Genomic DNA, 114037 nt, shown 5'->3' with positions numbered 1-114037 from the left:
GGTTCCGCCCGAACTGATCCAGACAGGCTGATCCTCGACATGGATCAATCCGACCATCGAAAGGGCGTTTCTGCCATGACATCGACATCAGGTGGGTCCGCCGCCACGGGACGTCCGAGCCGTATGTCGCATGACCGGGTCAGGGAATTGATCGGTGAGCCCGCCGGCCTGGCGGTGACAAAAGTGCAGCGCACCATCGACCCCAACTTCCGCCGGTTCATCGCGCGTTCGCCGTTTCTGTGCATGGCCACCTCCAACAGCGATGGATCCGCCGACTGCTCTCCACGCGGCGACCAGCCAGGATTCGTGAAGGTTCTCGACGACGCCACCATCGCCATCCCCGACCGCATCGGCAACAAGCGGATCGATTCGTTCGAGAACATCTTGTCGCGCCCCGGCATCGGTCTCATCTTTCTTGTGCCCGGACATCGCGAGACCCTGCGTATCAACGGGAATGGCTACCTGACCGAGGATCCCGACCTCCTGCCCCAACTCGCGGCCAGAGACAAAACCCCCGAACTCGCTCTCATCGTCGAGGTCGATGAGGCATATCTGCACTGTGGCAGGGCCATTCTGCGATCCAAGTTGTGGGACCCCGCGAGTCTTGCGTCACCGGGAGAGGTGCCGACCACCGGCGAGATCATGGCCGCTCAGTTGCAGCGTGATGAGGCCACCGCGCACCGCATCGACGAGGACATCGAGGTCGCCTACCAGACCCTGTACTGACGTCTCGGGATTGTCGCCGATGAGTTCGGACGAGTTGGAGGGTCTACCCTTCGTCGGCCAGATCACTTCATCGGGAGTACACCATGGGCAAGATATACCTGGAATTGTTCGCAACCCTCGACCTCGTCGGACAGGCGCCCGGCGCACCCGACGAGGACCCGATCGGGTTCCCGTTCGGTGGCTGGCAGGCGCCACTGTTCGACGAGGTCGCAGGGGGACAGGTCGGCGCTGCTTACGAGGGCACCGACGCCCTTCTTCTCGGCCGACGGACCTACGACATCTTCGCTGCACATTGGCCTCATCAGGAGGAAGGCCCCGACAACGAGATCGCCACGTTGTTCAACCGCATCCCCAAGTACGTCGCCTCACGAGGCAAGCCGGACATGTCGTGGTCAGGCTCTTCTCAACTCGGACCGAATCTGTCCGATGCGGTGAACGAGATCCGTGAGCGGCACGAGAACATCAAGGTCGTCGGAAGTCTGAACCTCGTACAGACCCTGTTGCGCGACAAGCTCTTCGATCGGATCGATCTGTGGCTGCACCCCATCATGCTCGGAGTCGGGAAGAAGATTTTCGACGGCGGTGCCGTTCCCACCAATCTCACCCTCGTCGAACCACCGGCAGCCGGGCCTCGCGGCACCGTCTATCTGCGCTATGAACTCGCCGATGGAACTCCCGGAACCGGTGACATGGCCGCGGATCGCGGTGCCTGACAACGGGGTTGACACCAACCTGAGAGACATTTCGCTGCTGCAGTAATCAATCACCGGCGATCACCGAGTCGAGCACACTGAAGTTCCCCCGGATGACCCGCTCGGGATCACGCTGCGTCTTCAGTAGCCTGAGGCGCTCGATCGATGCGGCCGGAAGAGCGTCGGTCAGGTCTTCGGACGGGTTGAGAAACGTGACCGGTTTGCGTCCGCTGATGGGCAGCGAGTTCGCAACGGCCGCTTGCTTGTTCACTATGGATTCCGAGATCTCAGCGGTTGCGGGAACGCCGAACATGTAGACGGCGTACGGCTCCACCAGTGGCCCGTGCGGGCTGTCGCTCGGTTGCGACAACGCTCCCCCGAGATGCCGGACCTGCACGCTCATGAGTGGAGCAATCGGTTCAGCGAGCAGGGCATCGAGCGCGTTGTCGTCGAGCGCAGTGAGGAGTTCGGCACGCGACCGTCCGGGTCCCGGAGCGGTCGGTTCCGCCGTGATCGACCCCAGGTTCGCCGCGCTCATCACTGCGCGGGTGTCCGACAGCGGCGCCGGCAGATCGTCCGTCTCGCTCATCAGACTGCGCGCGGTGGCCTCGTCACCCAAGAAGGTGGAATCAATCGCGATCAACGGCTCGGCGCCGGGAAAGCTCAGCAACTCCAGCCACAGACTCAGCGCATCCGGCGCCTTCACTGTCATCGATCGATAGACCTCGGCGACCTGGCGCGCGTGGGTCGCCGGCCAGAGTTGACGTCCGCCGAATACCTTTGGTGCGGCACGCAGTTGCAGTTCCACGGCCGTGACGATCGCGAGATCGCCTCCACCTCCCCGCAGCGCCCAGAACAGATCAGGGTCTGCCGACGGCGTGACACGGTGCGCGTTTCCGTTGGCTTCCACCACGTCGAAGGCGCGCACGCTGTCAGCCATCCAGCCGAACGACCGGCCGAACCAGCTCAGTCCGCCTCCGAGCGCCGCGCCCGTCACGGTCACCACGGGTGAACTACCGGGCAAAGCGGTGAGGCCGTGCGCTGCGGCCGCTCGTTGCAGGTCGCCTGACCGAACACCGGCACCGATTCGGGCAATCATGGTGGTCGGGTCGATGTCGATCGAGTTCAGATGGCCGGTTCGGAGCAGGATCGACCCCGCTGTGCGCCCGGTCGCGCCATGCCCGCTCGGCTGGGTGGCGATCGACAAGTTCCTCGAACTAGCAAGCCGCACAAGGGCAACGACATCAGCGGCATCCGCCGCTTCCACAACGGCGGAGACGTCCTGGTCGACGGCCAGGTTCCATGGGCGTCGAATGTCATCGAAGCCGGAATCGGTGGGGACCCAGACACGCCCACGGATGTTCGATCGCAACTCTTCGGTGATCGGTGAGGGAAGTATGGTCACGGTGGCTCCTTCAGCGAGGTGATCTTGGCGGTACCGAGCAGGCATCAGCACCTGTCTCACCTCCCAGTCGAGCGAGCCGAACAAAACGTGACACGCAGCCGGCAAAGGAGCCCCGTGGTGCCTGATCAGTCTCAGCACACCCTCGATGCCGTGGCCGAACAGTTCGTCGTCCATCGGCCCAAGCTGTATGCCATCGCCTACCGGACACTGGGTTCGCCCTGGAGTGCCGACGACGCGGTGCAGGAGGCCTGGCTACGACTGCAGCGCAGCGACGTGAACGCCATCGACAATCTCGAGGCCTGGCTCACGACGGTCATCTCCCGGGTGTGCATCGACATGATCAGGCAGCGGGTGGCGTGGCGCGAAGACCTCGACAATGAACACGCCTGGGACAACGAGACCGCCGACCACGCCCCGGTCACCGGTGATCCGGCGGGCAGCGCAATGCGGTCCGAAGAGCTCGCGGTGGCCATGCAGGCGGTTCTCGACACACTCGGCCCACTCGAGCGGCTAGCACTGGTACTCCACGACGTCTTCGCGCTGACCTACGACGACATCGCGCCCATCGTCGAACGCACCCCCACCAATGCCCGCCAACTCGCGTCGCGCGCACGAGCCCGCCTCAGAGCGCTGGATCTCGACAGTCTGCGCGACCGGCAGGAAACAGCCATCGACGCGTTCCTCTCGGCCGCTCGCAGCGGAGAGTTCGGAGACCTCCTGCAACTGCTCGACCCGGACATCGAACTACGAAGCGACGATGCCGCCGTCGATCTCGCTGCCGCCGGCGCAGAGTTCGGTGCCCCGCTGCTCACCACGAGCGTTCGCGGTGGGGACGCCGTGGCTCGAGTGTTCGCCGGCCGTGCCGAACTGACCAGACTGGTTTACGTCGACGGCGTTCCGGCTGCGGCCTATGTCGCAGACGGCATCGTCCAGGCGGTGTACCTCATCACCTTCCACTCGGACCGCATCGCCCGACTGGACGTCCTCGCACATAGCGGTCGACTGGCCGACATGCAGGTCATTCTCTGACCCAGGCGATATCGCCTGTTTCGCAGTTGCCGGGCTGATTCCGCCGCTGCGGCCGACACGCGCACACCTATCGTCGGCGTATCGATTTCCTCATACACCCTGGCAACACCCGCCTGTCTTGACTGTGGGCATGCCCTACAGCACATCAGTACAACAGGCGGCCCACCGGCCGATGCCTGTCGGTTCGTCCGCAACGCCTGCATCTTTCGTGGGAATCACGGTGTACGGCTGCGAGCACGACGAAGCACGCCTCTTCGAAGAGATGGCGCCCGAGCTGAGCGTGGCGGTGACCGTCACGGCGGCAACGGTTTCCACCTCCAATGCAGCGCTGGCAGCGGGGAATCGCTGCATCAGCATCGGGCACAAAGCACCGGTGTCGAACCCCACCTTGGAAGCACTCAGCCGGGCCGGTGTGGAATACATCTCCACCAGGAGCATCGGTCGCAACCACCTGGACGTCGAATATGCTCGGCGGCTGGGCATCTCGGTCGGGAACGTCAGCTACTCCCCCGACAGCGTCGCGGACTACGCCGTGATGCTGATGTTGATGTCCGTGCGAGATGCGAAGTCGGTCATCAGACGCACAGACGTCAGCGACTACCGGTTGAGTGAGGTTCGCGGTCGAGAACTGCGCGATATGACCGTGGGAGTGATCGGCACCGGCCGAATCGGCACCGCCGTCATGAATCGACTGCGAGGCTTCGGTAGCCGCATCCTGGCCTACGACACCCGGCCCACGGTTGGCATCGATTACGTCGACCTCGACGAACTGGTGCAGCAGAGCGACCTCATCACCCTGCACACACCGCTCGACGCGGGAACACAACACCTCCTCGATCGAGAACGACTCAGCCGGATGAAGCGCGGCGCGTACATCGTGAACACCGGCCGGGGTTCGCTCATCGACACCGAGGCGCTCGTCTGTGCGCTGGAGAGGGGCAACCTCGGTGGCGCGGCCCTCGATGTGGTGGAGGGCGAGGAAGGGATCTTCTACGCGGACTGCAGGACTCGACCGCTCGGGCGCGCCCTCCTGTCGCGCTTGCAGAGGATGCCGAACGTGATCGTCAGTCCGCACACCGCCTACTACACCGATCACGCACTGCGCGACACGGTCGAGAACTCCATCGTCAACTGTTTGAGATTCGAGAGGGAACATCGTGGCTAGGTTGCGCATCGGAATCATCTTCGGCGGATGTTCCGAGGAACACCCCGTCTCCGTCAAGTCCGCGCAGGAGGTGGCCAAGCACATGGACCTGGCAAAGTACGAGCCCTTCTACATCGGAATCACCAGAAGTGGCGCCTGGCGACTGTGCGACAACCCTGAATACGGTTGGGAAACCGGAGATTCCCGACCGGCGCTGCTGTCTCCCGATCGAAGCGTCCACGGGTTGCTGGTCCTGGACGACGGACGCTACGAGGTCGAGCGTCTGGATCTGGTGCTTCCCGTTCTGCACGGCACCCTCGGTGAGGACGGGGCCATCCAGGGACTCCTGGAACTATCCGGCATTCCCTACCTTGGCTGCGACATCCAGGGCTCAGCCCTCTGTATGGACAAGTCACTCGCGTACACGGTCGCGAGAAGCGCGGGGATCGCCACGCCGAACTTCTGGGTTGTCGGTGCGCAGGGAGACGTCGACGCCGATCGACTCCCCTACCCGGTCTTCGTCAAACCGGCACGCTCCGGGTCCTCGTTCGGCGTCAGCAAGGTGCGGGTTCCGGGCGAGCTCGCCGATGCCATTGCCGATGCACGCCAGTATGATTCGAAGACTCTCATCGAGGAGGCCGTTCTCGGCAGCGAAGTCGGCTGCGCCATGCTGGGCACCGGCAGCGACGTGATCGTCGGTGAGGTCGACCAGATCATGTTGTCCGACGGCTTCTTTCGAATACACCAAGAGGAGAATCCAGAAAGCGGTTCGGAGAACTCGACGGTCGCCGTTCCCGCGAACATATCCGCCGAGTCGCGAGCACATGTGCAAGAGACAGCGAAGGCCATCTACCGCGCTCTGGGCTGCCGGGGGCTGTCCCGCGTCGACATGTTCCTCAACGAGGACGGGCAGGTGATCCTCAACGAGGTCAACACCCTGCCAGGACTGACCTCGTACAGCCGCTACCCGAGAATGATGGCCGCTGCGGGCATGTCGTTGTCCGACGTGATCGACCACATGGTCTCCATGACGATGGCCGGTGCGTCCTCATGAATGCCGATTTCGTCTACATCGATGAGTTCGTGTCCGGCATACGTTGGGACGCCAAATATGCAACGTGGGACAACTTCACCGGCAAACCCGTGGACGGGTACCTCGCCAATCGGATAGTCGGCACGCGAGCCCTGTGCTCAGCCCTCGAGCAGGTGAGGGACAAGGCCGCATCACTCGGGTTCGGCCTGCTGCTCTGGGACGGCTACCGCCCCCAGTGCGCCGTCGACTGCTTCGTCCGCTGGGCACAGCAGCCCGATGACCCGGAGACGAAGTCGCGGTACCACCCCAACATCAGCAGAACCGAGATGTTCGAAAAGGGCTATGTGGCCTACAAATCGGGCCACAGCCGCGGGAGCACCACCGACCTGACGCTGTACCACCTGGCCACCGGCGAACTAGCCCCGATGGGTGGCGGGCATGACCTGATGGATCCCATCTCGCATCATGGCGCGCCCGGGACCACAGCGGCCGCGGCCAGGAATCGCGAGTGTTTGCGCTCACTCATGGAGGCGTGCGACTTCGCCGCCTACGACAGTGAGTGGTGGCACTACACACTGAGGGACGAACCCCACCCCGACACCTACTTCGACTTTCCAATCACGTGATGATTGGCTCGGCACCAGTACCGCATGTTGTTGTGGCCGGCGGACATTCAGCCGGCCACATCGAGCCGATGTTGAACTTCGCCGACGCGCTCCGCCGCCTGGAATCCACTGCGGTTGTCACGTCGCTCGGTACCACTCGCGGACTCGACACCACCCTGATCCCGTCGCGCGGATACCCGCTTGAACTCATTCCGCCGGTTCCGCTACCCCGCCGAGTGAACCGTGCGCTGCTCAACCTGCCGACAAGGCTGCGCGCTTCGGTACGGTCTGCGGGGGCGGTCCTCGACAGGGTCCACGCGGAGGTTCTGGTGGGTTTCGGCGGATACGTCTCCGCGCCGGCGTATCTGGCCGCACGCATGCGCGGTCTCGCAATCGTTGTGCACGAGGCAAACGCCCAGCCCGGCATGGCCAACCGACTCGGCGCCCGACTCACGACACATGTGTTCACCGCTGCGCCCGGTGTTCGCCTGCCACACGCCAAGGTCATCGGAATACCCCTGCGACCGGCCATATCTCAGATCGATCGTCTCAGTCTGCGCGATACGGCTCGCCGCCGATTCGGCCTGCGAACCGACCTGCCGGTCCTGATGGTGACCGGCGGATCCCAAGGTGCCGACACCATCAACGCGGCGGTCTCCGGTGCGGCCCCGTCACTGCGGGCACACGGTGTACAGGTACTGCACATCACGGGACCTCAGCGTCGGGTCGATGTTCCCGGTGACGACTTCGAGGGTGCACCCTATGTTGTTGTCCCGTATGTCGATGACATGCAATATGCCTACGCTGCAGCTGATTTCGTGATCTGCCGTTCTGGCGCCATGACGTGCGCAGAATTGGGCGCCGTCGGCCTACCGGCAGCGTACGTACCGCTGCCGTTGCGCGGGGGCGAGCAGCGGTTGAACGCCGCGCCGGTTGTGGCGGCCGGCGGCGCGATAGAGGTCGACGACGCGCGCCTCGACGCGACCTGGATCGAGACCACGTTGATCCCGCTGCTCACGGATCATGCGCGGCTCGAGGCGATGTCGGCACGGGCGTCGGCATCCGGCGTACCGGATGCCGACGTGGTTCTCGCCCGTCATGTCCTGAATGTTGTCGCCGACCGACGCACATCAATGGCGTAAGGGCCGACTTCACCTGACGATGCGCTCACCTGCCGCTGGCAATCGGACGATGACGCGCAGGCCTCCGGCCGGCCGCGGCGTGAGGGTCAGCGTTCCGTCGTGTGCGTGGGCGATGCTCTTGACGATGGCCAGTCCGAGACCCACACCCGCGTGGCCGTCTCGAACACGGGCGGTACCCCGCTGAAATGGCTCGGTAATCGTGGAAACCGCTCGAGCGGTGAGCTTGTCGCCGGTGTTGTCCACCGTGAGAACAACCGCGTCGGGTCCGACACTCGTGCTGATCCACACCGTGCCCGATTCGGACAGGTTGTGAACGATCGCGTTGTGAACCAGGTTGGTCACCATTTGGAGCAGCAGTGCGTGTGAACCGGTGGTGGGAGCGATGTCGCCGACGGTCTCGATGGTCAGGCCACGGTCTTCTGCAAGGGGAAGAAGGGTTTCGACGGCTTCCTCGGCGATGAGGGACACGTCGACGTGGTCCCGGCTGAACACGCGCTGGTCGGCGCGGCTGAGCAGGAGGAGCGCTTCGGTGAGATCTATCGCCCTCGAGTTGACAAAATAGAGGCGGTCGATCAGTTCTCCGGTGTCGCGGTTCGGGTCGCTGCGTGCCACATCGAGAAGGGTCTGTGTGATGGCCAGTGGAGTGCGCAGCTCATGAGAAGCGTTGGCGGCGAACCGTTGTTGTTCCGCGACGTGCGCTTCGAGTCGGGCGAGCATTGCGTCGAAGCTGTCGGCGAGTTCGCGGAACTCGTCGTTGCGGCCCTCGAGTGCAACCCGGTGGGACAGTGACCCACCCGCGGCCAGCCGGGTGGCGGTGGTTATCCGCGTCAGCGGTGCCAACATGTGTCCGGCGAGGATCCAGCCTCCCACGAGGCCGAACACGAGCAGGAACGCCATCGCGGCGGCGGCCTTGGGTATGAAAGCGTCCTCCAGGTCGGAGCGATCGGGGCCGGACCCCGGCATCCTCGGCATGCCGCCCGAGTTCATCTCGGTCACCTCCGGTACGTAGCGCAGCAGGAACACCCGCACTGCACCGAGCAGCAGAACTCCCGCGAGCATGAGGAACCCGGCGTAGCTGAGAGTGAGTTTGAGTCGGACACTCAACCCGGGCTTCCTATCCACGTCCTTCTCCTACGTCGTCCGTGCCCGCCGCCGTGTCTATCCGATACCCGACTCCCGCCACGGTGGCGACCAGCCAGGGCTCACCAAGCCGCTTCCGTAATCCCGAGACCGTGATCCGCACCGCATTGGTGAAGGGGTCGGCATTCTCGTCCCATGCCCGCTCCAGGAGTTCTTCGGCGCTGACCACACCTCCTTCAGCGGTGACGAGGACTTCGAGCACAGCAAACTGCTTGCGGGTCAACGCCACATACCGGCCGTCCCGGTAGACCTCACGGCGGAATGCGTCCACGCGCAGCCCCGCGATCTCCCGTACGGGCGGCCTGTTGCGTGTCCTCCTGCGGTCGAGCGCGCGGAGCCGGAGCACGAGCTCTTTCAGTTCGAACGGCTTGGTGAGGTAGTCGTCGGCGCCCAGCTCGAACCCGGTTGTCTTGTCGTCGAGCCGGTCAGCCGCCGTCAGCATCAAGATCGGCATCCCGCTGCCGGAAGCGACGATGCTCTCGGCGATCTCATCGCCGGACGGCCCGGGGATGTCGCGGTCGAGCACAGCGATGTCATAGGAGTTGATGCTCAACAGCTCGAGAGCGGTGTCGCCATCACCGGCAGTATCGGCGGCAATCGCCTCAAGGCGCAGCCCATCCCGGATGGCCTCGGCCATCAACGGTTCGTCCTCGACCACCAAAACACGCATTCGTTGATGCTACGAGCCGCCGCATATCGTCGACATACCGAAAAGCACATACACGCTGGCAACACGGGAGTTCCTTCACTGGGAACATGACCCGCACCGCACCGGCACTTACCAGCGCGACGACCGGCCACCGCGTCCTGTCCGAGGATGACGGAGTCCTGCCCCCAGGCACCTCCGTGTTCGACGAGCACCTTCCGGGTGTGGCCAACGTCCACCGCGACCTCCTCCGTGCCGTTCGCAGAGCGGCCGTTGACGCGGCAGCCGAAGGCATCGACCTCCAGGTCAACAGCGGATGGCGTTCACCGGCCTATCAGGCGCAGCTCCTTCGGGACGCGGTCTTGAAGTTCGGCTCGCGCGCAGAGGCGGCACGGTGGGTCGCCACGCCGGAGAGATCGGCACATGTCTCCGGAGACGCCATCGACATCGGCCCCCCGCGGGCAGCGGCGTGGCTGTCCACACACGGTGCACGGTACGGGCTGTGCCGGATCTATCAGAACGAGCCGTGGCACTTCGAATTGCGCCTCGACGCAATTGAGAACGGCTCCCCCGCAATGTATCCGGACCCCACGTACGACCCGCGGTTGAACGCTTGACATCCCTAATACGGACACGTCGGTTTGATCTGAAATTACATGGGTACTAGACGACTGACCGGTTGCTCCGAATGCGGTGGGCGAATACAAAGACGCCGTTTCCGCCCGCTTTGAGTCGGTGAACAAATGCATTCAGTTTATGTTTTCCGGTCGTTTCACCGAAATAATCTTGAGGAGAAATCGTGTACTTGCACACACAGCAGTTGATCAATGAGATCGCCATCGACGAGCCCGATCCCGCAGCCGCGAACGCGCTGCAAGAGGGTCTGGGTGGTCAGTTCGGCGAGATGCGCACGATGATGCAGTACCTCTTCCAGTCGATGAACTTCCGCGGCGATGCGTCGTCCAAGGCATACAAAGACCTGCTCCAGGGCGTGGGGACCGAGGAGATCAGCCACGTCGAGCTGATCGGAACCACAATTTCCCGCCTTCTGGACGGGTCGCCTGAGTACAACGGCAAAAAGACCGATCCCGTCGACAAGCCGGGCGCCAAGGGCGCGACGCCGCTGAAGATCGCTCTCGACACCAGCAATATCCACCATTACCTGGTGGGCGCACAGGGTGCGCTGCCGGTGGACGCCGCCGGCAACCCGTGGTTGGGGTCGTATGTCTACAACAGCGGAAACCTGGTCCTCGACCTGCTATACAACCTGATGTTGGAGTCGACCGGTCGACTGCAGAAATGCCGGATCTACGAGATGACCGACAACAAAGCGGCGCGTTCGACGATTTCTTATCTGATCGTGCGCGATCAGGCCCACGAGAACGCTTTCGCCAAGGCGCTGGAAAGTCTCGGCGTGAACTGGGGCAAGGTGCTGCCGATCCCCAAGACGAACGCGGAGTCGTTCCCCGAGGTGAAAAAGCTCCTCGACAAGGGTTTGCAGAGCATCCAGTACACGTTCAGCGCCGACGACCAGAGTGAAGCTGCGAAGCTCTACCGCGGAGCGTCGCCGTCCAACGACGGAACCGAACTGTCGACCGCCGTGATGCCCGAAGGCTTCCCCATGACCATCGCGCCGGAACGCAAGGAAGAGTTCGCACCCGGCCTCGACAAGGAACTGCTGGCGCTGATCCAGGCCACAGCCGAAGTCGAGATCGCTGCAGCGGACGACCCGAAGACCAAGTAACCAGCACGACAAAGCAGGGGCGACGCGGTGTTCACCGCGTCGCCTTTTGTCGTTGAGTGGGGTGGGTGCTCGCGGTCCTGGTCGATGCTCGGTCTGCAGACAGCGCACAGGCGAGTTTCGTAACCGGGCCGCCGGGAGCGCTCACCCAGCCGGCACACGCTCGGACTACAGACGGCGCAACGCCCAGTTTCGCGAGCGGGCACCCGGGAGCGCTCAGCAAACCCGCCAACGCTCGGACTACAGACGGAGCGCACGCAAGTTTCGCGAGCGGCTTTGCCGGCCCCGCTTGGCCCGGTGTCTTGAGCATCTTTGAAGGCTCGCTCACGGTACTGACCCAGCCCTCCTCCGAACGAAACAGCTAAAAGTTGCCAAACCAGCAAAATTACTTGCCGAATCCCCAAACCCTGAGTCACCCTGAAACCGTGCCCATTGATAGGCGATGAGCACCTCAAGGAGGATTCATGAACACAACCGACAACTTCTACGACGTGGTCGTCATCGGCGGCGGGCCGGCTGGGCTGGGCGCAGCGACGACGCTGGCGCGGTCGCTCCGCACGGTTCTGGTCATCGACGGCGGCGAACCGCGCAACGCCAAGGCTGACGGCGCGCACAATCTGCTCGGCAACGAGGGCATCTCACCACTCGAGCTGCTGGCGAAGGGGCGACGCGAAGCAGAGCACTACGGCGCGCAGATCACGACCGGCAGCGTGGCGGCGGTCCGACGCGACACCGACGGTTTCGAGGTCGACTTCGCCGACGGCCACACCGTCAACTGCCGCCGGCTCCTGCTGGCGACGGGCCTCATCGACGAACTCCCCGACATTCCCGGCGTGGCCGAGCTGTGGGGATCGAGCGTGCTGCACTGCCCGTACTGCCACGGCTGGGAAGTGCGCGGACGCAAGCTCGGAGTGCTCGGCACCGGAGCCATGAGCGTGCACCAGACGCTGTTGTTCCGCCAGCTCAGCGACAATGTCACCTTGTTCCTGCACGAGATGCCCGAACCGAGCGAGAGCGAATGGTTGCAGCTCGCTGCCCTGAATGTGTCTGTAGTGCAAGGGAAAGTAACGCAGCTTGTCATCGAAGATGGCACGCTGCGCGGAGTGGAGGTGGCCGGCGGACGACGTTTTGATGTCGAGGCCGTCACGGTCATGCCGCGGATGGTCGCACGAGCCGACGTCTACGAGTTGCTCGGCGGCAAGCTGTCCGACCACATGTCCGGCGGCCTCTACGTGGCCACCGACGAGATGGGTCGCACCGACATCGAAGGTGTCTGGGCTGCAGGCAATGTCACCGACCTCTCGGCAACGGTCGGGTCGTCGGCCGCCGGTGGCATGAGGGCCGCAGCCGCCATCAACTTCGACCTCATCTCCAGCGATGCGCAGGCAGCGGTCAAAGCCAGGGCGGCGTCGTTCTCACGGGAGATCGAGGCAGCGGTGACCACCAGGATTCTCGGCGATCGGCGCCACGGTGTGCACTGAACCCCACGGTGGGAGTCGTGCATACTCGCGAGGTGGCAGGTATTGAGAAGAACACCAACTCCACACCGGTGAGCGAGATCGGCCCGCTGGCGGACCCAGTCGGTGAATCACTGCGGCATCGTCACGCTCATCTCGCGCGCAGATTCGGCCGGGCCAGCACATACCGTTCCGGCGTCGCCACTTTTGCGGCCGTGGACAGTGACCAGGATCCGCGCAGATGGGACGATCTCGCACAGTTGGTGGGCCCAGGTGAGCTCGCCGACATGCTCAGCTCCACCGCAGAGCCACCGACCGATTGGGAACCGGTGTTCCATCTCGACGGCTTTCAGATGATTTACGACGAGGACGAACCGAGGGGGCACACAAGCGTCGACGTGGTCGAGCTGGGTTCGAAAGACTTGCCCGCCATGCTCCACCTCGTCGCGTTGACCCGCCCCGGACCGTTCTTCCCGCAGACCCCAGAGATGGGCACCTACATCGGAATTCGTGAGAACGGTGCTCTGGTGGCGATGGCCGGCGAACGGCTGCGGCCACCGGGTTGGACTGAGATCAGTGCAGTCTGCACCGCCCCCGGGGCTCAAGGACGCGGCTACGCTTCTCAACTGGTGACCGCGCTTGTCGCCGGCATCATGGCTCGCGGTGATCGGCCGTTCCTGCATGTGATCAAGTCGAACACCGCTGCGGTCTCACTCTATGAACGACTCGGTTTCCGCGTACGCGAACAGGTCACATTCCGGGGCTTCCGGATACCGCCCGCACCGCACACTCAAGAGCAGTGACGCTCGGAAGTCCACTGCGAACCGAATCGTGACTTCGTCAGGCCGAGGCTCGCAGCTGAAAGTGCCCGATCACGGTCACCAGGACCGACAACCCCGCGGCGACGGCCAGCGCGACACCCACGGCGCTCACCGCCAGTAGCAGGGCACCGATCAAAGCTCCGACGAAAATCGTTGCGATGGCGCCGAATCGGCGGTTCCACAGAGCAGTTCGACCACCACGGGTCCATGTCTCGGCGGCCAGCGATGTCAAGGTGGAAGTCACCACCACCGTCGTCATGTCTGCGATGGCAACCTTGCGTGCCACGCACGCCTGGATGCCCATCGCGGCGGCCGTTGCCGCGGCAACGCAGATCTGAGCCGACACAGAGTGTTCGGTGTCGAAGAGGGCGGCAGCTGTCGCCGCGGCGGCGAGAATCACCGAACCTGCAGCAAGGCAACCTGTCACGGCCGTTGTCCAACCCTTCGGCCTGCGCCGCAACACCATTCCAGCGGCGAAAGCCCCGATCACGAAGGTGCCGAGCGCAATGGCGGGTCCGAGGACGGGGAGATCGTCGGCGCCCGCGACACCCATTCCGAGGATGACGATGTTTCCCGTCATGTTCCCCACAAAGACACGGTCCAGCCCCAGGTAGCCGACCGCATCGACCACCCCTGTGACAAACGTGAGTACCAACATCAGGACCAAGCCCCGCCTTTCGACGCGGTCGAGAAGTGCCGGTTCTTTCGGGGATGTCATCGGGTGCTCCAACTGGTAGGGGCGGGCTGAGTTCGGTAACGGGCGGTGTGGGCTCAGCCGGCAGCGAAACCCATTCGCTCGCTGTGGACGTCGAATGCCGGGTCGTACGACATCGTAGGGCGCCTGACAGCCGAGTCGGCGATGACACCTTGCCGTCGCCAATGCTCCTTGCGGATCGCAATGCTCGTGCCCGGTTGGGTCTCGTAGGAGATCAGCGAGGCCACAGAGTCGATCATTCGCTGTGCACCCGCGAGGTCGCCCGACTCGATGCGCCTGACTGCCTGCACCAGTACCTCGGGACGCGTGATCCCGGCAGCAGCCCACCGGGCTCCGGCCAGAAAGTCGTCGACCACGCCGATCCCGCCGTTGCCGGAAACGACCACGGTGCCGACGTCTTCCCGGAGTCTGCGGATTCTCGAAAATGACGGAGGTGCTTCGGCTTTGACCGCCATCAACGACGATTCCAGACCTGCCAGTGCACCGACCAGATCGTCGATGTCGATGCGGACACCGGTGGCCGACGGCAGATCCTGCACCATCACCGGCAGATTGCTGAGGCGGTGCGTATCAACAATTGAACGTCTGACGACATCGGCGTCGCTTGATCGAACAGGGATCATCACTCCTGCCAACGACGTCCCGAACCGTGTGCCGAGCGCTGTCGCCTCGTCCGCCGCGACCGCCGGGTCCAGTGACATGACCGTGGCGATGACGGGAGCGCCTTGCGATGCGCTGATCACGACATCGAGCACCGTCATCTTCTCGTCGAGCGAGAGCGAGGCCGGTTCGGCGATGACCCCGAGCGCGATCGATCCCGTACATCCTCGCCCGAGCATTTCGCGGGTCAGCGCCCGGAGGGACTGCTCGCAGATACGTTCGCCGCCTGGTGTGAAGGGCGTGGGTACCATTGCCCACACTGCACCGGCCGAGTCAGTAGCATTCATCTGGATCCAATCTTCGAGACGTCTGCGGAAGGAAATCGATGGCACAGAACGGCGGCGGTGAGCCCGCCGGAGCCACCTCGCCGCTGGTCCAGCAGCTCGTGGACACGATCGCGGAGCGAATCAGCCGCGGCGAGTACAACTTTGGGACCTGGATACGCCAGGAGTCGCTTGCCAGAGAACTCGGCGTGAGCCGGATGCCGATCCGTGAAGCGCTCGGCCAACTGCAGGCTCTGGGCGTCGTCGAGATCGTCCCCAACCGCGGAGCCCGGCCCCGTCAGCCGTCGTTGCGCGAGTTGACCGAGGTCTTCGAGGTCAGGGCGTTGCTCGAGGGGCACGCCGCCCACGAGGCAGCCCGGTTGATCACCCACTCTCAACTGCAGGTTCTCTACGCGGCCGTCGATGATTTCCGTGCCGTCGTGCAGGCTGCCCTCGACGGGGAGTCCACGCCTGCAGAGCTTCGCAAGCGCTGGGTCAAGGCCAACTCCACCTTTCACGACACGATCCTGGACGCGGGCGGGAACACTCAACTCACCGCGACGGTGTCGTCGCTGCATCACCGGATCCCCCGCAACCTCACATGGACGGCACTTGACGCCGACCCACGCTTGCTGGCCGAGAACGCCGACGCGCACGCACGCATCGTCGAGGCCATCGACCGTCGCGACGGCGACGCTGCCCGGGACCTGATGATCGAACACTCCCGCCGGGCACGCGAACTCATCACCAGCCGATCACAAGAGACCTTCACACCCTGACCGTCACAGATCCCACCGTCCGCGCCGATCATCGCCCGACTGCATAACCCTGTGCCCCACGAGGATTGGCAGCCGACCCGAGGACCCCGGAAGACGGGTCGCGGGTGACCACACTCAGTCGGCCCAGTGACCAATCACCGGCGCGGGTGATGTGGTGCCCACGAGCGACGAGTTCCCCGATCACCGCCTCCCCCAGCCGATCCTCGACCACTGCCCCTCCCGGTTCCCAGGTGCGTGGCCAGAACGAGCCCGGCATCGACGTGGTGTGCAGGGTCGGGGCATCGATCGCCTGCTGAGGTGTGTAGCCACCGATGAGCGTTCGCAGGAGGTAACTGAGTTGCCATTGGTCTTGCTGATCGCCACCGGGCGTGCCCAGCGCCGCAACCGCCCATCCATCGCGCATCACCATGGTGGGGGTCAGCGTGGTCCGCGGCCTCTTCCCGGGGCGAAGGGCAGACGGGCTGGCCGGGTCGAGCCACGTCATCTGAAGTCGTGTTCCCAGAGCAAAACCCAACGAGGGAATGGTCGGCGACGACTGCAGCCACCCGCCCGAGGGAGTCGCCGAGATCGCGTTGCCCCACCGGTCGATGACATCGATGTGGCAGGTGTCGCCGCGCGTCTCGCCGGTGACGGTGACGGTCGGTTCGCCGGTCGCGCCGCCCGACGCCTGGCCCGCGGCTTCCACCAGCGGGGGCACGTACGGATCGATGCCGCACACCCCGGGCCGGAACTCGGTGGACGCATGCCACGCAATCTCTTTGCGGCGAACGGCGGCGTACTCCCGTGACAGCAACACCTCGAGCTGCGACCGGTCGAGGCCGTCGCCGTAGTACGCCTCTCGATCGGCCATGGCCAGCTTGAGCGCCTCGAGGACATTGTGTGCGCCCACCGCGGTCGACGGATCGACATCCTCGTCGGGCAGTTCGTCGAGGATGGCCAGCGCCTGCAGCAACACCGGCCCCTGCCCCCAGGCATCGGACTTCAGGATGGTCGATCCACGGAAGCCGAAGGCCACCGGACGCTCCCAGCAGGCGCTGAACGCCGCCATGTCAGCGAGCGCCAGCACCCCTCGATGGTCCCGCCCGGATGAATGCCGATGCGGTTGTCGCACAAACGCATCGATCTCAGCCGCTATCGACCCCGAGCCCCACTCCGTACGCGCGGCTTCTATCCGCTCCGATCGCGAACGTCGGTCCCGGCCTGCGGCGATCAGCCGTCGAAGAGTCGCCGCGTACGCCGGATTCTTGAACAACTGGTCGGCGAGTGGCACGCGACCGTCGGGAATCCACAGCGCTGCCGATGTCGGCCAGTGTTCGAAGAAGAGATCGGCGACGGTGGCGATCACCGCGCACGCTCGTCCTGACAGGCAGTGGCCGTTGTCGGCGTAGCCGATCGCGTAATCGAGGATGTCGCTCAGCTCCCAGGTGCCGTGATCGCGCAGGAGCAGCAACCACGCATCCACCGCACCGGGCACCGCGGCGGCGAGTGCACCAGACGCCGGCACCATGTCCAGACCGAGTCGACGCATGTGAGCGATGGAGGCTGCGGCCGGCGCCGGGCCCTGGCCCATCAGCACCTGCGGCGGTCTGCCCACCGGGGAGACGATGCCGACCATGTCGCCACCCGGGCCGTTCAGATGCGGTTCGACAACGTGCAACACAAACGCGGCAGCCGTGGCTGCGTCGAAGGCGTTACCACCGCGTTCCAGCACCGACTGTGCCGCACCCGACGCCAGCCAATGCGTCGAAGCCGACATCCCGAAGGTTCCCTTGAGGTCTGGGCGGGTGAGGAACTCACTCGGGGGCGTGAAGGGCATCGTCAACCTCGCTGGCACTCGTTATTGGATCCTATTCACTCGAATAGTAGCCATACAGGACCGGAGATGCGCTCACTACGTGGGCAACTCGCGACGGTCATCCGACCACTGCATACCGCGAATCGGGCGGTGTAACGTCTTCGAAACATCGCCTACCTGCGTAGATAACCGGTCGTTCCTATTGACGAGCTGTTCGCGAAGTGGCAAGGTCGCCGTTGCATCCTGTTTCAATTTCTTGGATCCAACTACGAACTGCGTTCTGATCAGCAACACTGGATACAGCACTTCACCACCCGCTAGGAGCAACTCACATGGCCGACACCCCGACCCGTCCCGGCACCGCCATTCCCCCGACGCCCGGTGACACCCTCATCTTCGAAAACGATCGAGTGCGCGTGTGGTCGATGACGCTCGAACCCGGAGGGATGTTCGATTTTCATCAGCACCACCATGATCACGTCGTCATCTGGCCTGCAGCGGGCAACGCCCAGGGGCAGGAACTGGGTGACGACGAATGGGGCATCACGCAGCACGCGGAGCCCGGCTTTGTCCTCTACAAGACCGTGGGATCGGCGAAGCCGCTCAATCCTCACCGCATCCGCAACCTGGGTGACGAGACCGTCACCCACTACGTCGTAGAACTGCTCGAGACCTCGCCCAGCGAGGCTGAATTGCCTTGGCAGCACAACGATCGCGGGTCGTTCACCACACCCGCCGATCGCTGAGTCCTTGACCACCTGACCATCGGCGCCCCAGCGGCGCCACCGCAGACACCACCATGGGGCGGCGATGCCCGACTGCGATTCCGTGCGCCCTGATCCCCACAGACAGATACCCTCACCAGGAGAAGAAGACATGGCCGTCCCCAACGACGAGCTCACGAGCCCGGTAGAAACACATCAACTCAAGAAGAACACCATCGGCGTCGCCGGCATGGTGTTCATGGTCGTCGCCGCGACCGCTCCCCTGACCGCGATGGCGTCGAACCTCTCGATCGGCCTGGCCTTCGGAGTCGGTGAGGGACTTGTCGGACTGCTTGTCCTGGTCGGCATACTGCTCGCCATCTTCACGGCCGGCTACGTGGTGCTCAGTCGGCGGGTCATCAACGCCGGTGCCTACTACGCATTCATCGGCTACGGTCTCGGCAAGGCGTCCGGGGCCGGTTCGGCATTCGTGGCGACGGTCGCCTACAACCTTGCTGCCGCTGGAATGATCGCTGCCACGGGCTATTTCGCCGACATCGCAGTGGGCACGATGACCGACATCGACCTGCCGTGGTACGTCTACGGCGCAATAGCACTGGTGATCACCGCAGTCCTCGGACTGGTGGGTGTGGAGATCACGAAACAGGTGACCTCATTGGTCTCCATCGCCCAGTTCGGCATCATCATCTGGCTCGGGATTGCAATTCTCGTCCAGCGCCCGGAGGGTTTCTCCCTCAACGTGTTTGCCCCGGACCGGATGTTCGAAGGCAATCTCGCGCTGTCGCTGGTGTTCTGCGTGCTGTCATTCGCAGGCTTCGAGGCCACCGCGATCTACGGCGAGGAGGCTCGCGCACCGCGACGCAGCATCAAGGTTGCGACGTACTGCGCTCTGGCGCTTCTTGTTCTGGTCTTCATGGGTTCGACGTGGTCGATCGTGGCAGCCTTTCCTGACGTCCAGACCGTGGCCGCCGAGGATCCGGGAAGCCTGATCTTCGCCACCGCCAGCGAATACCTCGGTGGATGGTCCGACGAGATGCTCAGCCTGCTCGTCGCTTTCAGCTTCCTGGCCGCTGCGGTTGCCTTCCACAACATGGCCGCGCGCTACATGTTCGCGCTCGGCCGGTCGCGGCTGTTGCCGGAACGATGCGCTGACGTCCATCCCCGTTTCGGCACGCCACAGGTGTCGTGTGCCGTTCAGATCGCCATCTCCCTGATCGTTCTCGTACCGTTTGTCATCGCCAAGTCCGACCCCATCATCAATCTCTTTCCGGCGGTCTCCGGCATCACGTCACTGTCGATCATCGGCCTGATGATCGGTTGCTCCCTCAGTGTTGTCGTCGCCTCGATGCGTGGTCGGCTCGACGGAGAGACCGCATGGTCGTCGAAGATCGCACCGGCCATCTCCGGCCTGCTGCTCACCGCCATCGGGGTCATCGTCGTGATCAACTACCAGGACGTCACCGGCAGCGATTCCTGGATCGTCGCCGCCATGCCGGCGATCCCCGTCATCGGCGCGATCTACGGGGCCGTCGTCTACCGGCGCCGTGGCCATGGCCACGACCTGGAGGAGCACCTCACCGATTGAGATCGGCCACCGCAGAAGGGGGTGCCTCCGCTCGGAGGCACCCCCTTCGTGTGGCTCGACCAACCCGGATCACGGCTCGATCATCGGCCTTGGACCAAGGTCGCCACCCTCCCGGACAACTCGTCGCCGTACTCGAATGCGGTGGCGTGCCGCGCCTTCGGGATCTCCCAGAATACGGACCCCGGAATGTGACCGGCCAACTCCCGACCTGCGGCGATCGGGATCACCGGGTCGTCGGCGCCGTGCACGACAAGAGTGGGCACACCGATCCGGTGAAGCTGCTGCCTCGAGTCGTGTTGCTTCAGTGCGTTCATCCGCCGGGCGTGCTGCTCGGCTGTCCGGTCCACCAAGGCCGCCCGGATACGGTCCACAAGCGATGGATCGGCCGCTCGCGCGTCTGGGCTGACCGCGGCGTCGAGCATGGTCTGGGCCCTCGCGGCGGCCGACATCTTCTTCGACTTCTCCGCGAATCCGGCCAGCCATGAGTACGCACCGGTGGTCGACACCAACGACAGTGTTCTGACCCGCTCCGGATGCCGGATCGCCAGCAACTGGGCAACCACGCCACCGTACGAGGTTCCGAGGACGTGCACTTTCGACCATTGCAATGCCTCGATCACCTCGGCGGCGTCGTCTGCCATGGCGTCCATCGTGTAGTGCTCATCTGGGCTGACCTGGTCGCCGGTGTCGCGCTGATCGTAGGCGACTGCCTGCAGGCCGGATGGCAGCCGTGTCATCAGGTCGGCGAACTGCGTCCGATCACTCTCGGCCCCATGGATCAGCAACAGCGGTGCGCCAGAACCTTTTACGATGCATGGCACCGATCTGCCGTCTCCGAGCGTGACCACGATGTCTGACATGTCGATCTTCTTTCTCGATGGGAGGAAAACATCGTCGCAATCGAGTGCGCGAACACGCACACAATGCTAGATTGGATCCTATTGTAGCCGAATTGCATACGATCAAATGCGGGCTCAGATCTGAAGGAGGCCACCATGGCTGTATTGGTTTCGGGAGCGAGCGTCGCCGGTCTCTCGGTTGCATTCTGGCTCGAGAAGGCCGGTCACGAGGTCACAGTGGTGGAGCGCGCACCGGCACTGCGGGTTGCAGGGTCCCCGATCGACATCCGTGGCGACGCACTCGCGGTCGCTGACGCGATGGGAATCCTCGGCGACATCCGCGACAGCAGGGTGCCGACGTCCGGCCGTGAGGCCTTCACCACCTGGGTCGACGATCAGGGCCACCCGATTGCCGTGCTCCCCAACGAGTTCGCCACCGACTCGGCCGACGACGTCGAGATCGCCAGGGACAGCTTGATCGGAATCCTGCACGGCGCCATCGGCCCGAATGTCGAGTTCGTCTACGACGACTCGATCGTGGACGTGACCGACACCGGTGCAGCCGTCGATGTCGCGCTGGCGTCCGGCCGCACAGGCGCCTTCGACTTCGTCATCGGCGCCGACGGTATCCATTCGACGGTCCGAGAAGCCGTGTTCGGACCCGAGACCACCTTCCGCCGGCATCTCGACACCTATACCGCTTTTGTCGACCTTCCCCTGGGTTCGGGAACCCCGGGCGAGAGCGTCACCTACAACACCCCCGGCCGCATGTTCTGCATCACGGACTTCGGCTCGCGCACAATCGGATTCATGGCCGCTCGTACCCCCGAGGTCGACTACGACAACCGTGACCTCGTCGACCAGAAGCGGGTGCTGGTCGACCTGATGAAGGGCGAGCAGGGTTGGGAGTCCCCGTTTTTGCTGCAAGCTGTCGCCGATGCCGACAGGCTGTACTTCGATTCGGTCAGCCAGGTGCACATGCCCCGGTGGTCGAGCGGGCGGGTGGTCCTGATCGGCGATGCTGCACATGCCGCATCACTCTTTTCCGGACGAGGCACCTCACTGGCGATGATCGGTGCTCACACCCTGGTGTCGGAGATGACAAAAGCCGGCGCCGCCCACGACATCGCGTTCACCCGCTACGAGCAGTTGCTGCGCCCGCGGGTGGCCACCGCGCAAGAAGGCGTTCACGAAGCCCGCGACTTCATGGTTCCGGCCACCGAGTCCGAACTGCGGGCACGCAACCAGCGGTTCGCGATCAACGCCGCGCGCTGACCGGTTCCCGGCTGTCCCGCCGGCGGTTCTGCACACGGTCGCCGGTGGACGTGCTCTGCGTCGTGAACTGGCGGCGATAGCTGGTCGGGCTGGTCGCCAGGATGGCGACGAAGTTCTGCCGGAAAGTGACGGTGCTGCCGAACCCGCAGGCGTCGGCGATCTGATCCATCCCCCAGTCCGTGCTCTCGAGGAGTGCCCGCGCAGCGCCGATGCGTTGCCGCAGAACCCATCTGGCAGGACTCGATCCGGTCTCTTGTGTGAACTTCCGGATGAAGCTGCGCCGGCTCATCCGGGCGTGTGTCGCCAGGCGATCAACACCGAGCGGTTCATCGAGGTGCTCGAGTGCCCAGTGCTGGACCTCCGCGATGGCACCGTTGATCCGGGGAAGCGCCTCGGGCCGATCGATGTACTGGGCCTGCCCACCCTCCCGATGCGGAGCCACGACCAGACTTCGCGCCACGCGGGCGGCAACTGCCGCGCCGATGTGGTTGCGGATGAGGTGCAGGCACGCGTCTATTGCGGCTGCGGTGCCCGCAGAGGTCAGCACATCGCCGTGGTCCACATAGAGGACCGAATCGTCCAGCACGATGTCCGGATGCCGGAGCGAGAGTTGGGGCATCGCCTCCCAATGGGTCACGGCGCTGCGACCGTGCAGGATCCCGGTATCGGCAACGGCGAAAGCACCGAGACACAGCCCTACGATGATGGCGCCCGCATCGTGAGCACGAATCAGGCTCTGTCTCAGGGAATCACCGATTGCCGGCGCATCAACGGGCCAGGACGGCACAACGATGATGCCGGCCCCGTCAGCGAGTTCCGGTCCGCCGACCGAATCGACCGTGTATCCCTCGAGCGTTCTGATACTCCCCGGCGAATCGGACCACAGAAACGTCTCCCATGCAGCGTCGATGCCTAGCCGAGCCACTTCGCCGAACACCATCTGGGGAGTGGCCAGGTGAAACGACGTGATGCCGTCGAAAGCATAGATGCCGATCCGCATCAGATTGGCACGATCTCATCGAAAGAGTGCATATGGGCCACTGTCGCAGTGTACGTCCGATCCGAAGAATGGCGGGTACACCAGCACGCACCTGACCCAGAAGGAGCCATCCATGTCGTCCCCTCGGCGCGCACTCATCGTCATCGACGTCCAGCAGGAGTACTTCGACGGCCCTCTGGAGATCCAGTACCCACCTCGTGAGGACTCGCTGACCAACGTCGTACGGGCGATCGAAGTCGCCACAGCGCAGTCGATTCCCGTCGTGGTGGTTCAGCATCTCCTCCCGGCAGGTGCACCCGTGTTCGCTTCCGGCTCGCCGGGCAGTGAACTGCACCCCGCGGTCGCCGAACTGGTCCAACCCGGATGGAAGCGCGTCGAGAAGGTGTACGGAAGCGTGTTCGCCGGCACCGATGCTGCAGAGTGGTTGCGAGACAACGGTATCGACACCATCTCCATCGTCGGTTTCATGACCAACAACTGCGACATCGCAACCGCCGCCCACGCCGAGTCGCTCGGGTTCACAACCGAGGTGCTCTCCGACGCCACCGGAGCCATAGCGTTGTCGAACGAGGCCGGGAGGGTATCTGCCCAGCAGCTACACGAGACGATCATGGTTCTGCTGAACTCCAACTTCGCGGCCGTGGCGACAACCGAGCAGTGGGCTGCGGCAGTCGACAAGGGCGAACCGCTTGCGGCGAGCAACCTGGCGGCCTCCGCACTCGACGGGAGAGGTGCCACCGTCTAGCGAAGATGGGCCGGGCTCAGCCGTGGCTGTGCAACGGCAGCCCCGCCAACGCCATGTGCGCCTCACCCAGCGCTTCGGACTGGGTCGGGTGCGCATGGACCAGCGCGGCGACGTCGTCGGGGTAGGCGCCCCACCCCACGGTCAGTTGTGCCTCGCCGATCAGTTCGCCGACGCGTTCACCCACCATGTGGATGCCGACCACCGGTCCCGAATCCTTCTGCGCACGCACCACTTTGATCCCACCACCGGTTCCGAGTATCTGACTCTTCCCGTTTCCGGCCAGATCGTAGACCACCGTTGACACCTCACCGTGCTTCTCACGCGCCTGCGCCTCGGTGAGCCCGACAGATGCGACTTCCGGATTGCAGTACGCGACTCGCGGAATGCAGGAGTCCTCGGCGAGAACCCGATCGCGTCCGGCGATCACCTCGGCCACGTGGATGCCATGCGCAAAACCGCGATGGGCGAGTTGTGGTCCCACGACGATGTCGCCCACCGCGTATACCCCGTCCTGAGATGTACGCAGCGCGCCGTCCACGCGCACGAATCCACGCTCGTCGAGCTCGATGCCGCCTTCTGCAAAGCCATTTCCAGACGTCCGCGGACCACGACCCACCGACACGAGCACAACGTCCGCCTCGAGAAGGTCTCCGCCTGCCAGTGCCACGGTCACCCCGTCGGCCTGTTGAGTGACAGCCTCGCACCGCGCATCCGTCCTGACGGTCACGCCGCGCTTCTTGAGAGCCCTGGTGAGTTGTTTGGACGACCACTCGTCCTCGGTGGCGATCAATCGTGGCAGCGCTTCGACGATGGTGACCTGGGCTCCCAAAGATGTCCAGACGCTTGCGAACTCGACGCCGATCACCCCGCCGCCGAGAACCACCACCCGCTCGGGAAGCGTGGGCAGTTCGAGGGCGTCATCACTCGTCAGGACTCGACCACCGCGGTCGACACCCGGCACCGTCCGGGCTGCCGAACCCGTCGCGAGCACCAGTGATCGTCCGGTGAACGTGGTCCCTCCGACTTCGACGCTGCGTCCCCCGACATAGCGGCCGGTGCCGTTCACGATGTCGACCCGGTGGGCTTTCACCAGTCCTTGCAGGCCTCGGTACAAGCGGTCGACCACCGAGTTCTTGTACGCGTGGATTCCCGCCACGTCGACCTTGGTGAGCTCTGCGCCGATCCCGACCTTGGATGCGTGGGCAACCGTGTCGGCCACCTCGGCTGCGTGGAGCAACGCCTTGGTCGGGATACAGCCGCGATGCAGACAGGTCCCTCCCACCTTGTCTTCTTCGATGAGGGTGACGGTCTTGCCGAGTTGGGCGGCGCGGAATGCCGCAGCGTACCCACCCGACCCGCCTCCCAGGATCAGGACGTCGGGGATGTCGGTCATGGCTTTTCCTCCGGGTGCGCTCAGCTCAGCGCGATCAGGGTGACGGGATCGGACAGGATGTCGGCAATGGTTGCGAGAAAACGAGATCCCTGCTCGCCGTCGACCAGCCGGTGGTCGAACGAGAGACTGAGCGTGGTCACCGACCGCAGGGCGATCTCACCCCGGTGCTCCCACGGCTGTCGGCGGATTGCGCCGAAGCACAGGATTGCCGCCTCGCCGGGGTTGAGGATCGGGGTACCCGAATCCACCCCGAACACACCGACATTGGTGATCGTGATGGTTCCCGCAGACAGGTCTTGTGGACCGGTGCGCCCTTCTTTCGCCGTTGTCGTCAACGTGGTGAGCGCCTCGGCGAGGTCACGCAGGCTCAACGTGTGGGCGTTCTTGATGTTGGGCACCATGAGGCCGCGCGGGGTCGCCGCTGCGATTCCCAAGTTGACGTAGCGCTTGGTGACGATCTCCTGATTCGCCTCGTCCCACGCAGAGTTGAGCGACGGATTGGACCGCAGTGCGACGAGCAGGGCCTTGGCCACCAACGCCAGCGGCGTGATGCGTACCGACCGGAAGTGCTTGGACTCCTTGAGTTGTGCGAGAAGGTCGACGGCCGGGGTGACGTCCACGGTGACGAACTCGGTGACATGCGGTGCGGTGAAGGCGCTGCGGACCATGGCGTCAGCGGTGTGTTTGCGGACCCCCTTGATCGGGGTGCGTTCTTCGTCCAGCACCGCCGCGCCAGGGCGGGCGGAATCGCCCGAAGCTGCCGCGGGTACGGGCTCGGGCACCGGGTCGGCAGCTGATCGGGCCAGGTACTGCTCGAGGTCGTCGCGGGTGACCTGCCCCCGACCGCCGGTGGCGGGCACCTCGGCCAGATCGACACCGTTCTGCTTGGCCGCGAACCGAACCGGCGGCGCGGCCAGCGGGCGCTCCTGCTCTGTGACAACCGCATCGACCATCGACACGGTGGAGTTCGTCCGCCGTCGACGCCGTCCCGTGCTCTCCTCGGCCACGCCGTACCCGACAAGCACCGGCGTGCGTTCCTTGCTCGCGGGACGTGAGTCCGACGGGGCAGGGCTTGATGAGACGGGGTTCTGCGGGGCAGTCGGCGTGTGGTCCCGAGTCGAGGCGCCCTCGACGGCGATGTCGATGAACGGCCTGCCCACCTCGATGGTGGCGCCCTCGTCTGCATACAGCGCCACAACAGTTCCCGCATAGGGAGAGGGCAGCTCGACCGAGGCCTTGGCCGTCTCGACCTCGGCGATGTTCTGATTGAGTTCGACGGTGTCGCCGACCGCCACGAGCCAGGTGAGCAGTTCGGCCTCGGTGAGTCCCTCGCCGAGATCGGGGAGCAAGAAGGTCTGCGTTGTCGACATGAGCTGGCTCCTACGATGCGAACGTGCGGTCGACGGCGTCGAGGATGCGGTCGACGTCGGGAAGGAAGTGTTCTTCGAGCTTGGCCGGCGGATACGGCAGGGTGAATCCGCCCACGCGGGCGATCGGAGCCTCGAGATGGAAGAAGCAGCGCTCACCGATGCGCGCCGCGAGTTCCGCGCCGATACCCAGGAACACCGGGGCCTCATGGGTGACCACCAGGCGCCCGGTGCGGCGAACCGAATCCGCAACGGTGTCGATATCAAGCGGGGAGATCGAGCGTAGGTCGATCACCTCTATCGAACGGCCCTCTCCCGCTGCGATCTTCGCCGCCTGCACCGCGGTGGTGACGAGGGGACCGTAGGCGACCAGGGTGACATCCGAGCCTGGCGTGACGACGCGGGCCTTGTGCAGCGGGTAGGCATCCCCGGCCTCGGCGAGCGGCCCCTTCTCCCAGTACCTGCGCTTGGGTTCGAAGAACAGCACCGGGTCGTCGGACTCGATTGCCTGCTGGATCATCTGGTGGGCGTCCGCGGAGGTACCGCAGGTGACCACACGCAGACCAGCGGTCGCGGCGAAGTAGCCCTCAGGCGACTCCGAGTGGTGCTCGATCGCGCCGATTCCGCCGCCGTAGGGAACCCGGATCGTGATGGGCATCTTCACGTTGCCGCCGGTGCGGTAGTGCAGCTTGGCGACCTGCGAGACGATCTGGTCGAACGCCGGATAGATGAATCCGTCGAACTGGATCTCACACACGGGCCGATAGCCGCGCATCGCCAGACCCACTGCTGTGCCGATGATCCCGGATTCGGCCAAGGGTGTGTCGATGACCCGCTGCGGTCCGAAGTCCTTCTGCAGACCGTCGGTCACCCGGAACACACCTCCGAGCTTGCCGATGTCCTCGCCGAGGAGCACCACCTTCGGATCCTTCTCCATCGCTTTGCGCAGGCCGGAGTTGATGGCCTTGCCGATCGGCATGACCGCGGGGGTGATGGCCGGGGCACTCATCGGGCGTCTCCTTCGAATCCTTCGAGGTACGAGGCGAACTCGCGTCGTTCCTCATCGATCAGGGGGTGTTGCTCGGCATAGACCTCGTCGAACATCGACAGCGGCGTCGGTTCCACGGTCTCGAGGCAGCCGCGTCGCAGTTCGGCTGCGGTTGTGTCCGATTGATTCCGAATCCGTTCGAGGACATCGTCGGTGAGGACGCCTGCCGCGTCGAGCAGCGCCCGCACCCGGTCGAGAGGGTCCTTGGCGCGCCATTCGTCGTCCAGCGCCGCGGGCCGATATCGCGTCGGATCGTCGGATGTGGTGTGCGGTCCCATCCGATAGGTCACCGCCTCGATCAAGGTCGGGCCACTGCCTTCTCGGGCCCGCGCCAACGCCGCGCGGGTGACCGCGATGACGGCAAGTACGTCGTTGCCGTCGACCCGCACACTCGGAACCCCGAAACCCCGCCCGCGTTCGGCGATGGTCACACGCGACTGCAACGAGACCGGCTCGGAGATCGCCCACTGGTTGTTCTGGCAGAAGAAGACAACGGGGGCATGGAAACTCGCGGCGAAACCGAAGGCTTCGGAGATGTCGCCCTGGCTGGTGGCCCCGTCACCGAAGTAGGTGATCGCGGCGCCGTCCACGCCGTCGAACTGCATACCGAGCGCGTATCCCGTGGCGTGCAACGCCTGCGCGCCCACGATGATCGCCGGTGTGGTCATCCGGTACTCATAGGGGTTCCAGCCCGAATGAGTGGACCCTCGCCAGAACCGGAGCATGTGGGCCGGGTCCACGTCACGGCAGTAGGCGACCGCGTGCTCGCGGTAACTGGCGAAGACGAAGTCCTGAGGATCGAGCGCCCGCGCCGAGCCGACCTGCGCGGCCTCCTGACCGAGCAGCGGCGCCCACAGGCCGAGCTCTCCCTGGCGCTGCAGAGCGGTTGCCTCGGCGTCGATGCGCCGCACCACCACCAGGTCCTCGTAGAGGCGCAGCAACGCGTCCACGTCGATGTCGGAGACGAGGTCGGAGTACTCGGGGTGCTCAAAACGCTCGCCCGTCGGGCTGATCAGTTGGACCAGATCGTCGTTGTCGATCACCGGGGCCTCCACTCGCCATCACTGACGTGGGCATTCGCCCACGGTTCATTCGGTGCACGTCAGGCAACCAGTGAGCGCCACACTGCACAAGAGCTGTGTGCGAACTTGCGCAATTTGACCAACTTCGTGGCGATGAGACGTGCGACACTGTGCGACATGACGAAGTTCGACCGCTCAGACGCCCGCCTTCTGCTCGCCCTCTGCGAGACCCCACGCGCCACCGGAGTGCAGTTGGCGGCCGCCCTCCAGATGGCCAGGAACACCGTTCAATCCCGGTTGGCCCGATGGGAGGAGCGACGTGTTCTGGCGCCGATGGACCGACTCATCTCCACCAGAGACCTCGGATACACGCTGCGCGCCTACATCAGCGCGGTCGTCGACCAGCACCGACTCGAACCGATCATCGCCCTCTTCGGCGACATCCCGGAGGTGATCGAGGTGATCGGGATCTCCGGGGACGCAGACCTTCTCATCGCGGTCGCTGCCCTCGACGCCGACGACCTCTACCGCGTGGCCGGGCTGGTCCTCGCCGTACCCGGCGTCGAGAGGACCACCATGTCGGTGGCCATGCGCGATGCGATCCCATATCGGACCCGCCCCCTGCTCGAGCGGCTCGCGCACGGTCGGTGAGGCCAGGCCGCGTGGTCACAGAGGCCGCATTCTGAGCAACGTGACGGCGGGCACACGCAGCAGAATGTGCACATTGCGCAAATATCTAGCTCGCTGTTGACCACTTCGCCGCTCCGGGACAACATTCGTGCAGCTGGATGCACACCCAACCCTCGACCACCTACCCGGAGGTTTCCATGTCCGTCACCGTCACCCCTCTGTCCGCAGAGTCGGCCACAAGCCACGTGTTCGGTCGATCAGACTTCCCCGTCGACGAGCCCGCGCACGAGCAGGTGGTGTTCTGCCAGGACAGCGCAAGCGGTCTGCAGGCCATCATCGCCTTGCACTCCACTTCGCTGGGACCCGCCCTCGGCGGCACCCGATTTCATTCCTACGTTGATGAAAGTGCCGCGCTCACAGATGTTTTGCGGCTGTCGCGCGGGATGACGTACAAGGCTGCGGCAGCCGGACTCGACCTCGGCGGAGGCAAGGCCGTCATCCTCGGTGATCCGCGGGCCATCAAGACGCCGGAACTGTTGTGCGCCTACGGCCGATTCGTGGAAAGACTCGACGGTCTGTATGTCACGGCCGGCGATGTGGGCACCAACAGCGACGACCTGGACATCATCGGCGAATCGACCGCACACGTCGTCGGCCGCAACACGGCTGCCGGCGGATCGGGAGACAGCGGGCCCAACACCGCCCTCGGGGTGTTCCAGGCCATGCGCGCAGCGGCAGTGCAGGTTTGGGGGGAGCGCGAACTCGCCGGACGCACGGTGGGTGTGGAGGGTGCGGGAAAGGTGGGCTTCGAGCTTGTGTCGCTCCTGACAGATGCCGGCGCCGAGGTGCTGGTCTCCGACGTCTATCAGCCCTCACTAGACCGCGTACTGCATGCTTTCCCCCGTACGAAGGTGTCGGCCGACGTCCGCGCCGAGCGCCTGGACGTCTATGCCCCGTGTGCGCTCGGTGGCACGTTGGACACAGCCACCAGTGAGACGCTGAACACATCCATCGTCTGCGGCGCCGCCAACAACCAGTTGCTCACTCCTGACGCCGAGAGGACACTCGTCAACCGCGGAATCGTGTGGGTACCGGATTATGTGGCCAACTCCGGTGGGCTCATCCAGGTCGAGGGCGAGCTCCGCGGGCGCACCCGCGAAGAGGTACGCAAGCGCGTCGAATCCGTCTTCGACACAATGACATTCATTCTCCAGACCGCGACCCGCGAGAGCATCGCAGCCGGTGTCGCCGCCGACCGGATCGCGCGTCGCCGGCTTGACGATGCAGCGTGAGGCACCGGCAGCGCGCACTGCGCCGATCGCACGCATAGAGCCCTGAAGTTGTTGTCAGCCAAGGTAAACCTTCCCTGAGACAGGTTCGGCAATGCCACCCTTAGTAAGGATGAGCTTGGATGACAACGGCTTTCACCTGGCCCTAACCTGGTCGTCATGAGCACAATTCGAACCCGCTTCCATGAGCTCCTGCACGACCAGATTCGTCAAGAATTCTCTGCGTCACAGCAGTACATCGCCATTGCGACCTACTACGACAACGAAGACCTGCCGCAGTTGGCCAAGCACTTCTACGCCCAGGCTGTCGAAGAGCGCAACCACGCGATGATGATCGTGCAGTACTTCCTCGACCGCGACATGGTGGTGCACACCCCGGGCATCGATCAGCCGGAGAACTCGTTCGCCGACTACCGCGCCCCGATCAAGGTGGCACTCTCGCAAGAGCAGCGTGTCACCGACCAGATCGTCGAACTGGCCAAGACGGCCCGCGACGAAGGTGACTACCTCGGCGAGCAGTTCATGCAGTGGTTCCTCAAGGAGCAGATCGAAGAGGTCGCGGTGATGCGCACCCTGCAGACCGTCGCCGATCGGTGCGAAGGCAATCTCTTCGACCTCGAGAACTTCGTCGCCCGAGAGGTCGGCACCGCGGCCAAGACGGACGCCACCGCACCCGGTGTCGCCGGCGGCAGCCTGTAGAAGCCCGCTCGACAGTACGTCAACACGCACAAAGGGCGCGGCCGGATCTTTCCGGCCGCGCCCTTTGTTGTCGTGTCTGTTCGGGCGTACTGCCCGCCACCTCAGCGCAGGGTGACCTGCCGGGCTCGGATGCCGTCGCGGGAGCGCCGCTCGTCGCTGGTGAGCTCGGCGTCCGAGGCCAGCGCCTCGTTGAGCCGGTTGTTGAACGTCTCGACGCCCGCAGTCCACTCGGTGGGGTGCAGTTCGCGGTCCAGGTCGAACACCGGAACCAGCAGCCCGTGCGTACGGAATGAGCCCGCGAAGCGTGATCCCTCGCCGAGTGTCAGGCCACCCGACGCATGCACGCGCGCCAGCGCCGCCATCACGTCGTCTTCGGGCTCGGGGCGTATCCACCGCAGATGTGCACGCTCACCGGCGTCGACCCACCAAGGCGCCCCGACGAAGTCCCCGGCCAACCGGGCCGTCGGCATGATGGCCGCGTTGGCCTGCTCGATCATCGAGGTGATCTGAGGGGCGGGGCTGTCCTGACCCTCGATCCACCAGTTGAAGTCGTTGTGGACGGTGATGTCGAGCGCAGCGGCGGGATCGAGCACATCCTCGAGTGCACCGGCCTCTGCGATGTCGACCTCTGAAAGTGTTTCTCCCGCAGCGCTTTCGGTTGCCCAACGAATCGCGGCAGCCAATGCGGCGCCGGGCTCTTCGTGCTCGGGCTGGGTCTGCAGCGCAACCAGACCCACAGCTGCGCCGGACTCCTCACGCACCAGTGCCGGTCCGGCACCGGGCAGAACCGTCACCAGTCGCACGGGGTTGGTGCCCGGTGTGGTCAGCGGCAACTCGGCGGTGGCCGAGGCGACGAAGGCCCTCAGGGCCACCAGGTCGCATTCGGCGGCGATCCCGGCGAACGGCCGGAACAGCGGCGCAGCTGCCTGAGCCTGCCGTTCCTTGCGTGCCGCCACCCGTTCGGCGCGATTGCTTCCGGGTCGGGGTCCGCTGCCACGTTTACTCTTCTTAGCCACGTGAGAAGAACTTACGCAGCGAGCCAGCCCCGCACCCGGTCGGGGTAGTTGGTGGCGATCCAGCCCACGCCGAGATCGGCACAGTATGTCGCGTCGCGCCGCTCGTCGACCGTCCAGCAGTACGTGGCCCGACCAGCGGCGGCAGCACGATCCACCGCATCGGGATGCTCCCGCAGACTGAAGATCGACGGTCCGATGGCCGTGGCCCCCACAGCGGTGGCGGCGCTTCCGCCGAGAAACCGGGCGGTGTCGCCGAGTAGCACGGTGGGCAGCATCGGCGCGTTGCGTCGGATGCGCCACACACCGGCGGTGGAGAACGAGATCACCACGGCGCGGCTGTGATCTGCCGATGCCGGCGTCGCGACACCGAACCGCTGCAGTTCGGCGAGGAGCAGCTGCTCCACCAGACCACCGAATCGAACGGGGTGCTTGGTCTCGATGAACAGGCGCACCGGGCGTTTCCAGTCCAGCGTCAGCTCCATCAGTTCGCGCAGTGTGAGGACCTTCGAGGTGAGACCGGACGTATGCCAACTCGCGAAGTCGAACTCCCGGAGCTGAGCGAGGGTGAGTTCACTGACCACACCGCTGCCGTCGGAGGTGCGGTCGATCGTGCGGTCGTGGACACACACCAGCTCGTGGTCCGCGGTGAGCCGGACGTCGCACTCGAGTCCGTCGGCGCCCTGCTCGAGGGCGAGCTCGTACGCCATCAGCGTGTGTTCGGGTTTGTGGCCCGACGCCCCCCGGTGAGCCACCACCGCAGGCGTCTCCGTGCGCAGCACCCGATGGGTGTCGGTCATACCGCGACCAGCCATCGGGTGGGGGCCGCCGTCTCGGCCTCCCGGTCGAGCAGTCGCGTGATCGTCCACCACACCGCAACCGCGAACCCGGCGCTGGCCAGGTCGGACACGATGACAAGGAGCACCGCATTCGACTGCCACAGTAGGGACTCGGCGAAGATCCGCAGCACGATGCACCCGACCACCAGCAGATTCACCAGTACCCAGCCGGCCCACAACCACCACAATCGCTTACGGATGTGGTCGCGCGGCAGGTCGTCGCGAAGTTCGAGTACCTCGCGCATGAAGGCCACCGGACGGAAGACGTTGATCACCGGGACCCAGCACCCGATGAAGATCTCCCGGCGGGTTCGCGGGTCGTATTGACCGTGCTCGCCGTATGACCTCCGCCGCTCCTCGATCAACCATCCGGCGGCGCCGGCCAGGCATGCGAGCATCATCGCCACCGACGCCAGGCCGGTGATCCACACCGCGGCCTCGGCAGCAACCTGCATACCGCGGCTGACCGGTTCTTCCAGGTTGACCACGAGCAATGCGTAGATCCACGCCTCGGCGGCGGCCGCCGCGACGAGTACGCCCGCTGCGATCAGCAACAGCTGCGGAAGCCGCGCTGTCGCCTGTTCGATCAGGTTCTGCTCACGCGTCTCGGGTTCGGTTGCCGGGCTGTCCTGCAGACCCCACTGCGGGACGCTTCGGTAGCTAGGCGTGGGTGTTTCGTGCCGCTCGACCCGGGCCCGCGGACGTGGCCGGGCCTCGGGCGGACGCAGCGCTACCCAGCGCACCATCCGCCGTGCTGTCGGCGACATCTGACGCGGCGCACCACCGGACACCGGTTGATGACGCTGGCTGCGCGGCGGGACGTACATGTTGTTCGGCCGCGGCTGCGGGCCAGGCGGAGGGGGTGCGGGAACGCCTCCCGCGGCAGGCACGGGACGTTGCTGCGGCGGTGGACGGAACACCACGGCACGGCCGTAGGCGTCGAGCGGGGTCAGCGGCCCCGAACATCGCGGGCAGCGTGGCCGACGGGGATCGTGCGGTCCAGCGATCCGGCAGTGCGGGCAGTAGTCCCGGACCGGGCCAGAAGGCGGAACTGTCACCGCCCGGTCTCCGAGGACGCCGCTCCCCCGGATCCACCTGCGCCTGTCTCCAGGGGCCTACCGGCCTGCGCCCACGCCAGGATTCCGCCCCCGACGTTCGCGCCTTCGTACCCGCGCTGCGAGAGGTACCCGAGCACGCGGGCCGAGCGGCCACCTGAATGACAGATGACAAACAGCTCGGCGTCGGGGTCGATCTCGTCGACCCGAGCGGGCACTTCGGCGAGAGGGATGTGGAGGGCTCCGGGAACGTGCCCGTTCGCCCACTCGTCGTCTTCTCGAACGTCCAGCAGGATCCTGTTCGTCTCTGCCGTGAAATCGACCGGTAGGTCGGTGACGGGCACCGACGGAACATCCGACATAGTCACCCGTCCATGGTGGCACGCTGCCTCGGCGTGCGCCGCCACCCCGCAGTTTTCAACAGGTTATCCACAGGGCCCCGCGTTCCACTCATCGTCGCCGAAATGTCGAGATAATTAACAATCCGAAAGATAATCCTTCCAGCAGCAACTTGTTTTGTGACGAGGTTCACTAACAATTCACTCAAACCGCCGAGTTCTCCACAGTTTCCACAGCCTCATCCACAGGTTGAGTGTTTGCTGGCAGGCTCTGAACCAGCGCGTTAGGCGACGCCTGTGGATAACTTCACGTCAACCGGAGACGACAACTCACAGGGTCCGATTTGCGGCAGACACCCCTTCGGTGCATCGCCGACACAGTCAGTACACCGACCACTCCGACTGCGAGTACTCGAGGATCCGCGGCTGCATCAGGGTGGACGAGGGCATCTCCAAGGGTGGGCGGTCGGGCGGGAACGTACGGGCGGCATCCAGCTCGTCCGCCGACAAGAAGCGACGGTCCACCGCAGGGTCCACCGTCACCGCCGGTGCGACGTCACCCACTGCCCCCAGAAAGAAACCCCAGTCACCGAACGACGGCACGTCGACGTGATAGGCCGCGGTTGTCACCCCTGCCTCGGCGATGCTCTGGCCGATACACCAGAACGAGCGGGGCGCGAAGTAGGGCGAGCCCGCCTGGACGACCATTCGGGCACCCGGCGCCAGGTGCCCGCGGATCAGCCCGTAGAACTCCACCGAGTACAGCTTGGCGGTTGCCGTCTCGTCCGGGTCCGGCATGTCGACGATGACGGCGTCGAACAGCCCTGAGTCCTCACGCAACCAGTTGAACGCGTCGGCTGTCACCACGGAGACCCGGTCGTCGGCGAAGGCGTTGCCGTTGAGTTCGGTGAGTCTCGGATCCGTGCGCGCCAAATCGATCATCCGGGGGTCGAGTTCGACGAGGTGCACCGACTGCACATCGCGGTACTTCAGCACCTCGCGTAGTGCCAGGCCGTCGCCACCGCCCAGGATCAGGACGTTCTCCCGCTTTTGCGCCAGCGCCGGGTGCACCAGCGACTCGTGGTATCGGTACTCGTCCACGCTGGAGAACTGCAGATCGCCGTTGAGGAAGAGTCGGGTGTCCTCGCCGTCGGGAAGGCCGCGATTGGTGATCACGATGTCCTGGATCGGGGTTCGGTCGGCCAGCACGATCGGGTCGCGATACAGCGCCTGCCGTGCGTTGACCTCGAAGGTGTCGGCATAGAACATCGCCGCCACCAGCACCGCGACCACACCGACCGACCCGGCGCCCAACGCCAGCATGCGGACACGGCCGAGGTCTCGGCGGAACACGATGAGTACAAGAGCGGCTCCGGCAACGGCGTTGATCATGCCGACCACGAGCGCGCCGCGGATCTGGCCGAGCAACGGCAGCAACAGGAACGGGAACGCCAGGCCACCGAGCAACGCGCCCACGTAGTCGGCAGCGAACAGATCGGCCACCGCAGACCCTGCCGACTGCTTCCTGATGTGTTGGAGCAACACCATCAGCAGCGGTATCTCGGCGCCGATCAGCATGCCGAGCACAAAGGCAACCACCACGAGCGACTGTGTGTAGAGCGACAGATAGGCGAACGCCCCGTACAGCGCCAGCACCGAGAGACCACCCAGCAGAGCCAGCACCAGCTCGATGACCGCGAAGCTGACGGCGGCCCGGTTCTGCAGAGGTTTTGCGGCCAGCGATCCGATGCCCATCGCAAACACCATCACCGACAACACGATTGCGGCCTGCGTGGCCGTGTTCCCGATCAGGTACGACCCCAGCGTGACGAGCGCGAGCTCGTAGACCAGTCCGCAAGCGGCGCAGATGAACACCACCGCCAGCAGCGCTGACCGTGCTGCCCGGCGTAGCGGCGGCGGCGCGGTGTCGGGTGGGGCGGTGGATGTGGCCAATGGAGCGGACTACAGCAGTGACGCGGCGATGATCAGTCCGGCACCCACGTGCACCGTTGCCGAGACCCACACAGCGGGGTGCGGTCGATCATCCAACAACACCTCGCCCAGGTCGCCGGGCGAAAGGGCGTCCACGAGGATGAAGGTCAACGCCATCACGAAGATCCCGATCACCGTGTAGATGAGGGTGTAGAGCAAACCCTCACCGAGGTTGCCTTCGCTGGCGGTGATCGCCGCGACGATGATGATCGCCACCGCCAGGGTGTTGCTCGCCACCAGGATGCACGCGTTCCGGTTGCGGTCCACCCAGACCTGTTGTCGCAGCTTGCCCGGCGTCACCAGGTCGACGGCGACGAACCCGAGGATCATCAGCAACACGCCTACGCAGCTGTACGCCGCAGCCGATACGACGTTGTCGCGCAAGATCTCCCACTCCACTTTGTCTCCCACCTGTTGTTTTCTGCGCTACTTGCCGGAACCGCCGCCGCCACCCCGATAGTCGGAGCCGCCACCGGAAAAATTGGGACGCGACACCCAGAACCCACCGATGAACCCGCCGTAATGGCGGTACCCGGATTCGTAGTCGTCGCTGAGCATCACGCGGGTGTTGTTGTTTTCATAGGGAAAGAGGCCCACGAGGTAGTCGGGATACTGCATGAACAACCCACTCGTCGGCACCCCGGCGACGGTCTGGGTCGCCTGACGTTGATCGGCCGGTCTCTGGGCACCGCGGATCTGGCCGGCGACTTGCTCGGGGGTGCCGTCGGCGATGTACGCATCCACCGATCCTTCGTCCAGGTTCGGCGCCCGGTCATAGTTCTGTTGGATGTAGCTGCGCGCGCTGGTAGATGCCACCCCGCCGGACACACATGAAAAGGCAAGCAGCGCAACAGCCACCAGGACGATGGCGGCGATGATGCCGTTACGGATGCGGTTGAGGGGCTTGCGGTTGTAGCCGCCCGCATCGTGGTCGTAGGTCATCAACGCACCTGCACGAGGCTCGAGGTGATCACCACGTCGCCCGTCTGGGGATAGGCGTGCCAGGTGTCCCAGCGGATCCGGTCGCCGAGGTCGGCGGCGATGATCGCGGTGAAGGCATCGGGACTGCCGGGGTAGTGCCCGATCAGCGCATGAGGTCCTGTCGCCCGATCCGAGATCTGGGCGCCGAGAAGAGAAAGGGACCGTGCGCTGTGGCGTTCGGTTCGCGCCCGGAACGAGACGGTGGGCGTCTGCAACGTCGACGGTAGTTCTCGGTGCTGTCCCGGGAGGCACGCCAGGGTTTCGACGGTCTCGCCGAGGGCGGTCACCGCGCTGACCTGGTGGCTTGCGCCCAACAACCGCAACGTGAGGTCTGCGTTGTCGAACTGGCAGCGAACGGTGGACAGAGCGGGCAGCAACGGCTCATCGAAGGACAGGGCCAGCTGGTCGGCGCTGGTGTCCGAGTACGGCACCGCGAGAATCGCCTGCATGCTCAGCTCGGACCGGTGTCTGCGGGAAAGATGCGGTACTCGGCGCGAGCCAGGACCTGTCCCCGCGCGCATTCCCATCCCGACCCGAAGTCCTCGAAGGACAACCGGGCGTCGCCGGCCGAATAGTCGTGATACGACATGTTTCCGGTGGCCAGGCCGGTGGTTCCGGCGCTGGTGAACCTCGCCGACCCGGTCTCGTCCGACGAGTATCGGCGGCCGTCGACCTCGACCGACTCGGGCCCTGGGGAAACGGCGACACCCTTGAGTTCCTCCCACAGCACCACCTCGAGGTCGGGGTCCTCCTCCACCGACACCCACGCCTTGCGGCCGGTTCCGGTGTCGAGGAAATTCTCGGTCCACGAGAAGCCGCTCTGCGAGAGGGTCAGGGTGCCTCGGACCGCGAACATCTCCCCGCGGATCTCCACCATGTCACCGGGCTTGAGCGCGCGCGGATCGCCACGGACGGCGTCGTCGTCGGCGCTCGAGAACGGATCCCGCGGAGCGTACGCGCGATCACGAACCGCCTTGGTCTCGGCTGCCTGGCGCTCGCGACGTTTCGCGATTGTATTGAACAGCATGATCACCGCGATGATGGCCAATATCGCGACGATGATGATCAGCAGCGACTCCATGCGATGAACCTATCCAATTCGGACAGGTCCCGTGCCGTCAGGACCACCCGATCGGCGTCTAGAGGCCGATTCGCATCCAGTGCGCTCGGCGCTCGGCAGCCGCCAGCACACCGGTGACCACGCCATCGAAGGTGTCAGCGGCCATGGCCGACATCCGACCTTCGCTGCGCGACACACCCCCGGTCAGCCGCGTCAGCAGCGGCTTCGGTGAGGCGATGATCTCGAGTTCGGCGTCAGGGAAGCGTTCTGCCAGTACCGACCGCAACACTCCGATTCCGTCGACGAGGCCCACGTCGGCAGCGGCGCGTCCCACCCAGACGTCGCCGCTGAACAGCTCGGCGTCGGACCCGACGAGTTTGGCGCCACGGCGCTGACGCACCCAGGTGATGAATGCCGCGTGCAGATCGTTCTGGAGACTGTGGAGCCAGGCGACGTCTTCGGGCTTCTCCGCCGAGAACGGATCAAGACGCGACTTGTTCTCGCCTGCGGTGTAGACCCGCCGTTCCACGCCCACTCTGCCCAGCAGCTCCGGAGCACCGAAACCCGACGACACCACACCGATCGAACCGACGATCGACGTGTGCGCGGCGTAGATCTCGTCGGCGGCACAAGCGATCCAGTAGCCGCCGGATGCTGCCGCGTCTTCGCAGAACGCGATGACCCGAATGCCCTTCTCCGAGGACAATTGGCGGATGCGTTCAGCGATGTACTCCGACTGGGCGGGCGAACCACCTGGGGAATTGATGACCAGAACGACTGCTTTGAGCCGTTCGGTCTCGAACGCACGCCTGAGTTTCGGTTCGAGGTTGTCGGCGGTCAAGCCGCCACGTGCCATCCCGACCGAGCCGATCGGACCCTCCAGGCGCACCACTGCAACCTTGTCGGCGTGTGCCTTGGCCATCTTCTTGGCGAGCTGCTTGATCGGACCCATCCCCCAACAATATGCGCGTGTACGCCGGTGGCAGCCGAACATCGACTCACCCGGAACGACAAAGGCGCGTGACCGGTGCCGGACTCACGGCGGTCGATGTCAGACTGTCGACATGGGACACCGCTTCGGAGTGAGTGATCGATGACGATCCGCTGGCTCAGCGCCTTTCTCGACTTTCCTGCCGACAGCTTCAGCAACGAGGTGACGTTCTGGCGAGCGATTGCCGGGAGTACGGTGTCGCCCGCCCGAGGACCGGACCGCCAGTTCGCATCTCTGGAGCCATTCAACGGCGACCCGCACCTGCGTGTTCAACGGGTCAAGGACGGACCCGGCGGCGTCCATCTCGATCTGCACGTCGACGACATCAAGCCGGCCACTGCGCACGCCAAATCGCTGGGCGCCCACATCGTCTCTGCAGCAAGCGACTTGGTGGTGTTGACCTCGCCCGCCGGATTCGGGTTTTGCCTGGTCCCGTGGAACGGCGAACACGAACGTTCCCGGCCCATCCGGTGGCCCGGTGACACCATCAGCATCATCGATCAGCTTTGCATCGACATACCGGCGAAACTGTATGACGCCGAATGCGACTTCTGGGCCACGCTCACCGGCTGGCCGTGGCGTCAGGGCGTGATGTCCGAATTCCGTAATCTGCGACGTCCGAAGGAGATGCCGCTACGGGTGCTGCTCCAACGGATCGGCTCATCCACGATCGGCGGTCATCTCGACCTCGCCAGCACCCACCCCGACGAGGAGGTCGCCCGACACGAGGGGTGGGGCGCCAAAGTGGAGCAGCACCACCGGTTCTGGACTGTGATGTCGGACCCGATCGGTCGCCGCTACTGCATCACCCATCGCAACCCGCGGTCAGGTGACCTGACACACTAGCCGCCGGCCGAGTCCGGACGACGACGAAGGAGATGCGCAGCGTGGAGCAACCGGGGTACGACGCAATGGCTGCCCTGTATGCCGCAACGTTTCCTCATCCGTTCCTGACTCCCCTCGAAGAACACGCCGTCGCGGCGTTCGCCGACACGGTCCGAGACCTTCGCGCCGATGGACCTGTTGTGGATGTCGGGTGCGGGCTGGGCCAGGTCACCGCATTTCTGGCCGAACGGGGGCTGGCGTCGATCGGCATCGACCCCAGCGAGCAGATGCTCGCACGGGCGTCGCACGAGTTCCCCCATCTCGATTTCGTCCGAGGTGATGCCACGCTCGCTCAGCTCGGTGGCGACCTGCCGATCGCTGCCATCCTGGCGCGTTTCAGCCTGATCCACATACCGCCCGAGAATGTCCCAGATGTGCTGCGCTGCTGGGCCTCCCGGACCTCGGCGGGCGCACCCGTCCTGGTGGCGTGTCAGATCAGTTCGCACACCGGAGAAGTCGAGCAGTTCGACCACAAAGTGGCGCCCGCCTGGCGATGGCACCCCGATCGATTGGCAGCGGCCCTGTCCGACGCCGGATTCGACGAGGTGTGGCGGGCGGTGAGCCAACCCGACGATCAGCACCGATTCGCCGACGTCCACATGCTTGCCACACGGCGATGAGACCGCGGCCGCAGCAGAAGTCATGGCAGATCTGACGCGGCGCGCGACGAACAGAATGAGGGCGTTGTCGAGCACCTCCCACACGTCGCACATGGCACGACGCGTACCGGGCGGTGGGGCGTTTTATTCTTGCCTGGTGGCCTTCGAATTGATCGGCGGAATCGAGAAGCGGGCGATAGTCCTGGTCCCGTACGACGATGCCTGGCCGCAGGCCTTCGAACGAGAGCGCCGCCGTATTGCGGCCGCGCTCGGTGAGATGGCCATTCGGATCGATCACATCGGGAGCGATTGGGAACGTCGGCACCTCCTGTTCCGAGATTGGTTGCGCCACGACACGCGCGACCGCGAAGCCTACGCCGAACTCAAACAGTCCCTGGCTCAGCGTGATTGGCAAGACATGAACGCCTACGCCTCGGCCAAGGGGCCCCTCATCGAGCAGATCACCGCGCGGGCCGAGAAGTGGGCCGCGCAGGGCGCATGGCGTGAGCTGGAGGAATCGTGACCTACGCCGACTACCGGGTCACTGACGCCGACCGTCGCCCGTTGCCGCAGGCGTATCGAACCGAGCCTCGCCACCTTGGCTACCGCGACGGCGATCTCGCGAAACCATTTGCGCACTACCTGGACTCGACGATGATGCCCCTTCCGCCGCACGTCGACAAAGCGCTGGGAACCGGCCCGGAACCCACGGCTGGAGGCTACGAGGTCGAAGACGTCGCTGAGCATCTGTCGACGCCGGGATACACACCGATGGAAACCGGATGGACCCGAACCTCTGCGGGAACACTTGTGGTGTCGTGCCTGACCGACATGCCCGATGTCACGGCAGGCATGTGGGACTGGTGGTTCGGATGGCATGGTTCCGACAGCGCACGTTACAAGTTGTGGCACCCACGCGCCCACGTCTTCGCGGCCTGGGGAGATGACCGCAGTTCCCAGCCGCACCTGACGGACACCGAGCGCTACATCGGGAACGTGTCATACGTCGACGAATACATCGGTTCCACCTTGTCGCACTTCGCAATCAGGTTCGTCGAACCGAGCACGCTGGGTTTTGCCCCCAGCGCAGATACCACCCACATCTGCGCCCGCATCGGTACAAGCGACTTCCCGGTGGTTGCTGGGTGGCTTGTTCACCAGATCCGCCCCACCGATCGCGGTAGTGAGATGAGATCCCGCTTCTTTCTGGGACGCGCCGAAATCCTGGATGTACCAGCGAATTCCACATCACGACCCATGAGCACCCGGTTGCTCGTAAATCCGGTGGGTCACCGAGCACTTGCTCCTGTGGTCGCCACGGTCGGGCGTAGACGCACCGGCGCACAGCTCGCTCGCGATCTTCTCCGCCACTGTGCCGAAGAGATGAACCACTTGGCTGCGTTCTTACCCAGACTGTTCACCGAGTTCCGCGATGTACCTTGATCATCGCGCAGGTCCACTAATTCGGCGTCTCGACGGTTCTTCTCTGGGCTGCTTTCAATCGGGCCTTCTTCTGCCGATTCCCACACGTGTTCATGTCACACCATCTGCGAGTTCGACTTTGACTGGTGTCGAAGAAGGCCGCCTGACAGGTTGGTGAGGCGCACAGGGCCAACCTGCCGTCGCGTTCGCCTGCGATGATGCTGATCGCGTCGGCGGCGATCACGCCCAGGGCATCTTCGACACGAGAGGTCGAACTGAGTCGCCAGAGGCGATTGCCGTCAGCCGTCAAAATCGCCGCGGCTCTGCCCTCGATGCTGCAGTCGTTGATGATCCGGACGGCGGATTTTGGAAGGTCACTTCCCACCGCGGCAGCCGTCGCTACGGCGTGAATGGCTTCGCGCAGTTCCCGAGCGCGCTCGAGCTGCGCTGCGGTACATGTCTCCACCTTCAGACCGTTGATCTGTAACCAGTCGACCAGCCGGTGAGGCGTCGGTATGCGTTCGACGGCTTCACCATGTCGCTCCGACAACGTCCCGGTGAAGCTGGTTGCCAGCACACTCCCGAGGCGGAAGTCGGGAAAACCAACGGACATGGAACCACCTTAGCTGGTTGCGGATGGCGGGGCCCGACTGTTAGAACTGTCTTAGGTGGTTCCAGAACCGTCTATGACGGTTCCTGACAAATGGAGAACTCATGCACATCGACGAGGTACACGACTTCCGTGCCCATGCACCTGACTCGGAGCTCGAGGATCTCCGTACCCGCATATCTGCCACTCGGCTCCCGGAGACCGAGACGGTTCATGCCCCCGCGCCGGATCCCCGCCGATGGGATCAGGGTGTGCCCCTCGCCGACCTCACCGATGTCCTGAATTACTGGCGCACCCAGTACAACTGGCGGTCATTCGAAACCCGGCTCAACGAGGTTGGCCAATTCCGCACGACCATTGACGGTCTGGGAATTCACTTTCTGCACCGCAGGTCCGCGCGCGCCGACGCCACTCCTCTCATCGTGACCCACGGTTGGCCGGGCAGCATTGCAGAGTTCATCGGCGTGGTGGACGAGCTTGCGGATCCGAAGGATGCAGACGCTCCGGCATTCCACGTCGTGGTGCCTTCGCTGCCGGGCTTCGGCTACAGCGACAGGCCCGCCACCACCGGATGGGGAACCGAAAAGATTGCGGCCGCTTGGGTGGAACTGATGGGTCGGCTCGGTTACGGCAAGTTCCTGGCGCACGGCGGCGACTGGGGAGGTGTGATCACGACCCTCCTCGGCGGTCGGTTCCCCGAGCAGGTTCTCGGCATCCACACGACGCTCGCGCAATCGCCGCCTGGACTGACAACCGACGGGCTGACGGCGGCCGAACGGTCATGGACCGAGGAGACTCTAAACTTCTGGGCCCACCGCACGGCGTACGCCAAACAGCAGGCCACCCGCCCACAGACCATCGGCTATTCGCTCGTCGACTCGCCGGCCGGTTTGCTTGCCTGGATTCTCGACAAGTTCGCCGAATGGACTGACACCGTGGACAGCCCGTTCGAAAGAGTGTCCATCGACAGCGTTCTCGACAACGTCACCCTCTACTGGCTGACTCGCACCGGCGCTTCCGCGGCCCGCATCTACTACGAAAGCCACAACTCTCTTGATCCCGAACTCCGAGTGGACGTTCCCGCAGCGATCACCACGTACCCGGGTGATATCGAAAAGTACCCCCGCGCTTGGGCTCAGGAGCGGTTCCGGCAGATCGTCCGATGGCGTACACCCGAAATCGGCGGTCACTTCCCATCGTTGGAGGTTCCTGACTACTACATCGAAGACCTACAGCAAGGGCTCGCAGCAGTGTTGGCCGCGACCAGGTGATTTATCCGCGGATTGTTCAGTGGGCCCAGCATGTGACGGCACAAGGCTGACCAGCGTCGCGGCCGAACATCAGGCTGGATCTTGACGTAGCAGTTGCATGCGACTGGCCAGTCGAAACGCATCGGGCCGTTGAGTGGCGCCTTTGAGGAAGGTCGCGAGTTCGTGGGTGGATACGAAGTGGACGCACACATCGGCATCGACAAGCACATCGACCAGATTGATAAAACGTTGCTGCGCCTCGAGATCGGCCTCTCGAAGCAAGGGGACGTCGGTAATCGTCCAGGTGGTGAATGCCCGCGTCCATTCCAGGTATTCGATTGTCGATGTCGGGGAATCGCAGATCTGGCTGAAAGAAACCCACAGGTGAGCGGGGCGTACCGCAAGGACCGGAAAGTGGCGGCCGCGAACTTTCGCCGTTGTGGCCTCGCTGCGTGGTGAAAGCGCCACTGGCGTTCGCGTAGTCCAGGTGCCGGCCGCGAAGCCGACTGCATGATCACCCCGGAGCGACCGGTAGTCGGTAGGGCCCTCTAGATGGAAGAGCTCCATATTCGTCTCGATCAGTTCGATTCCGGGCTCAAAAGTGTGATGCCACACAGGGTTCGGCAACAAGTCCTTTGGTGCATAGTTGGAGGTTGCGAGCACAGTGATTCCACGGCGGAACGCGTTCTCGAGCAACCGTGTGAGCAAACGTGCGTCGCCGGAATCATGGACGTGCAACTCGTCGAAGAACAGCAACCTGCCCGCGCCAGTCACTTCGTCGATTGCCCGGTCCACAGCCTCCCGTTCGGTGCGGTGATCGTGGATGTTGCGATGGAGTTCGTCGAAGAAGCGGTGGAAGTGAATACGGGTCTTCTGGGTTGTAGGCACTGCTGCATAGAGCGCGTCGGTCAGCCACGACTTACCCCTGCCGGCGTCGCCATAGATGTACAGGCCACGAGGCGTTGATTGGCGTCTCTGCTTCTTGTCGGCTGTTGCTGCAACACAAGCGAGTCGGTCAAGGAGTCGCCGCTGGGCGGCGTCCAGAGTGAACCCGGCCCGCGTCGCCGATGCATCGACCGCCGCAACGAGCTGCTGCTGTGAACGCACGTTGGAAGTGTCCCATGTCGACGCCGCATGCCACAGTGGTGGAGTGGACAAGAAGCTAGACCGCCGATGGAACCACAACATCCACTACTACGACATCGCTTTGGCGGCGGCGCCGATGGCCAGTACGGCTCTCGATGTCGGCACCGGCGACGGACTCCTCGCCGCCCGCCTCGCCGAGAACGTCGATGAGGTGACCGGTATCGATTCTGACAATGAGACGCTGACCAACACGCAGAAGAACACCTCCGCCGACGTCACGTGGATTGTTGGAGACGTACTGACGTATCCACTCCCCGAAGCGCACTACGACCTCGTCACCGCAGTAGCAACCGTCCATCACTTCCCCGACCTCGCGGCAGGACTCGGACGGCTCGCGCGCCTCACAGCTCCCGGCGGCACCCTGGTAGTCATCGGCTGCGCGCGCAGTTCGACCGCGCAGGACTACGCCTTGGAACTCGTGGGCGCAGTACAACACCAAGTGCTGTCTCGCAGGCGCGGCTACTGGCAACACAATGCTCCGGTGCAGATGGACTTCCCGCACACCTATACACAGGTCAAAGGCATTGCCACAGCCGTACTACCAGGCCTGAGCTGGCGCCGCCTACCCCTGTGGCGCTACGCGATCACTTGGCGAAGCCGACGTCGGACTTCTGAGCACTGCGCCGACAAACACTTGGACAACGACTTTCCCGTGCCGCACTGTCTCGATGCTCACCGGCGAGGCCGGACACGCACGGTCGGCAAGAGTATGCGCACTCTTGTGCGCGGCTGCTCTTAAAATGAGGTGTCCGAGGCTGCGACGTGCCTCACCGTCCGAGGAAGTGGCACATGAGCTTTGATCGCCTGGAAGAGATCGTCAATGAAGCCCGTGGTCACGGGTGGTTCGTCGAGGGATCCGCGAACGCCGAGCAACTTGCCTTCCTCAAGGCCCTCGCTGCCAGGCAAGAGATACGCCGAATCGGCGAGATCGGTTTCAACGTGGGGTTCTCGAGCTACGCCTTCCTCAGTGCCAACCCCCTCGTTCATGTCACGTCGTTCGATCTGGCCGAACACGAGTACGTGTCAATGGCCAAGGAACACATCGACGAGGAGTTCCCGGAGCGCCACACGCTGATCGCCGGCGATTCGCGCCAGACGATTCCGCTGTTCGCCTCGGAGACCAACGACACCTTCGATTTGATCTTCATCGACGGTGGGCACACGCACGAGGTTGCCTCCGCCGACATCTCCAACATGAAGCGCCTGGCCCACGAGGGCACCGTGCTCATCTTCGACGATCTGCTCCCGCACAAGCCGTGGGGCGAGGGGCCCATCCGTGCGTGGCGCGAGGCGATCGAAGCCGGAACCGTGCTGCAGATAGGCCTGTTCCAGGATGGTGTTGAGGTCGAGGCGATACGCCCTGACGCAGCTCGAGGCTGGGCAGTTGGGCGCTACGCCTGAAGGCCAGGCAGCGATATAGACCGATGACGACGAAGAGCCCGAGTCTGCGGGTAGCTGCGGCGCAACCCCTCACCAAGACCGGTGACCTCCGCGCGAACGCCCTAGCTCACGCCGACGTCGTCCGGCGCTGCCGTGCTCGACTTGTTGTGTTCCCGGAGATGTCTCTGACCGGGTACAGCTTGGAAGCGCAGGCCGTCGACGTCGATGACCCGGCGTTGGATCCACTGGTGGACGCATGCAAGGAGATGGGCTCGATCGCACTGGCGGGTGCGGCTGTTCCTCACTTGTCCGGACGGGCCATCGGAGTCTTGGCGGTGGCGGGAACCGGCGCCCAAGTCGTTTACCGCAAAGTGCACCTCGGAGGCCCCGAGGTCGGGGTGTACGTCCCGGGATCGGCGGTGGCTGTGGTGGAGGTTTCGGGGTGGCGTGTCGGCATCGGGATCTGCAAAGACACCCGCATCGACGATCACACCAGCGCCACCATCGCCTCGGCGATCGACTTGTACGCTGCCGGTCTCGTGCACAGACCACACGAAGTGGACCAGTTCGATGTCCGCGCGCGCCGTATCTGCGCTCTGGGCTCGGTTCCAGTGGTGTTCGCGGGTTTCGCCGGTCCGACTGACGGCGGATACACACAGACTTGTGGAGGGTCGGCCATCTGGGATGCCAACGGCCACTGCGTGATTCAAGCGGGTGGTCAACCCGGGGAACATGTGAGCGCCGAACTCACTGCGTAAATCGGGGTTGCACTCCGACATCGAGCTCACACTCGATCAGTCTGAGAGGCCCCCGCATCTCATCCACAAAATCATCACTATGTCGGACGCGGGGAAGGCTGGTCGCGGTCACACTATTGGCATGCTCACCAACAAGTTGACTATGAACCTCGTAGCCGATGCGGCACTCATGATCGTGGGACTTGTGCTTTTGCTCTTCTTTCGCGACAGCGAGTTCTGGTGGTTCCGTGGCCAGCCGCTGGGTATCGTCCTGCTGATCTTGGGCGTCATCGGCATCGCCACGGCCGTCTGGGAAGCAAAGAAACCTCAGCGTCGCTGACCTGCTGACTACGGCTTGAGTCTCCCACTGCGCGCCGCCTGGCTCGATCGTCCGTGCTGTCACTTCCCCTTTCATGGTAACGCGGAGACGGGGGCTTGCGGCAAGACCCCGTTTGTCGTGCACAATCGCCCGGCAACCGACACGCGGAGGGGTTCTCGATGGCAGATATGGCGGATACGCCGGAACGTTTTGTGGTGCACGAGTCCGGTGCCTACTTTCACGGCACCAAAGCCGACCTACGGGTTGGGGACTACCTCGTGCCCGGTCATCGCTCCAACTACCGCGACGACCACATCTCGAACTACGTCTACATGACGAAGGTGTTGGACGGCGCAGTGCTGGCAGCGGAAATGGCCGTGGGCGATGGGCCCTGCCGCGTCTACATCGTGGAGCCCGGCGACGACGTCGAGGACGACCCCAACGTCACCGATAAGAAGTTCCCCGGCAATCCAACTCACTCCTATCGCAGCGCCCAGCCGATAAAGGTAGTCGGCGAGATGACCGACTGGGTAGGACATTCTCCTGAGTACCTTGGACAATTTCGCGCCGGACTGGACGCGCTGCGACGCCGCGGAGATGCGGTCCTCTACGACTAGCGACCGCAACCTCCATTCAACCGGGGACGAGCACGTTCACAGTTCCTTGGAAGATCGCCATGAGTGTCAACGGCTTTCCCGTCCCGTACGTCGCGGCGAGCAGGTAGCCCATCGCACACTCCCCCGGTGATGGTTTCGAGTCGGAGCCGCTTCCCCAGAGCGCCGTTACTCGTGTTTGTTCTGCAACGAGTTTGCCGACCTCGGTGGATTCGGCACTCCGGTGCCCGCGTACCAGGCAATGACTCCTTCGGGTCGCCGGCGCAAATACCCAACGCCCAGGAGGGCCGGAGATCTCGATCCGATGCGCTCGACGCCAGGACCCCTTGAACACCAGCAGTTCATACCGAACCTCGTCAAGGGTCAGGTTGTTGCGGCTGGCGTCGTCGTCGACGGGCAGGTTGATCGACGCGGTGGGAATCGACTCGCCACTGACCACAACCCGGCCGTCGTCACCACGATCCAACAAGACCAGACCGTGGTGAGAGTCCACCAATTCCTGAGTAGGCATAGCCCATGCTATGCCGAATGATGTTGTTTCAGCGCGGCTTAACTCCACCGGTGCGGCCTCAGGAGTTCACTCGTTCGAACGACGCGAGAGTCATCCGGATCCAGTAAAGGCCCCAACGGGAGCGGCGTCGACAGTCCTCTCAATGACTGACTGTTGCCAAGCCGATGCCGCGATACTTTGATGCCCGGAGGAGGAGATACCGACATGGGGCTCATCAGGTCATACACCCGGTTCAGCGACGCTGAGCTCCACGAGATCTACCTTCAGGATTCGACCGAGGACGTCGTCGGGTTCGTCAACGATCTCCGCGATGCTGATCCGACCATCACGGTGAACATCGACAAGGCTTTCGAGGCCCTCGGTCTCATGTTCGACCGCTCCGGACTGCCGGTGAATCCTGTTATTGGTCAGGGTTCCATGCCCGGCGACATCAACTTCAGTGAGGGCATCCCCAACTACATGAGCCCCTCGTATGTAGCGGCTACGCGAGACATTCTCACTCACATGACATTCGACACCCTGCTCGAGTCCATGACGATCGCCGACCTCACCGATCAGCGCATACGTCCGTTCCTGAACTGGCGCGACGAGAACATCGACTATCTGCGATCCAAGTTCGCGGTCATGGCCGAATTCATCATCCGGGCGGCCGACCTCAACAACCACGTGGTCCTGGAACTCGGCTAGCCACCCACGGCAGACATCGCGGGCTGTGACGAGTGGGGGTTCTTTAACGGCTGGTCGCGTTCAGTGCCCGAGTGGTCCCCGGCACAGCCGCAGGCTGACGGAATCAGTTGCGCCGCGCCACAAACGAGTCCCACCTTCACCGCAACGGAGAGTGAAGAGCTGGTGAAGTCGACGTTGATGACTCCCGGGGCCAAGACGACGAACCTAGGGTCAGGTTCATGAAAAGAACCATGACAAAAGCGTCCTTGGCTGCTCTCACCGTAGCTGCGGCCGGTGTGCTCAGTGTGCTGGGAGCTCCTGCTGCGTCGGCCAATTCGTTCTCCACGAGCACACAAGGTGGAACCGCCAGTTACAACGACGGTGACGATCAGTTCTGCGCCTTCGCCTGGAATACCGAAGGGGTACGGACTGTACGGGTGACGCTGACCGCGATCAGCCGCTCGGGACCCGGACACGACTTCACCGAGCGAAACACCTACGCCGGCGGCGGCGCGGGCAACACCTGCCGCAGCCTGGCCACCGCATACGAGGACACCCAGTACAAGGCCGTGATCCGTGGTTACTGGGGCGAGAAGGGCACCACCGAGACCAAGACGGTCTACTTCTACAGCTGACGCCGGGCGTACGTCGACGCCACAATCTTGAAAATCCTTCGGAGCCGCCATTCGCACCACCGATGCGTTTGGCGGCTTCGTCGACCGGCCGCTCGCCATGCACAGGCCCTATAAGTCCTTGCCTGTCGGCTTTTGCCCGAACTACTGTGCTCAGTCATGCACAGGACGAGCCATGCCTGAACTGGTACTCCGGCGAGCCGAAGAGCGGGATACGGTCCGGCTGGTCGAGGTCTGGCGCGCCGCAGTAGAAGCTACCCACCACTTCCTCTCCCCCTCGGATGTCGACGGGTACTCAGAGCGTCTCGCAGCAGAGTTCTTTCCGATGGTTGAACTCGTGGTCGCCGAATTGGGCGGCCGCGTGGTCGGTTTCAGCGGCACCACCGACGGTCGGCTCGAGATGTTGTTCGTCGATCCCACAACACACGGCCGCGGAGTGGGTACAGCTCTGCTGGATCGAGCCCTTCAGGCGCAGGGCACCATCGATGTCGATGTGAACGAACAGAACCCGGACGCAGTCGCCTTTTACAAACGACGCGGATTCGAGCAGACCGGGCGCTCGCCGCTGGATTCGGACGGCCGCCCGTTCCCCCTTCTACACTTGCGTCGCACCAATGGTCCAGACACGAGATCAGACAGCGACGTACAGCAACCCTGACAAGGGAGAGGAGACCATGACCACGCCGTCCGCCAAAGGAACTCCCGGTATCGATCTGCCCGACCACCGGGGAAGAACGGGGCTCGACCAAGCAGGTCGAGACCTCACCGGCAACAAGCGCGTTGTGGTCCGCGACGTTGAGCTGTCTTCGCAGGGTTGGCATGTCCTGCGACGCACGACTTTTGACTACCAGCGCCACGACGGCGAGTGGGTCACCCAACAACGGGAAACCTACGACCGGGGCAACGGCGCAACCATCTTGCTCTACGACAACGCACGGGGTGTGGTGCTGTTGACGAGGCAGTTCAGATTTCCGGTGTATGTCAACGGCCACCCGGACGGCATGCTGATCGAGACGGCGGCCGGACTGCTGGACGACGACGACCCGGCCACCGCCATCCGACGCGAAGCCCACGAGGAGCTCGGGGTGAGGGTCGGCCCGCTGCACCACGTGTTCGATGTGTTCATGAGCCCAGGGTCGGTCACCGAGCGCATTCATTTCTACGCCGCGCCCTACACCACGTCCGACATGGACGGCCCCGGTGGAGGAGTCGCTGGGGAGGGCGAAGACATCGAACGGCTTGAGATCCCATTCGCCGATGCGCTCGCCATGATCGCCGACGGCCGCATCGCAGACGCCAAGACGATCATGTTGCTTCAGTGGGCAGCACTCAACGGCGTGATCACGTCCCACACAAACGATCAGTAGAGGTGTCCGACGGCTCGTTGCTTGAGAATGGGGCGCCGTCCTTGGGGCGGGGTCCGGCAGTCTCAACGTCCTCGTTTTGCGTCGTACAGCGCCGCGTCCGCCTGCTCGAGAAGGTCGGAAATGGTTGTGGCACGGGCATCTTTGGTGGCGATTCCGACACTTGCCTCGGGGACCGCGGATCGGAGCTGCTCGATCACCTCTGCTGCAGATGTCTGTCCGACACCAGCGATGAAGAGAGCAAACTCGTCGCCACCGAGGCGCGCGAGAACAGCGCCTTTCGGGATCACCGAGCTCCACTGCTGCGCATACTCGATGAGTCGCTGGTCGCCTACCTGGTGCCCAAGAGAGTCGTTCACATTCTTGAAGTCGTCGATGTCGAATACCGCGACCGTGATGGTCGCGTGGGTTGACCGTGCGCGCGCGAGTTGTTCGGTGGTCGCGATCTCCCACCCAGCCCTGTTGAGCACGCCTGTGAGTGGGTCGGTGCACGCGATGGTGACGAGCGACCGAGTCACCAATCCGAAAGATTCTGCCGCTCCGACGATCGCAACGGCGAAAATGACGTAGGTGATCCCTAGTTTCGCCGCTGGTCCTATTGCCAGTGCCGCCACGGTCGCGGTCGTGAGTAGTCCGACGAGCACCGCCGCGAGCTTGGGTGCATAAAAGGCCCGCAGGTACATGGCCAGGAACATCACGCCAATCAAGCAAGGGAAGTCTGCGACGATTGAAGTGTGATAAGCGATTACCATCGGCGTGCTGATCATGGCGGCGGCGATCGCCGGAGCCAGCCTCGCTCGGCTGACGGAGAGGTAGATCAGTGCGCCGGCACCGAGTACGACTGCGATGATGCCGCCGGTCGTGTCCGGAAGTTGTGACCGTCTCGGTGATATCAGCGTCAAGAACACCCCGACGAAGTACAGGAACGTCGTGGCGGCCAGGTAGATGCGGAGTACACGGACCTTCTGTTCGCGCAACATCTGGCCGGCTGATCCGGACACGAGAGCGAAACGGTTCACGATGACCCCCAGCCTGTTCGGTTCGTTCCCGCCAGGACGACGTTATCGCGGAAGCGAGTCCGGTGCCCGCGACACGGGCGGCCGCGAGTTCGCGACGGACAGGTGCAGACCCGGAATCCGCGACGACTCTGGGAGTGACCGAACAGCTCGACTCATACGGTGATCGTGTGATGCCGACCCAGCGGCAACATCAACGGCTTCCCTGATGTGGGATCGGTGATGACCTGACTCTCCAGACCGAACACCGCGCGAACGGTGTCCTCGGTGAGAACCTCTGCGGGTTTCCCAGCGGCATGAAGTGTTCCGTCGGCCAGCGCGATCAGGTGGTCGGAGTAACGGGCCGCCATGTTCAGGTCGTGCAAGACCATGACGATGGTGGTGCCGCGTTGCTGATTGAGGTCGGTCAGGAGATCGAGGACCTCGATCTGGTGACTGACATCGAGAAACGTCGTGGGTTCATCGAGCAGCAACAGATCGGTGTGCTGGGCCAGGGCCATTGCGATCCACACTCTTTGGCGTTGTCCGCCGGAGAGTTCGTCGACCGGCCGATCCGCGAGAGCGGCTGTCTCGGTGGCATCGAGAGCCTCTGCGACCGCCGTATCGTCCTCTTTGCTCCACCTCGCGAACATGCCCTGATGTGGGTGGCGACCACGTCCCACCAGGTCCGCCACCGTGATGCCTTCGGGCGCGATCGGCGATTGCGGCAACAGCCCGAGCGTGCGGGCCAACTGCTTGGCGGGAGTCCGATGTACCTCTTTGCCGTCGAGGACCACGCGGCCGGTGCGGGGCGCCAGCAACCGCGACATCGACCGCAGCAGGGTCGATTTGCCGCACGCATTCGCCCCGACGATCGCGGTGACCTGCCCCGGGGGGATGGTCAGGTCGAGCTTTTCGATGACGTTTCTGTTGCCGTACCCGAGTGTCAGATTCTCGATGGTCAGCGAGTGTGTGGTGGTCACAGTGAGCCGCCTCCGCGGTTGGTGCGGATGATGAGGTAGATGAGGTAGGGAGCGCCCATCACACCGGTGATGACGCCCACCGGGTATCGCGTGTCGAGCGCGAACTGACCGACAAAATCCGCCACCAGTACAAGCAAGGAGCCGACGAGCGCGGACGGGATGAGGAGCGAGCCGTTAGGTCCGACCAGCCTGGCCGCGATCGGACCGGAGAGGAAAGCGACAAATGCGATCGGGCCGGCGGCTGCCGTGGCGAACGCGATGAGCCCGACTGCGGAGACGATGACGATGAGTCGGGTGCGGTTGACCCGCACCCCGAGTGCTGACGCGGCGTCATCGCCGAGCTGGGTCATGGCGAGGTTACGAGTCTGGCTCAGCAGGATCGGGGTGAGCACCACCAGGGCGACGAGGACCGGGATCGTCTCGGTCCAGGACGTTCCGTTCAGACTCCCGGTCAGCCAACGCGTTGCCTCCTGCAGATCCCACTCGGCAGCCTGGTCCAGGAGGTAGTCGGTGATGCTGAGGAGCATTGCGGCAAAACCGATTCCGATGAGGATCAGCCGGGTGCCCACCACGCCGCTCTTGAACGACAGGACATAGATGAGCACCGCGACCGCGAGGCTGGAGACGATCGCAAAGATCGAGACCTGGGTGGCCCCGAGTGACAGGGTCACGATTGCAAAGGTGGCCGCGGCGCTCGCACCGGCGCTAATACCGATGATGTCCGGACTGGCCAGCGGGTTGCGCAACATGGTCTGAAAGGCGATGCCGGAGAAGCCGAAACACAGACCAGCGGCAACCGCGAGCACAGCGCGAGGCAGACGCAGTCGTCCGACAGTGAATGTCGCACCCTGCACCTGTTCGCCCAGAATGACTTTCAGGACGTCGCCGGGTGGGTAGTACGTGTGCCCCACCATCAGGCTGACCGCGAATCCGATTGCGATCAGCACGGCGAGCACAGCGATCACGGCTTGACGCCGACGTCCACGGCTCTGCCGGCTCTCGGCGATCGACTCTGCTGTCACGACAGGCACACTCACAACGTGCCCACCTTCTGGCGTCGCACGATGTAGATGAAGAACGGTGCACCGATCAGGGACGTCAGAATCGCCACGTCGATTTCGGCGGGACGGGCGATGATTCGGCCGAGCACATCGGCGCCGGTCAAGAGCGCGGCGCCGGTGATCGCCGAGAACGGCAGTAGCCAGCGGTGGTCGACACCGACGATCAGCCGGCACGCGTGGGGCACCAGCAGTCCGACGAACGCGATCGGACCGGTCACGGCAGTCGAAGCGCCACAAAGGATCACCGCACCCAGTGCCGCGCCGCCGCGGACCAGGGCAACACGCTCACCGAGTCCGGCGGCCAGATCGTCTCCCAACGCCAACGAGTTGAGACCACGCGCGGACAACAAGCAGATCAGGAAGCCGACGGCGAGGAACGGCAGCACACGTTCGATGCTGTCGAATGTACCGCCGCCGACACCGCCCACCCGCCACGATTGCACCACATCGGCAGTGTCGTTGCGGCCCAGCACAAGTGCGGTGACCAGGGAGAGCAGAGCCGCGGATGTCGCGGCCCCCGCCAACGCGAGCTTGAGCGGGGTGGTCCCGCCGCGCCCGAGTGATCCCACGGTGTAGACGAAGATCGCTGCGAGAGCAGCACCGACGATGGCCACCCAGATGAAGCTGGTCGATGACGTGAGCCCGAAGTAGGAAAGACCGATGACCACGGCGAGCGAAGCCCCCATGTTGACGCCCAGAATGCCCGGGTCTGCGATGGGGTTTCTGGTCACGCCCTGCATGACCGCGCCCGAGACGCCGAGGGCGCCACCGACGATCATCGCCAACAGCGTTCTCGGAATGCGCTTTTCGACAGCAGCCTGCTCGATGCTCCCGTCAGTGCCGTCGAGCGCGCCCATCACGTCAGCCCACCCGACAAACCTCGAACCGACCTTGACCGACAGGATGGCCAACACCACGAGCACTGCGACCGCGATCAGCAGCCACAGTGCTCGAACCCTTCTCGGGCGCCGCACTGCGGCGGCGCCCGAGAGGGCTGGAGAGGGTTCAGCCTTGCGGAGTCCGCTAGGTGTCGCCTGCTTGTCCGTCGTCACGACTTGTGAGTCACTGAACCTTGTCTGAAGCCTGCGCGAGCATCGACAGGTAGTCGTCGAGGACCCATGAGATCGACAGCGGTGTCGGGTTGGCGGCAGTGCCCAGAGGGTCGCTGCTCGGCAGGGTGACGATCGCGTCGGAGGCGACAGCCGGCATCTTCGACAGCAGCGGGTCGGCCTTGAGCGCGTTGACGAGGTCGGCGCCGCCGTAGGTGACGATGACGTCGACGTCGTTCAGCGCGTCCACCTGTTCGGCGCTCTGCGACAGCGAGAACTTCTCGGTGCCGGCCGACGCGGTCGCGATGCTCGGCGGAGTCGCCATTCCGAGGTCTTCGAAGAACGCGGCGCGGGTGTCATGCGTTGTGTAGAAGCTGACTTCGCTGAGGTCGGTTGTGTCGACGTGGGTGAGGAACATGACGTTCTTGCCCGCGATCTGCGGATGCTCGGCAGCTGCGTCGGCGATCTCCTTCTCGAGCTGGGAGACGAGTTCTTTGCCCTCGTTTTCCTTGCCGATCGCCTTGCTGTTCAGCTCGATGGTCTCGCGCCACGGTGTGCCCCAGGCGGTCACCGGGTAAGCGACCACGGGAGCGATCTCGCTGAGGGTGTTGTAGTCCTCCTGCGTCAGACCCGAGTAGCCGGCGAGGATGACGTCGGGCTGCGTGTTCGCAACAGCTTCGAAGTCGACGCCGTCGGTCTCGTCGAACAGCACCGGCGTAGGTGCCTTGAGTTCTTGGAGCTTCTCCTCCACCCATGGCAGCACGCCGTCACCATCGTCGTCACCGAAGTTCGCCGCCGCCATACCGACCGGCACCACTCCGAGGGCCAAAGGCACCTCGTGATTGGCCCAGTTCACCGTCGCGACGCGTTCGGGCTTCTCGTCGATCGTCGTGGTCCCGAGGGCGTGTTGGATGGTGATCGGCGTCCAGTCGCCGTCCCCCGACCCGTTGTCGTCGGACGACGACGAGCACGCTGCGAGCCCGGTGGCCAAAAGCGCGGCCGCAGTCAATGCGACCAATCGTGATGCGCGAGGCATGGTTCCCTTTCGATCGTGATACCCCATTCCACCGACCGCGGCGGCGCCGAGGATCGGTCACCGAACGTCCGCGCGTGTTCATCTGTGGACAGCAGCGGGACCCTGATCGGAGAACGGATTAGGTTTGCCTAAGTAACGTTAGGGTCAGCTGTGCAGGTTTGCAATCGAGCAAATGCGACACCGAATGTCGCGAAACGGACATGTGGGCTGCGTCGAGCGCGTTGATGGATCGGTACTGAGCGGCGCTGACGTGACACCCCTTGTTCGGCCAGTGCGACGGCGCGTGCGCAGAGCTACACGTTCGTCGGCCATTTCGAGCAGCTCGGCGAGCTTGCGTTCGAACCGGCCCTCGGTGGGGCGTGAAGACGTCTGACACTGTCCTGGTTCAACACACGTATCCGTCATCGCGCGAGTGCCCCACCGACACAGCGTCAAGTTTATATGACACAACATAGGATGTCTGCGTAACCTGGTGCACCGCAACATGTTTAGCCACCAGTTGCGAAACGTAGCCGGAGATTGTCTGCTGCAGGGTGTCGTGCAGTCGAGGCGGGGCGGGACTTCCCAAGGCCCAAAGCCGCACTTACCTGTGGGCCGTCGCAGTGGAGGTAGCTTCCGTCGCCGTCAGCGATGGCGGAAGTAGCCCGGCAAACAGCGGCCCGCCGGCTCGCCTTCTTCTGCTCACAAAGTGCGGTCGAGGCGTGAGATCTGTCGCCGTACCTAGATAATCGATTATAGGTGTACAGTCGATTATATGAGGCAGGCTGAGACGCCAGAAACACCTTCGTCGAAAACGTACGAGTGGTTGCGTGCGGCCGTTTTGCACGGCGATGTGCCCCCCGGCGGCGCACTGAAACCGCAGGAGCTCGCCGCAGCGAGGGGCGTGAGCCTGTCGGTGATCCGAGAATGCCTGTTGCGCCTGGTGGGAGAAGGCCTGGCGGAGCGACTGCCGAACCGCGGATTTGTAGTTCCCCAGGCAGGTGATGGCCGGTGGCAGGTTGTCGCGGAGGCGCGGTCGGTCGTTGAGCCGACCATGCTGCGAATGTCGATAGAGCGTGGTGATCTTGAATGGGAAGCACGGGTGAGCGCTGCACACCACCGCCTGGAAAACACACCCGGATACGAACATGAGGACGACGTCCACTACTCGGACGCATGGGCGAGTGCCCACTACCGCTTCCATCGGACGCTGCTCGATGCGTGCGGCAACGACGTCCTGCTGGACACTTTCGATCGGCTGTGGACTGCGAGTGAACTCTCTCGCCGCTGGTCAGCGTCCAGCCACCGTGATCGCGACGCGCTCACCGAACATCGACAGCTCAAAGAACTCGCTATGAACAAGGCTGGCGAAGCGGCCGCCGCTGCCCTAGCAGCCCACATCATCGGAACCACCAATGGCCTCGATAACCCAAGGAGCACAACATGATGCATGCCACCGAGACGTTTGAACCCACATCGCAGCTGGACCTCGGCGCTGTCCGCGATGCGGCTGCAGCTGTCACTGCGGCCCACCTGTTCGTATACCTCGCCCCCGAGTCCGCCGACGAGGCGGCCAAGCTGGGTGTGACCGAGAGAGGGCCCCGCTACTTCGCATTTCGATCTGCCGCTCTCGGCGCGGTTCCATGGCAGGTAACCGCGGCGACGTTCTATAACTTCAGTCCACGAGCGGTCCAGGCCATGACGGGTGTCTGGGACTACGCGTCGCCGCAGCAATGGCAGGCCGCCCGCTTTCGCGCGGTCGACCGAGCCATGCGGCGGGCCGGTGTGACCCTGTCTGCCCGCCACATCGCCGAGGCCCGATCCCTGCTGGACCTTGTCATCGAAGCCGCCGACTTCGCCGGCAAACCTCTGGCGGCCGCGAACGCGGCGGTTCCGTTGCCGTCCGATCCGCTGCTCGCGTTGTGGCAGCAGATCACCGTAGTCCGCGAATGGCGCGGGGATGCGCACCTCGTAGTGCTCGCCGATAACAACCTCGGACCCTGCGAATGCACCGTGATGCAGGGCGCGACCGGCCGCGTCCCAACCGCGCTCTTGCGAGCAACCCGACTGTGGAACGACCACGAATGGGCAGCCGCGGCAGCGTCTCTCACCGCAAAGGGGTGGCTCAACACCGACGGGACAGTCACCGAGACAGGCACCGCGGGCCGCGAACAAATCGAGATCGAAACCGACCAGCATTGCGCGGCCCTGTGGGCACCGATCGGAAGTACCGGTACCCGACGAATGGCCGAACTGATTACCCCGATAGGCAAAGCGTTCGCCGCTGACGCACCGTTCTGAGCATCCACCGGGCGGGTGGGCCACGTGCGCGACGTGATCCCCGCGACTGTGCGAGACGGGTTCAGCTACGTGGCGCGTGAAGACGCTTGGAAAGACCAATCGTCGGCGCGGCGGGTGGCCACACTGAACGCCGCTGAGCCGAGGACGGCGAAGGTGACCACGATTGCGAACGGGACGACAGTGAGGAAGAGCCCGAATCCTGGCATGCACAGCTCGGCGTCACACCGGAATTGGTCGCCGTACTCGCGGATCTGGGTTACGGAGAAGGCGAGCGTGATCGCCCAAATGATCGCGAAGGGGACGGTCGCAGCAACACTGCGGCCGGACAGGCGCAGCCCCGTCGTACTCAGCAGCAAGGCACTTGCCGCGATTGCCGCGATCATGTGGAAGTCCGCAACAAGGCGGGCTTCCTCCGTAATTGTCTGCGTGTGCGAACCAAAATAATAAGCAACCAGCACCCAGGGAATCATGATGGTCGCGATCACGTGGAGAACCTGCCACACGCGCCGGAGCGTCCCTGGGCGCTCGCGGTGATGGTGCTCCATACGCGCATCCTGTCACGAGGTTGCCCTCGTGATCGACCGAGCGTTCATGTCGTAGACCTAAGTACGACGGCCCCACCAGCACGTTGTCGAATTAACGTGACATACCGGTATCTCTTCGGCGTAACAGATTGTGACTCAATCTTTTTTCGTCACCAGTGACGAAACACAACGCGAACGCGTGTGTACTCCAACCACTGATCAGCGCGTACAGCAGCCCCGCATCCACTACACGCGTGATGAGTAGGTTGGATGAGGTCGCACGTCCGGTGGACCTTGCCGTCAGACGTCGTGTGTGATTGTCACGCTGATCGCCATCGCAGTCGCGACGTCCTGGGCGCGGCCGGCTGATGACGCGTCTGGTCTGGGCCGTCAACGTGACAAACCGTGGGTCGATCTCCTGCTCGGACGTCCCGCTGTGTGCCAAAATGCCTTCGTGTTCAGCACATATCCGATGGATCGCGTGACCAGGCGTGTCATGACATGGGCAACTGTCGCGCTAATTGTTTGGATGCTCGGTTGTACTGGCTCGGCAACCGCGGGCCCGTACCCCGTGGTGTTGTCGACGACGCCTGCCAACGGCGCCACGATCGACGTCGCCCCTTCAGAGGTGGCAGTTACTTTTTCCAAGGACATTGGGCCAGATGTCTTCTTTCTGACTGTCGATGGGCCCGGCATCCTGCAGCACCCCAGTGGAGCGGTCACCCGATCCGGCCGGACAATGAGCCGCCCGTTCGTGACATCACCCGTGTCGTCACCGCAAGCACCGGCAGACCGCTACGAAGTGCGCTACGAAGCCGTTCTGACCGGTGGGGACCCCATTTCCGGCAGCTTCTCCTTTCTCTTACGACGGCCTGGGCCGGCGCCATGGGATCCATCAACGTCCGCTAGCCCAGGATTGACACTCTCGCAGGCGTCATCTGATGAGGCCGACACATCCTCAAAACGATTGCCGTGGGTAGCTGCGTCCGTGGCGACTTCGGTCCTCGCTGTTGCCGTTGCCGCATACCTACTTGTCGCCCGCCGTCGCAACCGTTGAGACCATGCGGGCTGGATTCGCGTGGGACGATCGCGAGTCCCGATGAGTTGATTCGGGATGCCGATTGCGTTCCGGGTGCACCCCATGGAACATGAAGTAGTGAGCGACTACGGGTTTGGTCTCATGGCCCGCCGGCAGATCCTGACAGCAACCGCAGTCGTCGTCGCACCCTTGCTGGCCGGTTGTGGACCTGACTACATAGAATCGCCCCCTGCCACACCAGTACAGCTAGAGGTTCCGGCCTGTGTAGGCAATTGGGCGCCGCCACCATCGCGGATACCCGATGGCTTCGTGCCCGTTGAGGCAATCGTGTGCGGTGAGAAGATTGTTGGCAGTCCGCGCGAGAAATCAGGCCGCCCATACCTGTACACCCGGTACCGCGGCGACTTCACAGCCGTGGTCGCCGACTTCGCTCGTAGAGACCGCGAACAGGACAACACGTGTGACGCGTCGACAATGCGTCTCCCAGAAGTTTGGTTGATCAACTCCGGCGGACTCGGCTTGATACCCCGGTTCCCGAAGGACGAGTGCGGCACCCACAACATCAAAGCCCTCAACACCCTGATCGAATTGCCAGTCGTTGAACAACGGCGAGTTGGCTGACCGCCTGGATGACAGCGGAGCTGAAAGACCGACCCACGTTGAACGAGCCGCAGCCAGCTAACCCTAGGCACTAGCACCTCGTCATGTTTACTTGACATAGTCTATCTTCCCGGTGAACCGGGGAGCACAAGCGATTCCGCCTTCGTTGCGATCCACGGATACGTCGCTTTCCGGATCTCGACATGCGCGTGCACCGTCGAACATAATGACCACATGGTCATCGACGATGTCATCATTCTCGAGCGACAGTTGTTGGAACCGGAGACGCGGTGCTCGGCACATCGGATCGACGAGCTGCTCGGATAGTGACTTCCAAGAAATTGGCGCCTCTGGCAGGCTATGGACGCGGGCCGAGATCATCTCGACACTCGTCGCCGAGCCCGACGGCCAGCACATTGAGTGCTTTGGTTTCGTCGGACGGGAAATCGAACCCGGCCTTGTCCACTTGACATACGAAACCGATCGAGCCGGGCGGCATGCAATGCGCAGCTCCCTCTGGCGTCAGTCAGATGGTGGCTGGAAGTTGTTGTTTCATCAGGGCACTCTCGTCTCGTCCACGGAAGCCCAAGTGCGTCACCACTGATCAATGGATCTCCCACACGTGACCCATTGTTCCTGCTGGCCCGACGCGCAAGAGGAAAGAAGGGCAGACGCGACGAACCCGCACGCCACGGTGATCGCAGAGCGGGTCAGCATGCAGGCAGTATTGCACTACGCCGGACGAGCAGCACGCGCCCCACCAGCAGGTGGTCAAGTTCACTTGACATCAATACGGATTCCATCGATGTAAGCAAGTGCAGTGCAATGCATTACGTCACCGCTGATATATCGCATCCTCGCCAACCTCCACATGTACCTGATGTTCTGGGGTCGCTCTGCGCTTCACTAGTGGTGTTCTGCATCTCGAGGGTTGAATAAGCCCGCAACAGATTGCAGCGCAGGGCGATCGGCGTGATCGGGCTAGCTTTGAGAGTTACCGGGGTCGCCTACCAGTTTCGGCGCGACGCATATCAGCAATAGCTGCTGCACCTACCACATGCTGATTGGGCAGGCCCCCAGAGGATTTCGAGCCAGTTGCTTGAGCCGATGCAGCCTCGACGTCAGGCTCGACGACGACGGGTGCCGATGCGCTTATGATTGCCATCTGCTTACAACTCGATGAACTGGAAAGCCAGCGTCGGGGTCGACGGCGACAATGTCTAAGTCCTGTTGTGCAAGTAATCGATTGATCGTATCGGCGCTTGCTCCGATGCCAGCCCAATGCTGATCGACGTCCGACGCAATGCACCAGGCGTGATCGGCCGGCCACACGAATGCTGCTGGGTTGTATCCGGTTTCGCGGACACCCCACTGCCCGAAGTCGGACAGAGGACCGTGGAGTAGGTAGTAGGTCCGGTTGGGAATGTGCATCCGCGCGCTCTGCCGCATGAGGTCGGAGGTATTTGGCCACCCGTCCCAGATCGCGAAGTAACAGTCATCTGGGGCGCTGGTCGCAGAATGCAAGAGTTTGCAGAGTCTTTCGACTTTGGCCTGGTCGTTTGAGGGCCCATCAGGTTGGTCGTCGGTGTCATCGTCGTCGCCGATCGGATCAGGCATAAAGCGCAAGCGAGCATACGCATCAAAACCTGCCGGCCCGAACACGGCGAGGTCGTACCACTCGAGGACGGAGTTGACGATCCAGGCGGCTGGGTCTGGGATCGCGCACGAGTTCAGCACCACAGATCCATGACACCACATTGGCTGGCCACCCACCCTCGCCAGCACGTTGTCGACTCCACCCGACATGATCCGAATTTCGTCGAGACCAATATTCCCACAGAATGTTTCGCAAGGCCTCCTAGTACGACTAGCTCGTTGTGTCGAGGTCGACTAGTAGTAGTTCTTGGCGCAATTCGCCGGGCTCGCGCTCGTGCGGTCGGTAGGTGTGTAGTTGGACTGGGGGCTGCGCGAGTTCGTAGAACCATTCGGTGCCCGCGATGGGCTCAAGATTCGTGTATTGCCGACTGGGGTCGGGGTTGTCGATGTTTATCGCGGGTCGGTGATCGAAGACTATTGAGGCCAGTTGCATTCGTGTCACGGTCGCTGCGGTCATCGAGCGAGGTGGCAGGCCTCGGCGGTCTGGGTCTTCGTGGCCGGCCCGGCCAGTGATGTGCACAGCACCAGACAGGGTGATGTTCTCGGGCACCGAACCATAGACGCGACAGTCGATCTGCACCTCACCAGCGGTTGCAATCGCCGGCAGTATCGGTTGCTTTTGGCCGGATATTGGGGTGGTTGTTTGGTCATGTCGAGCCTGCAACGCGGCGTCGAGGCGCCAGTCTGAGCGCAGACCGGCCCACAGGTCAGCAGAAGTTGAGTTCCAGGAGAGATGCCATTCATCGCGCTCGCCGAGCTGAGGCGGCGGCTGTTCACGCCTGTAGTTGAAGATCGCGGGAAGAATCATCAACCGCCAGTATGCGACATAGCGCAACGGCCCGGCCGGCCGGTTTCGACGTGACACCAGATACTTCCCGGCCCAGTGTCGGCCGAGCTTGCGCCATCGTTGCCTACGCGAAATAAGTTGTCTCGCAGCGAGACACGTATTGTGAGACATGCCCATCTTCGACACAAGAGGACAGCGATGACTACCGACGTACGTGACCGCGTCACCAAGGTTGTTCAACGACGCCTGGTGAACCCGCTGGCTACACGATTGCCGAGCCACACGCTCCTGGAGACGACCGGACGCAAGTCGGGTCAACCCCGCCACACACCCTTGGACGGCAGCCGCGTCGGCGACCAGTTCTGGTTCGTCTCCGAGTTCGGCGAAAACTCGCAGTACGTCAAGAACATCAAGGCGAACCCCGCCGTCAGGGTGCGACTCCGAGGTCGATGGCACAACGGCACAGCTCGCCTCATGCCCGACGACAATCCCCGCACCCGATTGCGCCAGCTGCCGCGAGCCAACAGCTTCGCGGTTCGGACGTTCGGGACCAGCCTGCTCACGATCTGCGTCGACCTGACCAATTGACGCAACCTGCCGTATGCCGCCTGCCGCGGACTATTCGCTACTCCCGCGCAGACTCCCGCGTCATGACGGCCGCTGGGGTTCGCCCTCCCTCCGGGATTCAGCCAAAACATAAGCGCTCCACCAACACAGCTCGGCGAGAGCGCGAGGTTGGAACCCTTGACGGCTCACTTGCATTTTGCAAGTATGGTTCTCATGAGCCTCTTCATCACCTGCCCCGTCGAGAACGTCGAACGCACGACCGCCTTCTACACGGCCCTCGGATGGACCCTGAACGCCGAAATGTCCGACCACAACGTGTCGTGCTTCGCGATTGCTCCCGAGCAGTACGTAATGCTCGGCAGCCGCGAGATGTACGCGAGCGTCGGCGGTGTCGAGGAGCTTGTCGGCGGACCCCAAACCCCCTCGAAGGTCACGGTTTCGTTCGACCTCGACAGCCGCCAGGCGGTCGATGACCTCGTCGAGCGCGCCGCCGCGGCCGGCGGGCGAATCGGTGACACCGACGACTATCCCTTCATGTACCAGCGCCAGTTCGACGATCTCGACGGCTACCACTACTCGCCGTTCTGGATGAAGCCGGACGCCGATCCGGCCACGTGAGCGACCTCGCCGCTGCCCTCGACATCATCGGAGCACGGTGGGCCCTGCTCATCGTGGAGCGGCTGCTTGACGGGCCACAGCGGTACGGCGATCTGCAGCGCGACCTCGGCGTCCCGACGAACATGCTCGCAACCCGCCTACGTGAGCTCGAAGCGGCCGGCGTACTGACCCGTCTTCCCCTCCGGCACAACACCCGGGCTTACGCGTTGACCGATCGCGGGCTGGCCTTGCGCGAAGCGATCGATGCGCTAGGACGCTGGGGCAAGAAGGACTCGTAAAGGGTGTCGCGGCAACGCGATTCACTCTGACAAGTCACCAGTCAAGTCGCGCCTGCCACAACGGATCCGGGCGTCACCGCATGGACTATCCCGACACGCCGCCATTCCCGAGTAGGCGACAAGCTCAGCCCGCGTTCAATCTCGCTACCGGCTTGCTGCGAAAGGATCTGCGGGCATAGCTACTGGGAGATTCGCCCGTGTACCTGCTGAATGCGGTGCTGAATGCGCTGGCTGAGCCGTAGCCGACCCGACGCCCCACCTCGTCTATTCCCAGGTCGTCATTGCGGAGGAGATCGCGTGCCACCGCCATCCGCCATGCCATCAGGTACTCCATGGGAGGCATCCCCACATGTCGAGTGAACCTGTCGAAGAACGCAGATCGCGACAAGGTCGCGACCTTGCTCAATTGAGCGACCGTCCAAGGCTTGTCGACATGCTCATGCATCTGATGGACGGCGGGGGCGAGTTTGCGGTCAGCCAGGCCGCGGAGCAGTCCAGGGGGCGTCTGTGAGGTGACCGTCGTCCGCAGTGCTTCGACGAGTAGTACCTCGACGAGCCGGGCCAGCACCAGCTCACGCCCCGGTCGCTCGTGCAGGGCTTCGTCGGCCACGAGCGAGACCAGCGGCTCAAACCGTTCGACTCCACGCACGTGCACGACCGCCGGGAGCAACGAACTCAAGAGCGTCGCGTCCGGCGAGTCGAACACGAAGCTGCCTCCCAGAATCCGTACCTCGGGTTCCTGCCCGTCTGAGTAGTCCACATCCAAGTCGTCGCCGGTCATCTCGCGCGGGTCCATCAGGACGGGCTCCACGTCGTGAAATCCCGTGAAGTCGAACGCTGGAGTGGTCGGCAGCAGAACAAAATCGCCTTGCTCCAGGACGATCTCGGGCTCGTTGGCCACCGCCAGTCGGCAGCTGCCCCCCAGCACAATGCAGAACCCGGGCTGACCGAATGCTGTGTAGCGGACGCCCCACGCGCCGGCCCCGGAGATGCGCTTGGAGAACACCCCCTGAGGCCGCAGCATCTGCACGACTTCGGATAGAGGATCGGTCATCGGGACTCCCATGGGGCTGCGGCATTCTCGCGAGAAACCGGACTATCAATAAACTACTTCGGGCCATAAACTATAGATGGTCCTGTTTAGCAGCACTAGTGTCGAAGACATGAAAACAATCCTGATCACCGGAGCCTCCTCCGGATACGGCCTCGAGACCGCCCGCTACTTCCACTCGCAAGGGTGGAACGTCATCGCCACGATGCGCACACCCCGCGAGGACATCCTTCCAGCATCCGACCGCATCAACATCCTGCCGCTCGACGTGACAGACGCCGACAGCATCGCCGCCGCGTTCGCCGAGGCGGGCCCCATCGACGTCCTGGTCAACAACGCCGGAATCGGATCTATCGGCGTGGTCGAGGCCACTCCGGTGGACAAAGCGCGCGAATTGTTCGAGACGAACACCTTCGCCGTCATGGCCACGACCAAAGCAGTCATCCCCCAGTTCCGCCAACGGCGCTCGGGCGTTGTGGTCAACGTGAGCTCCAGCGTCGTCCTGGGCGCGATGCCGCTCACAGCGATGTACAAGGCGAGCAAAATGGCCGTCGAAGGCTTCACGGCGTCGCTGGCACTCGAACTTGCCGCGTTCGACGTCCGAGCCAAACTCGTCCAGCCCGGCTACTGCCCTACAACCCAGTTCACAGCCAACGGCGGAGACATCAGCGGCTTCCTCCCCGACACGTACGCCGACTTCGCCGGCCCGATCTTGGAGGCCTTCAGCGTGCAGGGCAATGTCACCACGCCTCTCGACGTCGCCGAGACAGTCTGGCGCGCTGTCCACGACACCACAGGCACCCTGCGCTTCCCCGCCGGCCCCGACGCCGTTGCTCTGGCACAAGCACACTGACAGAACCGGAGTGGGCCCGGCCGAACGGGAACAACCTCTCGTTCGGCCTCCCACAGTCAGTTGACGCGTACCGCTGTCAGTGGGCCCGGAATCGCCCTGGGCTCATCCCGGTGACCCGCCGAAAGGCCGTGCCGAATGCGCTCGCCGACCGGTAGCCGACGCAATAGGCGACCTCGTCAATCGCCTCGCCCCGGGCCAGTAACTCGATGGCGTGCTGGGCTCGCGCCGTCGCGATCCATCGACTGAACCCGACACCGGTTTCGGCGTGGAAGACCCTGGTGATGGTGCGGGTGCTGACACCGAGTCGAACCGCCCACTGCGCCAACGTGGTCGAATCGCTGGGGTCGGCCCGAATCGCCGCGACGATCGGCGACAGCAGCGCCGCCGTCGGCACTCGCAGCGACACCTCGTGCCTCGCGGGGGCCAGCACGTCGAGCACCATCGCCTCTGTCGCCGTCCGCGAGGCGAGGTCCAGCCCGTCGACCGTCAGCCGATCGAGCAGCAACAACAGCAACGTGGACATCTCCACCGCCACCGGCTCGGCCGAGATCGACGGAGCCGCACGGAAACTGAACTGCGCGGCCCGCAAGGTGATGCCCTCCGGTGTCCATCCCGAATGTCGTACGCCCGCCGGCACCCACAGACCCACAGACGGCGTAATCGCCCAGATCCGTGATCCGATGGTGGCCGTCGACGCTCCCCGCTCCGTCCAGAGCAGCTCATGCGTGGGATGGGAGTGCTCCTCCCAGAAGGTGTTACGCGCCATCACCTCGTAGTTGCCGGCGATCACAAACGGGACGTCGATGGCACCAGCCTCGTAAACCGGGAGCATTCGTTTGTCGACCGCTTCCGCAACCGGGGCGTCGGGGCGCCGACGTGCCTTCGCCGTACCGGGCGGCAGATCCTGGATGGTCATGGCAGCCGGGCCAGGTGCAGATCTGAGCGAAGGTGACCGCAGGTGCGGCGTGAGGTGTTCATGAGTTGCAGAACTCGATCAGCTGATCGCGCTCGCGATCGACTGCGCGGCGATCCGCTGCGGACACCTTCAGCAGGTACTCGACCTCCACCGTGATTCGCTTGCCGTCATTGCGGGGATTCCAGATACCCGCCACCCGACCGTCGACGAGAACAAACCCGGGGGAACGGCCGTTGGGCGTAGCTGTCTTCTTGAACACCTCGTCGTCGATCACCCGTCGCCGATCGGCGCCCTGGGCCAGCACGATGTTGTCGAAGGGCGCAACCAGACGGGCGGGGGCATCGACCCCCTCGTCGGCCGGCGCCAGGCCTTCGATGTCGAAGAGTTCCTCGCCGTCGGGCCCCTGCAGCTTCGCGAGCTCCCAGTCCGCTTCCATCGCCTCGACGATCGGGCGCAGACCGGTTATCCCCGACCATGTCTGGATGCCGTTGATCGATGCCGGGCCGAACCCACGCAGGTAGAGCCGGACCAGATCGGCGATGGCCTCGTCCCCGGTCACGGCGGGTTCGCCTGCCCCGCACCAGTCGTCGAACAGTTGATAGGTCGTGGTCGCAGAACCTCGCCACGTGCCCCGGGGAGGCACTTGAACCAGCGACTCCAGGCAGCGCACCACCGTCACCAGGGACGACGCGTCTGCTGTCGGCCAGCGCTCCGACAACGCCGTTTTGAGGTCCTTGACGGTCATTTGATTGCCGCGCAACAATTCTCGTCCGTAGTCCACCACCTGAGCGGGATCGGCATCGCCGATCAGCTTGTAGTGGTTCGACCGCAACACCTTGTCCATCAGAGGCTGGGAGAGCGGCCGGATCCATCGCGCATCCTCACTGTCGATGAGGAACACGGTGCTGCGCAGCAGAGCAATTCGCACCACCTCGCGTTCAGCCATCAGCTGATCGAGATCAACGGGGTCGAAGTCGGCGATTCGTGACCAGAGGCCGTAGAACGCGCACCTCGGGTCCTGCGACTGCAGACCGACGCAACGGTCGAGCACCTCGAGAACGTCTTCGTCCACTCTTTCGAGTAGATGCTGGCGCTGCAGGAGCGTGCGGTTCCATTGCCGCATCGACAACGTCGTGCTCATGATTCGCGTCGGCCCGACGACGCCCGCGCCTTCGCCAACTCTCCGAACGTGGCCGCGCGTGCATCCGATCGGGCACCCGTGTCGCCGATCTGCTTGTCCACCAGGATGACCTGGCCGATGAACGGTTCCACGATGCCCACCATACGAATCGGAGCGGCGATGATCAGCTGGAACCCGAACTGTTCAAATGCGCGGAGTGACTGCGAACTGAAGGTCTCGTCGGACTTACTGAACGCCTCGTCGAGCATGAGTGGCGCAAAACCCGGACGATGGTCCTCGCCGTGGCTCAGCGAAAAGCTCAGGGCCGCAGCCAGACAGAACGCCACCAGCTTCTCCTGCTCGCCGCCGGAGTTGGATGCGGTGTTGCGGTAGGTGTGCACGGGCGGATCGTCCGGTGCGGCATCAAAACTCAGCTCTTTGCCGTAGAAGGTGTAGCTGTTGCGGACGTCGAGCACGTTGTCGCACCAGCGGCGGTTCTCCGCGTCGGTGCCGGTGAGCCGGGCCACGAGCCCACGGATGCGGTAGAACTGCCGCGCCAAGACCGCGCCGTCACCCGACTTGGCCGCAGGCGCGTCGCGGATCATCGCGTCGACGATCTTGCCGAACTCCCGCGACTCGTCAGTGGGATTGTGCAACTGCGCGATCTGCAGGTAGGTGCCCTCGTTGAAGTCGACCCTGCGCAGGCCGATGTTGACCTCGGCAATGCCCTGTGTGATGCGCTTGTTGGTGTCGCCGATCTCCTTGTACAAGTTGGAGACCGAGTGACTGATGTCGGTGGTGATGAGCTGCCGGAACCGTTGCTGTGTCGACGCCAGACCGTGCTCGACCAGGCTCTGATGAATCGAGACGAGATCGGACGCGTACTCCACCGTGGCACTCAAGTTCGATGCTGCCTCCGGCCATTCCCGCAGGAAGGCCTCGGCGGCGCGGACAATTCGGTTCTCGGCACCGTCACGTTCGGCATTCGCCTTGCCCACAACGGCTTCGAGCGAATTGCGCAGATCAGACCGCACCTCGCCGTAGTTGTCCAGGGTCAGCGTCTTGCCGCCGTCGGCGAGCGTCTCGGCGAGCACCTCGGCGAGGTACTCCCGGTCGGAATCGTCGAGTTTGGTGCCCTCGTTCTTGACCTGCTCGAACTCGGCGAACCATCGATCCCAGTCCGAGCCGATGTGTCCGAGTTGATCGCCCAGCGCACCCACCCGAGCGACGGCCTCTCGCCAGTCGGCCCGGGCAATCTCCACCTGCTCCTCGAGCTCGGCCAGATCCACCCGGTTTTCGCGAACGCGATCGATGCGGGCGTTGAGTTCGTCGGCGTCACGCCGCGACGACCACCAGTTCAACTCGGCCCACGACGCGTAGCCGGTCAGGGCGTCGGCGTTCTTCGCGCGTTCGCGGTTCTGCTCCAACAGGTCCCGCTTGTCCTGAGCCGCCTGCCGCGCCTGCTGATACCGGAGTTCGAGCTCAGCCTTGAGCTCTTCGAGAGCTGTGCGCTTGCCGTCGGTGTTGGAGCCGAGGATCCACTGTGTTCGGTCGGACACCGAACGCCGGTCGTCCTTGCGGAAACGGTCGCGGCCCGACTTCACCAGTCCCTGCGGGGTGACCGCGAGTGTGTGCTCGTCAAGCTGGGACGGCAGATCAACGCAGATGTGTTCAGCGCTGTGGGCGACAACTGTGGCCAGCCACGCTCCGGCGGGGTGTTTCCGGTCGACGATCAGTTTCTCGGCGAGCGAACCGCGAACCGGGTCGGCAGCAACCGCTGAGTCCTCCTGGTAGACGCGGTATTCGAGCACTCCGCCGATGTTGGTCCGGTTGACGAACTCGCCGATGGTGGTACGGTGCCGAGCCGGCACCAGCATGGTCATGCCCAGTCCGCGCAGCACTCTCTCGGCGGCCCCGGCCCAGCGATCCTTGGCGGCGGGGTCGACGTCGATGAGTTCGGCGGCGAACGGCAGTTCGGCGGGCGGGACCCCGGTGGCCTGCGCGATGCCGTCGCGTTGTGCCAGCACTTCGCGTGGCAGCAGCGACCGCCGAGTGTTCAGGCTCGCCAGCTCTTCCACAACCGCCTCGAACTCGCGCCTGGCATCGGTCTCGGCGGCGAAGAAGCTGTGTGCCGTGGTGGCCAACCTGTCGGCGGCTTCTCTTGCCGCCCTTGCGATCTCCGGGGCGCGCATCCGCAGGGCGGCGAACTCGTCCTGGGTTTCGGGGGTCTGCTCCCCCAGTCCGCCCACCAACGTCGCATACCGTTCGTAGGCGCGGTTACGGGCCGTCACCTGCGCCTCGAAGGATTTGAGCTCCGACTCCAGAGTGGTCAGTTCGCCCTTCTCGGCGGTCAATTGGTCGCGCAGCGAGCTGTGGCGCTCCTCGCGTTCGTCCGCGAGGTTCTCCCAGTTGGCCACCTCGTTGTCCAACCTCATCCGGTCGGCGTCGATCTGATCCAGACGCTGTTGCAGGAGCGTCAGCCGATGCTCACGCATGAAGGCCCTCATCGGCGGACCCAACAGCGTGCCCGCGCGTGTGGTGGATTCTTCAGCGCTGCAGTATGTTTCCCATGCCGCCGGGATCGGCCGGAGGACCTGCTCCTGCGCGTTGGCGCGGGCCGCGGCCTGATACGCCTCGTCGAGTTGGGTGAAGTTCTCCACCAGCCGTTCGGCTTTGGCGTAGGTGTCGGGCCGATCGAGCATGTACGTCCGGATGAACAGGTTGAGGTCACCGACGTTCTTCATGGCCTTCGCCTTGCCCATCAGGGACAGGGCTGCCGACGACTGGCCGATTCCCACACGTCGCCTCAGCGCCTCCTGGTAGGCGCTCTGCACATCGAAACACTCCACGGTCGGGTTGGCCGACCGGTACCGGCGGATGTCGAATCCGTTCTGCGCCCAAGTGTTCAGGCCGAGCAGGTCGAAATTCCCGTCATGCAGCTGGTACCACGACCGCAGTGAACTGCCGTCGGTGCCCGACCCCGGGAACCACTTGATCGCCACCGCGGTGGTGGCAGACCCTGCGCCGTTGTCGTAGGTCGCCGCGATCGCCGACCAGGTGGCACCATCGGCCCGCAGGTACTGCACCTGCGATTGGTTGTACCGGTCGTCGTTCTCCGCCCACGCGCCGCGCACGTAGTCGGCCATCGACCGAGCCGCCTTCTTCGCACCCTTCGCGGACAGATCGGCCGACGCGTTGAACACCTGATCGTAGGTGGGCAGCAGCACCACCGAATGGCCGTCCATCATCGATGACTTGCCCGACCCGGACGGCCCGGTGAGCATCACGCCCCGCTCGTCGATCGGGTAGTCCTTGTACCCGTCGAACGTCCCCCAGTTGACCAGTTGCAGTCTGGTCAAACGGAATTGACCGATATTGAGGGTGCGCTTGCCCGCGGGGGCGGCCAGTGGCGATGACGTATCGCGGTCAACCGGTCGAGATCCGCCGGCTGTGTCCACTTCCAGGATCTCGGTCATGACGTGCGCTCCTGGTCATCGAGTTCGGTGAGGTCGGTGCCCTCTTCGGTGTGCTCACCAGCAAGCCTGCGGTAGGCCTCTGTGTAGGCAGCCACCTGTTCGGGCCCGAGGAGCGAAGCGATCACCCCGTGCACCACAAACCGGTCCGTTCCCGGCAACGCTCGAATGATCTTTCGTGATTCGAGCTGATTGATGGCCGCATCGATCCGCTTGATGAAGCCCGCCTCGTCGGTGTCGGACACCGGCTTGTAGGTGAGCATGTGGTCGATGATCTCGCCCCGTTCGGTGACCACCGATTCATCGGCACTGGTCAAGTACTTCTGTCGCAGGAACAACGCGAGGACCGACGCTGCCAGGGTGAGTGTCTGCGCGCGCAAGATGTTCCGCTGCCGCGGGTCGTTCTCAGACACCTGGCGGGTGAACGCATACTTGTGCTCGCGGTTGATCTCAAGCTGGAGATTCAGCTCCGACAGGCGAGACCGAATGATCTCCTCGTGCACCTCGATGGTCTTCCAGTTGCGAGACCGCGCCGATACGTGTGCGGCGGCGACCAACTCCTGCAGCGCGTAACAGACCGGCGCAGGCAGAGCCGAAGTATCACCGTCGAAGCGGGCGTCGATCCGCGCCTCACTGATCGTTCCGACCGGCTCGGATCCGTCGAATGCGAAGTGTGACAGGTCGACCGATGGTTCACTGATCGCTTCGGGTGAGTCGACGAACAGATCGTCGCCTTCCTGGACCACCACATCATCTTCTGGCGTGCTCACCGGGTCGCACCTCGGACAGGCTCGGCTGGTTCATCGAGCAAATGCATCACCTCGTGTGGCTGAGCGGTTATCGGATCGGGCAGCAAATGTGTGAATTGGACTGCGGGCAAACGGATCTCGCGCATCCCGCGAGCGGTGTGAGCGAGCACGGTGACCTCGTCCCGCCCATGTTCTGCGGCGCCATGGCGCTGCGCCAGCGACCAGATCCCGATCACGTCACCGGTCCGGGCCGTGGGCAACAACGCCAGCACATCGTCGATCTCGGCGGGACCGTCGGCCACGGCCTCGTTCACCGCGTCGGTCAGTGCATGCCAATCGATCGATTCGGCACCCACCAGATCGGCAGGGTCGATGTTGATCTCACCCACGGTGTCGGCAACCGCCCCAGGCGAATCCACGATCCCGTCGTGAAAGATCAACGCGCCGACCGAATTGGACACAGCGGCGCTCATCGGTACCGCGATGCCCAGGTCTTTGCCCGGCCCCGCGTGCACAAACGCAGCGGCGGCGGCACGCTGCGCATCGGCGATCTGGCTGCGCAACGCGCGATAGTGCAGGAAGTCGCCGTCTTTCACGAAGGTGTTGATGCGCCGGTAGACCTGACCACGCACCTCGTCCACCGACTGCACCTCATCCCACATCCGGTCGATGAAACCCGTGAGTGTGTCGAGGATGTCGTGCGGCAGATTCGGGATGCCCTCGGCGATCTGCCGGATGCTCGACTCGAGGTCGTCGCGCAACCGGTGATCCGCGATCAGCGTGTAGAAGGTGTCAAAGGCCTTGCCCTCGTCGGAGTCCGCCAGCGCATCATGGCCGTCGAACATCCGGTTGAGCACGTCGGCGTGCGAGCCGTGCTCGGCATCGAGGCCACTGGTGAGCAGGGCGCGGGAGTTCTCACGCATCTTCTCGCCGTATCCGATGATGTCGGCGGGCATCCGTTCGGCCAGCGACGTGACCATCCGGATGTCGTCGAGCACCCGCCGCGAATCGACCGCCGGGATGGCGCCCGCTGCGAGTTCTTCCCGCCGTCTGGTGAGCTCGGCGATCTTCTGATCGATGTCGCGGATGTGCTCGCCGGGATCCGGGTTGATCGACACGGCGATGTTCGACAGCCGCGACATCACCAGCTCGAGCACGGTCTCGGTGGCCACCGTGCGGTTACGGCGCACGGCCTGAACCTGCGCGATGGCCTGCGTGGCACCGCGGGTGAGCTGGTACCGCTCTCGCTGGGAGTCGGCGTGCAGGGTTCGGGCGAGATACCCGGCCCGCACCCAGCGGTCCAGCAGGTCATCGGCCGTGGGCAGTTCCCACCCTCGCTCGGTCCAGTGCACGGCCAAGTCCGCCAAGTCTCGATCGATACCCGCCGCGAGGTGGTCGCCGTCCACCTGACCGTCGGCCAGACGCGCAGCCATGATCGCGAGATAGGGCACCGCGTTCCGGGACCTCAACAGTCGCAGGGTGACATCGCTGTCCGCGTTGTCCCCGTAGGCGGCGTAGAGCTGCGCCGCTGTCGGGCGTGCCATCGGACCACCTCACTTTTTCCTGCCATGGCGAGCTCACCCACCGACCTGCTGCCCGCAGCTCGGCGCTCATGACGGGCGGCAAGGCCCATCTGGTTGCCCGCAGCGATGATAGTTGGCCGACGCCGCACTGTCGGTCCGCGGTCGTGCCGACCCGGAGTCGATCAGCGGTAGATCTCGGCGTAGATGGCTTCGATCTCTCCCGCGTTCGGAACCCGCGGGTTGTTGGCGGGCGACCCCGACTCCAGTGCCTGCTCGGCCATCAGTGCGGACAGTCCGAACCAGCGGCCGCGGTCGATGCCACACTCGCTCGGCGTTGGGACGGCGAGGTCGCGGCACAGATCGACGATGGCATCGACCAGTCGTTCTGCGGCGTTCTCGTCCGAGGTGTCGGGATCTGCGCACCCGAACGCGCGGGCGCAGTCGGCGTATCGCGAGGTCGCTGCCGACAGGGAGAACCGGGTGACCGCGGGGAAGAGCATCGCATTCGACAGTCCGTGTGCGAGATGGAAGTGCGCCCCGATGGGCCGGCTCATCCCGTGGACGAGGGCCACACTTGAGTTCGAGAATGCGATCCCCGCCTGCGTGGAGGCCAGCATCATCGCTTCCCGGGCCTCGCGGTCGGAGCCGTCGGTGTAGGCCCTGCGCAGGTTCCGGCCGATGGTCGTGATCGCCGAAAGACTGAACCCGTCGGAAAACGGGTTGTTCTTCCGGCTGACGTAGGCCTCCACCGCGTGGGTCAGCGCATCGATACCCGTGTCGGCGGTGAGACGCGGTGGCATCGTCATGGTGAGCTCGAAGTCGACGATCGCGGCCACCGGCAGGAACGCCCGGCCGATGCACAACATCTTCTCGTCGCTGTCGCTGTCGGTGATGATCGTGAACTGGGTGGCCTCCGAACCACTGCCTGCCGTGGTCGGTACAGCGACCACCGGGAGGCCGGAGCTGTCGTTGCGTAGGGGCGCCTTGTAGTCACGCATCGTGCCGCCTTCGACGGCGAGCAGAGCGAGGGCTTTCGCGGTGTCCATCGGACTGCCCCCACCGAATCCGACGAGGAGGTCGGCACCGTGGTCGCGCACTGCGCGAAGCCCGGCGTCAAGCGAAGCCGTGGTGGGGTCGGGCACAGTTCCGTCGAAATACACCGCATCGAGGCCGGCCTCGATCAGTGCGCTGATCAGCTGATCAACCCGGCCGCCGCCTGCCAGGTAACCGTCCGTGATCACCATCGGCCGCCGCGATCCCAACCCGGTCACCACGTCGACCAGCTGATCGAGTGCGCCCGCCCCGATTCGCATCTCGCGCGGTAGACCGACTGTGCTGACCAATGGCTGATTCCTTTCGGCAAGGGGTGCTTCCGTCACCCACTGCGGAACGCGGACGTCGACGACCGCTCTCTTTACGACCACCCTATTGCGGCGACGTGGTTCCCGACCCGGAGATCGCCGACAGCGGCCCGTCGGACCTGGTCAAACGACCCACATCAGCCTGCAGCTGCCTTGTGGGCGTTCGATCGCGGTCCCCGATCCGCCGCAGCTTGAGTACTGCGCCCATACGTGTTTAGCTGTGCACCACCGGGGTATGTGATCGTTATCACTGACGACCCGCGGGACCACGAGTTGACGAGGGGAGATCGGGTGGCAGCCTCGACCGACAGCGGCAGCGGCGTACCGGTTTTCGACCGCCGGCCCCGTTCATGGCCAGGCGCCGAGCCCATCAACGTCGGAGCACGATGCATCACCACCGGCATCAGCGTGCTCGCCCTGTTCCTTCTTTTGCTCGCCCTGATTTTTGTCGCGTAACCGGCACTTGAGCCGACTGTGGTCGACCGCGAATGCGGCACCCCCGCACCTGTGAATCACCCCAGCACAACCCCCGCAAACCTCAACCGGGCTTGAGGCGCATTGCTCACGTCCTATTGCACAACCCAATCTCCTGAGCAAGGGTGGAAGTTGCACTCGAGGGATAGATCCCAGAGGACATCAATAAGGGGGCACGCGTGTCCCCACATAGTGAGAGGAACAATGTGTCTGAATACACCTTGCCGGATCTGGACTACGACTACGCAGCTCTCGAGCCGCATATCTCCGGCAGGATCATGGAGCTGCACCACAGCAAGCACCACGCCACCTATGTGAAGGGCGTGAACACCGCACTGGAGAAGTTGGCGGCTGCGCGCGAAGACGGCACCATCGCCGACAAGGTCTTCCAGCTGTCGGCCAACCTGGCCTTCCACCTCGGCGGCCACACGAACCACTCGATCTTCTGGAAGAACCTGTCGCCCAACGGTGGCGACAAGCCCGAAGGCGAACTGGCAGCGGCAATCGATGACCAGTTCGGCGGATTCGACAAGTTCCAGGCGCACTTCACCGCTGCGGCAACCACTTTGCAGGGCAGCGGCTGGGCGATCCTCGGATACGACACCATCGAGGGCAAGCTCGTCATCCAGCAGCTCACCGACCAACACGGCAACACCTCGGTGGGCCTGATCCCCGTGGTCATGCTCGACATGTGGGAGCACGCCTTCTACCTCGACTACCAGAACGTCAAGCCTGACTACGTCAAGGCATGGTGGAACGTCGTCAACTGGGCAGACGCCGCGGAGCGTTTTGCCAAGGCACAGGCACAGGGCTCCGGCCTGATCGTGCCCGCATAAGCACTTTCGTACAGCCCTTTTCGCAGGCGGCGGTCACCCCACTCGGGTGGCCGCCGTCGGCGTCTTCGCCCCCAGAGGGAAACTTCCTGTTAACCGCCGCGATTAGCACTCGAGTCGGGTTGTGTGCCAATCGTTTACCGGGCATGCTGCGAATAGAGTTCGACACTTGGTCAAAGGCGACCTGAGCAGAGGAACTTCCGGCAACAGGAGGTAACCATGAGCGAGGACGCCACCGGCCATGAAATGTCGCGGTCCGGGTCGATACCCATCGGACTGACCCCGTTCCACCGCCACGGCGAGCTACGCGGAATCCTGATCTCGGGCCGCTGGCCCGACACCACTCTGGAGTGGACCCAGACACTCGTCGCATCGGTCCGCATCGCCTGTCGGCCGGGATTTCTCCGCACCACCACCGTGTTCAGCGTCATCGAGGACAAACCAGAGGAGTGCGACCCCGACACCGTCGGGTTGATGCTCGCGGTCGGCAGCGTGATCGACAACAACTTCACCGAGGTCGGCCCGTTCCACACTCCGCCGCCCGCGTTGTTCATGCTCCATCCCCCGTCCGAGACGCGACCGTCCCTGCCCGAGTGTTCAGACGTTGCCTCGGGGTGCGTACTGCTGCCAGGACTTCCCGAACTCGGCCTCGAACACCGTGCGGGATGGGCCGAGGCCGAAGCCGACGGCACTGTGGTGACCCTGCGCAATCAGGTAGGTCTGGATCTGGGAACCGATCCCGATACCGCTGTCCTGGCGATGCTCCTCGCTGCTTGAGTAGGGGGTTGAGCGGTCGGGAAACCCGCCGATGCTCGGTCTACGGGGCGAGCAAACTCGAGTTGCGCGTGCGGTAGACCTGGCCCGCTCGGGAACCCGCCGACGCTCGGTCTGCGGAGCGCGCAAACCCCAGCCACACGAGCGGTAGGTCCAGCCCGCTCGGGAATTGGGCGACGCTCGGTCCGTAGACCGAGCAAACTCAAGTTCCGCGAGCGGTAGACCTGGCCCGCTCACAAACCGGCAGCCGCTCGGTCTGCGAAGCGCGCAAATCCCAGCCACCCGAGCCGCCAAACCAGCCTCCGACCATCCATGTCCGCACGTCACAGCCTCGCGGCAACCCTCCCGCGAATCACCGGGTAAGGGAACCCTAATGTTCGGGTACCCAAACTTATGAAAAGGGGCTCCCTACCTGCATAAATGCGGGCATTCGATCAGTTGCAAACAGTCGTGAGCGGCGCTTACGTTGGTCTGGTGATATCCGCACTCCTGGTCAGCTTCGGCGTGATCTTCGTGGCCGAACTCGGCGACAAGTCCCAGCTGATGGCAATGACGTACGCCATCCGCTACCGCTGGTGGGTTGTCCTGCTCGGCATCACGGTGGCCACCACCGCCGTGCATGCGGTCTCTGTTCTCTTCGGACACGTACTCGGTCTCTCGATCCCCACCGACCTGATGACAATCGTCGGTGGACTGGCAATGTTGCTGTTCGGCTTCTGGACCCTGCGCGGCGACAGCCTCGACACCGACGAATCCGACAAGGCCGATCGGGTGAAGAAATCGGTATTGTTCGCGGTCATCGGATCCTTCTTCCTCGCCGAACTCGGCGACAAGACCATGCTGGCCACCATCACCCTGGCCACCGACCACAACTGGGTCGGTGTCTGGATCGGATCGACCGTCGGCATGGTGGCCGCCGACGCCCTGGCCATCGCCGTCGGCGCAATCCTCGGCCGCAAGCTCCCCGAGAAGGCGATCGCCTACGGCGCGGCTGCACTCTTCTTCGTCTTCGCCGCGTGGCTCACCACCGACGGCCTGGTGACCGCCAACAACTTCATCGTCACGATGGCCACCATCACCGCCGTTGCCATGATCGTCAGCGCAGGCACCTGGTACGTCCACAGCCACCGCGAGCAGAACCGGGCCGCCGAACGCGAACGACTCCTCGCCGAGCCGGAACCGGAAGCCGGCCTGCCCGGTGAGCACCCCGCCGGCCTCGTAGCCGATCGACCTGTCGCCACAGCCACTGACTAGGGTGATCCCAGCGGGCTGAACAACCCCCGCGGACACTTTGTAGAAGGGACGGCATCAGTGGAGATCTCAGGATCAGCGGTATTGGTCACCGGCGGAGCATCGGGACTGGGCGCGGCAACAGCCAAGCGCTTCGCCGATGCCGGGGCGGTTGTGTTCGGGCTCGACCTGCAGCCTTCGATCGACAAGGCAACCGCGGTGGACGGCGTCACGCTCCTGGCAGCTGACGTGACCAGCGAAGCCGATGTCGAGGCAGCACTGGACACCATCGCCGAATCCGGCGCCCCGCTCCGCGTCGCAGTGAACTGCGCCGGTGTCGGCTGGGCCAGCCGCATCCTGACGAAGAAGGGGCCCCACGAGCTCGACCTGTTCAAGAAGATCATCGAGATCAACCTGGTCGGCACCTTCAACGTGATGCGTTTGGCCGCCAACCGGATGCAGAGCCAGGCAGCGGTGGACGAGAACGACCAGCGCGGCGTCATCATCAACACCGCGTCGGTCGCGGCATTCGAGGGCCAGATCGGTCAGATCGCCTACACCGCATCCAAGGGCGGCGTGCATGCCATGACCATCACCGCTGCCCGCGACCTCGCGCAGGTGGGCGTGCGGGTCAACACGATCGCCCCGGGCACCATCAACACCCCGATGCTCGACGGGATCACCCCGGAGTTCAAGAAGACGCTCGAAGCCGGCATCCCGTTCCCCAAGCGCCTTGGCGATCCGAGCGACTACGCCAAACTGGCCGCTTTCATCGTCGACCACGACTACCTCAACGGCGAGACGATCCGCATGGACGGCGCGCTGCGGATGGCTCCGCGCTGACCACTGACGTCACCAGCAACTGAACACTCGAACCGGACCGGCCTTCAGCCGGTCCGGTTCTGTTTTTGCCGCGACGTCACCGAGTCCGGCCGCGACGGACCGGAACTGCGCGCCAGTTCACGAGATATCCGCAGTAGCGGTGCGGCGTCGCTGTCGAGGTCATCGCCGGCCCCGGCGAGGACCTGCCGGACCGCCCCGGCTGATCCGCCGAGGTCGACGTAGGTATTCACCGCGTCGCGGAGCGCGGTGGCCTGGGCCGCCGATTCGAGTTCATCGAAGTCGTCGGGCAGATAAGGGCTCAGCTGCAGCAATGCGTCGCGGATCTCGACCACCCGCCGCTGGAAGAGCCAGATGATCGAACCGTCGAATGCACCCTGCGGCGGCGACGGCAACACCACCCCCGGCAGTGCCGACGTGGTCAAAGCCCACAAAGGCTCGAGTTCCCGGTACTGACTGCGGTGCCGGCGGTCGTGGAGGAACGACATCACTCGCGCTCGCACCAGCGGGTAGCAGATACCGGCGAGGAACAGGACCGCCCCCAGGACGGCCAAGACGGCCGCGACGTTGAGCAACACATTCAGGTGCGCCATGTGCAGTCCGGCGGTGACGACGTACAGCGTCTGTATCAGGGCCGCGACCCCCAGCAACCCCAACCCGGTCGACAGGATGATCAGGGAATGGCGAAGATATCCCTCGGCGTGACGTACGTATCGCCCGATCGACACCACGCAGGCCGCCATCCCATACGCCACGTAGCAATCGGCGATCACGAAAAACAGTGCGTATCCGACATGGTGCACGGTCCAGTCGGACATGTGCTCGGTACGGACCGGCACGGGCGTGGCCAGCATCGCCACGTTGAGGCCGATGAGGGTGACCACCAGCGGGATTGCTTCCACGCCTGCGCGCCGCTGCCGCTGCTCCTCGGTTGTCCCGTACAAAAACACGACCACCAGGGCGGCGACACCGATCGCGAGCAGGCAATAGATCGACAACCGGTCCGCGCCCGGGAAGAAGTCGTCGTTGAGCCACTGCCGTACGCGTGGGTTACTGACCACAAAGGCGAGAGTTGTCGCCGAGATGGCAACGGTCATTGCGACCGGCTGCAGACCGGCGGCTTCCCTGCGAAGGCGGTCGATACGCCAGCACAGAGCGAGGGCGAACAACGCCAACGCGATGGCGTTGACTACCCCTACAACCATCCGTTGTGCCCCCCGAGGATGCTTTGGATTCCCCGTAATCCATCATGGCCGGCCGTCTTTCCGACGCCCTGGGTGGCTTTTGCCGCCCATTCTCCTATCAGTGTTGCCAAAAACTCTGCTTCCCATTCACGTTCATCCGAATAGCACGTACGACTCAGTGCGTCGTCGGTGTTTTCGCCACCTGCCGGACTCCCGATGAGCCGGTTCTCGACCTGGTCGATCAACTGGTGACCTGCGATGAGGTGGCCGAACTCGTGGATGATGATCTGATCGCGATGGAGCTTGGTCGTGGCAGCCTGGCAGAAGAAATAGTCGGCGTCGGCCGCCACCAACCAGACACCGTTCGGCATACCGGCCGGCATCGGGTGCGCAACGATCTTGATCGGCCGACCACGCCGCTCGCCGTACAGATCGCAGAGTTGTTCAGCGTCGAGAGGCAGATCCAGGTCGAGACCGCCGAGTTCGCGGCGGCACAATGCCCGTAGTTCGCGCTCGGATCGCATGCTCCATCTTAAGACGGTGCCCCCGCGATCAGTCTGCGGCTTCGTGCCTTTCGACCACTCGAAGTCCCGAGTGACCATGCCCCAATTCGGGTTCGGCCGACTTGAGCAGGTCGGGCGGGTCGGCGGGCAGACCCTGTTGAACCCGGAGGACCTTGATGAGTTCGTTGACCACGGTGACCGAGTCACTCGACAGACCGGCCAGCCGGAACGCGGCGAGCTGGACATTGCTGTCGGCCTGTAGCCGCATCAGGTCGATCTGGTCGCGGGTGCGCTGGGCGGCCCGATCTTCCAGGAAGTAGTGGACGTCGACGCCGAATGCCGCTGAGATGCCTTCGACCGTGCGGAACGACGGCGACTTGGCCTTTCCCGACCGGAGCTGGCTCAAGTAGGACTCACCGAGACGAAAGCCCAGTTCAGTGGAGCGATTGGCGATGGCTTTGGCGCTGTAGGCACGACCGTTGGGGCCAGGGACCGTTCGGAACAGCTCTTCCAGACGTCGCGCGAACAGACCGGGATCAAATACGTTCTCGGTGTCTGCTTGGTCCATGTCGTCGGTCATGCCACGCTCCACGCGCATTCTCCGTGTGCCTCCCAGTGAGGGCCGATCACCGAACGGAGACCAGCCAGAAGTATGAAATTCACTACTCCGCACGCCGTGTTTGCCATATGGTAGCTTACAGCCCTGAGGCAGCCAAACAGCTTCACGCTGCGCGGAGTCGGTCTTCGGTACTTCACTTTCGGACTCGTTCAACGCTGATCGAGCCCACCTGAATAAACCGTGAAGATGCCGAAAATTCAATAGCCCGCCCCTGGTGATTTCCGGACTGGAGGACTCGATGCCGAAGCATCGCGTGATGCGCCCGACCACGGTGTGGTTCTCGGTGCTCGTCGCGTCGCTGGGGTTGGTGGTCGGCGGCATTCTCCTCGCCCTGACCTCGCCGTCCGCAGCTGCTGATCCCGAAGTCCCGCCCGAGGTCACCGTGACGTCCCGGCCCGGCTCCGACAACACTCCACCGACGAACTCCGGAAACGGCAACGCCGACCACACTCCGGGCGTGAAGAGCATCGAGACATCACGAGTACCGGCTCGATCGGTCACCGGCCCGACGCCGGACCTCGGTCAAGGTGACGGCAACAGCGGTAACGGCAACAACGGGAATGGGAGCGGCAACACCGGCATCCCCGGGAACAACGGCAATACCGGTAGCGACGACGACGGTCTCCCCACGGCCCCGACCGCCGAACTACCCGGAATCGAATTGCCGGCCATCACGATTCCGGGTCTTCCTATCCCGGGCCTGCCGATCCCCGGTATGCCGGCACCGGACGCATCGACTCCCTCGGCGCCGGGCTCCCCGACACCTGGCTCCCCGGCACCGAGTACCGGAACGCCCGAACTGACCCCAGGTGACTCCGAACCCGCTGTCCCACAGGGCGATCCGCTGTCCGACCCGAACACCCCGCCCGCTGCCACACCCACCGCGTCGTCCTGCCTGATGGGCGCCGGGACCGGTGGCGGCTGCGCGGGCGCCGAGGTGGCTCGCGATCTGTCGCCTGCCGGGCTACTCGTCTTGGGTTCGGTCGCCTTGTTCGGTAGCGGCGCATTCCTCGAGTCGCTGCGCAACGGCCGCGGCTGACTCTCACCTCTTCAGTGGGCGGCGGGATCAATCCGGGGCGTAGGCACCCCATCGTGCCCTGGCACGACAGCAGGCACGGGTAGATCCGAACCCAGCGGCACCTGTTGAGCTGCCGTGGTTGTCATCCATTCGCGCAACGCCTTCGTGGCGCGCACATCGTCCTCGTTGTATTCGAGCAACCTCACCCGCTGGGTCTGATCCACCTCTTCGCCGTCGCGGCCCACTGCCCGCCGATACCACTGCATCGACGCCTCGCCGCCGGCTTCGTCGTCGCGCCAGTGGAAGCCCGCGTGGGGCGCCACCTTCTTGAGGCCTTTGCCCTCGGGGCTGAGGAAGTTCACGCTGACGGCCTCATAGATGTCGACCCAGTGCGTTGAGTTGATGAACTCCTGCACGGTTTCACGGCTCGGCACACCGGGCGATCCCGCGAACCTGTCAGCCGACCCGAGGAGCCAACGATTCTCGGCTTGCTGCGAATAACAGTAGGCCGCAAAGGTTTTGCCCTCGCTCAGGGCCTTGTCGCGTTCGTCGATCAGCCACTGCCAGAACTCGGCGAACGAGCGGGCCTCGTCCTGGGTGGGCAGCGGTTGCCAGGTGACGAAAGGGCGGTATCTGACGTCTCGGGCGGGATCGGTGTTGTCGGTGAGCAACGTGCCCCAGAGGTAGGCGCCGTCGTCCTGGTAACTCTCCATGTCGACGTCGACCTCCACGTCGGCCCGCGCAACCTGCACCTCGGGCATTCGCCGGATCAGCGTCACCTGAGCCAGCCAGGCACGCGCCAACAGGATCGAGTCAGCGAGGCTGTTACCCGGCCAGCCGTCGGGCACGGGACCGTCGTAGGCGGCCAGTTCGTCCACCGTGCGAACGCCCACCGTCGCGAGCAGCTGTGTCAGATTGCCGTTGACCACCAAGCTCACGTCGCGCGCCTCGTGCAGTTCCGGACCGCACTTGGACCACCACGCGCAGTTGCGGCACTCCCCGATCCGTGACGGTGCCGTCGATATCCGGCCCGCGGCGATGCCGGCCCGGCGCTCCAGCAGCGCGTCGTATCGGACAAGCGTGTCGGTGAGGTCGAGGACCACCATGCAGTCGGTGTCGAGGCCGATCACCGCGCCGACCGGTTTGCCGGTTCCCGGGTCGACCCCTGCGACGCCAAGCGCCTCGAGCATCCGGTACAGCTGCGCCAGCCGAACGGTGTCCCGCGAATTGCCGCGAACCTTCCGCGTCTCGTCGAGCATCGGCTGCCAACTCCACACCGGGCTGGTCACCGCGCCCGATCCGGGGTCGGAAGCCTTGTGATTGACCACAATGACCGGCACGTAACCCGACGTCCGTGGCGGATCGTCCATGCGGATCAGCAGCTCCGCCCACCCGCGGCGGCCACCGGCCTCGTCGTCGGGCAGGGACGCGCCCCAGATCCATCTGGCCCCGGAGGCGATGGCCGCCATGGTTCGCTCGGCCCTCTGCCGGCTGCCGCCGCCGCTGCCCACGTCGGCCCAACCGCTGAGTTCGATCGAATGGACCGCATGGAGCATGTCGCGCACACGCTCACGGTGCTCGGCCGCCGCTTCTTTGCGCAGCGTCACCGCGGGGTCTTCGGCGACCTTCTCTGAGCCGGGGAATCGGGAATCGAGGGCAAGCCGATGTTCGCAGCCGCTCAGATCCCTGGGACTGAGCAGCGGCGGTCTTGTCGGGCCGGATGGCACCGATGAACGAGTTGCCATCCACACCATCCTCTCCTCACCGATCTGGGGCACCTGCCGTACCCCCGCTATGTAATGCTTGTACCGCAACTGCAGGACAATTTCGTCAACCGCCGACGGCGATGCTCGACCAAGCTAACGAGAGGTCCCCAACGCATGGGTTTGTTCAGTTCCGGACGCAAGAGCCGGGCACAGCGCAAAGCTGAGGCCAAGGCCCTCAAGGCGAAGGCCAAGCTCGAAGCCCGCCTCGAAGACAAGTCCGGGCGCAAGTTCGCCAAGGAAGAGCTCAAGCAGCAGCGCAAGCTCGCCAAGAAGGCGCGCAAGGCGCAGGCCAAGTCGGACAAGAGTGCACTGAAGATCGCCGACAAGACGAACTCGGCGAGCGTCAAGATCGCGCAGGCCAACGCCAAGGCGGTCGCCGATGGCAAGGTGCTCTCGCCCGCTCGGGTCAAGCGCTATCTGCAGGTCGCCAAGGTGCTCTCGCCGATCCTGGTGCCGATCGCCTACCGCGCCAGCACTGCCGCCCGCGAGCAGATCAGCCGGATCCAGGCCGATCGCGCAGGTGTCCCCGTTGCCGAGCTGAACAAGTACAGCGGCCATGGCGCCGCTCTGTCGGCACGCATCGCCGGTGCGAACTCCTCGTTGCAGACCCTCACCGCCAAGCATCCGTCGGACGCCGAGACCAAGACCTTCGCGTCGACGATGAACCAGCGGCTGTCAGACCTGTCCACCGCTGTTGCGGCAGCCGAACACATGCCCGCCGCACGGCGCCGCAGTGCGCACGCCGCCATCAGTCGTGAGCTGGCCGCCATCGACGCCGATCTGCTCGCACGCCTCGGAGTGCGTCCCTGACCGCTCTGTCCATCCTCCTGACCGCCCCGGCGCTGGCAATTGCTGCCCACGGGGCGGCTTCAGGCGTTTTTCCTGACTCCGCGGGAATGCTGCTGCTCCTGCTGGTCGGAGTCGTCGCGGCCACCCTGTGTCGTCGGCTCAACTCCCCACTCGCCCTGCTCGCGGTGCTGACCGGCGCCCAGATCGCCGGGCACATGCTCCTCTCGGCCACCGCAGACCCGATGGCCCATGCACACGGGTCGCAGACGCTGATGTTGGTGACCCACCTGATCGCGATCCCGGTGTGCGCGCTGCTCATCGCCGGCGGTACCTCGCTGTACGGGGTGATCACGTCGGTCCTGGCCGTCGTGCGCCGCCTTCTCGGCGGCCCGGTTGCCGAACTCGCGAGTTCGAATCTTCCTCCCTCACCCCATCTACGACCTCTGGTCGGGGTGTTCGCTCCTGGCGGGACAGGGGTTCGGGGTCCACCGGCGAATTGATCTTCGCCCACACCCTTCATCCGCCCGAGCCCGTAGATCGACACGGTCACCCGGGTGGGTTTCACCCATCTCCGTTAGGAAACATCCATGTCTTTGTTCAAGCGACGCTTCCGTCTTCTCGGTGCGTCACTCGCCGCCGTCACGATGGTCGGTGGCCTGAGTTTGCTGGGCGCGGGTTCGGCCTCGGCACACGTCACCGCGGCAGGTGACGGTCTCACCCAGGGTGGCTACGGCGTCATCACGTTCCGGGTCCCCAACGAGTCGGACACCGCCAGCACGGTCGCACTGACCGTCGCCCTGCCCAACCTGACCTCCGCCCGTACCGAGCCGTTGCCCGGTTGGACCGCCGAGGTGAAGAAGGACCCGGCCACCGAAGCGGCCACGGAGGTGACCTGGAAGGTCGCCGACGGCAACCCCGGCATCCGGCCCGGCGAGTTCCTCCAGTTCCGGGTGTCCGGTGGGCCCCTGCCGGAGCAGGAGACGGTCACCATGGCCGCAACGCAGACGTACTCCGACGGTGAGGTGGTCCGCTGGGACCAGCCGACCGTCGAGGGTCAGCCCGAGCCCGACAAGCCCGCGCCCACGGTGACGCTCGGCGCACCGACCGCCGACGCCGATTCGGCGACTCACGAGGAAGACACCCAGACCGCCTCGGAGAACTCCGCGTCCTCAGACACCGACAGCACCGACGACACCGCCCGCTGGCTGGCCGGTGCCGGAATCTTGCTGGGCGCGTTGGGAATCGGCGTCGCGATCGGCGCCCTCGCGCGTAAACGCCAGTGAGGCGAGATTCGATGAGGCGTCTGACCTTCTCGATCGTCGCGCTGGTGATGACTGTTCTCGCGACGGTGGCCTGGGCACCGACCGCGGCGGCCCATTCGGCGCTGATCGGATCTGATCCGGCCGATGGCGCGCCGCTGGCGGCCGGTCCGGCAGCGGTCACACTCACCTTCAACGAGCCGGTGCAGAAGAACTACGCCGTGCTGAAGGTGGTCGGGCCGGACGAGCATTACTGGCAGGACGGTGAACCGACGGTCACCGGCCGTACGGTCACCGTCCCGGTGCGCGAGTTGGGGCCGACCGGCACGTACCTGATCAACTACCGGATCACGTCGGCCGACGGCCATCCGGTGGAAGGTCAGCTCGACTTCGAGCTCACCGTCGCGGGCTCGGGAACTCCGGGCCCTGCGGTGGACGCCGACGATTCCTCGTCATCAGGAATCCCGGTGTGGCCGTTCATCGTGGGCGGCGTGGTGGTGTTCGGTGCCGGGTTGGCGTTTGCACTGCGTCCCCAGCGGAAGAAGTAGCGGACAGTGACGACCGCGGGCGCGGCGCGGCGCGAGTGGTTGCTCGTCGCCGTGCCCGCGGTCTGGCTGGGCTTGTTGCTGGCCTGGGCGCTCGCCCGTCCCGCCGGCCCCGAAGCCGAATCGATCGCGGGGGCCGTCGCCCTGCTCGCCGGGATGACCGTGCTCGGTCTGTCCACCGTCAAACTCCTCGGCGGCGAAGAGCTCACCCCGCCGGTGCTGCGTCTGGCATCGGTGGTCGCTGCGGTGTGGGCTGTGTCGCTGCTGGTAGGTGCATGGCTGGGTGCCGCCGAACGAACGGGGCTCGCACCGCACGAGGTGGGCATCAACGACTTCTTCCGGGTCAACGGCACCACCGCGGGTCTCATCGCGGCGATGTGCGCGCTGGCGGTCACCTTGTTCTGCGCGGTCTGGATCCGGTATCCGAGTCTGATCGCGCCCGAAGCCGTCGGCGCCCTCGCCGCGCTGGGTCTGTTGATCGGACCCGTCACCGGGCATCTGGGACAGCTGACCGGCGGCGCATTGCTCATCGCCGTTCACGTACTCGCGGCGAGCTGGTGGTGCGGTTCTCTCGCGGCTCTCGCCCTCACCGTCCGCGGCCGAAAGGGCTGGGCAACCGTGCTGCCCGTGTTCTCGCGGTACGCGCAATGGCTGGTCCTGGCGTTGATCGTCAGCGGTGTGGTCGCTGCCCTGCTGGAGTTGGATTCGATCAGCGAGGTCTGGTCCACGGGTTACGGCCGGATCCTGCTGGCGAAGTCGGTGGGCATGATGGCGTTGCTTGCGGTGGCTGCCGATCAACGGCGGCGGTGGCTGCCTTCGGCCCACACCCATCGCATTTCCGAACAGGCATCGCTGCGACGCGCGATCGTCGAGGTGCTGTTGATGGCGGTTGTCATCGGACTGGCCGCCGGGCTCGGGACCACCGCACCCAGCTGAGCCGAACCAGCCGGAACCGGGCATGATTGACGACGGCGCAGCCACGTACACGTGACGTCGCCCCCCGTCTCAATGCAGGCCTGGATCAGTACCTCCGGGCCGAATCGAGACGCGGTGATCAGTCCGCCCGTCTTCGAAGGAGCTGAGCCGTATGGCCGACCCGGACTCCCAGCCCGACTCCGATCACTCGGGCGAGCGCCCCGCCCCGCCGGCCAAGAAGTCGGCTGCGAAAAAGGCTCCTGAGAAGAAGGCCCCGGCGAAGAAGACCGCCGCCAAGAAGGCGGCGAAAAAATCAGCCCCCAAGAAGGAGGTTGCGAAGAAGACCGCCGCCAAGAAGGCCCCGGCGAAAAAGGCTGGGCCCGGCCACACTCCACCCACAAAGGCGTCTGCGCAGAGTAGCCCTGACGCCGGCACACCCGATCACGCCAACGCTGAACACGTCGTATCGAAGAAGGCACCCGCCAAGAAGCCTCCGGTACGCAAGGGTCCTGGCAAGCCGGGCAACACGGCTCCACCCAAGTCGACCCCGGCACAGTCTTCGGCTCCCCCGTCTCCCAAGACCGCTCCCGCCCCGGCCGCGACACCGGAACCCACACACCCGAAACCCTCGGCGTCCACTCCGGACGAGGATCAGCAGGCCCGGTTCACTGCTCTCAAGCGCACGGAACCTCTGCCTCTGCCTGAGCCGTCGACAACAGGCCCGGTGGTCAAAATCGGCAGCGCCGTGGTTCTCTTGGCGCTCATCTTCCTGACCATCCGGCGGCTACGTCGATAGCCCGAGAGACGAAAGCTGTTGTGGTGATGCCGATTCGCGTTGCCCGACCACACTCGCCGCGATCTTGGCGCCGATGACCTCGGCCTGAGCGATCAGTTCACGCCGAACGGCCGGGTCGTCGGAATCTGCGTCGTAGAGGAATTCGAGCGACGACGCCTCGATGCGCGAGTAGTCCGCGATCCCATGGATCATCTGCAGCGTCATCGCCTCTTTGTATCCGTGGCGCTGATGGGTCCCTTCATCGATTCCGCCGATCGCCACCAGATGCAGGCCTTTGATGGCGCTCGGGGCGTCGGCGACTCGATCGTCATAGGCGAAGCCGCGTGTGAAGACGCGGTCGATCCAGCCCTTGGCGAGTGCCGGCAGCGACCACCAATAGACCGGGAAAACCAACACCACCGCTGCGGCAGATCGCAACATCTGCTGTTGCTCCGCGACGTCCACAGGGACCCCGGCGAGGCCTCGGAAATGTGCGAGATCGTCGCTGTTGAAGGCGGGGTCGAATCCCGACGCCGCCAGGTCATACGTTGTGGCAGTGAGCTTTTCGGCGGCGATGCTCTCTTTCATCGCTCGGGCCACATTCCAGGTGACCGATTCGGTGTCGGGGTGGACAACCACCAGGATGACATCGGACTGCTGATCTGCGTTGCTCATACCGGCGACGGTAAACTATGACATCAGTGTCAAGGTCAAGGTCCATCTCGAGAAGAGGCATCGATGTACATCAGCGACTTGAGTGACATCACCGGCGCCAGCTCCCGCATGCTCAGGCATTACGAAAAGGCCGGCTTGCTGACGCCGACGCGTGATCCGAACGGCTATCGGCGGTACCGGAAAGAAGACGTACAGACCGTCGAAGACATCCGATGCCTCTTGGCGTCAGGACTGTCGTTGTCGGAGTCCGCTTTCATCCTTCGCGTTGCGTGCGCCGACCCCGACGAGGCGACCGACGAGGAACGCCGTGAAGCCCTACGGCAACTCGACGAGCGCGAAAATCAGCTGGCCGACGCGATGCGTCGTCTTCGGGCACAGAGAGCCGGGATCTCCGAGCTACGAACGCATGTGCGCGACGCCATGAAAGCTTCGACGTCGCCGGATCAGCTCTCTGGATTGTCCAGCGCACGAAGATAGCGCTTCGTCACCAGGCGTTGACCCAGTCTCCCGAGCGGTCCGCCCGCCCGGGCGAGAACCGAGTGTGGGCGTGAGAAGGCTGCGACCACCAGCACCACACTGTCGTCGGCTCGGTGCTCGACGCAGAACAGCTCCTCACCTGCTTCTGGGTGGCCGGGCAAGGTGCCGTAGGCGAAACCACAGCGATCGGGCTCGTCGAGCACGTACACAACTCGCACCGGCGCCTTCAGCCGGGCCGCACCCACGCCGAGCCCGACCAGCCCGATACTTCCTTCGCTGACTCTCGCGTCGGGACTGGTCACCGTCAGGCCGGCGCCGAGCTGCACCTGCCATCTCAGAACAGCGTCGCCGAGTTCACGAAACACCGCAGCGCCCGATCCCACGACTCTTTCTCGTCGCAGGTGGTGGTAACCGGACGGCATACCGGTCGCGGTCGCACCGACCTCCGGATAGGTGAACTCCGCCGCCCGCAAACGACCCGCGGTGTCCGAATCCATAGGTCGGACAGATGGTTTGCTCATCTCTGGAGACTACCCACCCGGATTTGACCCCGGGCTGCTTCGCGCCCTCGTCGGCGCCATCCGCACCGCGAGACGCGAGCGTCACGCGGCACGTCGACGAACCCAGACCGCCGCGAAATGAAGTGCGATACCCACCGCAAGAAGGAGCCCGCCATACATCCAGACCTCACCGCTCTGCTGGGTCAACAGCAGCACGCACGACGCGACACCCAGGATCGGAATGACTGTCGGTACCCGAAAGTGCTTGTGGTCGACAGGATCCCGCCGCAGCACCAACACAGCGATATTCGTCGAGATGAAGACAAACAGGAGCAGCAGCACCACTGTCTCGGCCAATGTCGACAGGTCTCCGGTGAGTGTGAGCAGCATGGCCACCAACGTCGTCGCCACGATCGCCGCCCACGGGGTACGCCGCTTGGGCAGCACCTTCCCCAGTGCGCTCGGCAGAAGCCTGTGTTCGGCCATACCGAAGGTGAGGCGACTGGCCATGATCATCGTGAGCAGAGCGCCGTTGGCCACGGCCACCAGTGCGATCAGGCTGAAGACCCAGTCGGGGATGCCGACACCGGACTCCCCGACAACGGCCAGCAGTGGTCCCGACGACTCGGACAAGACGCTCGCGGGCAGGGCGATCGAGCTGGCGAGTCCCACCAGCACGTAGACGAGCCCGGCTGTTGCCAACGACCCGAAGAGGGCCAAGGGGTACACGCGACTGGGATTGCGGATCTCTTCGGCAACATTGGCCGAGGTCTCGAATCCGACAAACGAGTAGTACGCGATGATGGCACCGCTGAGGATGGCCATCGCGGGGGTTGAGCCGTCCGGGAACTCGGTCACCCGGGACACGTCACCTCTACCTTCGCCGAGCATCACCCCGACCACTGCGATGACGATGACCAGTCCACTGACCTCGATGATCGTCATGACCACGTTGCTCTTCACCGACTCACTGATGCCGCGTGCGTTCAAGCAGGCCACCAGTGCCAGGAACACCAGCGCGGCCGGGACGGTCGGCACATCGATGAAGGTCTTGAGGTATTCGCCGGAGAAGGCCAACGCCAGTCCGGCTGCGCTCGTGACGCCTGCGGCCAGCATGCAGAAACCTACGAGGAACGAGACGATCGGTTGTTTGAAGGCCCGCTCGGCGAAGATCGCTGCGCCGCCGGCCTGCGGATATTTGGTGACCAACTCGGCATAGGAGCCGGCGGTGAGCAGGGCCAGCAGGAGGGCGACGATCAGCGGGGCCCAGAGCGCGCCACCCACCTCTTCGGACAGCACTCCCATCAGGGCGTAGATACCGGCTCCGAGCACGTCACCCAAGATGAACAAGAACAGCAGCGGGCCGGTTATCTTCCGCTTCAGTTTGGATGCGGGCTCATCGCCTGTTGCCTGTGTTCCGGTTTCGGCATCAGCCGTCATTCGCATCTCCTGGTGCAACCGAGAATCAGCCGGCCGACGTCGCCCGGGGGCCAGCTGTTTCTACAACGTTTGTTCAGGTAGGCATAGCCTGCGAGCGACGATCGAAAACCTTCGGCGAACCACAGGGTTGCTGACGAGCGCTCCCGCCAGGATCGTCAGCGCTCGTGCACGGTCACGCCGAGCCGACGACGAAGTCGCGCAATGTCATCGGCGGCCGGCCCGTGATGGTCTCCACACTGTCGGTCACCGCTGCCAGTTCACCCGCAGCAATCGCGGTGTAGGTGGACACCCAGGCATCCAATTGCCAGTCCGGCGCCCCATACGATTTGCGTGACTCGTAGGCTTCGTCGATCGTCTCGTTGTGGAATGTGACTGTGCGACCGCTGGTTTCGGTGAGAATCCGCGCCACCTCGTCGAAGGTGATTGATTCGCGACCGGTGAGGTCGTACGTCTCACCCCGGTGTGATGCCGGATCGGAGAGAACCGCGGTCGCCACTCGCGCGACGTCGGCACGCGCCACCGCACCCACCGCGCCGTCGCCGGCCGGGCCACGGATCACGCCGTCGGTGCCGGCGAGGCTCGGCAGGAAATCGATGTAGAAGCTGTCGCGCAAGAACGTGAACTGCACACCCGACGCGCGGATGTGCTCCTCCGTTGCCCAATGATCGCGCGCGAGAGTGAAAGTCGCGTCGGGTGCCGCATTCAGGAATGACGTGTAGACGATGTGTTGCACACCGGCCCGGACAGCCGCATCGACGAAAGTGCGGTGTTGGTCCAGCCGGTCTGCGCTCTCCGAGGCCGACACCATGAACAAGGTGTCGACGTCCGCGAGCGCGGCGACCGCGGCGTCGTGGTCGCCGTAGCTCGTCTCCGCGACCGCTGCCCCGGGCAACACCGGCGCGCGCCCGCGCGAACGCACCACCAACCGGAGAGCTGTCCCGGCCTCCGACAGGGCACGCGCGACCGATCCCCCGACATTGCCGGTAGCCCCCGTGACCGCGATGGATGGATGTTGAGTCACCGGATTCTCCCGTCGTCGTGGACTCGCTGGTCGAGCACGTGCTGTTGCTGAGGCACCTTGTCCTCGATGATGGCACTGCGAACGACTCCGAACGATGGGACCCCCGCAGCATGACCACAGCACAAGCCATCGCAACAGCCTGCGTCTTCATCTGGCTGGGGATGGTACTGGCCATCTCCTTCCTGGAAGCTCCACTGAAGTTCCGCGCTCCCGGGGTGGATCTGAAAATGGGACTGGGCATCGGGCGGCTTGTGTTCCGGGCGCTGAACACAGTCGAGGCGATCCTTGCGGTTGTATTGACGATCGCGATGGTGGTCGGCGACGTCCCGTACCGGGTGCTGATCCCAAGCCTGTGTGCGATCGCGATCCTCGCGTTTCAGGTCATCGTGGTCAGACCACCGCTCACCCGTCGGTCGGATCGGGTGATCGCCGGCGAGCAAGCGCCGAGGTCGCACGCACATCACGTGTACATCGGCGCCGAAGTGCTCAAAGTGGCCGCGCTCGTCACTGCCGGGATCCTGCTGCTGTCCCAGAGTTGGTATGTGACGGGATAGTTTTGACACCGACCGCCGGAAGGGAGGAATCGTGGACGAGAACGTGATCGAATCGCTGATCCGGTGGACGGATTCAGGTGCGGTATGGCGCGTGACGTCCCGGACCGCCTCTGCCGTGACCATCTCGATGTGCACCTGCGACGGTGGCGAAGAAGTACAGCGCCTGCAATCGGCTGATCCTGCGGTCCTCGCCTGGCTGGGCGGCAGGACGGGCAACGAGGTGGACGATGCCTGAACGTCGCGACCGCGACCCCGACGGCCGCGCTCGGCAGGCCCGGCCGCGCGACGAGCTGGGCAGGCCGCTGCCGTACGGCGCCGAGGGTGTCGAACCGGTCTCCGAAGAACCGTTACCACCCGCCGAAACCATCGCGCTGGCACGTCAACTCATCGACGCCGGACGTCCGTTCGCAGCCCACGAGGTCTTCGAGGTCCGCTGGAAGACATGCCCGCCCGACGAACGGGAGCTGTGGCAGGGGCTGGCCCAGATCTGCGTCGGCCTGACGCATCATCTGCGCGGAAATCCCAGGGGCGCAGCGCGTCTCGTCGAGCGCGGGGCGGGTCGGCTCCTGCGTTACAGCCTGGTCGATGCGACGCCGTACGGACTCGATCTGGACGCCGTCATCGCGTGTGCGGAACAACAGGTCCAGGGCACGCCCTGAGTGATGCCGGCCGCGCGGAACACACGGCCGGCATCGTCGGTCACCGACCGGGCAGGAACTTCAGCGACTTCACGAACGCCGGAACGGTCCGCAGGAAGAGCCCCTGCGGCACGCCCTTGATGCCACCAAGACCGATCACCCGCTGCTCGGCAATCGTCTGGGGCTCGGTGTATTTGAGAAGCCCTTCGGCGCCGTGACGGCGGCCTACGCCCGACTTGCCCATACCGCCCATCGGAGCCGCAGTGGAACCCCATGCCGCCGCGTAGCCCTCGTTCAGGTTGACCGTGCCGGCGCGCAGTTCTGCGGCAATCTTGCGGCCTTCCTCCGATGACCCGGCGAAAACGCTTGCGTTGAGGCCGTATTCGGTGTTGTTGGCCTCTTTGATGGCCTCGTCCACGGAATCCACCGGATAGATGGCGACAACCGGTCCGAAGGTCTCGCCGGCAAACGATTCCATCCCGTCGGCAACCCCGGACAGAACGGTCGGCTCGAAGAAGAAAGGTCCGAGTTCGGGACGGCGGTTCCCGCCGGCGAGAACCACGGCGCCCTTGGACTTGGCGTCCTCGACGTGCCGTTCGGCGGTGTCGACCTGGTCCGCCGAGGCCAACGACCCCATCTCCGTGGAGAAGTCGTAGGACTTGCCCACCTTCATCGCCGACACCCGCTGCGCGAACTTCGCGGAGAATTCATCGGCGATCGGCTTCTCGACGTAGATGCGCTCGATCGAGATACAGAGCTGCCCCGAGTTCGAGAAGCAGGCGCGCACTGCACCTTCGACAGCGTTGTCGATGTCGGCGGACTTGGTGATGATCATCGGGTTCTTGCCACCGAGTTCGGCGGAGAACCCGATCAGGCGACGGCCGGCCTGCTCGGCGAGCTGCGCGCCGGTTTCCGAAGACCCAGTGAACATGAGGTAGTCGGCCTGAGCCAAGATCTCTTGTCCCACAACAGAGCCCGGCCCCGGAACCACGGCGAACAGATCCTTCGGCAGGCCGGCCTGGTAGAGCAGCTCGACCACGGCGAGGGCGCAGTACGGCGTCTGACTGTCGGGCTTGAGCACCACCGCATTACCGGCCATCAGGGCGGCGACCCCGTCCGAGGCAGCCAGGGTCATCGGGTAGTTCCACGGCGAGATCACGCCGACGACACCCTTGGGCTGATACCGAACGCGGGCGTCGGTGGCCAGGGGCAGCATTCCCTTGACCTTGCTCGCCGCCAGGAGCCGCGGGCCGGTCTTGGCGTAGTGCCGGGCAGTCATCGACACGTCCAGCACTTCCTCCTGGGCGTAGGCGCGCGCTTTGCCGGTCTCGGCCTGCGCCATGTCGGCCAGCGCATCCCTGTTCTTGAGCACCAGGGCCGCGAAGTCGATCAGGATCTTGGCACGGTCACGCGGCCAGAGTTTCGCCCACTCGACCTGTGCGGCGCGCGCCCGCTCGAATGCGGCCCGCACGTCGTCGGCGGTGCCGACCGGGATTGTGGTCATCTCCTCGCCCGTGAACGCCTCGAGAACCGAGCGCGTGGAGCGGGCGTCCGGATCGTCGATGGCGATGAGCGCCCGCAAACGGTCGAACGTGGCTTTATCTGGCTTGCCCATGATCAATGTCTCCTATTCGGCCGCGACGAGCACGATGCCGTCGTCGTCGCTGTATGCAAGGTCGCCGGGATTGAAGGTCAGACCGCCCAGTTCAACAGGGACGTCACGCTCTCCGGCTCCGGTCTTGGTGGACTTGCGCGGGTTGGTGCCGAGAGCCTTGATACCGATGTCGATGCCGGCGAGCAGCTTCGAGTCGCGGACCGCACCGTGCACGATGATCCCGCTCCATCCGTTGGACCGCCCGAGTTCGGCGATCACGTCGCCGACAAGGGCGGTGTGCACTGATCCGGCGCCGTCGACGACGAGGACCCCGCCGTTGCCGGGTTCGCCGAGCACCTGCTTGAGCAGGGCGTTGTCCTGGAGGCACCGAACCGTGGTGACCCGGCCGACGAACTCCCTGCGCTTTCCGAATTGCGTGAACTGGAGGTCGCAGCTGCGTACCTCCTCGCCGATCTCGTCCACGAGGTCGGCGGTGGCGACGAAGGTGATCTCACTCATGCACCTCAGCCTAACGACTCTTACTTACCGACCGGTAACCACTGCTGACCGGCCCGCATCCGAGTCAGCTGAACGCGGCCGTGGACATCAGTCCGGGAGCGCACCATCGTCTGGTCCGCCGACCACTGCCTCGGTGCCGCCGATCTCCACGACGTCGCCGGTGACCAGTTGTCGGCCGCGCCGCGTCTCGGTCTCACCGTTCACGCTGACCAATCCGTCCGCGATGACTTCTTTTGCCTCGGCCCCGGATTCGATGAGATTTGCCAGCTTCAGGAATTGGCCCAGTCGAATGGAATTGTCTCGGATCGGAACTGTTTCTCGGCTCACCGTTCAATCCTCCCATCTGAGAGATAACGTTACTGCGGACCAGCTGCGGAAAGGCAACACCTGTGAGCGTCGATTCACCCGAAACCACGGTCGACTCAATCGATGTGAGCAGCCAGGCAACTCCTGCGCCCCGTCGGCCGGCTCGCCTGGTCCCACCTGCGGGATGGTTCAAGAACGCGCCCCGGTACGTCAGTTGGGTTGCGGGCGTCCTCGCCGCCATCTCGCTGCTCAGCAGCATCTCCCTGCAGTTTCGGCGCCTCACCGAGGTGCCTCGCGACTACGTCGACAACTATCTGATCTCCGCACCCGACACCAGCTTCGCCTGGGCGTTCGTTCTGGCACTGCTCGCCTTTGCACTCGCATCCCGCAAGCGGATCGCGTGGTGGATCACGGTGGCGTACGTCGCCGTCTATGCCATCGGAAATGCGCTCTACCTATTCGAGCCGTTGTCGTCGGAAAACGGCGTGAACACCGTGGTGCGGATCAATATCTGCATCGGCGTCGTCCTGCACGTGTTTGCCCTGATGTATTTGATCGCGAGTTATCGGCAGTTCTATACCCGTGTGCGCCGTGGCGCTCTCTGGCGCGCTGCCGGCGTGCTGGTCGCCGGCCTGGTCATCGGTTCGCTGATCGGCTGGGCGCTCGTCGAGATCTTCCCCCACACCCTCACCGCCTCCCAGCGACTGCCCTACGCGATCAACCATGTGGTGACGTTCGGGTCCGTCGACCTCTCGACCGACTTCGACGAGCACCATTCCTATGCACCCGTCGAGACGTTCCTGGGTCTGCTCGGCGCTCTGGCGCTCATCGCCGCGGCGTTGATCCTGTTCCGTTCGCAGCGGTCGAACAACTCGATGACCGCGACCGACGAGAGGTTGCTGCGGCTGCTCATCGATGGCTTCAGCGGCGACGACTCATTGGCGTATTTCTCCACCCGCCACGACAAGGCGGTTGTCTTCGCTCCGAACGGCATGGCTGCGATCACCTATCGGGTGGAGGTAGGCACGGCGATGGCCGGCGGAGACCCCGTGGGCGACAAGCGCTACTGGCCCGACGCGATCGCGGAGTTCCTCAAGATCTGCGACCGGTACGGCTGGCATCCGGGCGCGATCGGTGTGAGTGCCACCGGCGCCGAGGCGTGGGACGCTGCCGGATTCACCACACTCAACATCGGCGACGAGGCGATCGTCCACACCCGCGGGTACAACCTCAACGGACCGGAGATGAAGGCCGTCCGTCAGTCGGTGGCCCGCACCAAGCGCGCCGGAATCACTGTGCGTATCGCCCGCCACGAGGATCTGTCCCCCGAACAGATGGCCGCGGTGATCGCGCGCGCCGACGAATGGCGCGACACCGACGAAGAACGTGGCTTCTCGATGGCGCTGGGGCGTCTGGGTGACCCTGCGGACGGCCGGTCCATCCTCGTGGAGGCAGTGCGCGACGCGGGCACCGCAAACGAGAAGGTCGTCGGCATGCTCTCGTTTGTCCCCTGGGGCCAGACCGGCGCATCGCTCGATGTGATGCGCCGCGACCGGGACTCGATCAACGGGCTGGTCGAGACGATGGTGACCGAGTTCGCCGAGAACGCCGAAGCGTTCGGCATCCTCGACATCTCGATGAACTTCGCAGCCTTCCGTGTGGTGTTCGAAGAAGGCGGCCAGATCGGCGCGGGCCCGATCATGCGGGCGATGTACGGCGCTCTCACCTTCGCGTCGAAGTTCGTGCAGATGGAATCTCTGTACAAGTCGAACGCCAAGTACCACCCCGAGTGGGTTCCCCGGTTCCTGTGTTTCGAGGACGGCCGCACGATCCCGCGAGTGGGCCTGGCCGCGGTGGTCAACGAAGGATTTGTGAAGCTGCCGAAGTTCGGGCAGGGCAACGACTTCACCGGCGATGCCTCTTCGGTGCCGCCCGGTGTCGACATCGACGCGATCGCCGCGGAGATCGCCAGCGAGGAGAAGGCCGAGCATCGCGGACCGCGGCGTCCCGAGCAGGTCCGCGTCCGTCTGGCCAAACTGGAACAGCTGACCGCGGCCGGCGTCGACCCCTATCCGCCCGCCTATCCGCCCACCCACACCATCGCGCAGGCCGTCAGCGCGCCCGAAGGGACCACCGCCCGGGTGGCAGGCCGCGTCATCCGCATGCGTGACTTCGGCAAGGTCGTGTTCTGCGATGTGCGCGACTGGAGCGGGGACGTGCAGGTACTCGTGGATGCGAGCGCACTGAAGCCGGAAACCCTCGACCTGGCAAGCACCGTCGACCTCGGCGACCTCATCGAGGTCAGCGGAGTGGTGGGGCGCAGCCGCAAGGGCGAATTGTCGCTGCTGGCCAAGGACTGGCGGATGCTCGGTAAGTGTCTGCATCCGTTGCCGGACAAGTGGAGTGGGCTCACCGACCCCGAGGCGCGAGTGCGTCAGCGGTACGTGGACCTGACCATCAATCCCCGAGCCCGCGAACTCATGAGAGTGCACAGCGCCATCGTGAAGTCGATGCGCGACTACCTCTCCGGCCGCGACTACCTCGAGGTGGAGACGCCGATCCTGCAGCAGATCCACGGCGGCGCGAACGCGGCGCCGTTCCGCACACACATCAATGCCTACGACCTCGATCTGTATCTGCGGATCGCTCCCGAGCTGTACCTCAAACGGCTGTGCGTCGGCGGCATGGAACGCGTGTTCGAGATGGGCCGCAACTTCCGCAACGAAGGTGTGGACTTCAAGCACAACCCGGAGTTCACCAGCCTGGAAGCGTATGAGGCGCACAGCGATTACGACCGCATGCTGCACCTCACCCGCGAGATGATCCAGAACGCCGCGGTCGCCGCGCACGGCGAGCAGGTGGTCTACATCGAGGGCAAGGACGGGGAGATCGAGAAGGTCGACATCTCCGGTGAGTGGCCGGTGAAGACACTGCACGGCGCGGTGTCGGAGGCGATCGGCGAAGAGGTCACCCCGTACTCGGAGGTGGAGTACCTCAAGGAACTGTGCGACAAGCACGAGATCCCCTACCGCAACGACTGGGATGCCGGTCAGGTCGCGTTGGAGATGTACGAGCACCTGGTGGAAGACCAGACCACGTTCCCGACGTTCTACAAGGACTTCCCGACGTCGGTGTCACCGCTGACGCGCCAGCACCGCACCATCCCCGGTGTCACCGAACGCTGGGACCTGGTTGCGTGGGGTGTCGAATTGGGTACGGCCTACACCGAATTGACCGACCCGGTGGAGCAGCGCCGGAGGCTCACCGAACAGTCGTTGCTCGCCGCGGGCGGCGACCCCGAGGCGATGGAACTCGACGAGGACTTCCTGCAGGCCCTCGAACACGGCATGTTCCCCACCGGCGGACTCGGCATCGGAGTGGACCGCATCGTCATGTTGCTCACCGGACAGTCGATCCGGGAGACGCTCGCGTTCCCACTCGCGAAGCCGAAGTGACCGCTCTGAAGGTTGACGCTTGAACTGGTACATGACCCACGTGGTCGAGACAGGCCGGTCTGCGGCCGTGTTCGCCCTGGTCGGTTTCATCGTGACCTACGGCATCACGCGTTGGATCACCCGATCCATCCGGGCTCGGAGTGAGAACACGCCGGACGATGCCGAGGCCTCGTCAGGCGGACCGGTGAACGACATCTACATCGGTGGAGTACACATCCACCACCAGGTGTGGGGCATCTTGCTGATCCTCACCGCCGGGCTGCTCGAGTTCCGGTTCCAGCCCGACCCGCCGTGGCGCGAGGTGCTGGCCGCCGCGTTCGGGATCGGCGCCGCCCTCGCGCTCGACGAGTTCGCGCTGTGGCTGCATCTGGAAGACGTGTACTGGTCCGAAGAGGGGCGCAAGTCGATCGACGCGGTGATGATCGCGACGGTGTTCGGTGTGGCGATGCTGGTCGGCACCACTCCCCTCGGCGGGATCGACGAGGGCAATCCGTCCAGCACCAGCGTGGCCATCACAGCGGCGATCGTGCTCGTGCACGTCGCCTACTCGGTGATCTGTCTGCTCAAGGGCAAGCTCGCGACAGGACTGATCGGGCTGCCGGTGCCACTACTCGGGTTGATCGGCGCGTTGCGGCTGGCTCATCCGACCTCGTACTGGGCGCGCAGGTTCTACTCTGAACGCAAGCTCGAGCGCGCCGAGCGCCGGTTCGAGTTGTACGTCGGTCGTCGTGACCGGATGCGTGATCTCGTCGGCGGTCGCGAACAGCGAACGCCCTGACCGCTGCACCCATCTCCTCCGGCGCTCAGAGAACGAGATGACCCATGTGTCGCTGGCTCGGCTACTACGGGAATCCGATCAATCCCAAAGAACTTCTCTACGACCCCGAGCACTCCCTGATCCAGCAGAGTCGCCTTGCTGCGCCCGATGTTCCCACCGCAAACGCCGACGGTCACGGACTGGGCTGGTACAGCGAGGCGGGCCGGCCCACGCTGTTCCGTAGCGCCGCCCCCGCCTGGGGTGACGAAAACCTTCGCGAGCTGTCGGCGACGGTGCGATCGTCGTTGTTCGTCGCACATGTGCGGGCGGCCACCGGTACCCCAGTGCAACAAACGAATTGCCACCCATTTCGGTATGGCCGGTGGATGTTCGTACACAACGGTTTCATCGCCGACTTCCAACGTCTCCGACGCGACCTCATCCTCGCCGTGCGACCGGACCTGTTCGAGAGCATCGGTGGATCAACGGATTCGGAGGTGATGTTCTACCTCGCGCTGACCTTCGGGCTGGAGGACGATCCACTCGGCGGTCTGGAGCGGATGGCCGGTCACATCGAAGCGCTGGCGGCATCGCAGGGCATATCCGAGCCTGTCCAGATGACGATCGGGCTCACCGACGGTGAGCGGCTCTACGCCGTGCGCTACGCGAGCGGCCCGGTGGTCAACACGTTGTATGTCAGCGGCGACGTCGAGTCGGTTCGCGAGCTGTATCCGGAGAACGAACGTCTTGCGCACTTCTCGGAGGAAGCCCGCGTGGTGGTGTCCGAACCGCTGGTCACGCTTCCCGGGCTGTGGCACGAGGTGCCGCCGTCCAGCGCTCTCATCGTGCAGAAGGGCCCGGACGAACAACGACCGTTTCGACCGCAACCACCCACCTGACCAGTTTCCGCCGGCCGTGCCGAGTGGTGAGCCCGGCATAGAATGGCTCGATGCAGCTGCAGCCGCCCGGTGCGTTCTTCACCATCTGCGGCCTACGCACCCATGTGGTCGTCGAGGGCCAGGGTCCACCACTGCTTCTCCTGGCCGCACTCGGCGGCAACTGGTTCGACTTCGATCACCTCGCCGAACTGCTCCGCGACCGGTGGACGGTGATCCGATACGATCGGCCCGGCTACGGCTTGTCCGATCCACTCCCTCCCGGCCAGATCCCGTCGATCGACGACGAGAACCGGCGGATCGACGAACTGCTGGACGCGGTCGGGGTCACCGAACCCGTTGTGGTCGCAGGGCATTCGCTGGCGTCGCTTTATGCGGAGGGATTCGCTCGCGGCCGGCCGGAGCGGGTGGCCGCAGTCGTCATGCTCGACGGGTCGTACGTGATGCTGCCCCTGCAGATGGTGCCGCCAGGCCTCAGCAACCGGTTGGCGCACCTCACCGCACACCTCATCAAGGCTCTGCGGCTTCCCCGGTCGGCCGGCATCCGCGGCCATGCGATCGCGACGTCGCCCGGGCCACCCGGTGGGTACACGGCAGAGCAGCGCCACTGGATCGGGGAGGTGCTGGGCGGAAGTCGTTATCCACGAGCACTTCTCGTCGAGCAGGTCGCGTTCGGGGTGCTCAACTCAGAACTGGTGGCCATGCGACGGACGATGCCTCTCACGGCGCCGACTCTGGTTGTCTCCGCGCTGCCCGGGCGGCGCACACCGGTCCGACTGTTCTGGAACTGGAAGCAGGCCCGGTACGCCCGATTCCTCGGCGCCGACTACGCGCCAGTGATTCCCGCGCGCCACTTCTTCATCGTCCAGCAGCCCGATGTCGCCGCCGGGCTGATCGAGGATTTTGCCGCCCGCGCGATCGCCGACAGGTAGTCCCCAGCCGGATCGATCAGAGGTTGAAGTTCCGCAGGTCGGCGACTGTCACCAGTCGCTCGCCCTCTTCGGGCAGCATTCGAGCGAGTCGTCGATGCGCGATCAGCCCATCCGAACCGAAAATGTGCGGGTGTCGTCCGAGTAGTGGGGTGCGGCGGCTGTTGTGCGACTTCGCCAGTTTCACGACTGATCACGTCCTGTTTAGTGCAGCGGATAACTTTCTGGGTACCGCGATCGTCCAGAGTCGAAACCCTTGAACATCCGTACCTTCGCGTTGTGTGTCGTGACGGCCCGCCGCGTCGTTACCTCTGCACAGGCCTCACCAGGGGTGTTGCTGCCACAATGTGGTGAACGTCACGCTACGCCCGGAGATGTCCGGATTCGGGTTGCCACGCGGGCGAGTCACATCTTCCCCAGGGGTAACACGGCGGGCGGGCAGGTGTCACCAGACCCTCCGACTCCAGTCAGACCCTCCGGTTGCAACCGGAGGAAGTGGTCGGAACCGGAGGAAACGCGGAACCCCCAGGCAAACGCCCCGGTTGCAACCGGAGGAAGTGGCCGAAACCGGAGGAAGTAGGTCGCCCCCACCAAACCCTCCGACTCCAGTCAAACCCTCCGACTGCAACCGGAGGAAGTAGTCGAAACCGGAGGAAGTACACCGCCCCCACCAAACCCTCCGACTCCAGTCAGACCCTCCGACTGCAACGGGAGGAAGTGGTCGGAACCGGAGGAAGTACACCACCCCCGCCAAACCCTCCGACTCCAGTCAGACCCTCCGGTTGCAACCGGAGGAAGTAGCCGAAACCGGAGGAAGTACACCACCCCCGCCCAAACCCGCCGACTCCAGTCAGACCCTCCGGTTGCAACCGGAGGAACTGGTCGGAACCGGAGGAAGTACGTCAGGCCAGACCGGCCAGGTAGTTCTGGGCCCACTGCAGTGCGGTGACGCCCGGCTGCACCTGGAAGTTGCCGTAGTTGGTGTGCGAGCCCGATTCGATGAAGCGGTTGAACGCCATGATCTGCGAGCGGGCCTTCTCGTTGCTGAGTTCGTTCAGTACGGCACCGGGTCCGCCGCGGGTCACCAGTTCACTGAAGATCGCAGCGGCCTCGGCCTGGTACTGGGCGAACATGTCGGGGTTCGGGTTACTGGTCTCGGCCAGATACCCGACCACGCGGGAGACGTAGTAGTCCCGGGGGATGTTGCAGTACTGGTCGCCCGGGTCGCAAATGGTGAAGGTGCGGTTCTTCACCCATCCGAACCCGCCCTGACGTGGCCCTCCGTTGCCCTCGCCCGACAGCGTCGGTCCGATGAGCGCATCCTGCTTCGAGCGCCGCGGATCGGAGATCAGCACTGCGCCGGCGAACTTGGCGGGCGCGATGGCTCCCCTGCCGGTCCCGATGTCGGCGGCGAGGTCGCCGGCTGCGTCAGCACCCTGGCTGTAGCCGATCAGGGCGACCTTCGTACCCGGGCACCGTTTGGTCATCGTGATGGCCAGGCCCTCGGCGTTGGCCACGGCCTGCGCCTTCGACTCGCCGTAGACGGCACCGCCGTTCTCCCAGGGGAAGGCGGTGGCGTTGTACCCGACCAGCTGGGTCTGGGTCTCGCCGCCGAGGCCTGTCGTGGGGTAGGCGAGCATTCCGCGGATCTGGGCGTCGGCCGACTTCTCCCAGGTTCCGGGAATGGCCAACACGTAGAGCTCTGGACAGCCCGCGGGATCAGCCGATGCGGTGGGTGCCGACACTGCACTCAATGCCCCGGCCGCCACCACAGCTGCTGCCAACACACTCGTCATCGCGCGTGTGCGGCGTCCACGCTGTCGCCGCCAACCAAGAACAGTGCCCACCCGCATGAACTTTTCCTCCCGAGCAAAACTGCTTATCACAGCTCGATACCAATCAGAACACAGGCGTGTTCCGATTCATCTTGACAGGTCGGGAGCGATCCCGCACCTTCAGCGCTGCGGTGCCAGGGTGGGAACGATGGGTGCGGGGAGCAGGGTGGCGCCGGTGAGGAACTTGTCCGCAGCGGCAGCCGCAGACCGTCCTTCGGCGATCGCCCACACGATCAACGACTGGCCACGACCGGCATCGCCGGCCACGAACACACCGGGGACCGTCGACTGAAAGTTGTCGTCGCGCTTGACGTTTCCGCGTTCGTTGTACTCCACGCCGAGCTTGTCGAGGAAGTCCTCGCGCTCGGGTCCGACGAAGCCCATGGCCAGCAGAACGAGGTCGGCCTCGAGCTCGAAGTCACTGCCTTCGACCTTCTCGAAACGGCCGGCGTTCATCACGACTTCGTGCGCACGCAAACCGGTGACCTTGCCGTCTTCACCGATGAACTGCTCAGTGTTCACCGAGAATACGCGTTCACCGCCCTCTTCATGGGCCGAGGACACCCGGTACATCAGGGGGTACGTGGGCCACGGAGTGGAGTCGGCGCGCTCGTCCGGCGGGCGCGGCATGATCTCGAACTGGTGGACGATCTCGGCGCCCTGACGCAGCGATGTACCGAGGCAGTCCGCGCCGGTGTCACCACCACCGATGATGATCACCTTCTTGCCCTTGGCGTTGATCGGCGGCATGCCGTCACCGTCGACGACGTCGTCGCCCTCTTGAACCCGGTTGGCCCACGGGAGGAACTCCATCGCCTGATGGATGCCATCGAGTTCACGGCCCGGGATCGGAAGGTCGCGACCCTTGGTGGAGCCGTTGCACAGCACCACCGCGTCGAAGTCGGCCTTGAGTTGTTCGACGGTCACGTCAACACCGACGTTGACACCCGCACGGAACTGGGTGCCCTCGGCGACCATCTGGTCCAGACGGCGGTCGATGTGGTGCTTCTCCATCTTGAACTCGGGGATGCCGTAGCGGAGCAGACCACCGATCCGATCGGCCCGCTCGAAGACGGTGACGTCGTGGCCGGCGCGCGTGAGCTGCTGCGCCGCAGCGAGACCCGCAGGGCCTGACCCGACGATCGCAACCGACTTGCCGGTCTTCTCGGTCGGCAGCACCGGCGTGACCCAGCCTTCATCGAAGGCGTTGTCGATGAGCTCGACCTCGACCTGCTTGATGGTGACGGCAGGCTGGTTGATGCCCAGCACGCACGACGCCTCACAGGGGGCCGGGCACAACCGACCGGTGAACTCCGGGAAGTTGTTGGTGGCGTGCAGACGGTCGATGCCGTCTGCCCAACGGTCCTTGTACACGAGGTCGTTCCACTCGGGAATCAGGTTTCCGAGAGGACAACCGTTGTGACAGAACGGGATCCCGCAGTCCATGCATCGGCTGGCCTGGACGCGAAGCTTGTCGCGATCGAAGTCCTCGTAGACCTCTTTCCAGTCCATGAGTCGCAGCGGGACCGGCCGCCGTTGCGGCAATTCACGTTCGGGGTGCTTGAGAAAGCCCTTCTGGTCAGCCACGTGCGGCCTCCATCACTGCTTCGTCCACGTTGCGCCCGTCCTTCTCGGCTGAGGCGATAGCGAGCAGGACTCGCTTGTAATCGCGCGGCATCACCTTCACGAATCGGCCGACGTTGCTCTCCCAGTCTTCGAGGATACGAGCGGCCACCGGCGAACCGGTTTCGTTGCGGTGCTTGTTCACGATGCCTTCCAGGAACTCGAGGTCTTCGTCCTCGAGCGGCTCCGGTTGCACCAGTTCGGTGTTGAGATTGCTCTCCAGTACGCCGTCGGGGTCGTAGACGTACGCGATGCCACCGGACATACCGGCGGCGAAGTTGCGGCCGGTCGGTCCGAGCACGATCACACGTCCGCCTGTCATGTACTCGCAGCCGTGGTCGCCCACGCCTTCGACGACAGCGGTGACGCCCGAGTTGCGGACGCAGAAACGCTCGCCGACCACACCCCGGAGCAGGATCTCACCGGAGGTGGCACCGAAACCGATGACGTTGCCGGCGATGATGTTCTCTTCGGCGACAAAGCCTTCCGGTGCGTTGTCCGCCGGAGCGATCACGATCCGGCCACCCGAGAGGCCCTTGCCCACGAAGTCGTTGGCGTCGCCCTTGAGTCGCAGCGTCACACCCTTGGGCACAAACGCACCGAAGCTGTTTCCGGCGGAGCCGTGGAAATCGATGATGACCGTGCCGTCGGGCAAGCCGTTGGCACCGTACGCCTTGGTGATCTCGTGCCCGAGCATGGTGCCCACGGTGCGGTTCACGTTGGCGATCTCCGAAGTGAACGACACGCGCTCACCCGAATCGATCGCCGCCCGAGCCTGCGTGATCAGCTGTTGATCGAGCGCCTTGTCCAGCGAATGGTCCTGGCTGCCAGAGCAATACAGGTCCTGATTCATGAACGGCGAATCGGTCTGGGTGAGGATCGCCGACAGGTCGAGCTTTCCTGCCTTGGCCGACTTCCAGTGCTGCAGCGCCTTCGTGGTGTCGAGCATCTGCACCTGGCCGACGGCTTCCTGCAGCGTGCGGAAGCCGAGGCGGGCCAGCAGTTCGCGCACTTCTTCGGCGATGTACATGAAGAAGTTCTCGACGAACTCGGGCTTGCCGGTGAAACGCTCACGCAGCACGGGGTTCTGGGTCGCGACGCCCACCGGACAGGTGTCGAGATGGCAGACGCGCATCATGATGCAACCCGAGACCACCAGCGGCGCAGTCGCGAATCCGAACTCCTCGCCACCGAGCAGCGCGGCCACGACCACATCGCGGCCGGTCTTGAGCTGGCCGTCGACCTGGACCACGATGCGGTCGCGAAGGCCGTTGAGCAGCAACGTCTGCTGGGTCTCGGCCAGGCCGAGTTCCCAGGGACCACCGGCGTGCTTGACCGAGGTGAGCGGTGTCGCGCCGGTGCCACCGTCGTGACCCGAGATCAGCACCACGTCTGCGTGCGCCTTCGAGACGCCCGCCGCGACGGTGCCGACACCCACTTCCGACACAAGTTTCACGTGAATCCTTGCCGACGGATTCGCGTTCTTCAGGTCGTGGATCAGCTGGGCGAGATCCTCGATCGAATAGATGTCGTGGTGGGGTGGCGGCGAGATGAGGCCGACGCCAGGTGTGGAGCCGCGCACCTCGGCGACCCACGGGTACACCTTGTGCGGCGGGAGCTGTCCACCTTCACCGGGCTTCGCGCCCTGCGCCATCTTGATCTGGATGTCGGTGCAGTTGGTGAGGTAGTGCGCGGTCACGCCGAAACGGCCCGAGGCCACCTGCTTGATGGCACTTCGACGCCAGTCGCCGTTCTCGTCGGGTTCGAAACGGCTCGGATTCTCGCCGCCCTCACCGGAGTTCGAGCGCCCACCCAGTCGGTTCATCGCGATCGCGAGGGTCTCGTGGGCCTCGGCCGAGATGGAGCCGAAGCTCATCGCGCCGGTCGAGAACCGCTTGACGATCTCGCTGGCAGGCTCGACCTTTTCGATGGGGATCGGGTCGCGGTCGTCGAAGTTGAACTCGAACAACCCGCGCAGCGACGCCATCTTCTTCGACTGGTCGTCGATCAGCTTGGTGTATTCCTTGAACACCGAGTACTGCCCGGTGCGGGTGGAATGCTGCAGCTTGAACACCGTGTCGGGGTTGAACAGGTGGTACTCGCCCTCGCGACGCCACTGGTATTCGCCACCGACCTCGAGCTCGCGGTGTGCGCGCTCCTCGGGCCGGTGATTGAACGCCAGTTGATGGCGTGCGGTGACGTCGGCAGCGATGTCGTCGAGGCCGATACCACCGAGGTGCGACCGCAACCCGGTGAAGTACTCGTCGACGGTGTCCTGATTGATGCCGATGACCTGGAAGAGCTGTGCACCGGTGTAGGACGCCAGAGTCGAGATGCCCATCTTCGACATCACCTTGAGAACACCCTTGCCGGCGGCCTTGATGTAGTTCTTGCGCGCGGTCTCGTAGTCGAGGTCGCCCAGGGCGCCACGCACCGACATGTCCTCGATGGTCTCGAAAGCCATGTAGGGGTTGATCGCCGCGGCACCGAAGCCCACGAGCGCGGCCATGTGGTGCACCTCTCGGGCGTCACCGGCCTCCACCAGCAGGCCGACCTGGGTGCGGGTCTTCTCCCGCACCAGGTGGTGGTGCACCGCGGAGACCAGCAGCAGCGACGGGATGGGTGCCAGGGTCTCGTCCGATTCGCGGTCGGACAGGACAACCAGTCGGACGCCGTCCGCGATTGCCTCGGACACCTGGGTACGGACGTTGTCGAGCGCCTTGCGCAGGCCGTCGCCGCCCTCGGCGACCGGGTAGAGACCGCGGATCTGCACACTGCGGTAGTCGGCGTACTGCTCGTTGTCACCGAGGTGCACGAGCTTGGCGAGGTCGTCGTTGTCCAGGATCGGCTGGGGCAGCACGATCTGGCGGCACGACTCGGGCCCGGGGTTCAGCAGGTCGGCCTCACGGCCGATGCTCACGCCGATGCTGGTGACCACCTCTTCACGGATGGCGTCCAGCGGCGGGTTGGTGACCTGCGCGAACATCTGCTGGAAGTAGTCGAACAGCATGCGCGGGCGCTGCGAGAGCACAGCGAGCGGGGTGTCGGTTCCCATCGAGCCGATGGGCTCGGCACCGGTGGTGGCCATCGGTGAGACGAGCAGATCCACTTCTTCGGTGGTGTACCCGAAAACCTGCTGGCGCAGCCGGACCCGGTCGTGTGGCATGTGGGTGTGCGGCCGTCCGGGCAGCTTGTCGAGGTGCAGCATGCCCTCGTCCAGCCACTGCTGGTACGGGTGTTCGGCGGCGAGCTCGTCCTTGATCTCCGCGTCGTCGACGATGCGGCCGGCTGCGGTGTCCACCAAGAACATCCGGCCCGGCTGCAGACGCAACTTCTGCACCACGTCGGAATGGTCGATGTCGAGAACGCCCACCTCCGACGCCATCACGACGAGTCCGTCCTTGGTGACCCAGATACGGCTGGGGCGCAGGCCGTTACGGTCGAGCACTGCGCCGATCACGGTGCCGTCGGTGAAGCACACCGACGCCGGTCCGTCCCAGGCCTCCATCAACGTGGAGTGGTACTCGTAGAACGCCCGGTGTTCGGGTTTCATCGACTCGTGGCGTTCCCACGCCTCGGGGATCATCATCAGGACCGCGTGCGGAAGGCTGCGGCCACCGAGGTGCAGGAGCTCGAGCACCTCGTCGAAACGCGCGGTGTCCGAGGCGCCTTGGGTGACAACCGGGAAGATCTTCTCCGCGGTGCCCTCGCCGAACACGCTGGTGTCGATGAGCGCCTCGCGCGCCCGCATCCAGTTCTCGTTGCCGGTGGCGGTGTTGATCTCGCCGTTGTGCGCGACGCGTCGGAACGGGTGGGCCAGCGGCCAACTCGGGAACGTGTTGGTGGAGAAGCGGGAGTGCACCAGTCCGAGCGCGCTCTCGACCCGGTCGTCCTGCAGGTCGACGTAGAAGCCGCGCAGCTGCGGGGTGGTGAGCATGCCCTTGTAGACGAAGGTGCGGCCGGAAAGGCTGGGGAAGTACACGGTTTCGCGTCCGGGACCATCCTGGCCCGCGCCCTTGTTGCCCAGCTCGGTCTCGACCCGTTTGCGCACCACGTAGGAACGCCGTTCGAGGTCCTCGCCGCTGCTGTCGCCGGCGATGAAGATCTGCCGGAACGTCGGCATCGCGTCACGGGCCAGCGCACCGAGCGAGCTCTCGTCGGTGGGCACGTCACGCCAGCCGAGAACCGTGAGACCTTCGGCCTCCACGATCTTCTCGACACCGTCGACAGCCGTTTTGGCGTCGCCGGAACCCTGCGGGAGAAACGCGATACCGGTGGCGTAGGAGCCTTCCGGTGGCAACTCGAAATCGACCACGGCACGGAAGAACTTGTCCGGTACCTGGATCATGATTCCGGCACCGTCACCGGTGTTCGGCTCGGCACCTGCTGCACCTCGGTGTTCGAGGTTCACCAGGGCCGCGATGGCCTTGTCGACGATGTCGCGACTGCGTCGTCCATGCATGTCGACAACAAAGGCAACGCCGCAGGAGTCGTGCTCGTTCTGCGGGTCATAGAGCCCTATCGGGCCGGGAGCGTGCTTCATACTTTTCGCCCTTAACATCGCGTTCGCCGTGCGAGCGCACCGTTTCAGCTGTAGGTTACGGCGCACGGGTTGTGGCAGCCCTTGTCAGGACCACCGCACCGCTCTCACCTGCGCATACAGCGCTGCTGAGCAGCATTTCCGTGCACCGAGGCCAGCGCCATTGCTGACCGCGGATCGTGTTTGCCCACCGCATGGAGGATCACTCCTGCTTCAGGCATCAGATCATTTTCTCACGCCACCCGCGCCGTATTGAAATCGCGAGTGTGCCACGACTTCGAGATGACCGTCAAACCCTCTCTGAACAGGCGTTACAACCATCCGTGTCGCTGGGCGATCTGAGCGGCTTCGGCCCGCGTACCCGCTCCTGTCTTGCCGATCGCACTCGACAGGTAGTTGCGGACCGTGCCCGGGGACAGATGTACCTGGGAGGCGATGACCGCGACCGTCGCCCCGCCCAGTGCACTGCGGAGTATGTCCTGCTCACGCTCGGTGAGCGGATTCTGTCCGGTGGTGAGGCTCTCGGTGGCCAGGGTGGGGTCGATCACGCGGAGGCCGGCGTGAACCCTCCGCACCGCATCGGCGAGTTCGGCCGCCGGGGTGTCCTTCACGACAAATCCCGACGCTCCCGCCTCGATCGCCCGGCGCAGATATCCGGGTCGGCCGAACGTGGTGACGATCAGACTGCGCACGTGCGGGAGTTCACGGTGCAGCGCTTCGGCCGCCTCGATGCCGTCGGCCCCGGGCATCTCGATGTCGAGCAGGCAGACATCGACCTCGGCGTCGCGTGCATGTTCCACGACCTCGTCACCACGCCCCACCTGAGCGACCACCCGCAGGTCGGATTCGAGGTCGAGCAGGGCCGCCAGGGCACCCCTCACGAGCGCCTGATCGTCCGCGAGCAGCAGCCGGATCTCGGTCATGGGACCAACACTCGCAGTTCGGTGCCGTGGTCGCCGCCGAGGGTGAGGGTGCCGCCCGCGGCCTGGACCCGTTCTCGAAGGCCGCGGAGCCCGTTGCCCGACACCGAGCCGTCGAGCCCGACACCGTCGTCGACGATGTCGATCGCGTTGGGCTGCAAGCGCACCCGGCAGGTCGTCGCTCCGGAATGACGTACGACGTTGGTGACCGCCTCACGCAGTACCCATGCGAACAACACCCGGTTCTGCGGTGCGGCGACAGTGGCGTCAGCAGGTAGATCGGCAGCGATCCGGGAGGCGGTGAGGGCCGTGTCGGCGGCCAGCAGTTCGGTCGCCAGATCCGGCGATCGCAAGCCCCCCACGGTGGTGCGGACCTCGGCGAGGGCTTCGCGCGAAATGCGGTGCAGGTCGGCGAGTTCGGCTCTCGCCGCCGTCGGATCGACGTCCATCAACCGGCCCGCGAGCTCGGACTTGACCGTCATGACCGTCAGCGAATGCCCGAGGATGTCGTGGACGTCTCGGGCGACGCGCTCTCGCTCGGCGACGATGGCCAATTGCTCGTCGAGGCTGCGTTTCGCCGCTTCGGACTCCTCACGCAGCTCTTTGCGGGCGCGCAAGATCCTCACCGCGAGCACGGTCGGACCGACGACCAACAGCATCACCACGACGCCCGTGTCGAGCTCCCAGCCGTCGACGATCTCCGGCATCACCACCGCCGAACCGGTGAGGAGCACGAAGATGGCCACCGACACCGGTAGTGCGAATGACAGTGCGGCGACGGCCATCAGATAAGGGGCCAGCGCGAACACCTCTTGGTCGAGCGTGACCGTTGTCGCCGCGGCCACCACGGCGAGCGCGACGAACGCCACCGGCGCTGCCCGTCGCCGGTCCGAATGCCGGGACGTCCCGAACAGCACGTAGACGCATGTGAGGAGATACCCGACTGCGAACCCGCCGAGCAGGACCAGGGTGTAGACCCGCTCCGCCGTGCTCATGGTGTCCGACTTGCTCACGGTCAGAACGGGATAGGCGAGGAAGAGCAACCACACAGCGGCGAAGGCCCAGCGAAGATCACGCCATGCGGTGAGCCGGCTGGAGATGGCGGACAACGCGCTCCCGTTCTACTCGATGTGTCTACTCACCGGGCTCGCGAGCCCACTTGGGGACGATGAACACCCCACGCGCCTCGGCGGTGACACCGTCCTGGTCGGACAGCGTGCCCACGACGTAGGTCTTGATTCCCTCGATCCGATCGATCCAGGCGTCGGCACGCACCGGACCCAGCGGGGTCGCCCGCAGGTACTTCACCTCGATGGTGCCCGTGAACTTCGTCCGCTTGCCGTGGCTCGAGGTCTCTCCCAGTATGTGGTCGAGAACCAAGGCGCACACGCCACCATGCACCATTCCCGGCGGACCCTCATATGCGGCGCCGAGGTGGAACTCAGACCAGGCCTCGCCCTCCCGGTCGTGGTGGATCTTCAGGGGCGGCGCCAGGGCATTT

At 64.5% G+C, this 114037-nt stretch carries 118 protein-coding genes (1 of these 118 cut by a window edge); 61 read left to right on the top strand and 57 right to left on the bottom strand.

Annotation, left to right across the window (positions count from 1 at the left end; all coding sequences use genetic code 11):
• The 3 genes from WIMU1_RS00585 to WIMU1_RS00575 all read left to right on the top strand — a co-directional run.
• Nucleotides 1-31, top strand: partial view of an LCP family protein gene (locus tag WIMU1_RS00585; RefSeq protein WP_307713933.1) — the final stretch only. The gene continues 1001 nt to the left of window position 1, outside the view; the window shows 31 of its 1032 coding nt (coding positions 1002-1032); the start codon falls outside the window, past its left edge; the stop codon is at nt 29-31.
• Between the two features lie 44 nt (nt 32-75).
• Nucleotides 76-726 carry an MSMEG_1061 family FMN-dependent PPOX-type flavoprotein gene (locus tag WIMU1_RS00580; protein ID WP_120802887.1) on the top strand — a complete coding sequence of 217 codons (651 nt, stop codon included), beginning with the start codon at nt 76-78 and terminating at the stop codon, nt 724-726.
• Nucleotides 727-809: 83 nt separating this feature from the next.
• Nucleotides 810-1439 (top strand): dihydrofolate reductase family protein, encoded by a 630-nt coding sequence (locus WIMU1_RS00575; protein WP_062794712.1) that lies wholly within the window; start codon nt 810-812, stop codon nt 1437-1439.
• 46 nt (nt 1440-1485) lie between these two features.
• Here the strand turns inward: WIMU1_RS00575 and WIMU1_RS00570 are convergent, their stop codons facing one another.
• Nucleotides 1486-2823 (bottom strand): FAD-binding oxidoreductase, encoded by a 1338-nt coding sequence (locus WIMU1_RS00570; protein ID WP_211339039.1) that lies wholly within the window; start codon nt 2821-2823, stop codon nt 1486-1488.
• Between the two features lie 117 nt (nt 2824-2940).
• Between WIMU1_RS00570 and WIMU1_RS00565 the strand changes: the two genes are divergently transcribed.
• The 5 genes from WIMU1_RS00565 to WIMU1_RS00545 all read left to right on the top strand — a co-directional run bounded on the left by WIMU1_RS00565 (nt 2941) and on the right by WIMU1_RS00545 (nt 7776).
• Entirely contained in the window at nt 2941-3852 is a 912-nt protein-coding gene (locus tag WIMU1_RS00565; protein ID WP_174548687.1) for a sigma-70 family RNA polymerase sigma factor, read from the top strand.
• Between the two features lie 172 nt (nt 3853-4024).
• A complete protein-coding gene (locus WIMU1_RS00560; RefSeq protein ID WP_211339062.1) occupies nt 4025-5017 on the top strand; it encodes a D-isomer specific 2-hydroxyacid dehydrogenase family protein in 993 nt (330 codons plus the stop codon).
• Nucleotides 5010-6050, top strand: coding sequence for a D-alanine--(R)-lactate ligase (gene vanA / locus WIMU1_RS00555; protein ID WP_062794710.1), 1041 nt, complete (start codon nt 5010-5012; stop codon nt 6048-6050). The genes WIMU1_RS00560 and vanA overlap by 8 nt, the downstream gene beginning before the upstream one ends.
• Nucleotides 6047-6655 (top strand): D-Ala-D-Ala dipeptidase VanX, encoded by a 609-nt coding sequence (vanX, locus tag WIMU1_RS00550; protein WP_062794709.1) that lies wholly within the window; start codon nt 6047-6049, stop codon nt 6653-6655. Before vanA ends, vanX begins: the two co-directional genes overlap by 4 nt.
• The gene (locus WIMU1_RS00545; protein WP_062794708.1) at nt 6655-7776 is read left to right on the top strand and encodes a UDP-N-acetylglucosamine--N-acetylmuramyl-(pentapeptide) pyrophosphoryl-undecaprenol N-acetylglucosamine transferase; all 1122 of its coding nucleotides are present in this window, start codon (nt 6655-6657) and stop codon (nt 7774-7776) included. The genes vanX and WIMU1_RS00545 overlap by 1 nt, the downstream gene beginning before the upstream one ends.
• Before the next feature lie 9 nt (nt 7777-7785).
• Here the strand turns inward: WIMU1_RS00545 and WIMU1_RS00540 are convergent, their stop codons facing one another.
• Both WIMU1_RS00540 and WIMU1_RS00535 read right to left on the bottom strand, forming a co-directional pair.
• Complete coding sequence (locus tag WIMU1_RS00540; RefSeq protein ID WP_062794707.1) at nt 7786-8898, bottom strand: sensor histidine kinase; 1113 nt, start codon at nt 8896-8898, stop codon at nt 7786-7788.
• A complete protein-coding gene (locus WIMU1_RS00535; protein WP_062794706.1) occupies nt 8891-9586 on the bottom strand; it encodes a response regulator transcription factor in 696 nt (231 codons plus the stop codon). The genes WIMU1_RS00540 and WIMU1_RS00535 overlap by 8 nt, the downstream gene beginning before the upstream one ends.
• Before the next feature lie 86 nt (nt 9587-9672).
• On the opposite strand from WIMU1_RS00535, the gene WIMU1_RS00530 reads away from it, so the two are divergent.
• The 4 genes from WIMU1_RS00530 (at nt 9673) to WIMU1_RS00515 (ending at nt 13563) form a co-directional block, all read left to right on the top strand.
• Nucleotides 9673-10179 (top strand): M15 family metallopeptidase, encoded by a 507-nt coding sequence (locus tag WIMU1_RS00530; RefSeq protein ID WP_062794705.1) that lies wholly within the window; start codon nt 9673-9675, stop codon nt 10177-10179.
• A gap of 182 nt (nt 10180-10361) precedes the next feature.
• Nucleotides 10362-11306: a manganese catalase family protein gene (locus WIMU1_RS00525; RefSeq protein ID WP_062794704.1), complete on the top strand. Its 945-nt coding sequence runs from the start codon at nt 10362-10364 to the stop codon at nt 11304-11306.
• A gap of 461 nt (nt 11307-11767) precedes the next feature.
• Nucleotides 11768-12784 (top strand): NAD(P)/FAD-dependent oxidoreductase, encoded by a 1017-nt coding sequence (locus WIMU1_RS00520; protein ID WP_062794703.1) that lies wholly within the window; start codon nt 11768-11770, stop codon nt 12782-12784.
• Nucleotides 12785-12816: 32 nt separating this feature from the next.
• Nucleotides 12817-13563 (top strand): GNAT family N-acetyltransferase, encoded by a 747-nt coding sequence (locus tag WIMU1_RS00515; protein ID WP_245969188.1) that lies wholly within the window; start codon nt 12817-12819, stop codon nt 13561-13563.
• Between the two features lie 37 nt (nt 13564-13600).
• Here the strand turns inward: WIMU1_RS00515 and WIMU1_RS00510 are convergent, their stop codons facing one another.
• Together WIMU1_RS00510 and WIMU1_RS00505 are read right to left on the bottom strand one after the other, a co-directional pair.
• Nucleotides 13601-14299 (bottom strand): YoaK family protein, encoded by a 699-nt coding sequence (locus WIMU1_RS00510; RefSeq protein WP_062794702.1) that lies wholly within the window; start codon nt 14297-14299, stop codon nt 13601-13603.
• Between the two features lie 53 nt (nt 14300-14352).
• Nucleotides 14353-15243, bottom strand: a complete 891-nt coding sequence (locus WIMU1_RS00505; RefSeq protein ID WP_084247916.1) for a dihydrodipicolinate synthase family protein — start codon at nt 15241-15243, stop codon at nt 14353-14355.
• Between the two features lie 38 nt (nt 15244-15281).
• Here WIMU1_RS00505 and WIMU1_RS00500 point away from each other — a divergent pair, with 38 nt between their 5' ends.
• A complete protein-coding gene (locus WIMU1_RS00500; RefSeq protein WP_023954986.1) occupies nt 15282-15998 on the top strand; it encodes a GntR family transcriptional regulator in 717 nt (238 codons plus the stop codon).
• Between the two features lie 28 nt (nt 15999-16026).
• On the opposite strand, the gene WIMU1_RS00495 is transcribed toward WIMU1_RS00500, so the two are convergent.
• Complete coding sequence (locus WIMU1_RS00495) at nt 16027-17814, bottom strand: gamma-glutamyltransferase family protein (RefSeq protein ID WP_062794700.1); 1788 nt, start codon at nt 17812-17814, stop codon at nt 16027-16029.
• Between the two features lie 311 nt (nt 17815-18125).
• On the opposite strand from WIMU1_RS00495, the gene WIMU1_RS00490 reads away from it, so the two are divergent.
• Together WIMU1_RS00490 and WIMU1_RS00485 are read left to right on the top strand one after the other, a co-directional pair.
• Nucleotides 18126-18539 carry a hypothetical protein gene (locus tag WIMU1_RS00490; RefSeq protein ID WP_062794699.1) on the top strand — a complete coding sequence of 138 codons (414 nt, stop codon included), beginning with the start codon at nt 18126-18128 and terminating at the stop codon, nt 18537-18539.
• Between the two features lie 130 nt (nt 18540-18669).
• Nucleotides 18670-20103 (top strand): APC family permease, encoded by a 1434-nt coding sequence (locus WIMU1_RS00485; RefSeq protein ID WP_062794698.1) that lies wholly within the window; start codon nt 18670-18672, stop codon nt 20101-20103.
• An 80-nt stretch (nt 20104-20183) separates the two neighbouring features.
• Here the strand turns inward: WIMU1_RS00485 and WIMU1_RS00480 are convergent, their stop codons facing one another.
• Nucleotides 20184-20963 (bottom strand): alpha/beta fold hydrolase, encoded by a 780-nt coding sequence (locus WIMU1_RS00480; protein WP_062794697.1) that lies wholly within the window; start codon nt 20961-20963, stop codon nt 20184-20186.
• Nucleotides 20964-21098: 135 nt separating this feature from the next.
• On the opposite strand from WIMU1_RS00480, the gene WIMU1_RS00475 reads away from it, so the two are divergent.
• Nucleotides 21099-22217, top strand: a complete 1119-nt coding sequence (locus WIMU1_RS00475) for an FAD-dependent monooxygenase (protein ID WP_062794696.1) — start codon at nt 21099-21101, stop codon at nt 22215-22217.
• Here WIMU1_RS00475 and WIMU1_RS00470 read toward each other — a convergent pair.
• Nucleotides 22201-23217, bottom strand: coding sequence for a GlxA family transcriptional regulator (locus tag WIMU1_RS00470; RefSeq protein WP_062794695.1), 1017 nt, complete (start codon nt 23215-23217; stop codon nt 22201-22203). The two genes, WIMU1_RS00475 and WIMU1_RS00470, sit on opposite strands and share 17 nt — an antisense overlap.
• Nucleotides 23218-23329: 112 nt before the next feature.
• On the opposite strand from WIMU1_RS00470, the gene WIMU1_RS00465 reads away from it, so the two are divergent.
• Nucleotides 23330-23962, top strand: a complete 633-nt coding sequence (locus WIMU1_RS00465; protein ID WP_062795630.1) for a cysteine hydrolase family protein — start codon at nt 23330-23332, stop codon at nt 23960-23962.
• A gap of 16 nt (nt 23963-23978) precedes the next feature.
• On the opposite strand, the gene lpdA is transcribed toward WIMU1_RS00465, so the two are convergent.
• From lpdA to pdhA, 4 genes are read right to left on the bottom strand one after another with little or no spacing between them, the layout of a single operon-like run.
• Complete coding sequence (lpdA, locus tag WIMU1_RS00460) at nt 23979-25355, bottom strand: dihydrolipoyl dehydrogenase (RefSeq protein ID WP_084247915.1); 1377 nt, start codon at nt 25353-25355, stop codon at nt 23979-23981.
• A gap of 20 nt (nt 25356-25375) precedes the next feature.
• A complete protein-coding gene (locus WIMU1_RS00455) occupies nt 25376-26725 on the bottom strand; it encodes a dihydrolipoamide acetyltransferase family protein (RefSeq protein ID WP_062794694.1) in 1350 nt (449 codons plus the stop codon).
• 10 nt (nt 26726-26735) lie between these two features.
• Nucleotides 26736-27731 carry an alpha-ketoacid dehydrogenase subunit beta gene (locus tag WIMU1_RS00450; protein ID WP_062794693.1) on the bottom strand — a complete coding sequence of 332 codons (996 nt, stop codon included), beginning with the start codon at nt 27729-27731 and terminating at the stop codon, nt 26736-26738.
• Nucleotides 27728-28813 (bottom strand): pyruvate dehydrogenase (acetyl-transferring) E1 component subunit alpha, encoded by a 1086-nt coding sequence (gene pdhA / locus WIMU1_RS00445; RefSeq protein WP_062795628.1) that lies wholly within the window; start codon nt 28811-28813, stop codon nt 27728-27730. Before pdhA ends, WIMU1_RS00450 begins: the two co-directional genes overlap by 4 nt.
• A gap of 156 nt (nt 28814-28969) precedes the next feature.
• Between pdhA and WIMU1_RS00440 the strand changes: the two genes are divergently transcribed.
• The 3 genes from WIMU1_RS00440 (at nt 28970) to WIMU1_RS00430 (ending at nt 31410) form a co-directional block, all read left to right on the top strand.
• Complete coding sequence (locus tag WIMU1_RS00440) at nt 28970-29443, top strand: Lrp/AsnC family transcriptional regulator (protein ID WP_062794692.1); 474 nt, start codon at nt 28970-28972, stop codon at nt 29441-29443.
• A 176-nt stretch (nt 29444-29619) separates the two neighbouring features.
• Entirely contained in the window at nt 29620-30714 is a 1095-nt protein-coding gene (locus WIMU1_RS00435) for a Glu/Leu/Phe/Val family dehydrogenase (protein ID WP_062795627.1), read from the top strand.
• A 156-nt stretch (nt 30715-30870) separates the two neighbouring features.
• Nucleotides 30871-31410, top strand: coding sequence for a ferritin (locus WIMU1_RS00430; RefSeq protein WP_062794691.1), 540 nt, complete (start codon nt 30871-30873; stop codon nt 31408-31410).
• A 101-nt stretch (nt 31411-31511) separates the two neighbouring features.
• Here the strand turns inward: WIMU1_RS00430 and WIMU1_RS00425 are convergent, their stop codons facing one another.
• From WIMU1_RS00425 to WIMU1_RS00380, 10 genes are all read right to left on the bottom strand, one after another.
• A complete protein-coding gene (locus tag WIMU1_RS00425) occupies nt 31512-32426 on the bottom strand; it encodes a DUF5926 family protein (RefSeq protein WP_062794690.1) in 915 nt (304 codons plus the stop codon).
• Nucleotides 32427-32437: 11 nt separating this feature from the next.
• A complete protein-coding gene (locus WIMU1_RS00420) occupies nt 32438-33223 on the bottom strand; it encodes a glycerophosphodiester phosphodiesterase (RefSeq protein WP_023955010.1) in 786 nt (261 codons plus the stop codon).
• Entirely contained in the window at nt 33220-34029 is an 810-nt protein-coding gene (locus tag WIMU1_RS00415; protein WP_158599298.1) for a DUF4328 domain-containing protein, read from the bottom strand. Before WIMU1_RS00415 ends, WIMU1_RS00420 begins: the two co-directional genes overlap by 4 nt.
• 287 nt (nt 34030-34316) lie before the next feature.
• Nucleotides 34317-34679, bottom strand: coding sequence for a rhodanese-like domain-containing protein (locus WIMU1_RS00410; protein WP_062794688.1), 363 nt, complete (start codon nt 34677-34679; stop codon nt 34317-34319).
• A 357-nt stretch (nt 34680-35036) separates the two neighbouring features.
• Complete coding sequence (locus WIMU1_RS00405) at nt 35037-36608, bottom strand: polyamine aminopropyltransferase (protein ID WP_062794687.1); 1572 nt, start codon at nt 36606-36608, stop codon at nt 35037-35039.
• A gap of 9 nt (nt 36609-36617) precedes the next feature.
• Complete coding sequence (locus WIMU1_RS00400; RefSeq protein WP_255283856.1) at nt 36618-37058, bottom strand: DUF350 domain-containing protein; 441 nt, start codon at nt 37056-37058, stop codon at nt 36618-36620.
• A 15-nt stretch (nt 37059-37073) separates the two neighbouring features.
• Complete coding sequence (locus WIMU1_RS00395; protein WP_023955019.1) at nt 37074-37589, bottom strand: DUF4247 domain-containing protein; 516 nt, start codon at nt 37587-37589, stop codon at nt 37074-37076.
• Nucleotides 37589-38077, bottom strand: a complete 489-nt coding sequence (locus tag WIMU1_RS00390; protein WP_062794686.1) for a DUF2617 family protein — start codon at nt 38075-38077, stop codon at nt 37589-37591. Before WIMU1_RS00390 ends, WIMU1_RS00395 begins: the two co-directional genes overlap by 1 nt.
• A 2-nt stretch (nt 38078-38079) precedes the next feature.
• Nucleotides 38080-38709 carry a DUF4178 domain-containing protein gene (locus tag WIMU1_RS00385; RefSeq protein WP_062794685.1) on the bottom strand — a complete coding sequence of 210 codons (630 nt, stop codon included), beginning with the start codon at nt 38707-38709 and terminating at the stop codon, nt 38080-38082.
• A 58-nt stretch (nt 38710-38767) separates the two neighbouring features.
• A complete protein-coding gene (locus WIMU1_RS00380; RefSeq protein WP_062794684.1) occupies nt 38768-39640 on the bottom strand; it encodes a S49 family peptidase in 873 nt (290 codons plus the stop codon).
• 141 nt (nt 39641-39781) lie between these two features.
• On the opposite strand from WIMU1_RS00380, the gene WIMU1_RS00375 reads away from it, so the two are divergent.
• The 4 genes from WIMU1_RS00375 to WIMU1_RS00360 all read left to right on the top strand — a co-directional run bounded on the left by WIMU1_RS00375 (nt 39782) and on the right by WIMU1_RS00360 (nt 42606).
• On the top strand, nt 39782-40525 hold the full coding sequence (locus WIMU1_RS00375) for a VOC family protein (RefSeq protein ID WP_062794683.1): 744 nt from the start codon (nt 39782-39784) through the stop codon (nt 40523-40525).
• A 41-nt stretch (nt 40526-40566) separates the two neighbouring features.
• Entirely contained in the window at nt 40567-41184 is a 618-nt protein-coding gene (locus WIMU1_RS00370; RefSeq protein ID WP_371850275.1) for a class I SAM-dependent methyltransferase, read from the top strand.
• A 136-nt stretch (nt 41185-41320) separates the two neighbouring features.
• The gene (locus WIMU1_RS00365) at nt 41321-41686 is read left to right on the top strand and encodes a GrpB family protein (RefSeq protein ID WP_062794681.1); all 366 of its coding nucleotides are present in this window, start codon (nt 41321-41323) and stop codon (nt 41684-41686) included.
• Nucleotides 41683-42606 (top strand): DAPG hydrolase family protein, encoded by a 924-nt coding sequence (locus WIMU1_RS00360; RefSeq protein WP_062794680.1) that lies wholly within the window; start codon nt 41683-41685, stop codon nt 42604-42606. The genes WIMU1_RS00365 and WIMU1_RS00360 overlap by 4 nt, the downstream gene beginning before the upstream one ends.
• 16 nt (nt 42607-42622) lie before the next feature.
• Here WIMU1_RS00360 and WIMU1_RS00355 read toward each other — a convergent pair whose 3' ends face one another.
• Complete coding sequence (locus WIMU1_RS00355; protein WP_062794679.1) at nt 42623-43198, bottom strand: CGNR zinc finger domain-containing protein; 576 nt, start codon at nt 43196-43198, stop codon at nt 42623-42625.
• Between the two features lie 101 nt (nt 43199-43299).
• Between WIMU1_RS00355 and WIMU1_RS00350 the strand changes: the two genes are divergently transcribed.
• Nucleotides 43300-44466 carry an epoxide hydrolase family protein gene (locus tag WIMU1_RS00350; protein WP_062794678.1) on the top strand — a complete coding sequence of 389 codons (1167 nt, stop codon included), beginning with the start codon at nt 43300-43302 and terminating at the stop codon, nt 44464-44466.
• Nucleotides 44467-44535: 69 nt separating this feature from the next.
• On the opposite strand, the gene zapE is transcribed toward WIMU1_RS00350, so the two are convergent.
• Complete coding sequence (gene zapE / locus WIMU1_RS00345) at nt 44536-45552, bottom strand: cell division protein ZapE (RefSeq protein ID WP_062794677.1); 1017 nt, start codon at nt 45550-45552, stop codon at nt 44536-44538.
• A gap of 43 nt (nt 45553-45595) precedes the next feature.
• Here zapE and WIMU1_RS00340 point away from each other — a divergent pair, with 43 nt between their 5' ends.
• The 5 genes from WIMU1_RS00340 (at nt 45596) to arr (ending at nt 48644) form a co-directional block, all read left to right on the top strand.
• Nucleotides 45596-46330: a class I SAM-dependent methyltransferase gene (locus WIMU1_RS00340; protein ID WP_245969190.1), complete on the top strand. Its 735-nt coding sequence runs from the start codon at nt 45596-45598 to the stop codon at nt 46328-46330.
• A gap of 50 nt (nt 46331-46380) precedes the next feature.
• Complete coding sequence (locus WIMU1_RS00335; protein WP_062794676.1) at nt 46381-46992, top strand: O-methyltransferase; 612 nt, start codon at nt 46381-46383, stop codon at nt 46990-46992.
• A gap of 23 nt (nt 46993-47015) precedes the next feature.
• Complete coding sequence (locus WIMU1_RS00330) at nt 47016-47729, top strand: carbon-nitrogen hydrolase family protein (RefSeq protein ID WP_062794675.1); 714 nt, start codon at nt 47016-47018, stop codon at nt 47727-47729.
• Nucleotides 47730-47850: 121 nt separating this feature from the next.
• Complete coding sequence (locus WIMU1_RS26040) at nt 47851-48048, top strand: hypothetical protein (RefSeq protein ID WP_116917610.1); 198 nt, start codon at nt 47851-47853, stop codon at nt 48046-48048.
• Between the two features lie 167 nt (nt 48049-48215).
• Nucleotides 48216-48644 carry an NAD(+)--rifampin ADP-ribosyltransferase gene (gene arr, locus WIMU1_RS00320; RefSeq protein WP_062794673.1) on the top strand — a complete coding sequence of 143 codons (429 nt, stop codon included), beginning with the start codon at nt 48216-48218 and terminating at the stop codon, nt 48642-48644.
• Nucleotides 48645-48660: 16 nt separating this feature from the next.
• Here arr and WIMU1_RS00315 read toward each other — a convergent pair whose 3' ends face one another.
• Nucleotides 48661-49152: a hypothetical protein gene (locus tag WIMU1_RS00315; RefSeq protein ID WP_147431444.1), complete on the bottom strand. Its 492-nt coding sequence runs from the start codon at nt 49150-49152 to the stop codon at nt 48661-48663.
• A 204-nt stretch (nt 49153-49356) separates the two neighbouring features.
• Here WIMU1_RS00315 and WIMU1_RS00310 point away from each other — a divergent pair, with 204 nt between their 5' ends.
• The 4 genes from WIMU1_RS00310 (at nt 49357) to WIMU1_RS00295 (ending at nt 51817) form a co-directional block, all read left to right on the top strand.
• Complete coding sequence (locus WIMU1_RS00310) at nt 49357-49839, top strand: DUF1877 family protein (protein WP_062794671.1); 483 nt, start codon at nt 49357-49359, stop codon at nt 49837-49839.
• 218 nt (nt 49840-50057) lie between these two features.
• Nucleotides 50058-50453, top strand: a complete 396-nt coding sequence (locus WIMU1_RS00305) for a hypothetical protein (RefSeq protein WP_147431445.1) — start codon at nt 50058-50060, stop codon at nt 50451-50453.
• A 172-nt stretch (nt 50454-50625) separates the two neighbouring features.
• On the top strand, nt 50626-51108 hold the full coding sequence (locus WIMU1_RS00300) for an acetyltransferase (RefSeq protein WP_062794669.1): 483 nt from the start codon (nt 50626-50628) through the stop codon (nt 51106-51108).
• Between the two features lie 16 nt (nt 51109-51124).
• The gene (locus WIMU1_RS00295) at nt 51125-51817 is read left to right on the top strand and encodes an NUDIX domain-containing protein (protein WP_062794668.1); all 693 of its coding nucleotides are present in this window, start codon (nt 51125-51127) and stop codon (nt 51815-51817) included.
• 62 nt (nt 51818-51879) lie between these two features.
• Here WIMU1_RS00295 and WIMU1_RS00290 read toward each other — a convergent pair whose 3' ends face one another.
• The 5 genes from WIMU1_RS00290 to WIMU1_RS00270 all read right to left on the bottom strand — a co-directional run bounded on the left by WIMU1_RS00290 (nt 51880) and on the right by WIMU1_RS00270 (nt 56938).
• Nucleotides 51880-52833, bottom strand: a complete 954-nt coding sequence (locus WIMU1_RS00290; RefSeq protein ID WP_245969192.1) for a GGDEF domain-containing protein — start codon at nt 52831-52833, stop codon at nt 51880-51882.
• Between the two features lie 152 nt (nt 52834-52985).
• Nucleotides 52986-53792 carry an ABC transporter ATP-binding protein gene (locus WIMU1_RS00285; RefSeq protein WP_062794667.1) on the bottom strand — a complete coding sequence of 269 codons (807 nt, stop codon included), beginning with the start codon at nt 53790-53792 and terminating at the stop codon, nt 52986-52988.
• Entirely contained in the window at nt 53789-54829 is a 1041-nt protein-coding gene (locus tag WIMU1_RS00280; RefSeq protein WP_211339040.1) for a FecCD family ABC transporter permease, read from the bottom strand. Before WIMU1_RS00280 ends, WIMU1_RS00285 begins: the two co-directional genes overlap by 4 nt.
• Nucleotides 54826-55827 carry a FecCD family ABC transporter permease gene (locus WIMU1_RS00275; RefSeq protein ID WP_062794666.1) on the bottom strand — a complete coding sequence of 334 codons (1002 nt, stop codon included), beginning with the start codon at nt 55825-55827 and terminating at the stop codon, nt 54826-54828. Before WIMU1_RS00275 ends, WIMU1_RS00280 begins: the two co-directional genes overlap by 4 nt.
• Nucleotides 55828-55915: 88 nt before the next feature.
• Nucleotides 55916-56938, bottom strand: coding sequence for an iron-siderophore ABC transporter substrate-binding protein (locus WIMU1_RS00270; protein ID WP_062795623.1), 1023 nt, complete (start codon nt 56936-56938; stop codon nt 55916-55918).
• A 754-nt stretch (nt 56939-57692) separates the two neighbouring features.
• On the opposite strand from WIMU1_RS00270, the gene WIMU1_RS00265 reads away from it, so the two are divergent.
• The gene (locus WIMU1_RS00265; RefSeq protein ID WP_062794665.1) at nt 57693-58364 is read left to right on the top strand and encodes a GntR family transcriptional regulator; all 672 of its coding nucleotides are present in this window, start codon (nt 57693-57695) and stop codon (nt 58362-58364) included.
• Entirely contained in the window at nt 58361-59218 is an 858-nt protein-coding gene (locus WIMU1_RS00260) for an SCO6745 family protein (RefSeq protein WP_062794664.1), read from the top strand. Before WIMU1_RS00265 ends, WIMU1_RS00260 begins: the two co-directional genes overlap by 4 nt.
• Before the next feature lie 65 nt (nt 59219-59283).
• Here the strand turns inward: WIMU1_RS00260 and WIMU1_RS00255 are convergent, their stop codons facing one another.
• Nucleotides 59284-59703 carry a hypothetical protein gene (locus tag WIMU1_RS00255; protein ID WP_245969193.1) on the bottom strand — a complete coding sequence of 140 codons (420 nt, stop codon included), beginning with the start codon at nt 59701-59703 and terminating at the stop codon, nt 59284-59286.
• Nucleotides 59704-60214: 511 nt separating this feature from the next.
• On the opposite strand from WIMU1_RS00255, the gene WIMU1_RS26855 reads away from it, so the two are divergent.
• A complete protein-coding gene (locus tag WIMU1_RS26855) occupies nt 60215-60799 on the top strand; it encodes a copper resistance CopC family protein (protein WP_147431446.1) in 585 nt (194 codons plus the stop codon).
• Between the two features lie 1734 nt (nt 60800-62533).
• Here WIMU1_RS26855 and WIMU1_RS26560 read toward each other — a convergent pair.
• Nucleotides 62534-63121 (bottom strand): hypothetical protein, encoded by a 588-nt coding sequence (locus WIMU1_RS26560; RefSeq protein WP_245969194.1) that lies wholly within the window; start codon nt 63119-63121, stop codon nt 62534-62536.
• A 901-nt stretch (nt 63122-64022) separates the two neighbouring features.
• On the opposite strand from WIMU1_RS26560, the gene WIMU1_RS00235 reads away from it, so the two are divergent.
• From WIMU1_RS00235 to WIMU1_RS00225, 3 genes are all read left to right on the top strand, one after another.
• The gene (locus tag WIMU1_RS00235; RefSeq protein WP_062794660.1) at nt 64023-64412 is read left to right on the top strand and encodes a nitroreductase/quinone reductase family protein; all 390 of its coding nucleotides are present in this window, start codon (nt 64023-64025) and stop codon (nt 64410-64412) included.
• Between the two features lie 192 nt (nt 64413-64604).
• On the top strand, nt 64605-65009 hold the full coding sequence (locus WIMU1_RS00230; RefSeq protein ID WP_062795621.1) for a VOC family protein: 405 nt from the start codon (nt 64605-64607) through the stop codon (nt 65007-65009).
• Nucleotides 65006-65287 carry a winged helix-turn-helix transcriptional regulator gene (locus tag WIMU1_RS00225; RefSeq protein WP_062794659.1) on the top strand — a complete coding sequence of 94 codons (282 nt, stop codon included), beginning with the start codon at nt 65006-65008 and terminating at the stop codon, nt 65285-65287. Before WIMU1_RS00230 ends, WIMU1_RS00225 begins: the two co-directional genes overlap by 4 nt.
• 124 nt (nt 65288-65411) lie before the next feature.
• Here the strand turns inward: WIMU1_RS00225 and WIMU1_RS00220 are convergent, their stop codons facing one another.
• On the bottom strand, nt 65412-66341 hold the full coding sequence (locus tag WIMU1_RS00220; RefSeq protein ID WP_062795620.1) for an AraC family transcriptional regulator: 930 nt from the start codon (nt 66339-66341) through the stop codon (nt 65412-65414).
• Between the two features lie 109 nt (nt 66342-66450).
• Here WIMU1_RS00220 and WIMU1_RS00215 point away from each other — a divergent pair, with 109 nt between their 5' ends.
• Nucleotides 66451-67191 (top strand): SDR family oxidoreductase, encoded by a 741-nt coding sequence (locus tag WIMU1_RS00215; protein ID WP_062794658.1) that lies wholly within the window; start codon nt 66451-66453, stop codon nt 67189-67191.
• Nucleotides 67192-67267: 76 nt separating this feature from the next.
• On the opposite strand, the gene WIMU1_RS00210 is transcribed toward WIMU1_RS00215, so the two are convergent.
• The 6 genes from WIMU1_RS00210 to WIMU1_RS00185 form a co-directional block, all read right to left on the bottom strand.
• Nucleotides 67268-68107, bottom strand: coding sequence for a helix-turn-helix domain-containing protein (locus WIMU1_RS00210; protein WP_084247911.1), 840 nt, complete (start codon nt 68105-68107; stop codon nt 67268-67270).
• A 58-nt stretch (nt 68108-68165) separates the two neighbouring features.
• Complete coding sequence (locus WIMU1_RS00205; protein ID WP_062794657.1) at nt 68166-69248, bottom strand: winged helix DNA-binding domain-containing protein; 1083 nt, start codon at nt 69246-69248, stop codon at nt 68166-68168.
• A complete protein-coding gene (locus tag WIMU1_RS00200; RefSeq protein WP_062794656.1) occupies nt 69245-72703 on the bottom strand; it encodes an ATP-binding protein in 3459 nt (1152 codons plus the stop codon). The genes WIMU1_RS00205 and WIMU1_RS00200 overlap by 4 nt, the downstream gene beginning before the upstream one ends.
• Nucleotides 72700-73470, bottom strand: coding sequence for a DUF4194 domain-containing protein (locus WIMU1_RS00195; RefSeq protein WP_062794655.1), 771 nt, complete (start codon nt 73468-73470; stop codon nt 72700-72702). The genes WIMU1_RS00200 and WIMU1_RS00195 overlap by 4 nt, the downstream gene beginning before the upstream one ends.
• Nucleotides 73467-74993, bottom strand: coding sequence for a DUF3375 family protein (locus WIMU1_RS00190; RefSeq protein ID WP_062794654.1), 1527 nt, complete (start codon nt 74991-74993; stop codon nt 73467-73469). Before WIMU1_RS00190 ends, WIMU1_RS00195 begins: the two co-directional genes overlap by 4 nt.
• A 161-nt stretch (nt 74994-75154) precedes the next feature.
• Nucleotides 75155-76315, bottom strand: coding sequence for an iron-containing alcohol dehydrogenase (locus WIMU1_RS00185; RefSeq protein WP_062795618.1), 1161 nt, complete (start codon nt 76313-76315; stop codon nt 75155-75157).
• Nucleotides 76316-76624: 309 nt separating this feature from the next.
• Here WIMU1_RS00185 and WIMU1_RS26035 point away from each other — a divergent pair, with 309 nt between their 5' ends.
• The 5 genes from WIMU1_RS26035 (at nt 76625) to WIMU1_RS00165 (ending at nt 80487) form a co-directional block, all read left to right on the top strand.
• Nucleotides 76625-76789, top strand: coding sequence for a hypothetical protein (locus tag WIMU1_RS26035; RefSeq protein ID WP_157366777.1), 165 nt, complete (start codon nt 76625-76627; stop codon nt 76787-76789).
• A gap of 224 nt (nt 76790-77013) precedes the next feature.
• Nucleotides 77014-77643, top strand: coding sequence for a superoxide dismutase (locus WIMU1_RS00180; RefSeq protein ID WP_030167355.1), 630 nt, complete (start codon nt 77014-77016; stop codon nt 77641-77643).
• A gap of 216 nt (nt 77644-77859) precedes the next feature.
• A complete protein-coding gene (locus tag WIMU1_RS00175) occupies nt 77860-78417 on the top strand; it encodes a peptidase (RefSeq protein WP_174548685.1) in 558 nt (185 codons plus the stop codon).
• 471 nt (nt 78418-78888) lie between these two features.
• Nucleotides 78889-79668: a TMEM165/GDT1 family protein gene (locus tag WIMU1_RS00170; RefSeq protein WP_084248025.1), complete on the top strand. Its 780-nt coding sequence runs from the start codon at nt 78889-78891 to the stop codon at nt 79666-79668.
• A gap of 57 nt (nt 79669-79725) precedes the next feature.
• Nucleotides 79726-80487, top strand: coding sequence for an SDR family oxidoreductase (locus WIMU1_RS00165; RefSeq protein WP_062794653.1), 762 nt, complete (start codon nt 79726-79728; stop codon nt 80485-80487).
• A 44-nt stretch (nt 80488-80531) separates the two neighbouring features.
• Here the strand turns inward: WIMU1_RS00165 and WIMU1_RS00160 are convergent, their stop codons facing one another.
• Genes WIMU1_RS00160 through WIMU1_RS00150 form a run of 3 tightly spaced genes read right to left on the bottom strand, consistent with a single transcriptional unit; the run spans nt 80532 to nt 82751 of the window.
• Nucleotides 80532-81689 carry an MAB_1171c family putative transporter gene (locus WIMU1_RS00160; protein WP_062794652.1) on the bottom strand — a complete coding sequence of 386 codons (1158 nt, stop codon included), beginning with the start codon at nt 81687-81689 and terminating at the stop codon, nt 80532-80534.
• Entirely contained in the window at nt 81680-82192 is a 513-nt protein-coding gene (locus WIMU1_RS00155) for a hypothetical protein (protein ID WP_062794651.1), read from the bottom strand. Before WIMU1_RS00155 ends, WIMU1_RS00160 begins: the two co-directional genes overlap by 10 nt.
• A gap of 28 nt (nt 82193-82220) precedes the next feature.
• A complete protein-coding gene (locus WIMU1_RS00150) occupies nt 82221-82751 on the bottom strand; it encodes a helix-turn-helix domain-containing protein (RefSeq protein ID WP_031331386.1) in 531 nt (176 codons plus the stop codon).
• A gap of 277 nt (nt 82752-83028) precedes the next feature.
• Between WIMU1_RS00150 and WIMU1_RS00145 the strand changes: the two genes are divergently transcribed.
• Nucleotides 83029-83829, top strand: coding sequence for a hypothetical protein (locus WIMU1_RS00145; RefSeq protein ID WP_147431447.1), 801 nt, complete (start codon nt 83029-83031; stop codon nt 83827-83829).
• Between the two features lie 11 nt (nt 83830-83840).
• On the opposite strand, the gene WIMU1_RS00140 is transcribed toward WIMU1_RS00145, so the two are convergent.
• Nucleotides 83841-85553, bottom strand: coding sequence for a TM0106 family RecB-like putative nuclease (locus WIMU1_RS00140; RefSeq protein ID WP_084248024.1), 1713 nt, complete (start codon nt 85551-85553; stop codon nt 83841-83843).
• Between the two features lie 135 nt (nt 85554-85688).
• Between WIMU1_RS00140 and WIMU1_RS00135 the strand changes: the two genes are divergently transcribed.
• From WIMU1_RS00135 to WIMU1_RS26510, 6 genes are all read left to right on the top strand, one after another.
• The gene (locus WIMU1_RS00135; RefSeq protein WP_023955102.1) at nt 85689-86384 is read left to right on the top strand and encodes a DUF6474 family protein; all 696 of its coding nucleotides are present in this window, start codon (nt 85689-85691) and stop codon (nt 86382-86384) included.
• 86 nt (nt 86385-86470) lie between these two features.
• On the top strand, nt 86471-86863 hold the full coding sequence (locus WIMU1_RS00130; protein ID WP_051406344.1) for a hypothetical protein: 393 nt from the start codon (nt 86471-86473) through the stop codon (nt 86861-86863).
• An 87-nt stretch (nt 86864-86950) separates the two neighbouring features.
• Nucleotides 86951-87646, top strand: coding sequence for a YcnI family copper-binding membrane protein (locus WIMU1_RS00125; RefSeq protein ID WP_084247910.1), 696 nt, complete (start codon nt 86951-86953; stop codon nt 87644-87646).
• Nucleotides 87647-87657: 11 nt separating this feature from the next.
• The gene (locus WIMU1_RS00120; protein ID WP_062795615.1) at nt 87658-88170 is read left to right on the top strand and encodes a copper resistance CopC family protein; all 513 of its coding nucleotides are present in this window, start codon (nt 87658-87660) and stop codon (nt 88168-88170) included.
• Nucleotides 88171-88176: 6 nt separating this feature from the next.
• Nucleotides 88177-89103, top strand: coding sequence for a CopD family protein (locus WIMU1_RS00115; RefSeq protein ID WP_062794649.1), 927 nt, complete (start codon nt 88177-88179; stop codon nt 89101-89103).
• Between the two features lie 151 nt (nt 89104-89254).
• Nucleotides 89255-89878 carry a hypothetical protein gene (locus WIMU1_RS26510; RefSeq protein ID WP_176579570.1) on the top strand — a complete coding sequence of 208 codons (624 nt, stop codon included), beginning with the start codon at nt 89255-89257 and terminating at the stop codon, nt 89876-89878.
• Here WIMU1_RS26510 and WIMU1_RS00105 read toward each other — a convergent pair.
• Nucleotides 89867-90532, bottom strand: coding sequence for an NAD(P)H-dependent oxidoreductase (locus tag WIMU1_RS00105; protein ID WP_062794648.1), 666 nt, complete (start codon nt 90530-90532; stop codon nt 89867-89869). The genes WIMU1_RS26510 and WIMU1_RS00105 overlap by 12 nt on opposite strands.
• Nucleotides 90533-90595: 63 nt before the next feature.
• Here WIMU1_RS00105 and WIMU1_RS00100 point away from each other — a divergent pair, with 63 nt between their 5' ends.
• The gene (locus WIMU1_RS00100) at nt 90596-91009 is read left to right on the top strand and encodes a MerR family transcriptional regulator (protein ID WP_023955114.1); all 414 of its coding nucleotides are present in this window, start codon (nt 90596-90598) and stop codon (nt 91007-91009) included.
• Here WIMU1_RS00100 and WIMU1_RS00095 read toward each other — a convergent pair.
• The 3 genes from WIMU1_RS00095 to WIMU1_RS00085 form a co-directional block, all read right to left on the bottom strand.
• Nucleotides 90976-91530 carry a DUF1990 domain-containing protein gene (locus tag WIMU1_RS00095; RefSeq protein ID WP_245969195.1) on the bottom strand — a complete coding sequence of 185 codons (555 nt, stop codon included), beginning with the start codon at nt 91528-91530 and terminating at the stop codon, nt 90976-90978. The two genes, WIMU1_RS00100 and WIMU1_RS00095, sit on opposite strands and share 34 nt — an antisense overlap.
• A gap of 81 nt (nt 91531-91611) precedes the next feature.
• Complete coding sequence (locus WIMU1_RS00090) at nt 91612-92949, bottom strand: APC family permease (RefSeq protein ID WP_062794646.1); 1338 nt, start codon at nt 92947-92949, stop codon at nt 91612-91614.
• A gap of 172 nt (nt 92950-93121) precedes the next feature.
• Nucleotides 93122-93970, bottom strand: a complete 849-nt coding sequence (locus WIMU1_RS00085; RefSeq protein ID WP_062794645.1) for an SDR family oxidoreductase — start codon at nt 93968-93970, stop codon at nt 93122-93124.
• Nucleotides 93971-94080: 110 nt separating this feature from the next.
• Here WIMU1_RS00085 and WIMU1_RS00080 point away from each other — a divergent pair, with 110 nt between their 5' ends.
• From WIMU1_RS00080 to WIMU1_RS00070, 3 genes are read left to right on the top strand one after another with little or no spacing between them, the layout of a single operon-like run.
• Nucleotides 94081-94524, top strand: a complete 444-nt coding sequence (locus WIMU1_RS00080) for a hypothetical protein (protein WP_062795613.1) — start codon at nt 94081-94083, stop codon at nt 94522-94524.
• 31 nt (nt 94525-94555) lie between these two features.
• Entirely contained in the window at nt 94556-94759 is a 204-nt protein-coding gene (locus WIMU1_RS00075; RefSeq protein ID WP_245969196.1) for a hypothetical protein, read from the top strand.
• Nucleotides 94752-95183, top strand: a complete 432-nt coding sequence (locus WIMU1_RS00070; protein WP_062794643.1) for a DUF309 domain-containing protein — start codon at nt 94752-94754, stop codon at nt 95181-95183. The genes WIMU1_RS00075 and WIMU1_RS00070 overlap by 8 nt, the downstream gene beginning before the upstream one ends.
• A 40-nt stretch (nt 95184-95223) precedes the next feature.
• Here the strand turns inward: WIMU1_RS00070 and WIMU1_RS00065 are convergent, their stop codons facing one another.
• From WIMU1_RS00065 to WIMU1_RS00055, 3 genes are all read right to left on the bottom strand, one after another.
• Entirely contained in the window at nt 95224-96777 is a 1554-nt protein-coding gene (locus WIMU1_RS00065; protein ID WP_062794642.1) for a succinic semialdehyde dehydrogenase, read from the bottom strand.
• Between the two features lie 12 nt (nt 96778-96789).
• Nucleotides 96790-97275, bottom strand: a complete 486-nt coding sequence (rraA, locus tag WIMU1_RS00060) for a ribonuclease E activity regulator RraA (RefSeq protein WP_062794641.1) — start codon at nt 97273-97275, stop codon at nt 96790-96792.
• Between the two features lie 87 nt (nt 97276-97362).
• Nucleotides 97363-97602, bottom strand: coding sequence for an RNA-binding S4 domain-containing protein (locus WIMU1_RS00055; protein ID WP_062794640.1), 240 nt, complete (start codon nt 97600-97602; stop codon nt 97363-97365).
• 104 nt (nt 97603-97706) lie between these two features.
• Here WIMU1_RS00055 and lysX point away from each other — a divergent pair, with 104 nt between their 5' ends.
• The 4 genes from lysX to WIMU1_RS00035 are packed head-to-tail and all read left to right on the top strand — an operon-like array spanning nt 97707 to nt 103621.
• A complete protein-coding gene (gene lysX, locus WIMU1_RS00050; RefSeq protein WP_235189402.1) occupies nt 97707-101036 on the top strand; it encodes a bifunctional lysylphosphatidylglycerol synthetase/lysine--tRNA ligase LysX in 3330 nt (1109 codons plus the stop codon).
• 19 nt (nt 101037-101055) lie between these two features.
• Nucleotides 101056-101814 carry a hypothetical protein gene (locus tag WIMU1_RS00045; protein WP_211339041.1) on the top strand — a complete coding sequence of 253 codons (759 nt, stop codon included), beginning with the start codon at nt 101056-101058 and terminating at the stop codon, nt 101812-101814.
• Between the two features lie 44 nt (nt 101815-101858).
• Nucleotides 101859-102692 (top strand): class II glutamine amidotransferase, encoded by an 834-nt coding sequence (locus tag WIMU1_RS00040; RefSeq protein WP_062794638.1) that lies wholly within the window; start codon nt 101859-101861, stop codon nt 102690-102692.
• Nucleotides 102693-102742: 50 nt separating this feature from the next.
• Nucleotides 102743-103621, top strand: a complete 879-nt coding sequence (locus tag WIMU1_RS00035) for an alpha/beta fold hydrolase (protein WP_062794637.1) — start codon at nt 102743-102745, stop codon at nt 103619-103621.
• Nucleotides 103622-103637: 16 nt separating this feature from the next.
• Here WIMU1_RS00035 and WIMU1_RS26025 read toward each other — a convergent pair whose 3' ends face one another.
• The 7 genes from WIMU1_RS26025 to WIMU1_RS00005 all read right to left on the bottom strand — a co-directional run.
• On the bottom strand, nt 103638-103805 hold the full coding sequence (locus WIMU1_RS26025; protein WP_157366776.1) for a hypothetical protein: 168 nt from the start codon (nt 103803-103805) through the stop codon (nt 103638-103640).
• 715 nt (nt 103806-104520) lie between these two features.
• Complete coding sequence (locus tag WIMU1_RS00030; RefSeq protein ID WP_062794636.1) at nt 104521-105414, bottom strand: cutinase family protein; 894 nt, start codon at nt 105412-105414, stop codon at nt 104521-104523.
• 159 nt (nt 105415-105573) lie between these two features.
• On the bottom strand, nt 105574-107040 hold the full coding sequence (locus WIMU1_RS00025; RefSeq protein ID WP_023955144.1) for a glutamate synthase subunit beta: 1467 nt from the start codon (nt 107038-107040) through the stop codon (nt 105574-105576).
• Nucleotides 107033-111619 (bottom strand): glutamate synthase large subunit, encoded by a 4587-nt coding sequence (gene gltB, locus WIMU1_RS00020; protein ID WP_062794635.1) that lies wholly within the window; start codon nt 111617-111619, stop codon nt 107033-107035. Before gltB ends, WIMU1_RS00025 begins: the two co-directional genes overlap by 8 nt.
• Before the next feature lie 308 nt (nt 111620-111927).
• Nucleotides 111928-112539 (bottom strand): response regulator transcription factor, encoded by a 612-nt coding sequence (locus WIMU1_RS00015; protein WP_062794634.1) that lies wholly within the window; start codon nt 112537-112539, stop codon nt 111928-111930.
• Entirely contained in the window at nt 112536-113645 is a 1110-nt protein-coding gene (locus WIMU1_RS00010; RefSeq protein ID WP_062794633.1) for a sensor histidine kinase, read from the bottom strand. The genes WIMU1_RS00015 and WIMU1_RS00010 overlap by 4 nt, the downstream gene beginning before the upstream one ends.
• Before the next feature lie 25 nt (nt 113646-113670).
• A partial coding sequence (locus WIMU1_RS00005) for a PaaI family thioesterase (protein ID WP_169805127.1) occupies nt 113671-114037 on the bottom strand: 367 nt, incomplete at its 5' end.

It is taken from the genome of Williamsia muralis NBRC 105860 (assembly GCF_001598915.1).
In the GTDB taxonomy this organism is placed as follows: domain Bacteria; phylum Actinomycetota; class Actinomycetes; order Mycobacteriales; family Mycobacteriaceae; genus Williamsia; species Williamsia muralis.
Note: the sequence above shows the minus strand (reverse complement) of the source record. Positions and strands in the feature narration are given on the sequence as shown.

Bases quoted from the DNA above. Each gene is read 5' to 3' on its own strand.
- WIMU1_RS00580 (WP_120802887.1), top strand. From the start codon at position 76: ATGACATCGACATCAGGTGGGTCCGCCGCCACGGGACGTCCGAGCCGT.
- WIMU1_RS00575 (WP_062794712.1), top strand. From the start codon at position 810: ATGGGCAAGATATACCTGGAATTGTTCGCAACCCTCGACCTCGTCGGA.
- WIMU1_RS00560 (WP_211339062.1), top strand. From the start codon at position 4,025: ATGCCTGTCGGTTCGTCCGCAACGCCTGCATCTTTCGTGGGAATCACG.
- vanX (WP_062794709.1), top strand. From the start codon at position 6,047: ATGAATGCCGATTTCGTCTACATCGATGAGTTCGTGTCCGGCATACGT.
- WIMU1_RS00545 (WP_062794708.1), top strand. From the start codon at position 6,655: ATGATTGGCTCGGCACCAGTACCGCATGTTGTTGTGGCCGGCGGACAT.
- WIMU1_RS00535 (WP_062794706.1), bottom strand. From the start codon at position 9,586: ATGCGTGTTTTGGTGGTCGAGGACGAACCGTTGATGGCCGAGGCCATC.
- WIMU1_RS00530 (WP_062794705.1), top strand. From the start codon at position 9,673: ATGACCCGCACCGCACCGGCACTTACCAGCGCGACGACCGGCCACCGC.
- WIMU1_RS00520 (WP_062794703.1), top strand. From the start codon at position 11,768: ATGAACACAACCGACAACTTCTACGACGTGGTCGTCATCGGCGGCGGG.
- WIMU1_RS00510 (WP_062794702.1), bottom strand. From the start codon at position 14,299: ATGACATCCCCGAAAGAACCGGCACTTCTCGACCGCGTCGAAAGGCGG.
- WIMU1_RS00505 (WP_084247916.1), bottom strand. From the start codon at position 15,243: ATGAATGCTACTGACTCGGCCGGTGCAGTGTGGGCAATGGTACCCACG.
- WIMU1_RS00500 (WP_023954986.1), top strand. From the start codon at position 15,282: ATGGCACAGAACGGCGGCGGTGAGCCCGCCGGAGCCACCTCGCCGCTG.
- WIMU1_RS00495 (WP_062794700.1), bottom strand. From the start codon at position 17,814: ATGCCCTTCACGCCCCCGAGTGAGTTCCTCACCCGCCCAGACCTCAAG.
- WIMU1_RS00490 (WP_062794699.1), top strand. From the start codon at position 18,126: ATGGCCGACACCCCGACCCGTCCCGGCACCGCCATTCCCCCGACGCCC.
- WIMU1_RS00485 (WP_062794698.1), top strand. From the start codon at position 18,670: ATGGCCGTCCCCAACGACGAGCTCACGAGCCCGGTAGAAACACATCAA.
- WIMU1_RS00480 (WP_062794697.1), bottom strand. From the start codon at position 20,963: ATGTCAGACATCGTGGTCACGCTCGGAGACGGCAGATCGGTGCCATGC.
- WIMU1_RS00475 (WP_062794696.1), top strand. From the start codon at position 21,099: ATGGCTGTATTGGTTTCGGGAGCGAGCGTCGCCGGTCTCTCGGTTGCA.
- WIMU1_RS00470 (WP_062794695.1), bottom strand. From the start codon at position 23,217: ATGCGGATCGGCATCTATGCTTTCGACGGCATCACGTCGTTTCACCTG.
- WIMU1_RS00465 (WP_062795630.1), top strand. From the start codon at position 23,330: ATGTCGTCCCCTCGGCGCGCACTCATCGTCATCGACGTCCAGCAGGAG.
- lpdA (WP_084247915.1), bottom strand. From the start codon at position 25,355: ATGACCGACATCCCCGACGTCCTGATCCTGGGAGGCGGGTCGGGTGGG.
- WIMU1_RS00455 (WP_062794694.1), bottom strand. From the start codon at position 26,725: ATGTCGACAACGCAGACCTTCTTGCTCCCCGATCTCGGCGAGGGACTC.
- WIMU1_RS00450 (WP_062794693.1), bottom strand. From the start codon at position 27,731: ATGAGTGCCCCGGCCATCACCCCCGCGGTCATGCCGATCGGCAAGGCC.
- WIMU1_RS00440 (WP_062794692.1), top strand. From the start codon at position 28,970: ATGACGAAGTTCGACCGCTCAGACGCCCGCCTTCTGCTCGCCCTCTGC.
- WIMU1_RS00435 (WP_062795627.1), top strand. From the start codon at position 29,620: ATGTCCGTCACCGTCACCCCTCTGTCCGCAGAGTCGGCCACAAGCCAC.
- WIMU1_RS00430 (WP_062794691.1), top strand. From the start codon at position 30,871: ATGAGCACAATTCGAACCCGCTTCCATGAGCTCCTGCACGACCAGATT.
- WIMU1_RS00420 (WP_023955010.1), bottom strand. From the start codon at position 33,223: ATGACCGACACCCATCGGGTGCTGCGCACGGAGACGCCTGCGGTGGTG.
- WIMU1_RS00415 (WP_158599298.1), bottom strand. From the start codon at position 34,029: ATGTCGCCGACAGCACGGCGGATGGTGCGCTGGGTAGCGCTGCGTCCG.
- WIMU1_RS00410 (WP_062794688.1), bottom strand. From the start codon at position 34,679: ATGTCGGATGTTCCGTCGGTGCCCGTCACCGACCTACCGGTCGATTTC.
- WIMU1_RS00395 (WP_023955019.1), bottom strand. From the start codon at position 37,589: ATGACCTACGACCACGATGCGGGCGGCTACAACCGCAAGCCCCTCAAC.
- WIMU1_RS00390 (WP_062794686.1), bottom strand. From the start codon at position 38,077: ATGCAGGCGATTCTCGCGGTGCCGTACTCGGACACCAGCGCCGACCAG.
- WIMU1_RS00385 (WP_062794685.1), bottom strand. From the start codon at position 38,709: ATGGAGTCGCTGCTGATCATCATCGTCGCGATATTGGCCATCATCGCG.
- WIMU1_RS00380 (WP_062794684.1), bottom strand. From the start codon at position 39,640: ATGGGTCCGATCAAGCAGCTCGCCAAGAAGATGGCCAAGGCACACGCC.
- WIMU1_RS00375 (WP_062794683.1), top strand. From the start codon at position 39,782: ATGACGATCCGCTGGCTCAGCGCCTTTCTCGACTTTCCTGCCGACAGC.
- WIMU1_RS00355 (WP_062794679.1), bottom strand. From the start codon at position 43,198: ATGTCCGTTGGTTTTCCCGACTTCCGCCTCGGGAGTGTGCTGGCAACC.
- WIMU1_RS00350 (WP_062794678.1), top strand. From the start codon at position 43,300: ATGCACATCGACGAGGTACACGACTTCCGTGCCCATGCACCTGACTCG.
- WIMU1_RS00335 (WP_062794676.1), top strand. From the start codon at position 46,381: ATGAGCTTTGATCGCCTGGAAGAGATCGTCAATGAAGCCCGTGGTCAC.
- WIMU1_RS00330 (WP_062794675.1), top strand. From the start codon at position 47,016: ATGACGACGAAGAGCCCGAGTCTGCGGGTAGCTGCGGCGCAACCCCTC.
- WIMU1_RS26040 (WP_116917610.1), top strand. From the start codon at position 47,851: ATGCTCACCAACAAGTTGACTATGAACCTCGTAGCCGATGCGGCACTC.
- arr (WP_062794673.1), top strand. From the start codon at position 48,216: ATGGCGGATACGCCGGAACGTTTTGTGGTGCACGAGTCCGGTGCCTAC.
- WIMU1_RS00315 (WP_147431444.1), bottom strand. From the start codon at position 49,152: ATGCCTACTCAGGAATTGGTGGACTCTCACCACGGTCTGGTCTTGTTG.
- WIMU1_RS00310 (WP_062794671.1), top strand. From the start codon at position 49,357: ATGGGGCTCATCAGGTCATACACCCGGTTCAGCGACGCTGAGCTCCAC.
- WIMU1_RS00305 (WP_147431445.1), top strand. From the start codon at position 50,058: ATGAAAAGAACCATGACAAAAGCGTCCTTGGCTGCTCTCACCGTAGCT.
- WIMU1_RS00300 (WP_062794669.1), top strand. From the start codon at position 50,626: ATGCCTGAACTGGTACTCCGGCGAGCCGAAGAGCGGGATACGGTCCGG.
- WIMU1_RS00295 (WP_062794668.1), top strand. From the start codon at position 51,125: ATGACCACGCCGTCCGCCAAAGGAACTCCCGGTATCGATCTGCCCGAC.
- WIMU1_RS00270 (WP_062795623.1), bottom strand. From the start codon at position 56,938: ATGCCTCGCGCATCACGATTGGTCGCATTGACTGCGGCCGCGCTTTTG.
- WIMU1_RS00265 (WP_062794665.1), top strand. From the start codon at position 57,693: ATGAGGCAGGCTGAGACGCCAGAAACACCTTCGTCGAAAACGTACGAG.
- WIMU1_RS00260 (WP_062794664.1), top strand. From the start codon at position 58,361: ATGATGCATGCCACCGAGACGTTTGAACCCACATCGCAGCTGGACCTC.
- WIMU1_RS26855 (WP_147431446.1), top strand. From the start codon at position 60,215: ATGGATCGCGTGACCAGGCGTGTCATGACATGGGCAACTGTCGCGCTA.
- WIMU1_RS00235 (WP_062794660.1), top strand. From the start codon at position 64,023: ATGACTACCGACGTACGTGACCGCGTCACCAAGGTTGTTCAACGACGC.
- WIMU1_RS00230 (WP_062795621.1), top strand. From the start codon at position 64,605: ATGAGCCTCTTCATCACCTGCCCCGTCGAGAACGTCGAACGCACGACC.
- WIMU1_RS00220 (WP_062795620.1), bottom strand. From the start codon at position 66,341: ATGACCGATCCTCTATCCGAAGTCGTGCAGATGCTGCGGCCTCAGGGG.
- WIMU1_RS00215 (WP_062794658.1), top strand. From the start codon at position 66,451: ATGAAAACAATCCTGATCACCGGAGCCTCCTCCGGATACGGCCTCGAG.
- WIMU1_RS00210 (WP_084247911.1), bottom strand. From the start codon at position 68,107: ATGACCATCCAGGATCTGCCGCCCGGTACGGCGAAGGCACGTCGGCGC.
- WIMU1_RS00205 (WP_062794657.1), bottom strand. From the start codon at position 69,248: ATGAGCACGACGTTGTCGATGCGGCAATGGAACCGCACGCTCCTGCAG.
- WIMU1_RS00200 (WP_062794656.1), bottom strand. From the start codon at position 72,703: ATGACCGAGATCCTGGAAGTGGACACAGCCGGCGGATCTCGACCGGTT.
- WIMU1_RS00190 (WP_062794654.1), bottom strand. From the start codon at position 74,993: ATGGCACGCCCGACAGCGGCGCAGCTCTACGCCGCCTACGGGGACAAC.
- WIMU1_RS00175 (WP_174548685.1), top strand. From the start codon at position 77,860: ATGAGCGAGGACGCCACCGGCCATGAAATGTCGCGGTCCGGGTCGATA.
- WIMU1_RS00160 (WP_062794652.1), bottom strand. From the start codon at position 81,689: ATGGTTGTAGGGGTAGTCAACGCCATCGCGTTGGCGTTGTTCGCCCTC.
- WIMU1_RS00155 (WP_062794651.1), bottom strand. From the start codon at position 82,192: ATGCGATCCGAGCGCGAACTACGGGCATTGTGCCGCCGCGAACTCGGC.
- WIMU1_RS00150 (WP_031331386.1), bottom strand. From the start codon at position 82,751: ATGACCGACGACATGGACCAAGCAGACACCGAGAACGTATTTGATCCC.
- WIMU1_RS00145 (WP_147431447.1), top strand. From the start codon at position 83,029: ATGCCGAAGCATCGCGTGATGCGCCCGACCACGGTGTGGTTCTCGGTG.
- WIMU1_RS00140 (WP_084248024.1), bottom strand. From the start codon at position 85,553: ATGGCAACTCGTTCATCGGTGCCATCCGGCCCGACAAGACCGCCGCTG.
- WIMU1_RS00135 (WP_023955102.1), top strand. From the start codon at position 85,689: ATGGGTTTGTTCAGTTCCGGACGCAAGAGCCGGGCACAGCGCAAAGCT.
- WIMU1_RS00130 (WP_051406344.1), top strand. From the start codon at position 86,471: ATGCTGCTGCTCCTGCTGGTCGGAGTCGTCGCGGCCACCCTGTGTCGT.
- WIMU1_RS00125 (WP_084247910.1), top strand. From the start codon at position 86,951: ATGTCTTTGTTCAAGCGACGCTTCCGTCTTCTCGGTGCGTCACTCGCC.
- WIMU1_RS00120 (WP_062795615.1), top strand. From the start codon at position 87,658: ATGAGGCGTCTGACCTTCTCGATCGTCGCGCTGGTGATGACTGTTCTC.
- WIMU1_RS26510 (WP_176579570.1), top strand. From the start codon at position 89,255: ATGGCCGACCCGGACTCCCAGCCCGACTCCGATCACTCGGGCGAGCGC.
- WIMU1_RS00105 (WP_062794648.1), bottom strand. From the start codon at position 90,532: ATGAGCAACGCAGATCAGCAGTCCGATGTCATCCTGGTGGTTGTCCAC.
- WIMU1_RS00100 (WP_023955114.1), top strand. From the start codon at position 90,596: ATGTACATCAGCGACTTGAGTGACATCACCGGCGCCAGCTCCCGCATG.
- WIMU1_RS00095 (WP_245969195.1), bottom strand. From the start codon at position 91,530: ATGAGCAAACCATCTGTCCGACCTATGGATTCGGACACCGCGGGTCGT.
- WIMU1_RS00090 (WP_062794646.1), bottom strand. From the start codon at position 92,949: ATGACGGCTGATGCCGAAACCGGAACACAGGCAACAGGCGATGAGCCC.
- WIMU1_RS00080 (WP_062795613.1), top strand. From the start codon at position 94,081: ATGACCACAGCACAAGCCATCGCAACAGCCTGCGTCTTCATCTGGCTG.
- WIMU1_RS00070 (WP_062794643.1), top strand. From the start codon at position 94,752: ATGCCTGAACGTCGCGACCGCGACCCCGACGGCCGCGCTCGGCAGGCC.
- WIMU1_RS00065 (WP_062794642.1), bottom strand. From the start codon at position 96,777: ATGGGCAAGCCAGATAAAGCCACGTTCGACCGTTTGCGGGCGCTCATC.
- rraA (WP_062794641.1), bottom strand. From the start codon at position 97,275: ATGAGTGAGATCACCTTCGTCGCCACCGCCGACCTCGTGGACGAGATC.
- WIMU1_RS00040 (WP_062794638.1), top strand. From the start codon at position 101,859: ATGTGTCGCTGGCTCGGCTACTACGGGAATCCGATCAATCCCAAAGAA.
- WIMU1_RS00035 (WP_062794637.1), top strand. From the start codon at position 102,743: ATGCAGCTGCAGCCGCCCGGTGCGTTCTTCACCATCTGCGGCCTACGC.
- WIMU1_RS00030 (WP_062794636.1), bottom strand. From the start codon at position 105,414: ATGACGAGTGTGTTGGCAGCAGCTGTGGTGGCGGCCGGGGCATTGAGT.
- gltB (WP_062794635.1), bottom strand. From the start codon at position 111,619: ATGAAGCACGCTCCCGGCCCGATAGGGCTCTATGACCCGCAGAACGAG.
- WIMU1_RS00015 (WP_062794634.1), bottom strand. From the start codon at position 112,539: ATGACCGAGATCCGGCTGCTGCTCGCGGACGATCAGGCGCTCGTGAGG.